Raw genomic sequence first — 115,343 nt, 5'->3', positions numbered from 1 at the left:
CCTTATTTCTTGGTTTATCTGTGTCTTCTTTTTCTTCTATTGCCGCCTCTACCAATGTAACCATTAATGGTAATGGCTATGACAATGTCTTAGATAAAGAACAAGCTCGACAACTGAAAGAAGACTGGGATCAAAAGCGTGAACTTCGTACCCAAGTCAATCAGCGAGAAAAAATTGAATTTAATAAAGTAGATAAAGCCATTGATGAGCGAGATGCTTGTCTGAAAAGTGCAAATATCTACGCTTATTGGGAGCCTGAAACCCGCCGTTGTTTAGACAGTAATACTGGGCGCCCTGTTAATCCATAAGAAAATCGTGTAAAACAGTGATGTTTTGCGTTGTAAAACAAGGAAAATGTAATATGAAAAAATATATCTTTGCAGTAATGGCAACCCTCGTAGCATTTGCCCCTTTAGCAGCAAATGCAGGTTGTGATGAAGTCGTTGAATCTATTCAACAAAAAATCGTTAATAACGGTGTGCCCGCTGCTAACTTTACTTTAACTGTCGTTGAAAACGACCAAGTTGCACAAACAGAGGGTAAAGTGGTAGGCACTTGCGAGAATGACACTAAGAAGATCATCTATACTCGCCATTAATTCACCGCTAACTTAAAAAAGGGCGCTAATAATTGCGCCCTTTTCTTTATCACTCAATATAAATGAGTATCTTGCTGATTTAAAATTATTCTATTCAGTTTGTTGTTCCATATTTGCTTTAACTTTGTCATTTTTTCATCATTATTCCAGTTTTAAGCAAAGTTTAGAAAAAACAAAAACACCCAATGGATTTACTCATCAGGCGTTTAAAAGTAACAAGTTTGGCTCCGTTAAAAAACAGGCAACTCAATCCACTTCGTTACTTATTTATATTCTCTCTTAAGCAGGTACAGCGATTTCTAACTGACTTAAATCAAGGTAACAAGAGAGATCACGTTCTTCAGGACGTAATAAATACGGGATTTCACCAATCAGTGGTGCAGGAATATGCTGAGACAGCCTTTCCACAATTTTCGCATAATAAGGTAATCCTGGATTTATTCTGTTAGCAACCCAACCGACTAATTTCAAACCATCGTTGATAATAGATTGTGCTGTTAATATTGAGTGATTAACACAGCCTGGTTGAATACCAACAACCAAAACGACTGGAATTTGTTCTTTTACCACCCAATCAGAATAAAAGGTATTATCATCAAGTAGATAACGCCAACCGCCATTACCTTCGATAACAACACACTCTGCTTTTTTACTTAAATTATCAAGCTCATTTGAAATCTTATTAAAATCAATTTCATTTTCGCTAACATAACAATTATCAAGTAAAATAGGATTAATTTCGTCGTAGCGAACTTCAACTGGCGATGAATTATGAATAATCATTGCATCACGATTACGCTCACCATCAGCTGTTTCATGTAATTCTGTTGCAATAGGCTTATAACCCACTGCCGTTGACCCGCCACGATTTAATGACTGAAGAAGTGCTCGGGTCACAACAGTTTTACCCACGTTGGTATCTGTCCCCGTAACAAAAAAGCGTGTTAACATATAATTTACTTCCGTTATGACAGATAAATCAGGTTCATAAAAAATGACAGAGATTAGAGTTTAGGGTAACACTGTTTCTGATGGCTTGAGATAGCTCAATTTTTTAGTTAATTGCTCGAAAATAGAGAATTCGTTAATGATCAATTGAGGTATTTACGCTTGTAAAACACTTCTGTTACGATTTTTTGCACTTCATTTAGCCTTGCATCAACTCTATTAACAAAGAACCGTTGTATAAAGCTTCTTTAACTAATGAGGCTGCGGGTAAAGTACCTTTATTTCTTAATTCTGTTTCTTCAATAATTAATGATTGTACGTAACGAGGCATGGCCTGATTTTGAACATGATTTAAAATCAATGGAAAAAGAATGGATTTAGCTCGACAAAGAGGCGAACCAATTAATATTTTTTGTGGATTAAAGATATTAATCATCACGGAAAGAATAAAACTTAATCGCTGCGCAACTAAATGCACGACTTCAAGAGCTTGTTTATCTCCAACTAATATTGCATCACACAATGTTTCAATAGTAATAGGATATTTGTTTAGCAATGAGGTAGGATCCTCTTGCGCTAATAATTGCGCTTTTTTAATTAATTGAGGAATAGCAATTTCAGTTTCTAAACATCCCTTCGCCCCACAATAACAACTATTTTCAGAGTCGATAACTTTAGTGTGCCCAATTTCAACCGCACTGTGACTGTGAGAATGTAATGTCCTCCCGTTACTAATTACGCCAGCACCTACAATGTCGTCAATGACAATTTGCAAAACATCTGAATTATTTTTTGCCGCACCATATAAAGATTCGGCCATTGTCCATGCAGTGACACTATGCTGTAAGAAAACAGAAACACCTGTTTTTTCATGGATCTTATCGGCAAGAGGAACATCTTTAATATCGTAATAAGGGGAACTATGAATAACCCCACTAATGGGATCAATAATCGCATTCATTGTAATACTAATGGCGGTCAATCTTTCAACATGTGATTGATAGCGTTCGAAAAATTTATCAATAGCAACTAAAAAGTGAGTAAGAAAGTTATCACTGTTCTCTTTAGGAAAATCAAACGTGTCTTCAGTAACAAGTTTACTGTCTAGCTCTCTTAAACTAAAAAGTAAATTACCTTTATTGACTCGGATACAGAGAAATTGCCACCCTTGGCTTTCTAATTTTAATCCTACTGCAGGTCGGCCACGAAATCCCACATCCGGAAACTCTGTTTCATGAATAAGATGTGCCTCAACTAATTCTCGCGTAATTTTGGTAATACTTGCAGGAGCTAGTTCTGCTTTTTTTGACAGTGAAATACGAGAAATGGGGCCATGTTCATCAATCAAACGAAAGACTGTGCCAAGATTAAACTGTTTCACGTGATCGATGTGGCTAGGTTGGTTCCCCATTGAATGTCATCCTTAATTAAGAAGCCATAATTAATTCGAGGCTCCAAATAATTCATTACCGATTATGTCGTCAATTTGTGATAATTGTACAATACTTACATAAAAAGCGTGATCAAAAACACAGATAAATCAAGATTTTTGGTGTTCTAAAATATTTTTTAACAACAATTGCGTTAATCGATTCGCCGCTGCGGGTATTGTCCGTTTCTTATGTGAAACCAACCAAACTTCAGAAAATGCCTGTGAATTAGCGAAGTGTAAATAATGCACACCATCAACTTTCATTCGAGTAAAAGATTTAGTCACAATTGAGATACCTAATCCTGCAGCAACTAACCCTAAAATCGTCATGGCTTCGCCGGCTTCTTGTGCAATAGTTGGCGTAATTCCTGACAAACTCAGTAATTGAATAATTTCATCATAAAGAGCTGTACCTACATCTCGTTCAAAAAAAACAAAAGGATACTGCCCAATATCTTGAATATTAACGCCTGTTTCTTTGTAAGCAAGTAATGGGTGCCCTTCATAAACAGCTAAAATGAAAGGCTCTCGAAACAATAGCTGGTGGTGCAAATTTTCGGGTAATGTGGTGTTTCGCATAATACCCAGATCAATACGCCCTGTAAGCAATGGTGAAATTTGTTGCTTTGTATTCATCTGATGCATATGAATACCGACTTCAGGATAATTTTCTCTAAATTGCCTTAAACTCAACGTTACTAAGTGCATAAAAGGTGTCGTTGATGTAAAACCTATAGATATTTCACCTAACTCACCTTTTTCCATTCTAGCTGCACGTGTTGCAGCTGCGTTGACCTGCGCCATAATTTGATAAGACTCTTTTAAAAACATTTGCCCTGCTGGTGTTAGTGCAACAGAACGATTAGTTCGTTCTAAAAGTCTAGCCCCTATTTCACTTTCAAGTGCTTGTATTTGTTGACTCAGCGGTGGTTGAGAAATATTCAATCTTTCTGCAGCCTTACCAAAATGAAGCTCTTCCGCTACAGCGATAAAATAACGTAAATGCCTCAATTCAATGTTCATATGTCTCTCACTTTAGCATTGATACTTTAAAAGTCTTATTTCTAATAATTAATATATTAGACAAAAAAATCAAATATTTCTAACATTGACATAAATCAAATTTAAGTAATGGAAGTTTAATCAATATGGATACTCACGAAATAGACAGTAAAAGTATGAGCTTAGGCACTGATATTTCAGACGATACATCGTGTATAGAAAAGCCAGCTCATAGCCAATCTAACCCTAAACACTATATTCAACGTGATGATGCACTGTATATAAAAGTGACAGTGTCATTTTTTATGGTGGGTTTAGCGACATTTGCCTTACTCTATTTTGTGCAACCCATATTGCCAGTGTTATCTAACGAATTTTCTGTCAGCCCCGCAACCAGCAGTCTAGCGCTCTCACTTTCAACCGCATTAATGGCATGTGGTTTATTAATAACTGGCCCACTTTCAGACGCTTTTGGGCGTAAAAATGTCATGGTTATTGCATTGTTTTGTGCCGCATTTTTTACATTATTGAGTGCAACAATGAATAGTTGGACTGGCATCTTAATTACTCGTGCCTTAGTGGGGCTTTCGTTGAGTGGTGTTGCTGCAGTGGCGATGACTTATTTAAGCGAAGAGATCCATCCTGCCTATTTAGCGCTATCAATGGGCTTATATATTAGCGGTAACTCTATTGGTGGTATGAGTGGCCGTGTTATTACTGGGGTATTAAGTGATTATTACTCTTGGCGTTTATCTGTCGTTATTCTCGGTATTTTTGCCCTTTTTGCAGCAATTACTTTTTGGAAGATATTACCAGCTTCAAAACACTTTAGACCAACTGCATTAAAACCACGCAACCTTCTTATTACCACAAAACTGCATTTTAGAGATAAAGGATTACCCCTGTTATTTATTGAAGGTGGTTTATTAATGGGCGGATTTGTCACTTTATTTAACTACATTGGCTATCGCTTATTAGACGCCCCCTATTCATTAAGCCAAACAACGGTAGGTTTGATTTCTATAGTATATTTAAGTGGCACTTATAGTGCATCTAAAGCAGGATTACTAACCACTAAATATGGTTTAGGTAAAGTATTTATTGCAGGTATCTCGATGATGTTAATAGGTATATTGATTACCTTAATTGAATCGTTGCCTGTTATTTTCGTCGGTATGCTTATCTTAACAACGGGTTTTTTCGCAGCTCATGCAGTAGCAAGTAGTTGGATTGGGCGTCGTGCAAAACGAGGACGTGCTCAGGCTTCTTCACTTTATCTCTTTACCTACTATGCTGGATCAAGCCTTGCAGGTACAGTCGGTGGTTTATTCTGGGTAAGTTTTGGTTGGCTAGGCGTTGGGTTATTTATTGCGGTTTTAATGTTAGCGGCCTTATTAATTGCACTTCATCTTAATAAAGTTGCTCAATAAACAAAATCTGTTGTTATAAAATGCAAAAGAAGCATCATTATCTTTAAAATTGTCAGTTTTTCACTCTTTTCTTAATATATTAACGTACCTATTTTGAAAAGGATGAATAAATATGACTCTAATTAAAAGCTCCCTTATCGTATCAATGGTCTTCTTCGCTTCTATGGTGAATGCATTTACTGAAAGCTGCCCATCATCAAAAGCCAGAATGTGATGCTATAGCACAACAATATGATGTACCAAACACAATGAAAGAACAAAATAAAGACAATTTCAGCATACTAAACACTCATAAACTCTCTTTCTAAGAAAAACATTATAAAAAATGCCTTTTTTGCGCTATACTGTATATAAACACAGTATAGCGCATTTTTGTTATTTCTTCCCTGTCAAACGATGTACTTTCCACTGAAGCTGATGTATTGTTTTAAATAAAGGCTAATTGTATGTTGTAACTAAATAAGGATATTGAGATGAATAAATATGATTTAATAGAACAATTTAATCTCTGTTTTAAGCAGTTAGAACTCGAGATAAATAATCTGACAGAAAAGCTGCGAAAACTAACATTATTACCTTCTGCTGTATTTGAATTACCCGATGTAACTAAAGAAGAAGAACATGATGATGTTATTCGCGTGACAGTGTCACCTAACTATAATGAAGAAGCTCTTGAACTTACCTTAAAACTAATGGCCAACCTGTTTATTTATGATAATGCACCACATATCAGCAGTAAGCGTGCTATTCGTTTACCAGGTGTGCTCTGCTTTAGTACCAGCAATATTGAGTTTAAGTCAGTAAAAGAAGACATTGGGCGTATTAACTCATTAAAAAAACAGCTTTCTGATATCGTGACTAAAGAATCAGGGATTTCTAAAGAAGAGCGTTTTGATTTTGTTCATAATCAGTTAAAAGGTCTAATTACGCTAAATGCTTATCGCACCCTCACCTTGTTGTCTGATCCTGATACTGTACGCTTTGGTTGGGCAAATAAAAATATTATTAAAAATTTAACGCGCAATGATGTACTGGCTCAATTAGAGAAAAGTCGTGAAGCAAATCGTGCGGTTCCACCATATACCAGTGAACAATGGGCAGAACGTATTGATAAGGAGATAATCACTCTTTCCAAATTACCTGAAAATGCAAAATTAAAAATAAAGCGCCCCGTGAAAGTACAACCTATTGCTCGTGTTTGGTATTCGGAGCTTCAAAAACAAGTACAATATGCTTGTCCATTACCTTTGTTGGCTTTCTATATTGATAAAGAGAGCGATTTTAAACCGATTATTGGCGAACTCCCTGATTATGATGCTGATAACATTCAAATTCGCCATCGCCCTAAAGCTAAGAAATTACAACTGATTATTCCAAGAATGCATTTATATCTTGAAGTATAACCAATTAAAAAGTTAGTTAATGAGCTTAATTGAACTTCCTTTAAGAATTTGTATAAGATAATCATTAAGGTGAGCAAATTGATTATTTTCGATTTTCAAATCAATGGAGATCACGGGATTATTTTTTAACACGAAAATAATTTTCTCTCGTGTTAATGTAATACATTCAAGGCTATTAATAGCTTCTATATCAGATAAATGTGTCATTAAACCGATTGAATTATCAACATCTTCGTCTTCCTCATCAAATCTTGAAAGAATAACAAAGTGCTCAGGTGAAACCGCGTCATCCCCTATTCCAATAATAGTGACATCATCTTCAACGTAACAATTTACTTCGGTTGCAGTAAAAATAATTTCTTCATTCATTATTGTTATCCCAAAACGATCTAAAAATCCCGCCATAAAAGCGGGATTTTATATCGGTATAAATAAGTGTTAAAGACACTTATTTTTTCATGCTACCAACCATATCTTCTGGACGAACCCAGCTATCGAATTCTTCCGATGTAAGGTAGTTCAGTTTCAGCGCAGACTCTTTCAGCGTTAAGCCTTCTTTATGCGCTTTCTTCGCAATTTCAGCTGCTTTATCGTAGCCAATATGCGTATTTAATGCAGTCACTAGCATTAATGATTCATGCAGTAGTTTATTGATACGTTCACGGTTTGGTTCAATACCAATTGCACAGTGCTCATTGAAGCTACGCATACCATCAGCCAGTAAACGGACTGATTGTAAGAAGTTATCGATGATCATTGGACGATAAACGTTCAGTTCAAAGTTACCTGACGCACCACCAATATTAATAGCAACGTCATTACCCATTACTTGAGCACATAACATTGTTAATGCTTCACACTGTGTTGGGTTAACTTTACCTGGCATGATTGAACTGCCTGGCTCATTTTCTGGAATAGCAATTTCGCCAATACCACAACGAGGGCCAGATGCTAACCAACGCACGTCATTAGCAATCTTCATTAATGAAGAAGCCAAACCTTTTAATGCACCATGTGAATGAACTAATGCATCACAAGTTGCTAACGCTTCAAATTTATTAGGTGCCGTTACAAATGGTTGACCTGATAATTCAGCGATACGTTTAGCCACACGAACAGCATATTCGGGGTGCGTATTTAAACCTGTTCCAACAGCTGTACCACCTAGTGCTAACTCGCAAACATGAGGAACAGAATCATCGATATGTTTGATGTTGTGCTCAAGCATAGCAGCCCAACCAGATATCTCTTGGCCTAATGTCAGTGGTGTCGCATCTTGCAGGTGAGTACGACCAATTTTAACGATGTCATGGAAAGCTTCTGCTTTCTCTTTGAATACTTTCAGCAGTGATTTTAATTCTGGCAATAAATCCTGACGTAATGCAATAACAGCAGCGACATGCATGGCAGTTGGGAACACATCATTTGAACTCTGACTTTTATTAACATCATCATTCGGATGGATTTTGCGCTCCATGCCACGAATACCACCAAGTATCTCACTACCACGGTTAGCTAACACTTCATTCATATTCATGTTTGATTGAGTGCCAGAACCAGTCTGCCAGATTGCTAATGGGAATTCAGTTGGGTGTTTACCTGCAAGCACTTCATCTGCGGCTGCGATAATTGCATCAGCGCGCTCTTTTGGTAATAAACCTAAATCCATGTTAACACCTGCGGCTGCTTTCTTTGTGATAGCAAGCGCATGGATAAGTGCAACAGGCATTTTTTCAACTGAAATACGGAAGTGTTCAAGAGAACGCTGCGTTTGAGCTCCCCATAACTGGTCAGCGGGTACTTCGATTTGTCCCATTGAGTCTTTTTCAATGCGAGTGGCTGCCATTTCAATCTCCTTAAGTACACAGAATAATTGATTAATTCCGAATCACTTTTTAGTAAATAACTCGGATATCAGTATCATGCCATAAACAGAATAATAAATATGAGAGCTAAAGCGAGCTTATGATATTTATAACAGAATGAAATCTGTTGATTTTTTTGGAAAAATACGGTTGGTAGCCTTATTATATTTCCAACGTTATTATTTAAGCCTTCATATTTATATCCATACTTATTATGAGCCTTTATTATTCATCATAAATAGAATTACATCACAATTAAATATTGCCTCAATCTAAAAATGAGTAAAAAAAGCCGTTTTATACGGTTATTTTATTTATCTTATAAATCATATCTATTTTGCTTTAAACTCATTATGTTAGCGAGTAACTAAGTAAGTTCTGATTGCGATTTTATTCCACTAAATCTATATTTACAGTTAATATAGGTGGAGAAGTATATATGTGGATTATCTATATTTAAATTTAGTAAATTTTATCACCAATTTATCGGGTTGTTTAAGGGTTACAAAACAGCCTTTATAACGTACATCGCCAGATGTACACAGAGGATGGACTAGAATTATGAAGAAATCGCTTGTCGCTGTTGGTGTTATCGTCGCACTGGGTGTTGTTTGGACTGGTGCCTCGTGGTACATGGGCAGCAAAATTGAAAGTCGCTTACAGGAAGAAACGAAACTAGCTAATGTCCAGTTAGCGCAACTTGCTAAAAATGCTCAATTTGGCGCTGATATTAAACTTGAAATTCGTGACTATAAAAAAGGGGTGTTCACCTCTAATGCAGACTTTGCTGTCGTGATTTCAAAAGATGCTAGTGAAGTCGTTGAAGACCAGGATAAAAAAGTAGAAGAAATTATCTTTACTACTGATATTGATCACGGTCCATTCCCTCTTTCTGATTTGGCTAAATTTAATTTAGCACCAAAATTAGCAGCTGTGAATAATACGTTGGTCAACAATGATACAACTAAAGAATTATTCAAGCTGACTAAAGATAAATCTCTTTTTGATATGCATACATCTTTGGCTTTTGATGGTGCAGTATCAGGTGAAGCTAAACTAAATCCTATCGATTTTGCTGAAAACGATGGCACAGTTAAAACGACACCTATTACTGTTGAATTCTCATCAGACAAAAACGCAACCAACTTCACTACCACCGTAAAAGGTGATCAAGTTGTTGTGACTAAAGAAGGTGAAGAAACTTTCACAATTAAAAATATCGCGGGTTCTGTTTCAGGAACAAAAGTTAATAACGATCAATACTTATTTAATGAACAGTTATTAAGCTTTGCTGAAATCGCGCATACGAGTAAAGACAAAGCATCTGATTTCTCACTGAAAGATTTTTCTCTGAAAACCAAAAGTGATATTAAAGATAAACTCTTCAATTTATCTCAAATGTATGACTTTAAATCATTGAATGTCGGTGGATTAGAGTTTGGTGCAGGTAAATTTGGCTATTCCATTGATAAAGCTGATACTGATGCAATGTTGCTGTTAACCAAAGTTTATAACAACTCGTTATTACCTTGGAATAAATACCATTACGATAATTCAGAAATAGTAGAAAAAGCCGTTCGTGATGTACTGGAGAAAGGCTTAGTTTTCCGTATCGATGAAGCATCTTTAACCAATAAAAACGGTGCAAGTAAACTAAACTTTAACTTAGACTTAAATGCATTTAACGTTAAAGTATTAGAAAGCCAAGAGAAATCACCAGCAGAGTTATTTAACTATCTGTTTAAAAACATCGATTTCAATATTGATTTATCTCTTCCAATGTTAGCTGAGTTCCGTAACACCACTCAATACCTTGATGCGGCTCGTTACCAAGAAACAGCATTAACCGATGAAGAGAAAAAAGAAATCGAAACAGCAACAGCGGCTGATATTGAACAGTTAAAAACTGAATTACAGCAAAATATCAATCAAATTTCTCAAGATGAGAAAGATGCATTACCACTAATGCTACTTGCACAAGACGGTAAAGCATTAAGCCTGAAACTGAACTATGCTGCTGATAAATTTACCATGAATGGTAAAACTTATACTTTTGATGAATTTATGGAAGTGACCCAAGCTCCTCAAATGTTAGGTTTAGCTGCCATGTTATTCGGCATGGGTGCATCATCTTACGATTACGATGATTCTGATTATTCAGAAGAAGGTTATCAAGAAGAGATGACTGAAGATCCAGCGATTATCGAAGAACAAGAAATATTAATTCCTGAGCAGCAACCAGCACAAGCTCAATAATTAAGCTTCTATTACAGACAGATAAGATAAATAGAAACACCGCATTGTAAAAACACAATGCGGTGTTTTTTTCTTCGTATCTTAATTAACAATCACAATCTTTAGCCGGGAGGTGGTGATTGCCCCATTCATCTTTACAGCAAGAATCAATGGTTTTATTAATTATTCCTGCAAGTGTATTTACTGTTGAAATAATAGAAGTTAATTGCTCACAGACGTGGCTACAATTGGTATCTTTCTCATGAGGTTTAGGAATATTAGGCGGTATTAGGCTATCACAGAGGATCTCTTGCAATACTAATGAAAACTTAGCAATACCTGTTGTGTAGATATAAGAACGCCCTCCTGTTTTCTTCGCTAAGCGTACATACTCTTTTGTGATATTGTCTCTATCAGCAACACTTGGGAAGCGATCTAAATTAGTCATTTTATCGTCAGGCGTGCCTTGGTAGGTATACACTTTCACTTTTTCGTGCTGGGCAACAGCAATCGCTTCATTATTCTTTATCACAGCAGCATTAGTAAGAACACCGCCGCCACCTTCCATGCCTTCATCGCCCAACACAAAAATGGCACGACGCGCACCATCACGCCAATCAAAGTGCTTACTTAAATCAATCACCGCACGGCATAAATCCTCTTTATTACCCGCATGATCACGACCATCAGCCTCTTTAAACGGCTTTCTTGCCTGTAAACGATTTTCAGGAACACCCAATGCTTTTAAATAATCACTGGCTGATTGATCAAATTTAGTGTCATCCCATGTACCTTCTATACCTAAAAATGTTACCCGAAGTTTTGATGGGCATTTTTCTGATGCCTCTTGTATTGCAGCATCAACTTCTTTGCTTAAATCAGAGGATTCATCAGACATTGAACCACTTGTATCAATAACAACAACTAAATCCAATGCAATTGTCCCATCGCCAGTGACAACTTGTGAACCATAAGTAAGATGGTTTTCTGATGAAGGGGGAAGTAAGCTTGAAGCCAGCAAATTTTTAATTTTATTATTTCTTTTTTCAAAATTTAAATTAGAATTCTCATTCATAATTATTAGCCTTAATTTTAAATAATAGGTTTTTATTAAAAAATCATAATTAAATGACTTCATTCAATTAAATTATTTCATTTAACAAGAAAACATTATGGCTTTAATTCTATTTTCTTTATCACTCATTTAATAATATGGATATTTTATTGTTTATTTTGATTTTATTTAATTAAAGCTAAATAAATTTAAATATAACTAAATTTTAATATTATGTTTTTATGAGGAAATATTTTAAATGTTTCAGCTAATAAAAAATACAAAACAGGTAATCTATTGAATAATGAAGCAAAAAAATCGATATCTTGACTGTTTTTTCTGTTCATCTATCTTTTATAGATCTATCAAAACAATTGATAGGATATTTCAGTTATAATGACAATTCTATTTTTAGATTAAAAATCAATATATCAGTTAGTTTGATAATACACGTCAATTACATTGAATATTGTAGTTAATAAATAGACAGCCCTATTTTTTATTTTTTACTTTTTAACTTAACACTGAGAAAAACAGTCGTTTTTAGCTTCAGAAATAACCAATTTATGTTTATTTGTTAGTGAATAAAATAAAAATCAGTCATAATAATCTGCAACTCATTTATATTTACCCGATTATAAGAAAATCACTATAAACGATAGATTTTCATTATTTCTATTAAAAAGGAAAATAACACGTGATTGACACACAGTTGCCTTTAACCGATTTACATCGTCATTTAGATGGTAATATCCGCCCACAAACTATTTTAGATTTAGCAAAAAAACACAATATTGCGCTCCCCGCTTATGAATTAGAAGCTTTGCGTCCTCATGTACAAATTACAAAAAATGAGCCAAGTCTTGTGAGCTTCTTACAAAAATTAGATTGGGGAGTGGCAGTTTTAGCAGACTTAGATGCGTGTCATCGTGTTGCTTATGAAAACGTGGTGGATGTGGTTAATGCGGGTATTAATTACGCTGAACTACGATTCTCACCTTATTACATGGCAATGAAACACCAGTTACCAGTTGAAGGTGTCGTGGAAGCTATTGTTGATGGTGTACAAAGCGCACTGCAATCCCACGATGTAGATATTCGTTTAATCGGTATTTTAAGCCGTACTTTTGGTGAAGATGCTTGTCAACAAGAATTAAATGGATTATTGAAACATCAGGATAGAATTACCGCACTTGATTTAGCGGGTGATGAATTAGGTTTTCCGGGTCACTTATTCCAACCTCATTTTAATCGTGCTCGTGACACAGGATGGAATATTACAGTTCATGCTGGTGAAGCTGCGGGTGCTGAAAGCATCTGGCACGCAATTAAAGAATTAGGTGCAAGTCGTATCGGTCATGGTGTTAAGGCTATTGAAGATCCTCGTTTAATGGATTACCTTGCAGAGCATCAAATTGGTATTGAGTCTTGCTTAACCTCGAATATTCAAACCAGCACTATCAATTCATTAGCAGAACATCCTCTAAAAACCTTCTTAGAGCATGGTATTATTGCATCGCTTAATACAGACGATCCTGCGGTTGAAGGCATTGAATTAAAACACGAATATAACGTTGCAGCACCTGCGGCGGGATTAACACCAGAGCAAATTCGCCAAACTCAAATTAATGGTTTGAAAATGGCGTTTATTAGCCAAACTGAACGTGATGCATTAATTAAAAAAGTAAGCTCACGTTAATATTTAATGATTTTTCCATCAAAGCCATCTGTTAATCAGATGGTTTTTTTATATTCATTAAAAATAGATGGGATTATTAATGACTCTTAGACTAAAATTAATTTTCACAAGGGGTTATTTATCATTAAGGAAGAACTATGTGGAACATTCACCCAACAAGAGGCCATTATAAATTATTAGCTCAATACTTATCGCCGATTGATGCATCAATTGAAGCAGGACTTCTCCAATCTGAAGGTATTGATGCTATTCTTTTAGATGAGAATATTGTTTGGAATAACCAAGTCTATGCTCAAGCAATTGGTGGTGTGAAATTATTGGTTAATCATAAAGATTTTGAGAAAGCAAAGACAATACTCAGCGAGCTGTATCAGGGAAAGTATAATATTAATGCACAGTTAGAACCTAGTGAATGTGCGCCAAATATTATTGTAAAAAATAATAAAGAAGATTATTTAAATATGGGATTCGTCTTTTTAATTTATACTGTTCTTGGTTTACCCCTTCCTTTTAAATCAAAGCGGACCTCCTTGTCTGAAGAAAATAATCAAGAAAAACTACAATAACAAAAAAGCACCGATTATTTATTAAATCGATGCTTTTGTAAGAATCCCTTTAAAACTAAAATTTAATCACTTATTTTCAGCTTCTTTATTTCGATTAGCGTAACGCTGTGCTAATACAGCACAAACCATTAATTGGATCTGATGAAATATCATTAATGGCAATAACATTACCCCCACCGTAGCCGCAGGAAATAGTACGTTCGCCATTGGTACACCATTTGCTAAACTCTTTTTGGAGCCACAAAAAACAATGGTGATCTCATCCGCTTTATTAAAACCAAGCAACCTTGCACTGTATACATTCACAAAAATGACAATTGCTAGCAAGATACAACTCACTATCGCAATCGTTAATAGTGACCAACCGTCGATTTTATACCAAATTCCTTCAACCACCGCTTCACTAAATGCCACATAGACCACCAGCAGAATAGACGAGCGATCCGTTCTATTGACTAATTTTTTATGATTATCAACCCAACGACCAATTAAAGGGCGAGATAAGTGACCAATAATAAAAGGCACCATTAATTGCAGTAAAATCGACTGGATTGCTCCAGCAGTATCAAAATCATCTGCTGAGCCTTGCGTTTGCATTAAAAAACCCACCAGCACAGGTGAAAGAAAAACGCCTAAAATACTCGATGCTGATGCACTACAAATAGCTGCGGCTACATTTCCCCCAGCCACAGAAGTAAAAGCAATGGCTGATTGAACAGTTGCAGGAAGAGCACAAAGGTATAAAAAACCCATATAGACTGTCGGTGACATCCATTCAGGCACAATCACTTGTAACCCTAGCCCCAAAATAGGGAAAAGAATAAAAGTGCTAGCAAAGACAGTTAAATGTAATCGCCAATGCCCAAGCCCTGCCAGTATTGCCTCTCTAGAAAGCTTTGCACCATGCAAAAAGAAAAGCAGTGCAATGGCGCCTGTTGTTAGATATTGAAATAGGACTTTAATATCCCCTTGTGCGGGTAGTAGCGTTGCGAGTGTCACCACACAAATCATTATCATGAGAAAAGGATCAAGTTTTAATTTTTGCCACCAAGACATTAGATTTAGCGCTCCCTTTAGTTTATAGCGTAATAGTTTGTTTTAACCGATTTGAAATTTCGCCCGCTTCAATCAAACGCATAATCGCCGTTGCTTGTATTGACGTAACAGGGTTTTCTTCACCTAATGTAATTGCACGATAAATTTGTTGATAATAAGCAGGATAATCACCAGAAAGTGTAGTGAGTGTGGTTGTTTCTAATTCACCAGACTCTGACAGTGTTGTTAATTCACCATCTTGACTATCCATTCCCCAATTATAAGTTTGATTTGGAAGATAACCGGCTTTTAAAGCATCTTCTTGAGTATCTAAACCATACTTAACATAACTTCCTTTTGTCCCATGAATAGCAAAAATAGGTGTTGGAGACGCAACTAACATAGAAGCATGAAGAACGACTCTAAGATTGTCATATTCTAGTAATGCATGAAAATAATCGGCATTTTTTGCATTAGGACGTAATTGAGCAATATCTGCAGTAATTGCTTTAGGCTCACCAAATAGGCAAACGGCTTGATCAAGAACATGAGGCGCTAAATCATACCAAAGCCCGCCACCGATTCCGGCATCTTCTCGCCAACGTTGACGCACGGTTGGGCGAAACCGATCAAAATGCGCTTCATAGGCACTAATCTCACCGAGTGTTTTATCCTCTAAAAGTTTTTTAACCGTTAAGAAACCTGAATCCCAACGACGATTATGAAAAACAGAAAGTAGCTTACCGGCATCTGTTGCTTGCTGAGTTAATTTTTCAGCTTCTTCCAGTGTCAGTGTAAATGGTTTATCAATAACAACATGTTTACCTTTTGCCAAAGCCTGTGAAGCTAACGAATAGTGAGTATTATTCGGTGTTGGGATAATGATTAAGTCTATTAAGGGATCATTAATAAGTACTTGAGAGTCTGCATAAACCGTGATGTGAGGAAAATCTTGTTTGACTTTATTTTCATCAGAGCTTGAAATTGCACTAAGATTAAAGCCTTCGGTTGTTGTAATTAAGGGAGCATGAAAGGTTTTACTTGCATAGCCATATCCGATAATCCCAACATTGAGTTTATTTGCCATAACCCTATCCTATTTTTATCTGCTTTTTTATTAATAAAAATCACTTTCACTTTTGTAGCTAAATAAATAATAACAAAGTTTGTGATAATATCCCGTTTAGTTCTATACATACGAGTAGGAATAATTAATTAATGAAATTTGATCTCAAAGCAAACACGCAGAATAACCTTTCAGGAAAGGCGCCTATAACTGGATGGCTACTTGCGCCATTGGCTTATATGATCTTATCAATTGTTGGCTCAGGTTTGATGTCTGTTCTCTACGTTCTTAAATATTTTGCAGATTTTTCGCTCCTCCACCAGCTTCCTTTCCATTTAATATCAAGTTGGTATCTCTCTGCGTTAACCTCGTGGGTAATGTTTGGTTTTACGGTATATCTACTACGCCAGTTTTTTTATCGTGCTAAAAATTTTCCACGTTTATTTATTTTATGGTTGCTTATCAACTTACTATTAGCGATCAAAAGCTTTGGCTTTGCGCCTGTAGATGATCAAACAGCGTTAAAATCTCTTCTATGGTCTGTTTTCTCGACTATCTGCTTTGTGCCTTATATCAAGTACTCTAAACGTGTTCGTGAAACTTTCACACAAGTTCGATAACTTCATATCTTCACCCTTGATATTATATACGCTTGTTTAGCCTCTTTATTTCAGGAGGCTTTTTGTTTCTCTGTTTAACAATTTTGGCATAACAATGACTGATTACTTGCTTCTATTCGTCGGCACCGTATTGGTGAATAACTTTGTACTCGTCAAATTCCTAGGTTTATGCCCATTTATGGGTGTATCAAAAAAATTAGAAACCGCGATCGGTATGGGATTTGCGACGACCTTTGTTATGACTCTCGCCTCTATTAGTTCATGGCTGATGGATAACTTTATTTTAGTTCCTTTGGACTTACTTTATTTACGCACACTGAGCTTTATTTTAGTTATTGCAGTAGTTGTACAATTCACTGAAATGGTTGTAAGAAAAACAAGCCCAACACTCTATCGCTTGCTGGGGATCTTCTTACCTTTAATTACTACAAACTGTGCTGTCTTAGGCGTTGCGTTATTAAATATCAATCAAGCACACACGTTTATGCAGTCAGCTGTTTATGGTTTTGGTGCAGCAGTAGGTTTTTCTCTTGTGATGGTATTATTTGCCGCCATTAGAGAAAGATTAGCAGTGGCAAATGTCCCTGCTCCATTTAAAGGTGCATCAATTGGTTTAATTACCGCAGGTTTAATGTCTCTCGCCTTTATGGGTTTTAGTGGTTTGGTGAAACTGTAATGAATTCTTTATGGATAGCAATTGGTGTACTTGGTGCGCTAGGTCTTATCTTTGGGCTAATTTTGGGCTATTCCGCGCGTCGCTTTAAAGTGGAAGAAGATCCTATTGTTGAAAAAATAGATGCTATTTTGCCACAGAGTCAATGTGGGCAATGTGGACATCCTGGTTGTCGCCCTTATGCCGACGCAGTTGCAAACAATGGTGAGATGATTAACCGTTGTGCGCCGGGGGGCGAACAAGTGATGTTAAAAATCGCAGAATTAATGGGTGTTGAACCTCAACCGCTAGATGGTGACGAAGAAGCATTAAATCCGGTTAGAAAAGTCGCCTTAATTGATGAAGATAATTGCATTGGATGTACTAAGTGTATTCAAGCTTGTCCTGTTGATGCCATTGTAGGTGCAACGCGCGCAATGCATACAGTTATTGAAGACTTATGTACTGGATGTGACTTATGTGTTCCACCTTGTCCTACTGACTGCATTACCTTAGTACCAGTCAAAGTAACAACCTCAAATTGGAAATGGGATTTAAATACCATCCCTGTTAAGAATATTCCAGCAGAGCCTGAAGAAACACCTGAAGATGAACCGTCATTAAAGACGGAGGATAATGCTCATGTTTAATCTCTTTTCGTTATTTAAAAAAGATAAAATCTGGGATTTTAAAGGCGGTATTCATCCTCCTGAAATGAAATTACAGTCAAGTCGCACACCAATGCGTATAGCACAATTGCCTGATGAAGTGATTGTCCCAATTCATCAACACTTAGGTGTACCAGGCCAACTTTGTGTTAGCGTGGGTGAACATGTTTTAAAAGGCCAGCCTTTGACTAAAGGTGTTGGCAGAACACTCCCTGTTCATGCGTCTATCTCTGGTACTGTCACTGCTATAGAACCCTTTCCAAGCGCTCACCCTTCAGGGTTACCTGAAATTGCCGTAAGAATTCAATCTGACGGTAAAGATGAATGGCGTGAACAGTTCCCTCTTACTGATTACCAATCACAAAGCAAAGAGACGTTACTCGCTCGTATCCATGAAGCGGGTATTGCTGGATTAGGGGGCGCTGGATTCCCAACGGCTTCAAAATTAAAAGGCGGTGGTGATTTAGTTAACACGCTGATTGTCAATGCAGCAGAATGTGAACCTTATATCACGGCGGATGATCGCTTAATGCAAGAGCATGCTGATGAAGTGATTGCTGGTTGTCAGGTATTAATTCACCTTCTCTGTCCTGATGAAGTATTAATTGGTATTGAAGATAACAAACCTGAAGCTATTGAAGCATTGAAACAGGCATTAAATGCCGTACCTGATGAGAAACGAATTTTTATTCGTGTCATTCCCACAAAATATCCCTCTGGCGGTGCTAAACAACTGACCAAGATCTTAACGGGTAAAGAAGTGCCATCAGGTGGTCGTTCATCTGATATTGGTGTTTTGATGCAAAACGTTGGTACTGTGGTTGCCATCAAACGTGCCATTATTGATGATGAGCCTTTAATTGAACGTGTTGTCACGGTCACTGGTAATGGAGCCAAAACACCCGGTAACTTCTGGGTACGTTTAGGCACCCCTATTTATTCATTGTTGAAACAAGCTGGTTTTGTTGCAGGCTCTGAACAAATGGTGATTATGGGGGGCCCATTAATGGGCTTTACCTTACCTGACTTAAATGCCCCAGTTGTCAAAATAACTAACTGCCTACTAATCCCTTCTGTTGAAGAAATGGATACAGATAACCTTGAAGAGGCATGTATCCGCTGTGGTCATTGTGTAGATGCCTGCCCTAGTGGTTTATTACCTCAACAACTTTACTGGTTCAGTAAAGGTAAAGAGCATGAGAAGGCACAACAACATAATTTATTTGATTGTATTGAATGTGGTGCTTGTGCGTTTGTTTGTCCAAGTAATATCCCGCTAGTTCAATACTATCGGCAAGAAAAGGCTGAGATACGTGAAATTGATGCAGAAGCCAAACGTGCTGCTGAAGCTAAAGCGCGTTTTGAAGCAAAAAAATTACGTATGGAGCGTGAGAAACTTGAACGTGAAGCAAGACATCAACGTGCTGCCGTTAAACTTGATGATAATGAACATAACGAAGTTCAATCTGCGCTCTCTCGCGTAAAAGAAAAACAGAATATCGGTAAAATTATTTCTGTGAAAGCAGGTCAAGAGCCAGATAACGCAGCCGCTATCGCCGCACGTAGAAAACGAAAAGAAGAAGTCAGAGCAAAACAAGCAGCTAAATTAGCACAGCAAAAAGCATTAGAAACCTCAAATGATAATATAGTAAGTGACAGCGAAGACGCTGATCCGCGCAAAGCTGCTGTTGCGGCGGCATTGGCTCGTGTAAAAGCCAAAAAAGCACAACAAGCTCAAGCGGAAATAACAACGGTTGAAGCCTCTGTTGAAAGCACTGAAGCCGAAGAAGTCGATCCGCGCAAAGCTGCTGTTGCGGCAGCTATTGCCAGAGTAAAAGCGAAAAAAGAGGCTCAACAAACTCAAGCAACAACAACGGTTGAAACCTCTGTTGAAAATGCTGAAGCCGAAGAAGTCGATCCACGCAAAGCTGCTGTTGCGGCAGCTATTGCCAGAGTAAAAGCGAAAAAAGAAGCTCAACAAACTCAAGCAACAACAACGGTTGAAGCCTCTGTTGAAAATGCTGAAGCCGAAGAAGTCGATCCACGCAAAGCTGCTGTTGCGGCGGCATTAGCTCGTGTAAAAGCCAAAAAAGCACAACAAGCTTCTCAAGCAACAACAACGGTTGAAACCTCTGTTGAAAGTGCTGAAGCCGAAGAAGTCGATCCGCGCAAAGCTGCTGTCGCGGCAGCTATTGCCAGAGTAAAAGCGAAAAAAGAAGCCGAACAACGTCGTGCTAAAGAAGAAGTTACCTTGGACTAATCACAGATGAAATTTAGACCGATACAAAATAACAACAGTAAATTAAAAATTGCGAGTTCCCCTTTTACGCATAATCAGCAATCCACCAGCCAAGTTATGCTATGGGTAACATTAGCGGCACTACCGGGGATCATCAGTCAGATCTATTTTTTTGGTTTAGGCACTATTTACCAAATTATATTAGCCATTATCGTTGCGCTTGTGGCTGAAACTGTGTGCGTAAAACTCAAAAAAGAAGATCCATTACTTTACCTTAAAGATAACTCCGCACTTCTTACTGGTGTATTACTAGCAATTAGTATTCCGCCTTTGGCACCATGGTGGATCATTGTCTTAGGTACATTTGTTGCTGTCGTTATCGCAAAACATATTTATGGTGGTTTAGGGCAAAATCCATTTAACCCCGCAATGGTAGGTTATGTGGTTTTACTAATTTCATTCCCAGTACAAATGACATCGTGGATGCCTCCTGTTGAACTACAAGCTGTCTCTTACAATGTCATGGATAGTTTAAGTATCTTCTTTACAGGTCATACATCATCAGGTTTAACACTTGAAGATTTAAGACGCTCTGTTGATGGCATTACACAAGCTACACCTCTTGATAGTTTTAAAACTGGATTACTCACTCATTCTATTGATGAAGTGTTAGCAACACCTATTTTACAAGGTGAATTTGCCGGTATTGGATGGCAATGGGTGAATGTCGCTTATTTAGTTGGTGGATTAGTTCTGCTCTATAAACGCATTATTAGCTGGCATATCCCTGTTGCAATGATCTCAATGTTAGCCTTATGTTCTGTTATTAGTTGGGGTATCGATCCTACTCGTTACTCACAACCCTTATTACAAATTTTCTCAGGGGCAACAATGTTAGGGGCTTTCTTTATAGCGACAGATCCTGTAAGTGCCTCTACAACCCCTAAAGGCCGTTTAATTTATGCGGGCATGATAGGCTTATTAGTATGGGTTATCCGTGTTTATGGTGGATATCCAGACGCTGTTGCATTCTCAGTATTACTTGCCAATATCGCCGTACCTTTAATCGATAGCTATACACGCCCTCGTGTTTATGGGCATTAATGTGCCAAGGAGAAAATGATGATCGAGATCTTAAAACGTCATGGGCTAACATTAGCTGTCTTTGCGGCTTGTACAACAGGTTTAACCGCTGTGGTATACCACTTAACCGCAGACACCATTGCAGAGCAAGTGGCTATAGAAAAACAAAGATTATTGGATCAGGTGATCCCCAAAACAATGTATGACAATGAGCTTTCTAAAGATTGTTATCTACTTACGGCACCTGAATTGGGGAATTCAAAACCTCATAAACTTTATGTAGCGCGTTTAGAAGGTAAACCTGTTGCAGCAGCCTTAGAATCTACTGCACCAGATGGCTATTCAGGTGCAATTGAACTTCTTGTTGGCGCTGACTTTAAAGGTAACGTTCTAGGTGTTCGTGTAACTGCACATAACGAAACTCCTGGTCTGGGTGATAAGATTGAAACGCGCATCTCCGATTGGATCACAACACTGAGCCATAAATTCATTTCCAGTGAAAACGATCCACATTGGGCGGTAAAAAAAGATGGTGGCGATTTTGATCAATTTACAGGTGCGACGATCACCCCCCGTGCTGTCGTTAACTCATCAAAACGCACAGCATGGCTAATACAATCATTACCAGAGAAGCTAGAAACGCTCTCTGTCTGTGAGGCGAATTAATATGAACTCCATTAAAACGCTCTTTGCTCAAGGGTTATGGACAAACAACTCAGCTCTAGTGCAATTACTTGGCCTATGCCCTTTACTTGCGGTTTCTTCTACAGCAACTAACGCGCTAGGCTTAGGACTTGCGACAACATTAGTGCTATTTTGCACTAATGTGGCAGTTTCAAGTTTACGTCGTTGGGTTCCTTCTGAAATTCGTATCCCAATTTATGTTATGATAATCGCGTCTGTCGTCAGTGCTGTGCAATTACTGATCAACGCATACGCCTATGGTTTATACCAATCGTTGGGGATCTTTATTCCATTAATAGTCACCAACTGTATTGTTATTGGCCGTGCTGAAGCCTTCGCCGCTAAAAATGAAGTCTTTCCTTCTGCCATTGATGGGTTAGCAATGGGATTAGGGGCAACAGCCGCACTCTTTGTGTTAGGCGCGATCCGTGAAATTTTAGGTAACGGAACATTATTTGACGGTGCAGATTTACTGTTAGGTGAATGGGCTCAAGTATTAAGAATCGAAATAGTTCATTTAGATTCACCCTTCTTACTTGCCATTTTACCGCCAGGTGCTTTTATCGGTTTAGGCTTTATGTTAGCGGGAAAATACCTTATCGATGAAAGACAGAAAAAGCGCAGCGCTTCGACAATGAAAACTTATGAAAAAGAGCAAGGCTGTGGTAGTCATATCGTTAAAAATTAATTTGTGAGCATAATGAATCAAGCAAAACGTATTGAAATTCTAACTCGGTTGCGTGATAACAATCCGCAACCTACGACAGAGCTAAAATTTGACTCTCCGTTTGAACTATTGATCTCCGTGTTACTCTCTGCACAAGCGACCGATGTGAGTGTCAATAAAGCAACCGCTAAGCTTTATCCAGTTGCCAACACACCACAAGCTATCCTGAATTTAGGAGTGGATGGACTTAAAAAATACATTAAAACCATTGGCCTATATAATACCAAAGCTGAAAATGTGATTAAGACCTGTCAAATTTTGGTGGATAAACATCACAGTGAGGTTCCTGAAAACAGAGAAGCCCTTGAAGCTTTGCCAGGTGTTGGTCGCAAAACTGCAAATGTTGTTTTAAACACCGCATTTGGCTGGCCAACAATTGCTGTCGATACACATATCTTTAGAGTGAGTAATCGTACAGGTTTTGCCCCCGGCAAGAATGTCAATGAAGTTGAGCAAAAACTCTTAAAGGTTGTTCCGGCAGAATTTAAAGTTGATTGCCATCACTGGCTTATTCTTCATGGTCGTTATACCTGTATTGCACGAAAACCACGGTGTGGCTCTTGTATTATTGAAGACCTGTGTGAATTTAAAGAAAAAACAGATCCTGAATAAAAATTTGCCGATTTGTCTGTTTTTCTGATGCAATATTACTTGCGTCGCTACGCACAATCGAATAAAACTATTGCCCACTTTTATTATTAAAACTGCCGACTTTCCGGAAAAATATGTTTCAAGACAATCCGCTGCTTGCACAGCTAAAACAGCAACTCCATGCCCAAACACCGCGCGTGGAAGGCCTTGTAAAGGGAACAGATAAAGGCTTTGGCTTCCTTGAAGTTGATGGTCAGAAAAGCTATTTTATTCCCCCTCCGCAAATGAAAAAAGTGATGCACGGCGACCGTGTAATTGCCGCTGTTCATACCAATAACGACAAAGAATCAGTTGAACCTGAAGAATTAGTTGAGCCCTTTTTAACTCGTTTTGTCGGCCGTATTCAGAAAAAAGAAGGTGATAACCGTCTGTGGATAATACCAGACCATCCTCTACTAAAAGATGCTATTCCTTGCCGACCAGCCCAAAGCTTAACCCATAGTTTTGTCGATCAAGATTGGGCTGTTGCGGTCATGCGTCGTCATCCACTGAATAAAGGTGATAAAGGTTTTCAGGCAGAAATTACCGACTATATTACAGATAAAGACGATCACTTCGCCCCTTGGTGGGTAACCCTAATGCGCCATCAACTTGAGCGCGATGCACCAGAAATGGGCAACGAAGCACTTACATTACATGATGCGTTACCTCGTGAAGATCTGACTTCTCTCTCCTTTGTCACTATTGATAGCGCATCAACAGAAGACATGGATGACGCACTCTTTATTCGTAAAGAAGAGAATGGTCAATTAACGCTCTTTATCGCTATTGCCGATCCTACGGCTTATATTCTGCCAAATAGTGAATTAGATAAAATTGCGGCACAACGCGCACTAACTAACTATCTGCCGGGCTTTAATATCCCAATGTTGCCTCGTGAGCTATCTGATAACATCTGCTCATTACGCCCTAATGAAAAGCGCCCAGCACTAGTTTGCCAAGTCAGCATTGCACAAGATGGTGCATTACATGAAGATATTCACTTCTATTCAGCATGGGTAGAATCAAAAGCTAAACTGGTTTATGACCATATTTCAGATTGGTTAGAAGGCGGTAACAGCGATTGGAAACCAGAGAATGACATCGTTCATGAACAAGTAATGTTATTAAAAGAGATGTGTGAAAAACGTCATGAATGGCGTGAAAAACATGCACTGGTCTTTAAAGAACGCCCTGATTACCGCTTTATTCTCGATGAAGGCGGTAATGTATTAGATATCGTGGCTGAAAATCGTCGTATTGCAAATCGTATTGTCGAAGAAGCAATGATCACTGCCAATATCTGCGCAGCTAAAGTATTAGCGAAAAACTTAGGCTTTGGTGTCTATAACGTTCACACTGGTTTTGATCCACTTTATATCGATCAAGTTGTACAAACTTTAAAAGATAATGGCATTGAAACCACTTCTGAAAGTTTGTTAACCCTTGAGGGTTTCTGCCAATTACGCCGTGAACTCGATAACCAACCGAATCAATTTCTTGATAGTCGTATTCGTCGTTATCAAAACTTTGCTGAAATCAAATCAGAGCCAGGTCCACACTTTGGTTTAGGGCTAGAAGCATATGCAACATGGACATCACCGATCCGTAAATACAGTGATATTTTAAACCATCGTTTACTGAAAGCGATTATCAGTAAAGAACCTGCTGAAAAACCTCAGGAAGAAGATGGTATTCGCATTGCAGAACGTCGCCGTGCTAATCGTATGGCTGAAAGAGATGTAGGTGATTGGTTATATGCGCGTTTCTTAAAACCTTTTGCGGGTACTGAAACGTCATTTAACGCTGAAATTATCGATATTACGCGTGGTGGTATTCGTGTTCGGTTAGTTGAAAATGGCGCAGTAGCCTTTATTCCAGCTCCTTTCTTACATGCTGTACGTGATGAAATTCAATGCAGTCAAGAAACGGGTACAGTGATTGTGAAAGGTGAAAGTGCTTATAAACTCAATGATATCATTCCTGTTCGCATCGAAGATGTAAAACTTGAAACACGTAATATTGTTGCTCGCCCTATCTAATTAGTCTGTAGTCGGTATACAATAAAACTGATGGTTCATTTTGAGCCATCAGTTTTTTTATACCTCTTATCTTTGCTAGAAATAACACTAGAAATTTAAAGGGAATAAAAAGGAATATTTTTATGGTATTAAGGAAATAAAATACTCACACCATAAATTTAGTAAATCACAAATGGATTGAATTAATGAAAGATAAAGTACAAATTAGTCGCTTTTTAAGCTATATATTGCGACACGCTCCTGAAAGTATCGGTTTATCACTTGATGATCAAGGATGGGGTGAAATATCACAATTGATCTTGTTAGCGCAGAAAAAAGGCACACCACTAACCATTGAAATTATTAACCATGTGGTTAAAACGAATGATAAAAAACGTTTCGCTATTTCAGAAGATGGGCTTTTTATTCGTGCCGTTCAAGGACACTCTCTTAAGACTACCGTTGATTACCAAGCTATTACTCCTCCTAAAATACTTTATCACGGCACAGCAACTCGCTTTATCGACAGTATTTTTAATCAAGGTTTAATACCTAATGGTCGCCAATATGTTCATTTATCACAAGATCACAAAACAGCCGTGAATGTCGGCAATCGTCATGGAAAAGCTGTTGTTTTAATTGTTGATAGTGAAAAAATGTTTAGTGACGGTTTTGAATTTTATCAGGCTGATAATGGCGTATGGTTAACACTTTCCGTGCCTGTGAAATATCTAAAAATCGAAGAGAAAGAATAAAATGAAATATAAACAATTAGGTGACGTTGTCACCTATAATCTTGCTTATGCTGTTCTCTATTTGACTAATACTTAATCAGGATGACCAGTAATGGTTATTTTAGTACCCTTCTGATCTTCTTCTAACAACATTTCGGTAAAACCACCTGCAAACTGCTGTTCTATTATTAATTTTTTCGGGTTTTCCCAATTATAGTCAACAGAGACTGCATCATTTGGGTACTCTTTTTGGGCGTTATTATTCACTTTAATGACTTTTTCAAGATAAGCTTCATCGTGTTCATTCACATATTTTTTATACGCATCAGTGATTGAAAACCCCGCATAAATACAGTTGGTTATTGCCCCATGCTCGTAGACTTCATCCATTGTCTGCTCTGGTGAAGAACAATATTTATCATGAACAATCACTTTATCCATTTTACTTTCTGCCAAAAGCACAGAAGAATACAGCAATGTTACGATCATCAAATACGCTTTCATAAAATACCTTTAAAAAGACAGCTATTAATGGCAATAAAAAATGCGCTAATCTCAACAGAAAATCAGCGCATCATTATTCATTCCGTTGCTAGCTAACTAAATCAGCCACCAGCCAGTTTAACTTTCATTCCTTTGGCTTCTAATAGCGATTTAATTAAATCGCGTTTATCACCTTGGATCTCAATTAAACCGTCTTTTACACTACCACCACAGCCACATTTTTTCTTCAGTTCAGCAGCAAGCTTGGCCAGCTCAGCATCATCCAGATCGATACCTGAAACAACACAAACACCTTTACCTTTGCGCCCACTAGTTTGACGCTGAATACGCACAATGCCATCACCGACAGGACGTACAGGCTTTTGTTCTTCTTCTTTAATGCGACCCGCATCTGTGGAATAAACCAAACGAGAGTTATTATCCATGTTAATTACATACCTTGTATATATTCGTCATACTTTTAAGATCCAGTGCATTGCCAACTTAGCTAAACCTTGAATTATTTAGAGTATAGAACGATTAATTTGTTGTAATGTTTCAAGAGGATTATCACTACGTGTAATAGGACGTCCAATCACCATATAATCAACGCCTGCAGCAATGGCTTGTTCTGGTGTCATTACTCGACGCTGATCACCGACATCACTCCCTGCTGGGCGAATACCTGGTGTCACTAATAAGAAATCATCACCACAAACTTGTTTAAAACGTGTAGCTTCATGTGCAGAGCAAACAACACCATCAAGACCACAAGATTTTGCCAGCAATGCCAAGCGCTCCGCTTGTTCTGCTGGTGTTAATGTTATACCCAATTCAATCAGATCAGATTTATCCATACTTGTTAACACCGTTACGGCTGTTAAAAGTGGTGCGTCTTTGCCATAGGATGTAAGGCTCTCTTTAGCTGCACGCATCATGCGACTGCCTCCACTAGCATGTACGTTCACCATCCATACGCCTAAATCAGCTGCGGCTGCAACGGCTCTTGCAACTGTATTTGGAATATCATGAAATTTTAGATCCAAGAAAATATCAAAACCGTCTTTTTGTAACTGTGTGACAAATTGAGGTCCAAAACGGGTAAACATCTCTTTACCTATTTTTAAACGGCAAGATGAGGGATCGATACGTTGTGCAAAATCTAATGCACTTTTTTGATCTTCATAGTCTAATGCCACAATAACGGGCGCACAGGTGAACTCGGGCGATTTTTTATCACAATGAAATGACATTTTAGGGCCTTTATTTATAAAGAGACTATTAAAAAAGTGACATCGTCACTGACCATCTAAACCGCGAATAGGTTTAACGGTATCCCATGAACGACAGGATGGACAATGCCAATATAATGCATGAGAGGTAAAACCACATTTATGACAACGATAATCTGGTTTGGTACGAATTTGTTCACCAACCATATAACGCAATAAGATAAGACTTTCTTTAGCACGACCTTCTTCTGCTTCAGCTAAATGGTAACGCATTAAGCGATAGAAAAGTCGCATTGTAGGATGGCGTTCTAATTGTCGATTAATATAAAGCTGAGCGGCTTCAATACCTTCTTTGGCTTCAATAATATCCGCAAGGTAAAGTTCAGCAATTGCACCGCTATTACTATCAACACATTGGCGTAAATACGCCTCCCAACGAGAATTATCTTCTTGTGTCTGGAAACATTCAAAAAGCATAGGCAGTGTTTCACTCACCATTTCTTTATCTTGCTCGATAACTTTCATCAGCACTTCAATGGCTTTTTGTTTCTCATCACGAGCAATATAAATACGTCCATACATAATTGAAACACGAGCACAGAGAGGATCTGCTTGGCCTGCTTTTTGTAGAAAATTAAGTGCACTATCAAGATTATCACTACTCATTTCTTGAAGTGCCAACTCACAGTAAAAATGTGATATTTGTTCTTTTAATTCATGCTGACCTAATTTTACTAATTTTTCAGCTGTTTCGATGGCTTTGCTCCAATCGCTAGTTAACTGGTAAATAGCCAGCAAAGATTGTAACGCACTTTGGCGAAACTCTTGCTCATCAATAAGTTGCTGAAACATATTTTCAGCTCGATCGTAAACACCCGCAGCAACATAGTCACGGCCAAGTTGTTGAACAGCAAGGAGGCGTTGCTCAAAAGAAAGCGCCGCACTTTCCATTAAGGATTGGTGAATACGAATTGCGCGTTCAACTTCACCACGAGAGCGGAAAAGATTGCCTAACGTAAGATGTGCTTCAAAAGCAGAACTATCTTCTTTAAGCATTTCAAGGAAGAGATCAACTGCTTTATCTTGTTGATCTGAAAGTAAGAAGTTAACACCTGCCACGTATTCTCGTGACAGGCGATCAGCATTCTGCTGTTTATCCTGTTGAGCGCCACGACGCCCCATATACCAGCCGTAAGCTGCCGCGACAGGTAGTAACAGAAACAGCAATTCTAGCATCAGCTATCGTCCTTATTTCGTAGCAGAAGCAACCGTTGGGCGACTTTCTTGACTTTCTTGTTTGGTTTGAGCACTTTCAAGACGTTTAATCTTACGTTTTGCTCGGCCTAATGATAAACGGGCGCGCAAATAGAAAACACCACTTACAATCCAACCAAGAATAAAGCCTACACCAAACAGTGTGGCTAACAAGGTAGAAATACGATATTCACCTTGAGCAATAAGGTAATTGAATGTGACTACCTGATCGTTATTTGAGCCTAAAGTCATGGCAATGACCACGATGGCAAAAACAAGAATAACCAAAATAAAAAGTAGGACTTTTTTCACATTATTTCCTTTTTTATTCTCTTTTCTTTAGTGGACAGATAAAGGTAGCATTTTCACTGCGCACAAAGAAAGTCATTTCTTAGAATCAACTGATTTTCGTATATTTTTTCACATAAATACTGAAAAAGACATTCTGTATCTCAAAAATAAGGGCTATCGTCAGGATTTGAGTAATAAACGTCGCTCAATCACCTTAAATGCACACCAAACCAGCACAGTACTAATAAGAATACCTACAATCACATCGGATGCCCAGTGCATTCCCAACACAATACGCCCTACAGTGACATCGATTCCCCATAATAACCCGAGTGTTGCCAAAAAATAATGACGGCACAACATAAAAAGGACAAAAACAAACAAGGCGAGTGTTGCTGCAAATAAGCTATGCCCTGATGGAAAAGCATAACCGGTTTCCGCTTTCCAATGTTTAAGTTGCCATCCTGGGATCACAGGAGAATTTGCCAATCCATTTTGGAGCAATTGTTCCCGCTCTGATCTTGAAACTTGATAAAATTCCTCTGATGTAATGTGTAAATTGCTACTGACCCAAATAACATAAGGACGAGGTTCTTTGACTGTATTTTTAACTGCAACCTTAATTAATTGCCCAACGGCTAAGGTCGCAATAATTATCACGGCTAATTGAATAAAGTTATTACGTTTTAATTTTAAAGCCATAAACAGTAATACTAAAAACACAATAACACTAATGGCTCCCCAAGGTTTAGCTGCACTGTCTGCTATCCACAATGTGCTTATTCCCCCTAAAGGATGGTCAGTCGGTTGCCATTGCCAACCCAGCATTAACACTACACTAGGTATGCTCAAGAGCAATATACTGCCTAATAAAATTAATATTGTTATCTTCTTATTCAAATATCTACCCTTCTCAAATACAAATACTGTCTTTCGTTTATCTTTGAAGTTTATCAGTATAAACGATGCTCGTTTAGCAATAAATCATTATGCACTAAGGCTCAAAATCTGATAATTTGTGGTGGTGTGAATTTATAAGTGTGTGTTAACCCATTTCCTTGCCTATCAGACATGGAAACATTTCAGTGTTTTATTTCTCTTTGTTCTCGTTATAAAGTGTATAATCTTGAACGAGAGTTTCACCTGAAATTATGAGTCAAAAATAATGAAATTAAGACGTATCGCAGAAGCAAAACTACCTACTCCTTTTGGTGAGTTTTTAATGGTCGGTTTTGAAGAAATCGCAACAGGTAAAGATCACGTCGCCCTAGTCTATGGCGATATCTCAGGCTCAGAACCTGTATTATCTCGTATTCATTCAGAATGCTTAACGGGTGATGCCTTATTTAGTTTGCGTTGTGATTGTGGCTTCCAACTTGAAGCTGCACTTTCACAAATAAGCAAAGCAGGCCGTGGTGTCTTACTTTATCATCGCCAAGAAGGCCGGAATATTGGTTTACTGAATAAAATAAGAGCTTACGCATTACAAGATAAAGGATTAGATACCGTTGAAGCAAACCTCGAATTAGGTTTTAAAGCTGACGAACGCGATTTTACCCTTTGTGCTGACATGTATAATCTATTAGGTGTTCATGAAGTGCGGTTATTAACCAATAATCCGAAAAAAATTGAAATCATGAAAACCGCAGGCATTAATGTTATCGAGCGAGTTCCTTTGATTGTCGGGCGTAATCCAAGTAATGCTCATTATCTTGATACTAAAGCCGATAAAATGGGCCATCTTTTATTTAAGAAAGCGCAATAATAAAGTAACAGCACAGCATTAATTATTTTCAAATCCGAGTCTAAGTTGCTCGGATTTTCTATTTATTCCTTTTATTCTATTACTTTATAAATTAATTCTTTATCTATTTTTCTTTTCTTACATCTGATTTTACACCTTTTTTATCATTAAATTATATCATGTGAAAATTTATCATATGCGATTTCATTGACTCTCTATCGGTTCCTAAGTTATTTATTAATAAATAAATTTTGATAGGAATGCATTATGCCATTACATTTTTCTGGTAGGATTTTCAGCGCGCTATTATTAGTAGGAACATTATTAACAGGATGTGATAATAACGATAAAAACAGCTATTCAATCAAAGTTGGTGTGATCAATGGTGCTGAACAAGATGTGGCTGAAATTGCCAAAAAAGTGGCTAAAGAAAAATATGGCTTAGAGGTTGAGTTAGTAGGTTTTAGTGGCTCATTATTACCAAATGATCCCACAGCGAATAAAGAATTAGATGCTAATGTTTTTCAACATCGTCCTTTTCTTGCTCAAGATAATCAATCTCGTGGTTATAATTTAGTGGCTGTGGGCAATACCTTTGTTTTCCCTATGGCTGGCTATTCAACAAAAATTAAACACCCTTCTGAGTTAAAGTCTGGTGACACCATTGCAGTTCCTAACGATCCAACCAATTTGGGCCGAGCTTTACTGTTATTAGATAAAGAAAAACTTATCACATTAAAACCAAATAGTGGCTTATTACCTACGGCTATTGATATTATTGATAATCCTCTTAAATTAAAAATTATGGAGCTAGAAGGCGCACAATTACCACGAGTGTTAAACGATCCTAAAGTCACCGTTGCCATTATTAGCACCACCTACATCCAACAAATTAATTTATCTCCGACAAAAGACAGTATTTTTATTGAAGATAAAAACTCACCTTACACCAATATTATTGTGGCAAGAGAAGATAATAAAGACGCTGATAATGTACGTGATTTTATCAAAGCTTATCAATCTCCCGAAGTTGCAACAGCCGCCGAAACCATTTTTAATGGTGGCGCAGTTCAAGGTTGGTAAAATTTATTAGCTTTTCTTATGACATACTCCACTTAAACTACCTAAACAAACGCCTCATTAAACTTTTATAATGAGGCGTTTGTTTTTAGATTAAACCGTAAAACGAATTACAGCATATTACGAATAACATAATGTAATATGCCACCGTGTTGGAAATAAGCGAGTTCGGTTTGTGTATCAATACGGCAACGCGCCATAATAGTTTCAGTGCGATTATCCGCAAAAGTAATATTAACCGCGACATCTTGGCCTGGTGTTAATGCATTAAGTCCGGTGATCTCAATTTTCTCATCACCTTTTAAGCCTAATGTTTGACGTGTAACACCTGCGGGGAATTCTAACGGTAAAACACCCATACCAATCAAGTTAGAACGATGAATACGCTCAAAAGAGCCCGCAATCACGACACGAACACCTAATAAACGCGTTCCTTTTGCTGCCCAGTCACGGCTAGAGCCTGAACCATACTCACTCCCTGCAATGATCGCCAGTGGGGTGTTTTCTTGCTGATAACGCATTGCAGCATCATAAATTGCTAACGTTTCCCCTGTTGGAATATGTTTGGTAAAACCACCTTCAATTCCCGGAACCATTTCATTACGAATACGAATATTGGCAAAGGTGCCTCGCATCATAACTTCATGATTACCACGTCGAGAGCCGTAGGAGTTAAAATCTTTCGGTTCTACCCCATGTTCACGCAAATAACGCCCTGCGGGACTATCGGCTTTAATGTTTCCAGCAGGTGAAATATGGTCAGTTGTTACCGAATCACCTAAAATTGCCAAGATACTGGCTTGATGAATATCATTAATTGGTGCTGGCGTTTTCGTCATTCCTTTAAAGAAAGGTGGATGACGAATATAAGTAGAATCTGCCTGCCAAGTATAAACTGGCGTATTTTGTGTTTTCAGTGATTTCCATGTTTCATCTCCCTCAAACACCGCAGAGTACTCTTTATGGAACATCTCCGTTTTCACTTTTTCAACAGCATCCGCAATAGCCTTACTGTCAGGCCAAATATCTTTTAAGTAAACAGGGTTACCCTGCTTATCTTTACCTAAAGGCTCTTTAGTAAGATCGATACTCATATTTCCTGACAATGCATAAGCAACCACTAGCGGAGGCGAAGCTAACCAGTTGGTTTTCACTAATGGATGGATACGACCTTCAAAGTTACGATTACCTGATAATACCGCTGCAATAGTTAAATCATTGTCTTTAATTGCGCTTTCAATTGGCGCTAATAAAGGCCCTGAATTACCAATACAAGTAGTACAACCGTAACCCACAAGATTAAAACCTAACTCATCAAGATAAGGCGTTAATCCCGCTAAATTAAGGTAATCTGTGACGACTTTAGAGCCGGGTGCTAAAGAGGATTTAACCCAAGGCTTACGTTGCAATCCTTTTTCTACTGCATTTTTAGCCAGTAACCCCGCAGCCATTAAGACATTTGGATTTGAAGTATTTGTACAGGATGTGATTGCGGCAATAACGACAGCGCCATCAGTGAGTTTAAATTCAGGATAATTATCAATTTTTACTTCAGGAAAGTGTGAAAGTGGTTTCTTGTTTGTTTCAAGCTCCACTGCCGCTTTAAATGCATTAGGAACACTTGCTAAATTTACTCTATCTTGAGGACGTTTAGGTCCAGCTAGGCTTGCTTCAACGGTTCCCATATCAAGAGATAATGTAGAGGTGAAGATAGGCTCATCACCTGTATGACGCCATAAACCTTGTTCTTTACTATAAGCTTCAACTAAAGCAATTTCTTGCTCTTCTCGCCCAGTTAAACGCAAATAATCAAGCGTAATATTGTCTATTGGGAAAAAGCCACATGTTGCTCCGTATTCTGGCGACATATTAGCTATTGTTGCCCGATCAGCTAAAGGTAATGAGGCTAAACCATCTCCGTAAAACTCAACAAATTTTCCTACTACACCGTGGGCTCGTAACATTTGGGTGACAGTAAGCACAAGATCTGTTGCTGTAATACCTTCTCGCAGTTTGCCTGTCAGTTTAAAACCAACAACATCAGGAATAAGCATTGAAATAGGCTGACCTAACATTGCTGCTTCAGCTTCAATACCTCCAACCCCCCAACCTAAAACACCGAGGCCATTAATCATGGTTGTGTGAGAATCTGTTCCTACTAAGGTATCTGGATAAGCTACATAGCGACCATCTTTTTCTTCAGACCAGATAGCTTTACCTAAATACTCAAGGTTTACCTGATGGCAAATCCCTGTTCCTGGTGGCACAACACGAAAACGCTCAAATGATTGCTGCCCCCAACGCAAGAAAAGGTAACGTTCATAATTGCGTTCCATTTCTATTTCAACGTTTTCAGCAAATGCATTTTTACTTGCGTATTCATCAACCATCACAGAGTGATCGATAACTAAATCAACGGGCGACAATGGATTAACCTTTTCCACCTGTCCGCCCAATGATTTTACTGCTTCTCGCATTGCGGCTAAGTCAACAACAGCAGGCACACCGGTAAAATCCTGCATTAAAACCCTTGCTGGTCGATAAGCTATTTCACGAGATGCATGAGCAGTTTTTTGCCAATCAACTAACGCCTTAATATCATCTTCAACTACCGTATCATTGTCGAGATAACGTACTAAATTTTCTAACAGTACCTTCAGAGATTTAGGAAGACGGGTAATATCACCTAATTGACGAGCAACTTCAGTAAGGCGGTAATACTCATATTCACGTGATCCAACTAAGAGCGTGGAATGACTCTCTTTTTTCAAGTGTAACGACATAGCTCCTCCTTCTTATTTTTATACTGACAGCATGTTTAAACCATCAAAATAGGTAAGGTTATCTATTAAACATATCATATAACTTATAATTTGGCTTAAGGATCACACAATTTGTTAACGTAATGTTATGGCCGTCATAGTGTTAATAAATTTTAGTCTCAAGGTTTTCATCTAATTAGGATTTAATAACGGAGGTATAACAACTGTGAAAGGATAAAATTTATGAATAATAAACAATCTGAGTTACTAAAGAATATAATGAGTGCCGATCATTACTTTGCTGAACCTATCACGCCCCCTTTTCCGCAAACTTTATCGATAAACTCATTACATTCTCAAAATCTAAAAGATACTGAAGGCTTGGTGCAATTTATTATCGCCTCACCAAAATTGTTTGAAGAATTTGAAATAGAAAAAATGTTAAAACTTAAAAATATTCAAATTGGACTTATTTCTATCATAGCGAACCATCTTGCCGCATTAAAAAAGGAAGACAACGAAGCCTATTATCGTCCTGAACATTGGTTAGAGACGCTGAATCATCTTCCTCTTTTAGGACAAAATAAGGTGGAAACAAAAAATCTCCACAAACAGACATTTGATCTTTCGGTTGCTCAAGCTTTTATTCAGTTATTACTCGGTACAGCGATTAATGCCACCTCACCTGCTTTAAGTGAGTTTATTGATTTTTTACGTACTCAAGGCCAAAAAATAGAAATTGGATTACGACAATCATTAGATAGTTATCAAACAATAACCGTTGCAGGAGTGACCGAGATCCTTAATCATAACAACCACCTTATTTTTGTACCTAAGTTAAAAATCCTGAGCTTACGTTTTTCATATCAATCAGCAAAAATGCTCCTTGCCAGTTGTATTGGACGTAAATTTACTGTGTCTTTAGAGTACAGCACGATCACCTCTATCTTTGATGCTAATGCACTGGATGATCCGGAAATTAATCAACAGTTTTATGATTTTTTAAATAAATATCGTCAACTAAGAATTACAAAATCAGACGCTTTTTTTAGTGGGGATTTTTATTTGAAATAAGTTATGCGGGGTTAAGATTGATGATTACGCTTGAAGGCGGGAATTACCCGCCTTTCAGTATTAAACTAATGGCAATTCAATATCTTTAAATAGCTCTTCAATTTCTTCATGTGTTCGCAATGTAACTGCTTGTTCAATTAAATTACGAGTTAGATGTGGGGCAAAACGCCACATAAAATCATACATATAACCACGTAAGAAACCACTGCGACGGAACGCAATTTTCGTTGTGCTGTAGCTAAACTTATCGCGCATATCAATCGCCACTAAATCACTGTCTAGCACAGGATCAAACGCCATACTAGCAATTACACCAATACCTAAATGCAATCTTACATACGTTTTAATGACATCAGCATCTGTTGCAGTGAAAACAATTTTAGGTTTTAAACCTACTTGGCCAAAAGCATCATCAAGATCAGAACGCCCTGTAAAACCTTGGGTATAAGTCACGATGTCGTAACCAGCAAGCTCTTTCAGTGTGACTTCTCTTTTTTGTGCCAAAGGATGATCTTTAGGAACCACCACAATACGATTCCATCGATAACAAGGTAGCATCACTAAATCGTTATAAAGATGCAGTGACTCTGTCGCAATAGCGAAATCACTTTTACCTCTGCAAACATCTTCAGCTATTTGTGTTGGTGAACCTTGATTCATATGTAATGAAACATCAGGATAACGCTCAATAAAGCCTTTTATCACAGGTGGCAATACATAACGAGCTTGAGTATGTGTTGTTGCAATAGACAGTGAGCCTCTATCCGGATAAGTATGTTCCCCTGCTGCAGAGCGAATGGCTTCTGTTTTTGACAAGATTTCTCTAGACAGCCTAACAATCTCTTCACCTGCGGGTGTTACATGCGTTAAATGTTTACCACTACGAGAAAATATTTGTATACCTAATTCATCTTCTAACATACGGATCTGCTTACTTATCCCCGGTTGAGATGTATACAAACGCTCTGCCGTGGTTGATACATTTAAATCGTTATTCACCACTTCAACGATATAACGCAACTGTTGTAATTTCATAGAGAGGCTATCCCTTCAACAAAAGACTTATTATTCCGTTATTCTATTTATATTCATATAACTAAAAAGAATAATAAAGATGTAATATATAACCACTATATCACTTATTTCATTTCGGTCTAACGTAATTAATAGGGTTATTTAGGTTTTGTTATATCGAATGGTTATAAGCTATAAATAAGCATAAAAAAAGCTGACTAAATGTCAGCTTTTATTCTAGAACAATAATGGCTTTAAATTATTTAATTACACCGCATGCCATTCTTGCACCACCACCGCCAAGCGCTTCTGGATTATCCGAATAGTTATCACCACCGACATGCACCATTATGGCTTTATCTTTCACTTGCTCAAGTTTAGTTAATTTTGGCGCTAATACTGCGTAATCAGCAACACCTTTATCATTAACAACCAATCCAGGTAAATCACCTAAGTGCCCTTCATTATTATAAGGCCCCAAATGAACCCCCGTTTTTTCAGGATCTAAATGACCACCCGCTTTTAAAGCAGGAACCGGTTTACCCTCTTTCATATCTGGCTCACAAGAGCCATTAGCATGAATATGAAAACCATGCACACCGGGGGTTAATCCTGTCAATTTTGGCGTAAATAACAGCCCATAATCGGTTTCTGTGATGGTAACAACACCAATATCGTTACCTGCACCTGTAGGAAGCGCTTCTTTCAACGTGACATCTAATGTGGCTGCACTCGCCACTGAGGTGAAGAGTAAACTAGAGAGTAACAAAGGCATCAGTTTCATAGTATCTCCGTCTTATTATTAGCAAAGTAAAATATCAGACAAATAGAAATTAACCACTTATACTGTTTCAATGTACATTAATTAGCATATCTTCTTCATACAAAAAAAGCGACTAACTCTCATTAGTCGCTTTTTTATTTATCGAGTGATACCAATGTTATTTGGTTTTTTCAACCCATTTACCATCGATATAAAACGCAGACCAACCCGTTGCTTTGCCATCTTTTTCAGAAGAAACATATTGTTGTTTAGTTTTACGACTAAACCGCACAATAGTTGGATTTCCTTCTGGATCAGCCACAGGCGCTTCAGCTAAATAACGCATTTTCTCTGCTAATCTGTCTTTAAAGCGAACCAATTCTTCTACTTTTGGTGCGCGCGTTTCTCTTGATTTAGGGAAGGTATTTGCGGCTAAGAATACACCCGCAGCACCATCACGTAAGACAAAATACGCATCAGATTTTTCACACGGCAACTCAGGAAGCGGTACAGGATCTTCCTTCGGTGGCGCAATTTCACCACTTTTTAAGATTTTACGGGTATTTTTACATTCATCATTGGTGCAACCCATGTATTTACCAAAACGCCCCATTTTCAGATGCATTTCAGAGCCACATTTATCACACTCTATGACAGGCCCTTCGTAACCTTTTAAGCGGAATTCACCCTCTTCGACTTCATAACCATCACATGCCGGATTATTACCACAAACATGTAATTTACGATGCGTGTCAATCAGATAGCTGTCCATTGCAGTACCACATTTCGGACAACGACGACGTGCACGTAATGCGTTAGTTTCTGCATCTTCCCCTTCAAGAATATTCAATAATTCATCTTCAGGGATAAGGTTAATAGTCTGTTTACAACGTTCTTTTGGTGGCAATGCGTAACCTGAGCAACCTAAGAACACCCCCGTTGTTGCCGTTCGAATTCCCATATGACGAGAACATGTCGGACATTCAATTGAGGTAATAACCATTGGGTTTGGTCGCATTCCGCCTTCTTCAGGATCTTTTTCAGCCACTTCGAGTTGCTGACTAAAATCTGAGAAAAACGCATCTAATACCGCTTTCCAATTTTCTTCATTATTCGCAACATGGTCGAGGTGATCTTCCATTTGCGCAGTGAAATCGTAATTCATTAAATCGCTAAAATTCTCTTCTAAGCGATCAGTAACAATTTCACCCATTTTTTCTGCATAAAAACGGCGATTTTCAACTTTTACATAACCACGATCTTGAATAGTGGAAATAATAGACGCATAAGTTGAAGGACGACCAATACCGCGTTTTTCTAATTCTTTAACTAACGTAGCTTCACTAAAACGTGCTGGTGGCTTAGTAAAGTGTTGAGTTGGTTCTAATTCAACTAAAGCAAGTTTTGCGCCAACATCAACAGCCGGCAACGTCTTATCTTCATCTTTATTACGCATTGCTGGCATCACTTTCGTCCAACCTGCAAAACGTAGAGTACGACCTTTAGCACGTAATTTATAATCACCTGATTCGACTGTTAATGTCGTTGAATCATATTTTGCTGGTGTCATTTGACACGCCACAAATTGGTTCCAAATTAGTTGATATAATCGTTTGGCATCGTTATCCATATCTTTTAAAGATTCTGCGATAACGTTGATATCCGAAGGACGAATAGCTTCGTGCGCTTCTTGCGAATTTTCTTTGCTCGAATAAACATTTGGCTCTTTCGGCAAATACTTAGCACCAAATTGCTCACTGATATAATCACGCGCCATTTGAATTGCATCCTGACTTAAGTTAGTCGAGTCAGTACGCATATAGGTAATATAACCAGCTTCATAAAGGCGTTGAGCTAGCATCATTGTCTTTTTCACACCAAAACTTAAACGCGTACTTGCCGCTTGTTGTAAAGTTGATGTGATAAGTGGTGCACTTGGTTTGCTTGATGTTGGTCTATCTTCACGATCTTTTACTGTGAAGGTTGCATTTTTTAATACATTAACCGCAACCTGTGTTTCATCAGATGAAACAGGATTGAAGGCTTTATCATTATAATGCGTGACTTCCATACGCAATGGTTGTTCATCAGGTGTTAATAATGATGCGTGTAACTGCCAATATTCTTCAGGAACAAAGGCTTTAATCTCACGCTCACGTTCAACCAATAGACGAACAGCGACAGATTGCACTCGACCCGCAGATAATCCACGAGCGACTTTTTTCCAAAGTAAAGGTGAAACCATATAGCCCACAACACGATCCATAAAACGACGTGCTTGTTGCGCGTTAACGCGGTCTATATTTAACTCACCTGGAGTTTGGAAAGCTTGTGTAATAGCATTTTTCGTGATTTCGTTAAAAACCACTCGACTAAATCTTTCATCATCACCGCCGATAACTTCGCGCAAATGCCACGCGATAGCTTCTCCTTCGCGGTCAAGGTCCGTTGCGAGATAGACATGATCAGCTTTATCAGCCAATGCTTTTAGTTCAGCCACAACCTTTTCTTTGCCGGGTAGAATTTGATAGTTCGCATTCCATCCGTTATAGGGATCGATTCCCATACGGCTGACTAAGGCTGATTTCTCATCCTTTTTAACTTTTTTCACGCCTTTCGTGGCGGATGAGTTTTCGCTCTTCTGGCTGCCAGAACCACTCTTGGGCAAATCACGAATGTGACCCACGCTAGATTTAACTACGTAGTCATTGCCAAGATATTTATTGATCGTTTTGGCTTTTGCCGGGGACTCCACGATTACAAGAGCTTTACCCATAATTACCTTTACCTAATTAAACTTTGTTATGACGGTATTGTTTAATACCCTCAACTAAAAAAATGTTTAAAATCTCTTTTTTATATTGCGTTAGTTTTGCAATATATCAACCTGTTTTTATTCAAAGCTTTTGTTTGAGCTCAAAACTCATTACTTTTTTTGAGGTATTTTAATCACCTCACTGCTTTGATCGGGCAACGGGCAAATTATATTTGCTACATATAGCGTAGCTAAGCTTTTAAAAATGCCACACTCTACCTGATAAAAAGTGAGGCGCAACAAATTATTTTTCTAAGGAGCACAAATTATGTCAACACAAACTACACCGATTACAACAGAGATGCTACTTGAAAAAGCGAATAAAATCATATGTGAACATGAAGATTATTTACAAGGTATGCATGCAGATTCTGTTGAACAAAAAGGTAATGTCCTCGTATTTAAAGGCGAATTTTTTTTAGATGAGCAAGGTTTACCTACAGCAAAAAGCACTGCGGCTTTTAATATGTTTAAGCATTTAGCACATGTGTTATCAGATAAGTATCATTTAGAATAATCGCCGTTAGGATTATTTCACACTTAATCTCACTATCGAGAAAGAGACGTTACTTGCCAGTTATTGCTTTTTCAAAAAAATAACTGGCATAAAAAATCACATACAAAGAATAAAAATGCAAAAAAGGAAGGCGATTTATTGTTTTCTGATGTTTATGATTATACCTACCTATTAATATAATCAGTAATATCAATTATTTTTATTTTGTTTTTACCGCTATATTGGCACCTCCTAGAAAGAGGAAATATTTACCCTGTTGTTGTTAAGCAATATCAATTATTTCTTTGATTGCCAGTGAATACTTCACTGGCTTTTTTTTGCCTTATTGCAATACGATTTGCCAATAAGACATCAAAATAGCGGTTTGAAAAATTCAAGAAGTGTTGATAAACAAGAAGGGAAAATAACAGCGATACCAAGCTTTAAGTTTTAAATTCTCGGTATCGCTAAATAAAGCTTAATCTTGTGTACTCGTTTGGGTTATAGCAATGGTTTTTTACTTCTTTGAACCCAGCGCATCATCAATTTATCAACGCTTTCCATTGCACCCCCCGTAACACGTTCAACCATTTTCTTTTTAAGAACATATTGAACAGAAAAGACTTCATAGTCGTTAATGTGATTAATTAACCAGTCATCACTCACACCAACTTCATCAATTAAGCCTTTATTCAATGCTTCTGTGCCGTACCAATATTCTCCAGTCGCGACACTATCAATATCAAGTTGAGGGCGGTATTTATGTACAAAAGATTTAAATAACAAGTGTGTTTCATTTAAATCTTGTTTAAATTTCTCACGACCTTCTTCTGTGTTTTCACCCAACAAAGTTAATGTACGTTTATATTCACCAGCAGTATGTAACTCAACATCAATATCATTTTTCTTAAGCAATCGGTGAATGTTAGGGATTTGAGCAACGACACCAATTGAGCCAATAATCGCAAAAGGTGCTGCGACGATTTTATCAGCCACACAGGCCATCATATATCCACCACTTGCGGCGACTTTATCGACAACCGCAGTAAGTTTAATGCCTTTTTCTTTTAAACGTGTTAATTGCGCAGCAGCTAGCCCATATCCATGAACCATGCCACCTGGGCTTTCTAAACGGAGTAAAACTTCATCACTGGTTTGGGCAACAGAAAGAATGGCACTGATCTCTTCACGTAATGCACCTACTTCATGCGCATCCATACTACCATTGAAATCAAGAACATATAAACAAGGTTTTACAACGCCTTTCTTACCTTCTTTCGCATTGTTTTTACTTTGTTTATTTTCTTTTTTCTGCTGTTTTTTAAACGCTTTGTACCAGACCTTTAATTCAGCATCATCCATTCTCGCTTGTTGCATTACCCGCTGTTTTTCTTCATAAGCTTCAGCAAGATCTGTCACTTTTAACGTGCCTTTTCGATTTTGCTTCTTATTTCCAATAACGATAAAAAACAACACAATAGCGATAATAGCCACGACAACCGTGGCGATCTCTGCTAAAAACAGTCCATATTGTAAAATATACTCCACAAAGACCTCTTTTTAAGGTTAATAACACTGACTAAAACCAATATGCCTAGTTTAACGAAATTCTGCTTTAGCGCTAGTCACAAAGGCATAATTATGGGCGATACCATAAAGAAAATAGCCATAAATTGTAAACAAAAAACTAGACTAAACTGGTCGCTAGACAAATAAGACGTTACACTTTATTTACTTTTTACTAGACAGGACATCAATATGTTGCAATATCAACCGGATCATAGCGTGCTAAAAGATAAAATTATTCTAGTAACTGGTGCTGGTGATGGCATAGGAAAAGAAGCCGCACTAACTTATGCGCAATATGGCGCAACACTTATCTTATTAGGCCGTACTTTATCAAAACTTGAAGATGTTCAAGAAGAAATCATTACATCAGGAGGACAACAACCAATGTTGTATCCCCTTGATTTACTTACAGCAACTGAAAATGATTTTCAGCAATTTGCTGATACGCTTGTTAAACGCTTTCCTCACCTTGATGGTGTGCTACAAAATGCAGGTCTGCTAGGTGTTGTTGAACCAATCATTAATCAACCAAGTAACCTTTGGCATGATGTTATGCAAGTTAACGTCAACGCGACATTCATGCTGACTAAAGCACTGTTACCTTTAATGCTAAAAGCCCCTCATGCAAGTCTTATTCTCACCACATCCAGCGTCGGGCGCCAAGGTCGTTACGGTTGGGGCGCTTATTCTGTTTCCAAATTCGCAACAGAAGGCTTTATGCAGGTACTCAATGAAGAATATAACGATAGCACCTTACGAATTAACTGCATTAATCCTGGTGGCACTCGTACCGCAATGAGAGCCAGTGCGTTTCCTGATGAAAATGCACAAAAGCTAAAAACACCTAAAGACTTAATGCCGTTATATCTCTACTTGATGAGTGATGACAGCATCGATGTAAAAGGACAATCTTTAGATGCCCAACCAGGTCGCAAAGCCGGCCCTGCTGAATAACATAAACTCGAGGTCAAAAATGAATGATGCACAACACCAAAAACGCCAACAACGTTTAAAAGAGAAAGTAGATACCCGAATTGAGCAAGCTCAAAGAGAACAAGGTATTTTGATGATATTTACAGGTAATGGTAAAGGTAAAACGACGGCAGCGATGGGCACAGCGACACGTGCTGTTGGTCATCAAAAAAAAGTCGGTGTTGTGCAATTTATTAAAGGAACATGGGAGAACGGTGAACGTAATTTATTAGAACAATTTGGTGTGCCTTTTTATGTCATGGAGACAGGCTTTACTTGGGAAACTCAAGATAAAAGTACTGATACAACTGCTTGCTTAAATACATGGCAATATGCACTCAAACTGCTTAACAACCCAGAGTATGATTTAGTTATCCTTGATGAAATTACCTATATGATTAGCTTTAACTATTTACCATTAGATGAGGTTATTTCAGCGATTAGCTCTCGCCCTGCGCACCAAAACATTATTATTACAGGGAGAGGCTGCCATAGAAAATTAATTGAGTTAGCTGATACGGTGACAGAAATGCGTCCTGTCAAACATGCTTTTGATAGTGGGATAAAAGCACAACAAGGCATAGATTGGTAACTCTGAGTAACAAGCGCAATCTAAACATTACATAAGAATGGGCTCTCCTAAAATACCCGCACCAAATATGCGTCCATTTTTTTTAATAAAATCTAAATACATCTCTCTATCAACAAAAATATGTCTTCTTATTTGTTGATCATAGAGTATTGCCATCTTCATAATATGTTTATGATACTCATCATAAAATAATATTCTTTCAGTAGAGTTTCTCGATGTTAAATATTTTTTAACTATTTCGTGGATACTTATTGCCTCTTTCATTAAGTTTTCATCACTGAAACTAAAGTTAGCTTCTAACGGAGATAAACTATCTGTTCGTGTATTATTTTCATCGATCCAGTTAAATTGGTTTTCTGCTTTATATTGGGTTAATAAATCACGCTCTGAATAAAATTTAATACCATAGGGAAACTTAATAATATATTGATGGAAATCATTTTTTGTAAAACATTTGGTCAACACATTTACTTTTTCATTACCTTCCCAATCAGATAAATAAGTAGGTAATGATTCATCGATTGGAATATCACAATTAAATATATTATTATCAATAAAGAGAGAATCTGAGCTATTTATCGCACCTCTTAAAAGTATACCATTTACCCATACAGTACGCTCCTCTATGTGCATCTCTTCAGATGGAGTATATTCTTGTTTAAATAATGCTGTAAAACTATAATATATATCCCTATTAGGATTAATTATGCCGCCCCGATTTCCCGGATAAACCATAAATATACTTTGTTTGCCTTGCCCATCAACAAGTACATGTTCACCATTATTTAGTTTGATTTTTTTTACTTCACCTTTTCCCATTACAAATTTAATATTATCAATTTTAAACTCTAAAAGTTCTAATTGGTTATTACTGATGTAGAAAACACCATTTTGCTTTTCTCTTATTGCGGGATAATCACACCCCGTGACTAAAGAGGTTATATATAATGCTGCTATCAAATAAAAATAACGATACATATTATTTTGAATACCTTATCGTTAAATATCAATTTATATCGTGGAAACAATATAACTATCATAGATATATTTATAATAAAAATAAAGTCATCAAAAAAGAGGCTCCCAATGTTTATTGGTTGCCTCTTAATGAAAAATGATATTTTAATTTAAATTAATAAATAATTATTCGAAAACTACTTATTATTTCCAGCTGACTGACGACGACTTGACGCTCTTTTTGCAGGTGACGTAGAGGTACGAGCTGATATTTTAGTATGACGCTTAACCGCACGACGAATTTGATTTGCTTTAATTCGACGTTGGTCTTTTTCTACCGCCACTTTTGTTACTGTCTCATCATTTAATTCAACCAGTTGACGCAAGTAGTTAATCTGCTCTAATCCAAGTTCTACCCAACCACCGCGTGGTAAGCCTTTAGGTAAATCAATATCACCATAGCGAACACGAATAAGACGACTTACTTGAACACCAACAGCTTCCCACATACGGCGAACTTCGCGGTTACGGCCTTCTGTCAGTGAAACGTTGTACCATTGGTTAATCCCTTCACCACCACGATAAGAAACAGAGCGAAATGATGCTGGGCCATCTTCTAATTGCACACCACGAGTTAATTGACGAATTTTAGCGTCATCAATTTCACCGAAAACACGAACTGCATATTCACGTTCAACCTCACGGCTTGGGTGCATTAAACGGTTAGCTAATTCACCATCTGTTGTAAATAACAATAATCCACTGGTATTCACATCAAGACGACCAACAGCGATCCAGCGAGCACTGTTAAGACGAGGAAGACGTTGGAAAACGGTAGGACGGCCTTGTGGGTCACTACGAGTGCACAGTTCACCTTCAGGTTTGTAATACGCTAACACTCGACAAACATCTTTTTGGGCTTCGCGAATATTTAAAATACGACCATCTAAGCGGATTTTTGCTGTTGTGGTGACATCAATACGATCACCTAATTTTGCTTTTGTACCATCAATGCTGATACGTCCTTCTTGAAGGTAACCCTCAATCTCACGACGAGAGCCGTGGCCAGAACGAGCCAGAATTTTTTGTAATTTTTCAGTACGTTGCGATTTATCGCTCATGAAACAACCTCATGTGTCGCCTTCACAGGCGTCATAAAAATAGAATTAATTTTTAAAAAATCAATTAAGTAAAAAATAACCCATGTTTATTAAATTCACTCATAAACATAGGCTTATTGATTCAATAGTGAACAATGTTGATGCTTTTCACATCAACATTGTGATAAATAGTCTCGATAAAATAGCATGACGGTTTTACTTCTTTTTGTTATGTATAGTAGCGTTTCAACGAAAACGCTCATTGACATAACCGATGTTAAAAACAAACACCGTGATTTTTATCGCAATGTATAAATTTAACACAAGCGGTAAATCCCTTCACCTTTTATCTCTTTATCTCACGATAAATTTCTTTATTATGCGTCTATCGGATCGATATTTAGTTTAATCGGCCAAATCATTTACTGAAATGGAGTAATATCTCCAGTGCCTTCTCGGATTATCACCGGGCTATCTTCTGTTAAATCAATGACTGTTGTAGGCTTTTGACCTAAATAGCCACCATGGATCACTAAATCCACTTGTTTGCTTAATAAATCGTTGATTTCTTCAGGATCAGACTCTGCAAAATCATTACCTGGTAAAATCAGACTAGTTGACATCAATGGCTCACCAATATTTTCTAACAATGCTAATGCAATAGGATTAGAAGGAACACGTAAACCAATCGTCTTACGTTTATCATTCATCAAACGTTTTGGTACATCTTTAGTCGCTTTTAAGATAAAGGTGTAATTACCTGGAGTGTTATTTTTTATTAATCGAAATACCACGTTATCAACATAAGCGTAATTAGCGATTTCTGATAGATCGCGACACATCAGTGTGAAATTATGGTTTTTATCTAATTGACGAATACGACAAATCCGCGTCATTGCATCTTTATTTTCTAAGCAACAGCCAATAGCATAGCCAGAATCTGTTGGATAAATCACCACTCCGCCTTTGCGTAAAATATCAGCACTTTGTTCAATTAAACGAGCCTGCGGATTATCAGGGTGAATATAAAAAAGTTGGCTCATACATCCCTCAACGAATATCTAATGTTACTCCTGCCATAGCGACCAAACTGGTTCAACGCCACCGGGTAACCATAAATTACGCCCCAACTCTATCCACGAGCAAGGACGATGAAAATCAGAACCTAACGAAGCTTTTAACTCATAAGATTGAGCTAATGCTGCGTGTTGTTCCCGTTCTTGTGGTGGTTGTTGGCATTGTGCCACTTCGATTGCATCACCACCTTGTTGTTTAAAATAAAGTGTTAATCGTTTTAACCATTTAGAAGATAGACCATATCGGCCCGGATGTGCTAACACTGCAACACCACCAGCAGCATGAATTGCTGTGACAGCGTCACCGATCGAGCACCATTGCGGGGGTACATAGCCCGTTTTTCCTTTCGCTAAATAACGTTTAAATACTTTATTAACTGAGGCAACATGTCCGTCATTCACTAAAAAGCGAGCAAAATGCCCTCTTGTTACTTGCCCACCATGCGCTAGCGCTTTAGCACCTTCAAAAGCATTGGCAATACCTGCTTTTTCTAATCGCTCACCTATCATTATCGCACGTGTTTCACGACATTGACTTTGTGATGAAAGGAGCGATTTCATCGCGTTATGGTCGATATCCATATTTAATCCAACAATATGGATTTCTATATTCTCCCACAAAGTCGATATTTCGACACCTGATATCAGAGTAAGAGGCAGATTTTTTTCTGTAATATAATGGTTAGCAGGTGCAATGGCCGCTGTTGTATCGTGATCCGTGATCGCTAAAACATTAATTTGACGCTCTATCGCTCTATCAACCAGTTCTTCTGGTGAAAGCTCGCCATCTGACGCGGTAGTGTGGCTGTGTAAATCATAAATCACTCTTAAATCAGATAGCCCTTCAGTCATCACGTCTCCCTTTTTACCTTAGCAAGATAATAATTTTTAAAGAGTATGCCATAAAGTACTTGACGAACCTAACGCAATCCAGTTTACTAGTACGCAACACGAGCTAGTTCACTTTCTATTTATCTGTCGTTGGCTGTAAGGAGATCTTATGAATATCAATCAACATCTTATCGCTCTTTGGTGGCGCAACACTCTTTTATGGGCGGTTTGATCTCCGGCTTAACGTCAGTGATATCTAAAACCCGCCTACGCGGGTTTTTTTATGCTTTAAAAACAGTAAATAAAGAAAATAATATAGAGCGATAACAATGAATACATCACTTGCATTCCCATTTAATACCAAGGCAACGCCACTGCCTTATCACAGCGAACCAGCTTTGCTTTTCAATACATTATGTGAAAATCAACACTACACATTATTGTTAGAATCTGCACAAATCGACACTAAAGCAAACTTAAAAAGCTTATTAATTGTTGATAGTGCATTACGCATCAGTGCAGTAAAAAATCAAGTCACTATTGATGCATTAAGCGTTAATGGGCAAGCGTTATTGCCAGCATTAAAAATCGCACTAAAAGAAAAAGCTAGTTTAACGTTAGAGAGCGACAAACAGTGTGTTTTTAATTTTGCAACGCCTTCACAAGAGACTGATGAAGAAAGCAAATTAAAATCAGCTAGCGTATTTGATGCGTTACGTTTCTTTCTTGTTAATAAAGACACTAAAGATGCAAACTTTATCTTTGTTGGTGGCTTATTTGCGTATGATTTAGTCTGCGGATTTGAGTCTATTCCTGAATTAGAAAGTGATTTTTCTTGCCCTGATTATTGCTTTTATTTAGCTGAACAATTAATCGTGATCGACCATCAAAATAAAGATAGCCAGTTGGTTTCTATTGCATTTACTGATGATAAAACAGAATGTCAACGCCTCACTTTACGACAAACCGAATTAATTTCGCTAGCTAAACAACCATTAAAACACCCTATTCGCCCCGCTTTAACAGCAGAGGGTTCAGCGATACACGCCAATATGGACGATAAAGGCTATGGTGATATCGTTGAGGCGATGAAAACCTATATTCGTCGTGGTGATATTTTCCAAGTCGTGCCATCACGTCGTTTTCAAGTAGCTTGCCCTTCACCACTTGCTGCATATCAAGTGTTGAAACAGAAAAACCCAAGCCCGTATCTGTTTTATATGCAAGATGCTCTATTCACTGTTTTTGGTGCATCACCAGAAAGCGCACTAAAATATCAAACCAGTGATCGCCAAATTGAAATTTACCCTATTGCGGGAACTCGTCCTAGAGGACGCAATGCCGATGGTTCAATTAATGCAGATTTGGACAGCCGCATTGAGCTAGAAATGCGTACTGACACCAAAGAACTTTCAGAGCATTTAATGTTAGTTGATTTGGCGCGTAATGATTTGGCTCGTATTTGCCAAGCTGGCAGTCGCTATGTTGCGGAACTAACAAAAGTTGATCGTTATGCTTTTGTGATGCACTTAGTCTCTAGAGTGGTAGGTAAATTACGTGATGATTTAGATATTTTCCATGCTTACCAAGCATGTATGAATATGGGAACACTATCAGGTGCCCCTAAAGTCAGTGCTATGCAATTAATTGCTCGTTATGAAAAAACGAAACGTGGTAGCTATGGTGGAGCCATTGGTTATTTTACTGGCGCTGGTGATTTTGATACTTGCATAGTTATTCGCTCTGCTTATGTTGAAAATAATATTGCTACTATTCAAGTTGGCGCTGGAATTGTGCTCGATTCTGATCCCAAAATGGAAGCGGAAGAAACCCGCAATAAATCACAAGCTGTAATTAATGCCATTTTGCAAGCTCACACAGAAGTACAAATGCAGGAGGCTTGCTAATGGCAACTATCTTACTTCTCGATAACATCGACTCTTTTACCTACAACCTAGTCGATCAACTGCGTAGCCTCGGTAATACCGTCGTCATTTATCGTAATAGCGTCACTGCCGATTTTATTGAACAGAAATTACATGAACTAGATAACCCTATTTTATTGTTATCTCCGGGGCCTGGCGCACCTTCACAAGCTGGTTGTATGCCTGAACTATTGAAGCGTGTACTCGGTACATTACCTGTCGTTGGCATCTGTTTAGGCCATCAAGCCATCATTGAAGCTTACGGTGGAAAAGTTTCTTCATGTGGAGAGATCTTACACGGTAAAGCGACATTGGCTGAACATGATAACAGTGAGATGTTTGTTAATTTACCCAACCCTTTACCTGTTGCACGCTATCATTCGCTTTCTGGAGAACACGTTCCCGAACAACTTATTATCAATGCGTGGTGCGATAACACTGTTATGGCGGTGCGTCACCGTCAACATAAAACCTGTGGTTTTCAGTTTCATCCAGAATCAATTTTAACCACCAAAGGCGCACAACTTTTAGAACAAACAATCGCATGGGCATTAACTCCTAAAGGAGACGCATAAAATGGAAACTATCTTCAACAAATTATTTAGCGCGCAGCAGTTAACATTAGAAGAAAGCCAAACTCTGTTTAGCGCGATTATCCGTGGTGAATTAACAGAATCACAATTAGCCGCTGTATTAATTAGTATGAAAATGCGTGGTGAACATCCACAAGAAATCGCCGGTGCTGTACGAGCATTACTTGAAAATGCACTGCCATTTCCTCGTCCTGATTACACTTTTTGCGATATTGTTGGTACTGGTGGTGATGGCGCAAACAGCATCAATATATCAACCGCTAGCGCATTCGTAGCGGCAGAAGTCGGTATTAAAGTTGCCAAACATGGCAACCGCAGCGTATCTAGTCGCTCAGGCTCATCCGATTTACTCGCTGCTTTTGGTATTCCATTAGATAGAAGTGCAGATGATGCACGTCAATTATTAGATGAAGTAGGACTTTGCTTTTTATTCGCACCGCAGTATCACAGTGGTTTTCGTTTTGCAGCCCCTGTGCGCCAGCAACTAAAAACACGCACCTTATTTAACGTACTAGGTCCCTTGATTAATCCAGCTCGTCCACCATTAGCATTAATTGGTGTTTATAGTCCTGAGTTATTAATGCCTATTGCAGACACACTAAAAGTATTGGGTTATGAACGTGCCGCAGTGGTACACAGTGGTGGTATGGATGAAGTGTCGTTACATGCTCCGACTCAAGTCGCTGAATTATGTAATGGTGAAATTACACGTTACGAACTCACACCCAGCGATTTTGGTCTTCGTCCTTGTTCAATGGCCGATTTGGAAGGTGGTACACCTGAAGTTAACCGTCAATTATTGGCAGATTTACTGCAAGGTGAAGGAAAAAGAGCACATACCGAATCTGTTGCAGCTAATGTCGCTTTATTAATGCGTTTACATGGGCAAGAAGATTTAAAAATGAATACTGAAGTTGCCATGCACGCCATTTATAGCGGTAAAGCAATAAATCGTGTCACTGCATTAGCAGCTAGAGGATAAAAACATGACCGTATTAAACGCCATTGTAAAAGATAAAGCAGAATATCTGATTGCACGTAAAGCAAGCCAACCATTATCAGAATTTTCGCATCAAATAGTGCCATCAACGCGCTCGTTTTATCAGGCATTAACTCAGCCTAATACTGTTTTTATTTTAGAATGTAAAAAAGCATCGCCCTCAAAAGGATTAATTCGTGCTGATTTTGATCCCGCAACGATTGCTAAAATTTATCAGCCTTATGCCGCGGCAATTTCGGTATTAACCGATGAAAAATATTTTCAAGGGAGCTTTGATTATTTACGTCAAGTCAGCCAAGCCGTACATCAGCCAGTTTTGTGCAAAGATTTTATTATTGATGAATACCAAATCTATTTAGCACGTTTTTATCAAGCAGATGCCATCTTATTAATGCTCTCAGTCTTAGATGATGAGCAATATCACGCGCTATCGACGGTTGCTCATCAATTAAATATGGGTGTATTAACCGAAGTCAGTACAGAAGAAGAGCGTCAGCGAGCAATTAAGCTTAATGCTAAAGTTATTGGTATTAATAATCGCGATTTGCGTGATCTCTCTATTGATTTAGCGCGCACTCAACAACTAAGCCAAGGATTACCAAAAGATGCAATCGTGATCAGTGAATCTGGTATTCATACCCACCAGCAAGTCCAAGAGTTAAGTCAATATGCTAATGGTTTTCTGGTAGGTAGTGCCTTAATGTCACAAGAAAATATTGACCAAGCGGTGAGAGCGCTTGTTTTGGGAAAGCATAAAGTGTGCGGGTTAACTCGTACACAAGATGTAAAAGCAGTTTATGAAGCTGGTGCTTATTATGCAGGATTGATTTTCGCAGAAAAATCCCCGCGTAAAGTGACATTGTCACAAGCACAAGCGTTGATAACACAAGCCCCCTTAGCGTTTGTGGGTGTTTTTCAAAACCAACCCATTGCACTTATTTGTGACTATGCTGAAAAACTTAATTTATCTGCCATTCAATTACATGGGCAAGAAGATGCTCAGTTTATTGAGCAACTTAGACAAAAAATTCAACCTAACTGTGAGATTTGGCAAGCAATAAATATGGCAATCCACAATGATATTTCTCCCATTTCACACGTTAATAAATATGTACTTGATAATGGCACAGGCGGTACAGGAATAACGTTTAATTGGCAAAAAATTCCAAACTCAATACGTGAAAAAGCATTACTTGCTGGTGGCCTTAATAGTGAAAACTGTTTAGATGCAGTTAAAACAGGCTGTATCGGGCTTGATTTTAACTCTGGGGTAGAATCGGCTCCTGGCATAAAAGATGCACAACGTCTAGACCAAGTGTTTACACAATTACAGCGAAACTAAATTTCATAAAAATAAAATTTTAAACAGGATGACATCACAATGAGAAAACTTAACCCCTACTTTGGCGAATTTGGTGGCCAATATGTACCTGAAATCTTAATTCCTGCATTGGATCAACTCGAACAAGCTTTTATTGATGCACAAAACGATCCGTCATTTCAGCAAGAATTCCAAGATTTATTAAAAAATTATGCAGGCAGGCCAACGGCATTAACCCTTTGTCGTAATTTAACAGAAGGTACGCGAACTCGTTTATATCTAAAACGTGAAGATTTACTGCATGGTGGCGCTCATAAAACTAACCAAGTATTAGGTCAAGCTTTACTGGCAAAACGTATGGGGAAAACCGAAATAATTGCAGAAACGGGTGCGGGTCAACATGGTGTTGCCACTGCTTTGGCCTGCGCATTACTTAATATGAAATGTCGTATCTATATGGGTGCAAAAGACGTTGAACGTCAATCACCAAACGTCTTTCGTATGCGTTTAATGGGTGCTGAAGTTATTCCCGTTCATAGTGGTTCATCTACCTTAAAAGATGCCTGTAATGAGGCATTACGTGACTGGTCTGGTTGTTACGACTGCGCTCACTATTTACTAGGAACCGCAGCGGGCCCGCATCCTTATCCAACAATTGTACGTGAATTCCAACGTATGATTGGTGATGAAGCTAAAGCGCAGATCCTAGAGCGTGAAGGTCGTCTACCCGATGCAGCTATCGCTTGTATTGGTGGTGGTTCTAACGCTATCGGTTTATTTGCTTCATTTATTCCTGAAACGTCAGTGCAACTGATTGGTGTTGAACCTGCAGGTAAAGGTATTGAAACGGGTGAACATGGCGCACCACTGAAACACGGTAAATTGGGGATCTATTTTGGGATGAAATCCCCTATTATGCAGACAGATGAAGGCCAAATTGAAGAATCTTATTCAATTTCAGCAGGTCTTGATTTCCCATCAGTTGGACCACAACACGCACATTTAAATAGCATTGGTCGCGCTGATTATGTTTCTGTTACAGATGATGAAGCAATAGAAGCATTTAAAGCACTTTCTCGCCGAGAAGGAATTATTCCAGCCTTAGAATCTTCTCATGCTCTAGCTTATGCACTTAAATTAATTGCACAAAATCCTGATAAAGAGCAATTACTTATTGTGAACTTATCAGGACGTGGCGATAAAGACATTTTTACTGTAAACGATATTTTAGCAGCAAGAGGAGAAATCTAATGAGCCGTTATCAAAACTGCTTTAATGCATTAGCACAAAAACAACAAGGTGCATTTGTTCCCTTTGTAACATTAGGTGATCCTTCTCCTGAGCTGTCACTACAAATTATTGATGCGTTAATTGAAGGTGGTGCCGATGCTTTAGAGATTGGTATTCCTTTTTCCGATCCTCTTGCAGATGGCCCTACTATTCAAGGTGCTAATTTACGAGCCCTCAATGTTGGTGTAACACCCACCGATTGCTTTGCTCTATTAACTAACATACGTAAAAAACATCCTAATATTCCTATTGGCCTATTAGTTTACGCCAACCTTGTTTTTAGTAATGGGGTTGATAACTTTTATGGTAAATGCCAACAAGCTGGTGTCGATTCTGTCTTAATTGGTGATGTGCCCTTACGTGAATCAAAAGAGTTCAGAGAAGCAGCACAGCGAGCGAATATCGAGCCTATTTTTATTTGCCCGCCTAATGCTGATGATGAGCTTTTACAAGAATTAGCCATCTCAGGTAAAGGCTATACCTATTTACTCTCAAGAGCAGGCGTAACAGGAACAGATAAACGTGCTGAACAATCGCTAACGCACCTTACTGACAAATTAAAAACTTATAATGCGCCACCTGCATTACAAGGATTTGGTATTTCAGAGCCAAAACAAGTCAAAGAGGCTATTGCAAATGGGGCAACGGGTGCTATTTCAGGATCTGCCGTTGTACAAATTATTGAGAAAAATCTTCATCAACCTGAAGTGATGCTTAAAGCGCTTACTCAATTTGTCAAAGAAATGAAAGCGGCTACACTCGCTTAACTATCGTTACCGATCCGCTTTAGGAGAATAGTTTGCTATTTTTCTAAGCGGATTACTCTTAATTCATCATTTATTGACCCACACTTTTGAAGTCCATTTTTGGGGCTTAGTCCGCATGAAATGGTGCAATCTCTCTTCTTTCTCCATTTAAAGTACATAATCAATACCTATAAAAATTTGGCAATATTTTATTTTTTGCACATACTTTATAAAGCGCTTTATGTTTTCTTTTCAAAAATACTCAACCAATTACACAATATATAAGGAGTTTGATAATGAAACTATGGGCAAAAATCTCCGCTGTCATGGCGGCATTATTGATGGCATTTACGTTGTCTGCATGTTCTCCGACTTCAACGTCAGAAGGTACTGGGGGTTATTTTGACGACTCTGTGATCACCACCAAAGTTAAAACAGCACTAATCGGTGAAAAAAATCTTAATTCAACACAAATTAGCGTTGAGACTTTTAAAGGTAAAGTTCAATTAAGTGGTTTCGTTTCTTCTCAAGCGGATGCTAATCGTGCCATTGAAACAACACGCAAAGTTACAGGTGTAAAAGGCGTTATCAATTCAATGGTTGTTCGCTGATCCCTTTTTTATTCTAGTCTTCCCTTAGCTTTATTTTTTAGACCACTTCGGTGGTCTTTTTCATTTATGAATTTATGTTTATTTGTACGGACTATCATAATACAGATCAATTTTTGCAAAAAAATCAAATCATTCAAAAATAGCCCGCTTTTGTCTCACCCTAAAAACAAGCTCATAAAAAGAGCAAAGCAAAAGGTTCTCTAATCATTTTGCGTTCAATAACAAACCACTTAGTTATTATCTGTACGAGGCTTTTCTAAGCCTTTTTATTTCTCTATTAATCTCATCTATCCGTTGATAGATAACACGCTTTTACTAAAATTAAATATAAAGATGCATTTTAAATACATCTACGAAATACTCGATTTTATCGATTACAATGCTATTTATTATTAACAAATAGAAATAAATAATTCTCATTATATTTATAGTTGAGCTTTAAGATGCATATAAAATACACCTTAAAAGATATTTAAACATTATATGTTCCATTTTAAATGCATCTTTATTTATTTAACATTATTTAAAAATGGCTCTTATTTTAAGTATTAATAATAAAATGGTATCTTTTGATAATCTAAAAATGAGAGTTGTCTTGTGAATTTAAAACATAAAAAAAGCGAAGATAAACTTCGCTTTTTCATTATGAGATATTCTTTTAAAGAAAGAATAATTAGAAACGGTAGCCCACACCAAACATAAATACAAATGGGTCTAAACGTGTTTTAACATCAAAGTCTTTATTAGCAACTTCACTGTTGAATCTTGCTTTTGTTTCGATATTCATCCACCAAACAGAAGCATTCAGCATCCAATTTTTATCGAGGTTATAATCTAAACCCGCTTGTGCTGCAAAGCCCCATGAATCCTTAAGATCAAGCCCATTCAAGCCTAAGCCATCTACTGCTGGATTGTTATTGAATTTCTCATCAAAGAAAGTGGTAAAGTTAAGGCCAGCACCTAAATAAGGACGTAATTTATCTTCACCATTACCAAAGTAATATTGCGCCATTAATGTTGGTGGTAAATGTTTAACTTTTGCAATTTCGCCCACACCACTTAATGAAATTTTATGCTCAAATGGTGTTGCGGCTAATAATTCAACACCGATATTATCAGTGATCATATACCCAAAGGTTAAACCTAATTGAGTATTATTATTTACTCCAAAATGGTCGCCACCTAATATTGCATCAGAACCCGCATTAGGACGAACAGTTGCAGTACCTGCACGGAATAAAAAATCCCCCGCTTGGTGAGCAAAAGAAATAGAAGGCGCAAGAGTTGCAGCCGCTAAAATAAGCGCAGAAAGTTTTTTCATTATTTAACCCATTCCTGTAATAAGTAAAATCTCCGCTAAAAATATAACCATTTATTGATAATTATGATCTAATACCGATCACAACTTTGGAATTATTTTTGCAGAAAGTGTTATTTCTCTTTTTATTATTTATCAATACAATTATTTATAATTGATCCACGTCAAATTACACATTAATACAATTTTTTCTTATAATTAAATTTATTTTTAGTAATATTTTTTGAATAAAAAACATCCTAAAAAGGCATATTTAAAAATAAAGTTATCTTTATGTTAAAATAATGTTTTTTTAATTTAAATAATGAATGTACTGTGGCTGTTAATATCAAAAAATAAGCTTAGTAAGCGGTTTGATAGAAAATATCCCTTTTTGCTGTTGTAAAAGGTACAATGGCGCACATTGACTTAGTCTATTTTTATAGGAGCAGTTTCATGCCTACCACGGCACGCACAATCTACCGCGACAGCCTTAATTTTTATAAGAATGAACAACGTAGCATTGTTACTCTTTCCGCTATTCTTGCTGTTATTTTAGCGATCATTCATGTCTTAGTTGGTCCAACTCCCCAAGAGTACCAATTGATGATTGAATTTGTTGCCAATTTTAAAAACACACAACTTTCTTCTACTTCTCCTGCTGAATTAGAAGCTATGTCAAACAGTGTCGTGGGTGTTGCCAAAAAAGTCTTAGTGCTCTATTTATTTGAAACACTCCAGCAAAGTATTCTCGTGCTTACCCTACTGATGTTTGCTATGGCTATCTCCTCAGGTCATAGCGTCACTCTAGGTCAAACAGCTAATGCTAGCCTACCTCGCCTACCGAAAATGTTTTTATTGATTGTCTTATGCTCTATTTTGATTAGTGCGGGCTTTATGGTGATGATCATTCCAGGTATCATTTTGCTGATTGGCTTTGCATTAGCGCCAGTTGTGCTAGTACGCCAACAGAATATGGGAAGTGCTATTCGTTTAGGATGGAGAATAGGCTTTGGTGAATCAGGTTCACTTATCCCCGCATTAGGGATTTGGATCTTATTGCAGTTCGGTATTGGTCTTGTGGGTAATCTCACAATTCAATTGCCCGATATTATCCATAACTTCTTATTCTACTTTCTGAAAAACATGGCTTCAGCTTGGTTGATTATTTACTTGTTTCGCTTATTTATGCTGGTGGAAAATAAATACACAACGCAACAGCGTTAATCGCTCTATACCTTAGTTTTATCTATAAAAAATCCCGTGATAATTAACCGATTTTGAGGTTACGTCATATCACGGGATTTTTCTTTGTACAAAATACGCCTCAATAATGCTTAATCAGCACATTTTGGTGTCGGTATATTGCTGACTATTGTTGCCGTTGATGTATCCTCATCGTGGCTCTCAGCATCTTGTTTTAACGCCTCTATTCTTGCTTCTTTTTGTTTTTCTTTTATTTGTTGTCGGCTTTGATACAGTCGGATCACAAAATAGAGATCGGGAGCAATAATCAAATCATCTTCATTAAGTGAAATTTTATTACGTTCAATCCAACGATTTAATTCTGTTCTACGGCCAGCTAAAACCAATTTCACGCCTTTTATTCGTAACTCTCGTATTAGCTCATCAATAGCAGCAAACACGCTAACATCGTCATAGGTAAAGCTTACAGCTGCATCTACCGCTAACCATGCTGGCCGTCGAGGTGCGCTATCAACAAGTTGAAGTACCCGTTTTTTAAAATAGCCCACATTAAAATAAGTCAGTGGTGAATTAAACCGATACATCATTAAACCATCAATAGGTTCAATGCCATTATCTTTATTCATTGAGTGAACCATACCTTGTTCATCAACACCCAATAATTGATCGCTCGGACGAAAAACAATACGCAAAAATTGTAACAAACCTAATAAAACGGCAAAACCGATACCGTTAATTAGCCCTGCTAATAACACGGCTAATAAGGTGAATGATGCCAATGTAAATGCTTGTTTATTACGTTTACGATAAGACCAAATATGACGAATACTCAATAATGACCATGAAGAGACAATCAACACAATCCCCAATGATGATAATGGAATATAGGCGAGAAAATCGGTCATAAATAATAGTACTAGCAAAATAACCAGTGCTGCGATAATAGAAACTAATTGCGTTTTCCCACCAACAGAATCATTGACTGCAGTACGGCTACTTGCCGCACTTACCGCAAATCCTTGAGAAAGCGCGGCCGCAATATTGGCAATACCTAACGCTTTTAACTCTTGGTCTGCATCGACATCATAACCATTCTTACTGGCAAAGCTGCGGGCAGTCATCATAAAACTAACGAAGCTAATAACCGCCAAGTTTATAGATGGAACTAACAATTCTCTCAAGACACCTGGATGAAATCCCGTCATGGATACAACAGGTAAAAACAGATCAACATTACCTGCATCTTTATCTACGATAGCAATGCCAAAGCTTGCTAAATCAAATTGCCAACTTAAATACGTCATCACGACCATAGCAATTAAAGGAGCTGGCCATCGACTACGAAAATAACGAATACCTAATAATAGTGCTAATGTTATCGCAGACATTAACACGGTGGGTAAATGCGCATCCATTAATCGAAATGGAACTTCAATTAATTTTTCGATTAGATGGTCAGGAGAAGTATCAAAACCAAAGATTTTACTGATTTGCCCAACCATAATGGTGATCGCGACACCATTTAAAAGCCCCTGCAAAATAGGTCGAGATAGAAAATCAGTAAAAGCCCCTAACCGAAAATGGCTGGCTAAAATACACCAAAATCCCGTCATTGCCGTCATAATAATTGCAAGTTGCCATCTAGCATTCTCATCACCAGCAGATAATGGAATAACTACAGCAGCAATAACAGCACAGGTTGCTGCATCAGGCCCTGTAATTAGCTGACGCGATGTGCCAAACAACGCATAAATAATCATCGGAAAAATACAGGCATATAATCCAACAATCGGGTTAATCCCTAATAATTCGGTATAAGCAATTGCGACCGGCAATGCAACGGCAGCAACAGAAAGCCCAGCTTTTAAGTCATAGCCAAAATAATTACGCTTATAATTAAACAATAAGCCTAATCCTGGCATCCATTTTATTATTCTTTTTCCGTTCATTGATTTCCTCTTATCAGAAATACTTTTTTATATTTATGCATTCATCAAAAAGTGGCGATAATGTTGATGAGTTACTGAATCATATACTAGAGTGATATTTAAATCCTCTTTCATAACTTAAGCTTTAACTTCAGCTATCCCTAAATGCAATTACGTTGATTTTTCATTGAGTTATTTCAGAGAAAAACTGTGTTTTTTATATAAATCAGCACTTCATAATTAAAGATATGCAATTGTTTACCCATTTTCTGTCGCTTTGCATTAGAATAGCCTAGTTTATGAATTTAATTACCATAGGTTCCTATTTGTTATGAAAAATGGCTGGCTTAAGCAATTACTTGATTTCGCTCCACTATTAGTGTTTTTTATCTTCTATAAATGGCAAGATATTTTCTACGCTTCAGGTGCGTTAATTGTCGCCACGTGGATTTCAGTCGGCTTGACGTGGCTTATTTTCCATAAAGTTGAAAAAGCACCACTCATTACGGCTATTGTTGTCACTATTTTTGGCTCATTAACTATCTTCTTCCATTCTGCTGATTTTATTAAATGGAAAGTCACTGCCATATATGCCATTTTTGCTGTTGTATTAATTGGTATGCAGCTATTTACACCTAAAACATTAATGGAAAGAATGTTAGGTAAAGAGCTTGCCATGCCAGCGGTTAATTGGAAAAAAGTAAATATAGCTTGGGTGATTTTCTTTTTTGCTTGTGCCTTAGGTAATATCTACGTGGCATTCTCTTTACCTGAAGAGACTTGGGTTAATTTTAAAGTCTTCGGTTTAACCATTTTGACCTTTATCTTTACTATCGCCAGTGTGGTTTATATCTGGAATAATCGTTTACCAGAAGAACAAACTGAAGAAGAAGCCACACAAAATACTGAACACACATTATCAGATGATATGACAAAACAAGCATCTAAACCGTCATCACACGATGCTCATTCAAAATCTGAGTAATCACATTTATTTTATTGGGAGATGTACACTCATCATATTTAACTTGAAGTAGATGAGTAGATGTCTCCTTGGTTTAAACATTTACAGATAATAATTCTCCATGACTGAACAACAATCTTTGCCTAATGGTGAGCTCGTTTTACGTACCCTTGCCATGCCTGCTGATACAAACGCCAATGGTGATATTTTCGGTGGCTGGTTAATGTCTCAAATGGACATCGGTGGTGCAATTTTAGCAAAAGAAATTGCGTTAGGTCGTGTCGTTACTGTTAGTGTAACAGGCATTACCTTTCTTAAACCTGTTGCGGTTGGCGATGTCGTTTGCTGTTATGCACGTTGCTTAAAAACAGGTAATTCTTCAATTACTGTGAATATTGAAGTCTGGGTTAAGAAGGTTGCAACTGAACCTGTTGGACAACGTTATCGTGCAACTGAAGCGGTGTTTACTTATGTTGCTGTTGATGAAAACAATGCAGCTCGTCGCTTACCTGAAGGTAAAGCACACTTCACATTAACAAGTACAATGGAATAACAAGCTCGTCGATTAAAACAAATGATATGAAGACACTGACATTTTAAACACTAAAAAAGGCACTGATTAAAGTGCCTTTTTATTTATCTGAGATCTAATATCTACATTGTATTTTAGCTTGCTGAAACACCTGTTAATTTAAACTCGATAACGATAACTTTCCCTTTATAAGGAATTTTTTCATATCGCCATTGGCGCATGGCTCTTTTAATATCACGTTCAAACACATTTTTAGGATCAGCAGAAACAATTTCTACATTATCGACTCGCCCATCAGCATCAACGTCAAAACGTACTTTCACTGAACCTTCAATACCGACTGCTCGTGCACGTGAAGGATATTCGGGTAAACCTTGGCGTACAACGTTAGGTACTCTACCTTCGCCACTGCTTGCTACTGCGACAGGTTTCTCATCACCTTTATCACTTGGCTTAGCCGTTGGATTAAGATTTTTAAGATCATTGCCTTTATTAACCACTAAAGGTTGTGGTCGTTCAACAGGCGGCTTAGGTTTGTCAACCGGTTTTGGCTTAGGTTTAGGTTTTGGTTCTGGTTTTTTCTCTATCGGTTTTTCAATAACAGGTTTTACATCAGGAATAGGCTCTGGTTCGGGTTCAGGCTCAGGCTCGACAACTGGCTCCGGTTCTGGCGGTGTGACTTCTTCAACCACAGGTTCTGGTTCGCCAGCAGGTTCATCCGCAGCAAATGCCAACATTTGTATAGAGATAGGCTCCGGTGTAACGACCTCGTCCTCTACAACATAGAACATTGCTGCTGCAACCAAAGAGGCATGCAGGCAGAGTGATATGAATACCCAAAGCTTCCAACGCATAACTTGTCTTATTTCACCTAAAGAAAAAACAATGCCCCTAGTTTAAATGCAAATAGCAATCATATTCAATAACGTTTATCAAAATGATTGATATAAACAGTTAAAAAGTGAAATTATGAGTTCCATTCAATCTGCTGTACAAATAAAAGTGCTCTGTGTTTTTTTGAAGTATCCAGTTTACGCATCTTATAAATTCGGAAATTACGACGAGATTGCCCTTCTAACCATCGACGACGTTTACGTATAGCTTGTCTCATCATTCGCCAACGAGCTACTTCAGTCCTACTGTGTCTCATGCTATCAGCACCTATTTTTTCGAATAAGTGGTGTATTATAAGACGTTCATTTTGTGATCCAAGAGGTGATTTATGATTTGCTTAAATTTCATTCATTCTTTGAGCATTTCTCACAAAGGAAAAATAAATAAAACATCGTATCTTATTGCTTATTTAATGCTTATATCTTAACAAAGAGATTTGACAGAGATAATAATCCTGATTTAATAACAACATTCGGCAAATAACAAAAATAATGAACTATTTTTAGTAAATTGCCTTTAAGCTTATCCATGCGATTCATTTTCAACGGAAAATAGCTCTACTATGACAACATTTTATACTGTATTAAGTTGGCTAACCTTTTTCTTCTATTGGCTATTAATTGCAGGGGTCACATTTCGTGTCCTAATGCATCGACGTCCTGTCACCTCCACAATGACTTGGCTATTGATAATCTATATTCTGCCATTAGTCGGTGTTATTGCTTATTTTGCCTTTGGTGAATTACATCTTGGTAAACGGCGTGTTGAACATGCTAAGCAGATGTGGCCTTCTGTTGTTGCTTGGCTCGAAGACTTAAAAAAATGTAAGCATATTTTTGCAACGGGTACTAGTGATGTTGCAACACCTCTTTTTCAATTAACCGCTAAACGCCAAGGTATTAAAGGCGTTAAAGGGAATAAAATTGAGTTGTTAACTACCTGCGAAGATTCGTTGAACTCAATCACGCGAGACATTAATAATGCCCGCGATAATATTGAAATGGTTTTTTATATTTGGCAACCTGGTGGTTTAGTCGAAGAAGTGACAGATGCTTTAATCAAAGCCGCTAAACGGGGTGTAAAATGCCGTATCATGGTTGACTCTGCTGGAAGCTGGAATTTCTTTCGAACCAAAGGCCCTGATGTAATGAGAGCCGCGGGTATTGAGTTTGTCGAATCACTCCATGTTAATTTATTCCGTTTTTTCTTACGCCGAATGGACTTACGCCAGCATCGAAAAATTGTATTGATTGATAACTATATTTCCTACACCGGAAGTATGAATATGGTTGATCCTCGTTATTTCAAGCAAGATTCAGGTGTAGGACAATGGATTGATATCATGGTCAGAATGGAAGGCCCTGTTTCTACTACTTTAGGTATGATTTATGCCTTTGATTGGGAAATGGAAACAGGTGAGCGTCATTTACCTCCTCCTCCTGATGACAACATTATGCCTTGTGAACAAGAAAGTGGTCATACAACACAAGTGATTGCTTCAGGTCCAGGCTTTCCTGATGAACTCATCCAGCAGTCATTAATTACCGCCATTTATTCAGCAAGAAAAGAATTGGTTCTTACAACACCTTATTTTGTGCCTAGTGACGATCTTGCCCATGCAATCTCAACCGCAGCAATGCGGGGTGTTGAGGTAAGTATTATTGTGCCTCGTAGTAATGATTCTTTCCTTGTACGTTGGGCAAGTCGTGCATTTTTTACAGAAATGCTCGAAGCAGGTGTGAAAGTCTTTCAGTTTGAAGATGGCTTATTACATACCAAAAGCGTAATGGTTGATGGGCAACTCAGCATGGTCGGCTCTGTTAATCTTGATATGCGAAGCTTATGGTTAAACTTTGAAATTACTGTCGTCATTGATGATGAAGGTTTTGGTAGCGACTTAAGCATTGTACAATATGATTACATTGCTCGTTCTACAGAATTAACATTAGATGAATGGGAAAAGCGACCGTTCTTCAATCGCGTTTTAGAACGTATCTGCTATTTCTTTAGCCCTCTGTTATAACAGAAATATTGTTATCAAGAAGGTAAATAGGATCTGCGATAGAATACTTTGCTAAATTCGCAAAAATGCGATACAAACAACGCGATAATCATTGGAATAATAAACAGGCATTACCATGAATGAACCAACCTTGATCAGTGAAGATGACGCTCTAGAACAAGCGTATGATCTCTTTTTAGCTCAAGCAGCTGATAATTTAGATGTTGCAGACCAATTACTCTTTAATCTGCAATTTGAAGAAAGAGGTGCAGCCGAAGTGGTTCCATTAGGTAATGATTGGCAATTCATTGTTGGTCTGCCAGTTACACCTGCTCGCTTTAGTGAAGTGATTATTGGCCTTGCACCTGATGATAATTCAGATATTGATGATATTTTTGGGCGTGTACTGATTAGCCGTGATCCTTTAAATCCCATGTTCCATATTATCTGGAAGTCATAATATCTTTTCACTATCTTCGCCAGCTCATATTTAGGCTGGCGATTTCTATTTCAAATAGCCAATAAAATGAACTCAAGCCATCTTCTTACCGATACGATTTTTACACTCGCTCTCTTTGGCGCATCTTATTGGTATATCTGCATTGTTCTTATTATTGTGATGTTTTATGGTGTAATAAAAACCAAAAAAATGTTATTACGCATCTTTTTTATTCTTTTCGCTTTAGTTTTTGCTTATATACCGTTAATGCAATATCTCTGGTAAACATACAACAGAAAAAATTAAAAGCGCTATTAAGATCAGCGCTTTTTCTATACTAAATTGTCTTGCCATGCTTATTACCCTAAATACAGATAATTACTGACGTAAACTCACTGCAATACGATTAAAGGCATTCATTAATCCGATTGCCAATGTTAAATCGCTCATTTCTGTATCTGAAAAATATGCTTTCACTTGTTGATAGATATCATCATTGGTATTTTTTGCGGAAATTTGACTTACAGCATCAGCCCATAATAATGCAGCTCGTTCTTTCTCTGTAAATCGCTCACTGACCTGCCAACCATTTAATGCATCTAATTTATTTTGGGCAACACCATGATGACGTAATGAAGTACTGTGCATTTCTAGGCAAAAAGCACAACCATTGATTTGAGAGACTCTTAAATAAACAAGTTCAATCAACATAATATCAAGTGAGCTACTTTCTAATGCTGTTTTACATTGAATTAAGCCCGCATAAGCTGCGGGACTAAGTTTTGGGTAAGATAAACGCAATTTTGACATAATATTCTCACAATAAAGGCAAACAAATTACATGCTGGATATAAAAACAGTACCAATGTAAGCGATTTATAGTAATGAGTTTATCAATTTTGTGGTATTACACCTTAAAACAATGAATTAAGTATTTATATCTAATGTATTATTTTCTATTAAACGAATTATAATGCTATTTATTCAAAACATCTTGATGAGTGAGTAATAGTTAAAAACATTATACCTTCACGACTTAATGTGCTGTCTTTTTTGATGGGGGATGATTGGATCATTCTATCTATTTCAGAGGAAGAAAATTTATTGTCCACTTCATTATAAAAACACAAACATTGATCTTTAGTGACAATGCTATAGACATTTAATGTATCCAGACAATATTCAATAACTGCATTTTCTTGTGATTCAGAACAAGCAGGTAGCACAAATAAATATAAAATAACAACGACTATTTTCTTCATAACGATTCCATAACTATATGAAATTTATTTAATTATGAAAAAATTATTCCATGAAAGTGAAGGAATTATCACGACCTAAATCAAATTAAAGTGGATAATTGATCTTTATGAAAGGGAAAGAGAGAGTATTTTTTATTTCCCTCTCTCATTTTGGTAATACATTTTTTTATTTCGTTCTTTGTTTAGTATTTATACTTATTTTTGTTTAATTTTAAATGTAGTAGTGGAAAAGGATTTCCTTGACCATCTAATTCAGAACGCCCTATTTGCTCAAACCCGATATGCAGATAAAAGCCAACTGCTTGAGGATTTTGTTCATTAACATCTAACTCATCAATATTGAGTATATTTATTGCAAAATTTATGAGCAATTTACCACAACCATGACCTCTAGAATCAGCATGAACAAATAGCATTTCGAGCCTATTTCCCGCTGTACCTAAGATCCCATGAATAGTTTTATTTTCATCTATCGCAATATAAGTATTAAGCATAGGAAAATACTGTTCTAAAATATCTTTTTTAAGCGATGAAATAATATCTTCAGACAAAAATGTATGCGTTGCCCTCACTGAAGACTCCCACACTGAGATCATCTCATTATAATGTGATGATTCTGCTTTTATAACTGTTAACATGTTGATCCTCCAAATCCCACATCTCAAAGATATTTTACTTACAGATAATTTATTCTGTTAAAAAGCGGATAATTGATTATTATAAATTAAAAACTTAACATTAAATACTTATTTTATAATATTTTTGAACATCATTACAACAATATTGATTGAAATATTAATATAGAAATTAATTAAATAAAAAGACCATATATCATGGTCTTTAGAATAAGGATTGTTTAATATAATATTAGAAGCGATAACCCACGCCGAGTACCCAAGTTCCCAAATTAGCATCATTCACTTTTGAATATTCATAAGATGCATCAATTGCGATATTAGAGATTGGATTTATTTGAAGACCTACACCATAACTTAAAGACGCTTTTTTTTCATGATGATTTTCAATATCATCTTTATATTTAGCACTAATAATACTCGTACCAATTAAACCATAAATATTTATGTATTCATTAAATCGGTAACTAGGTCCAGCAGTAAGTAAATAATAATTAAAATTACTCTGAGCGTTCATTTCATCCTGAACATCATAGCAATAATATTTTTTATGATTATAAATAATTGAGCCAATAATACCAAAGCTCTCATTTAATTTACGATCATACTTAATATTAATCCCTTTAGGTGCCCCATCTACCTTATCACCATCGATTTTTATCTGAGTTTGCGCATAACCAAGGGATAAGGTGTTTTTTAAATTAGCAGATGCATTAAATGTTATTATTGATAAAGCAATAGCTACAATTGGAGTTACTAATTTGTTTTTCATTAAATTCCTCTATATTTTTAAATCGTTAAAGTAATTAAGTAAATATAATTTAAACCAATAAGAAGTTAGTGTTATAACGCATAAACTCTCAATTAAAATAATAAAGCAAAAAAAAATTTATAAGAATATTTTATTTCTTACATTCTAAAATATAAAATAATTACCTTGAAAAAACGATTATTTAACAATTTAAAATCAATAAAGTTAAAATACAAAGCATGATAAACCGAGGGAAATAATTAATTTTAATATTATTAAATATAAATATAAATATAAAAAGCCACTTTAATGTGGCTTTCTAAGAAATAGAATATATTAAGACAATATTAGAAGCGGTAACCCACACCAAGCACCCAAGTCCCAAATTTAGCATCATCTAGCTTTGAATATTCATAAGATGCATCAATTGCGATATTAGGAATTGGATTTACTTGAAAACCTACACCATAAGCTAATGACGTTTTATTATAGTCACCGCGATAATCATAAAACTTATCTTCTTGATTAACATGACCAAGACCGATTAACCCATAAGCACTAAAGTAATCATTGAAACGATAGCTAGGACCCGCTGTTAATGAAACATAATCAATTTCCGTGGTTCCTATTTTGCCCCAATAACTATAGAAATCATATGTTAACTTTGTATATGTGAGTGAGCCAATAACGCCCCAATTATTATCAAATTCATGATTGTATTTAAAGTTAACTCCTTTAGGATTATCCTCAAGTTTATTACCTTCGAATTTAATTGAACTTTTAGCATACCCTACTGAAAGAGTATTATTCAATGCAGCATGTGCATTAAAAGAAAGTGTAGAAATTGCCAACATTGAAGTAGAAATAAGTAAAAAACGGTTCATCTTTATTCTCTATATAAAATGAAAAAACAGAAAAATAGAGCTAAATTTAGCTCTTTTATCAAACTGGAATAAATCCAATAAATTTATTTTTAAATAATACTTTATTAATAAATTATTTACAAAGGCATCATTATCATTAAGGGTAAAATTAAAAGTCTATCTTTATTAAGAGTAAACATACATTATTTTACACCATCATTAATTAAATAATGAGTCTATATTTTTAGGTGTGAATTTATTTTAAATATTATTTTATTCACTATAATTAAAAGCAAATTATTCAACACTAGAAAGAAAAAACTATTATATAGGTTAAGGAGAAACAAATTATTACACATGGTAGTTTTAAAGGTAATAAATTAATTTAAGTTTAAAAATTAATCTATTGTTGTTAACTTTATTTAGCATCATAATAGGTGGGAATTTCTTACTAGATTAGAGCGCTACTATTTATGCTAAAACTCAATAAAATCCATCATGTTGCGATTATTTGTGTCGATTATGAAGTGAGTAAACATTTCTATTGCAATATTTTGGGATTAACGTTACTTAAAGAAAATTATCGTGAAGCAATACAATCATGGAAAGCAGAGCTTGCATTTGGGGATAATTACCAAATTGAGCTATTTAGTTTTCCAGCACCACCTCCACGCTTAAATTATCCAGAAGCCTGTGGCTTACGCCATCTTGCTTTTAGTGTCGATAATGTTGAAGAAAGTATTCAATATCTACAACAACATGGTATTACATGTGAGCCAATACGAATTGATCCTGGTAGTCATAAGCAATTTACTTTTTTTCAAGATCCCGACGGATTGCCTCTAGAATTATATTGCGCATAAACCATACTAAAAAAGCCACTTATTTAAGTGGCTCTTTCTGACAATTTTAATCGACTAATTTAATATCGAGATATCGCAATAAATCAAGAGCTTCAAATTTTGAAAACTTTGCTTTTGCAATTTTATTTTGACGAATATCAATATCAAATGAATGTGAATCTGTAAAATCTACAGCCTCAATATTTGTCTGCATAAACAAGCTATTTGTAAAATCAGATCCTATCATTATCGACTTATTAAGTTCTGCATTTCTAAAATCGACATCATGCAATCGGCAATCATCAAAAACAGATTCATAGAGTTTTAAACCAAAAAAATTACATCCACTTAAAATACTACTTTTAAAACTTAATTGTGAATAGAGATCAAACCGAGGCCAATGTGCTTTAGTCCAATCAATACCAACGAGTTTACACCCTATAAATTCTGTATTAGAAAAACGAGTATTCGGTATATATGCTAAACTTAAATTACAACGATCAAATAAACAATTAACAAATTTACAGTGTGATAAATTTACAGATGAAAAATCACATTGATGGAATTCGCATTGTTCAAAGGTAATATTTTTAAATTCCCCTTCTGCCACATCAAGTTTATTAAATGTTTTGTCTAAATAATCCTGGTTGTTTTCTATACTTTCCATAATTTACTCCGATATATTTTATACTAACAAATAACTCTCCTAAAAAAGTAGACTAGTGCTCTTCCCTTTACTTTTCATCAAAAGCATTCCCCATAAGTAAAAATTTAGGCTCGGCTTTTTTATAGGCATCAATCATAGGAACGAGCCGCTGAAAATGTTCACTGGCACAATGAATATCAAGAGCAGCATGATCAGGCCATTGCTCAATAAAAACAAAATGACCTGGGTCCTTTTCATCAATATATAAATCATAACTAATACAAAGAGGTTCTTTCTTTGTCGCTTCCACTAATTCACGGTAGAGTGGTAAAACAATTTCAATCGCTTCTGTTTTAATAAATTCTTCAGCAATCACTTTTAGCATGATGTTTCCTTGATCGACTTAATAAGCATTAACTGTATAAACATACAGATAAATATAGTCGAGTTACCTAAAGAGATCTATCATCTTTACATAAGAAAAAAGCAATATTAAAAAGATGAAAATAACATCGTTAAAGCAGATATATTCTTTTTAAGTGTTCACTTTCCAGCTAATAAGTGAACAGTCTTACTTTTTGGGCAAACTCATCAATTTTCTCTGTTGTATTTTTGCCTTTAAAACATATTTTATATCTCTATCAATACGTTATCTTCTTTTTAAGAGCACACCTATTTTGAAAGGAAAGATAGAAGTAGTGCTAAGATCTCTTTGAAATAACAAAGAAATTTTTTTGTTGAATAAATAGCAGTGATCATCAAACATTTATTATTAATTTAAATGAAAATATACGTTTTAATAGGAGCGATCCTCTTTATATAATAATGGTTCATGAAGTTATACGAAGAAGTCAGATTTGGGGGTTAACGTGTGGTTTGAACAATTTGGCGTACTCAATATTTGGACATACCTTGCTGGTATGTTCTTTATTATTCTTGTTCCTGGACCTAACACACTTTATGTACTAAAAACAAGTGCATCTGGCGGTGTCAGTGCAGGTTACCGTGCAGCATTTGGTGTCTTTTTAGGTGATGCAATTTTGATTTTCCTCGCCTTTATTGGTGTCGCCTCTGTAATAAAAGCCTCCCCAGTTCTCTTTACTATTGTCCGTTTTTTAGGTGCTTTTTACCTTCTTTATCTGGGAATAAAAATTATTCATTCAACTTTTTTTTCCAAAAAAACACATGCTGAACAAACAGCGAATATACAAAAACATATTTTTAGAAAAGCACTCACATTAAGTTTAACCAATCCTAAAGCAATCTTATTTTATATTTCATTTTTTGTGCAGTTTATCGACTTTAATTATGCACATACAGGGTTATCCTATTTAATCCTAGCCTCTATGCTTGAGGCTTTTAGTTTTATCTATCTCTCTTTTTTAATATTTGGCGGTGTAGCGCTTGCTCGATTCTTCGGCTCTCGCAAAAATATTGCTAAGTTAGGAAATGGTGTTATAGGCATTTTCTTTATGGGTTTTGCTACAAAATTAGCGACATTATCATCATAATTAAATGTAGTAAAAAATGAGAAAAAACGGCAATCATTGACGAATTGCCGTTTTTTATTTCCATGTTTAACTAGTTCTGATATCGCTTAACTGCAGTTATCTATATCGAAACTACCCTAGCATCTGGTATCATTGGCGACTTATCAATTTTCTTGCCATAAATAACTTTGTTTTTCAAATCGTCCAGTATTTGGGTCTTAAAAGCTTATTGATTGATAAAGTTTTTAAGGGTTCAAAACGTAACATGAAAACAAAGCCTTGGTTAGCAAGTTACAGAATAATCAGCAACGATATAGAACCGTAAAAAATGAGCATCCCAAAAGAGCAGTATAATTTCAACAAACTCCAAAAACGCTTACGCCGTGATGTTGGGCAAGCTATCGCTGACTTTAATATGATTGAGGAAGGCGACAAAATCATGGTCTGCCTTTCTGGTGGTAAAGATAGTTACACACTACTTTCCATCTTAATGAATCTGCAAAAAAGCGCACCAATTCATTTTTCACTTATTGCCGTCAATTTAGATCAAAAACAACCCGGATTTCCTGAGCATATTTTACCTGAGTATTTAAATGAACTTGGTGTGGAATATAAAATTGTTGAAGAAAATACCTATGGAATTGTCAAAGATATTATTCCTGAAGGTAAAACAACTTGCTCGTTATGTTCACGTTTACGTCGTGGTATTTTATATCGCACAGCGACAGAACTCGGCGCAACGAAAATTGCTTTAGGTCATCATCGTGATGATATTTTAGAAACGTTATTTTTAAATATGTTTTATGGTGGCAAACTTAAAGGCATGCCACCTAAATTAATGAGTGATGATGGCAAACATATTGTTATTCGCCCTCTCGCTTATGCACGTGAAAAAGACATTGAGCGTTTCGCACAAGCCAAACAATTCCCAATTATTCCATGTAACCTTTGTGGCTCTCAACCTAATCTTCAACGCCAAGTAATTAAAGAGATGTTGAGAGATTGGGATAAACGTTATCCAGGACGCATTGAAACGATGTTTAGAGCAACACAAAATATTGTTCCATCACATCTGTGTGATACTCAATTATTTGACTTTGCCAATATCAAACATGGTGATGAAGTTATTAATGGTGGTGACTTAGCATTTGATAAAGATGAGATCCCTGCTGTACCGGTGATGTTTCAAGAAGAAGATGACGAGCGCCCAGACTTTAGCCAGAATAAATTAGATATTGTTGAAGTTAAATAGGCCTCTATCACCTAAGCCTTATTGTCTTAGAGGCTTAGGATTTTTTTGATAAAATAATCGCCAACAATAATTTTAAGCAAAAAAAAACCGATGTTAATAAACATCGGTGTAATAATGGTCAATTATTCTGTATTAAGAACTCAATATGAGAAAAACTACAATTATGGAGCACAACGTTCATCGCTCAACGTTGTATTCACCTGCGAGAGTTATAATGCCAGATGTTCTATTTTAAAAAATTGATATATCTCAAACAGGGTAAGAGAATTCTTTTTTAAATCCATTTAGTTACGATTAATTTTCTGAATTTTTACAACCATCTACTACGCTTTAACCACCAAGTAACAATCACAATCAAAACAAAGAGAGATAAACAAAAAATGGTAAAACCATAAGGAAATTCATTTCCAGGTATTCCGCCTAAATTGACACCAAATAGTCCTGTTAGAAATGTTGTTGGTAAAAATAACATCGCCATTAATGACATAGTGTAAGTACGTCTATTCATCGCATCAGCCATCATTGATGTTATTTCATCAGCGATTACTGCTGTACGAGAAATACTACTGTCCAAATCCTCTAAACGTCGAGAAAGTCTTTCCGATATTTCAAGCATTGTGACTCTATCGCTATCACTCATCCACGGTAGCTTTTCGATAGAAAGCCTTGAAAATACATCTCGCTGTGGTGCCATATAACGACGTAAGACAATCAGCTGTTTTCTTAATAAGGCAAGCTCACCTCTCGCCGGTATTTGTTGATCGAGGATCATATCTTCTAATTCAATTAATTGATCATGCAGCGTTTCAACAAACTCCCCTATTTCATCGGTCACAGCATCTGCCATGGTAATAAGCCAATCACCACTGCTTTCAGGTCCATTGCCTAACTCTAATGTATGAATAACTGAATCAACCGAATTAACACGACGATGGCGACTTGAAATAATAGTTTGACTGTTAATATAAATCCTGAATGCAACTAGTTCATCAGGTCGGTCATTAGGATTATTATTAATTGTTTGTAAGTTGATAATGACACCTTCACCAATACGCTGTGCTTTAGGTCTTACGTTTTCAGCTAATAATACATCTTTAGCAATCGGTGGAAGTAATTCTGTATCTTGGATCCATTGTGCACTTTGTGGCTTGCGATAATCTAAATGTATCCAATATGGGGTTTCATTTGAAACAACTGTTTTTGGTGTTATTTCTATTGCTCCCCCATGTCCATCAAGTTGTGTGGCATAAATTGCATCTGAATCTTGCAAAATAGAGTCATTAATTGTTTTCACTTAGTTTCCTCCATACTCTTGCTTTAGTCGCAATAGATTAATTCATCATCTCTTTATCTAATTATTTTCAAAGCTTTATTTTATACTTTTTTCTAGTCCACTGTATATCAACACTATTTTTGTATAGTTAATCTAAAGCTTCTATTTATATTTCCCACTTTAGGATTATTACACTAAATCCAATTCGGATAATTACGTTAGTATATTAATACTGAAAATACCTATAGATAACTTCCTTTATTTATAGAAAAAATTTTATCTACTGTAATTTATAATAATTAGCTCCCTAGTGTATACTAAATATTATCTTATACATTTATTGCAACCTAAAAATAAGGTCATGAATATGAAAAAATTTCTCGCTATTCCTTTATTTTTACTTTTAGTCGGATGCAATGATGCAACATCGACTGAAAGTGCTAATACTGCCTCTACTTCTGATACAACAAAAACACTTCTGGTCGATTCACAACTTTATGACTGTGTCGGTGTTGCACCAATGAAATGCATGAAGGTGAAAGAACTACCTTCAGGCGAATGGTCCCTTTTCTATCAGAATATTGAAGGTTTTGAATATAAAGCAGGTACTGAATACACATTAAAAGTAAATGTTACAGATATTCCTAATCCCCCAGCTGATGCACCTAGTGTAAAATATACACTGGTAGAAATTGTCGATAAAAAGTAATTTTTTACTTAATTCAAGCTCACAATAGGCCGTATTCACTATTGTGAGTAATTCATCTATTAATATTATTTTTCTGATAGTTATTATTAACAAATTGATAAAATTTATTAATAAGCTATTTATGTAATCTCATTTTTTATTATTTATTATAGATAAGTCTGCTAATTTTTTTTAAGAGTAATTTCAATCAATTAACATTGAAATCGTGTTTGAATTTACTAAAAATAGAGTTCTTTACATCAACATAGAAACTCTATAATGAATAAATTAGTCTTTTTTTTAATTAGTTTCGCTTTATCTTATTCTTCTACATTGCATGCTAATAATGAGGCAAATACCGTCTATGGCGGTTATATGCATGGAAAAATAAAAGGTGATACAGCAAAGGGGATGATTGTCAGCTATCGTTATGAGACAGGAAATACGTGGGGAATATTAGTTTCTCTACTGCATTTAAATTCAAATCATAAAGAACCCTTTAAAGATCCTCGTTTTATCACACCATCAATAAAACAATATAAAACTAAAACTACAGCTCTATTAATCGGTCCTACTTATAGAATAACACCGACCTTTTCTGTTTATGCCCAAATGGGGCCCAATAAATTAAAACATAAAGAAGATAAATTTCATCCTGAAATAGAGGTAACAGACACACATATTGTTGAGACAACAAGTGTTATTGGTCAAATAGGTATCGATTATCACCCAACAAAAGAGATTGCAATTAACTTTGGCTATCTTTATTCCGATGTCACAGCAAACAAACGTCACATTGAATTAAATAGCATACAATTATCTTTAGGTTATCGTTTTTAAATCACCCTGAAAAACTATAGTTTTATTTAACAATAAATAGAATGCTAATAGGTGGATTTATCTATAAAAGGCTTAAATATAGTAATAAACACATCAATTTTTATTGTATTTAAGGAATTATACCTATAAATAATATGAAATATAATATTTAACATCGGACACATTGCACAATTAGTCAAAACAAAGTGGCAAAAATGTATTAACATCTCTTCTGCAATGTTTATTCCTTTTGAGTCTCCTTCTGTTTTTATAACAGAGGGACTTTTTTTTTATACATATATTATTAATTGCCGTAACAGTTAGATACAATAAAAAGCGTGCAAACAGGGCATTAAAAATATAATTTATATCCAGACAATAAATTAATCTGCTTTATTTTGCTACGCCCCTTTTAAAAGGGGTTCTTTTTTTATTTATATACCCTCTTATTTTATACACCTCCATTTATTCAAAATTAATACTGAAAACAAGAATTTTTTAGTTTTCTTTTTTGTTTTTAAATAAAAAAACACCTCAAAGTAAGGTATTAACTTTGAGGCATTATCTATTTTCTCTTACTATTTTATACAGCCTCATTTCACCAATGGCTAATTTCAAGTAATCTATTTCATTACTATTTTAATGCTTTAATATATACAGCGTATGGCTATAGGCAACATCTTCAGGATTCTCAATGGGATAACCCTTCAACCAAGGTTTTATCAATCGTCCATTAGTATATTGATAAATAGGTGCTATTGGCGCATCCTCAGCGATAATTTGCTCTGCTCGGTTATATAAACTATTTCTTTCATTTGCATCAATCGCCATGCCTGACAATGTCAAAATTTCATCATATTGCTTGTTTTGATATTTAGGTATATTGCCCGCATGTTTAGAGCCTAATAAACTTAAGAAAGTAGAAGGTTCATTATAATCACCAACCCATGATGCTCTTATCACATCAAAATCCCCGGAGTTTCGGCTGTCTATATACGTCTTCCATTCTTGATTGCGTAGCTCAACTTTAACCCCTAGCTTTTTCTTCCACATAGAAGCGACTGCAATGGCAATTTTCTGATGATTTTCCGAATTATTATATAACAATGATAATTTTAATGGATTATGAGAGCCATATCCTGCTGCTGCCAACAGTATCTTGGCTTGGCTATCTAACTCATCTTGATTATATTCATCGTAAATAGTTGATTCTGGTGTAAAATTAGCCGTAACATCTGGTGTAAAACGATTTGCTGGCTTTTCACCAGTGCCTAACACTTTATCGGTAATGATTTTTCTGTCTATTGCCATTGCCAACGCTTTACGTACACGAATATCTTTTGTCGGCCCTGATTGAGTATTAAAAGCATAATAATATGTTCCTAATTGATCTGGTATATAAACCTCATTAGGAATATCTTTCATTAGTTTATGGTATAAATTTTTAGGAAATGACTCTGTTATATCGATATCACCCGCTAAATAGCGTTTAGTTGCATGTGATTCATGGTTTATCGGTACAAAAGTGACTTTTGTTAATACTGTATTTTTATGATCCCAATAATAAGGATTAGGCGTTAATACAATTTTTTCATTAACCACTCTGTCTGTTAAAACAAAAGCACCATTTCCAACTAAATTACCAACCTTGATCCAACCAACACCATATTTTTCAATGCTATGGCAAGGAACTGGGTATAAAGAAAAATTCGTTGTCAGACTTGGAAAATAAGAAACGGGCCGCTCTAACGTCACTTTTAACGTTTTTTCATCTATTGCTTCTACACCCAATGAGCTTGGTTTTAATTTTCCATCAATAATTTTTTGAGCATTCTCAATAGAAGCGAGTGAAGCATACCATGCAAAAGGTGAAAGATTTTTAGGGTCAACTAATCGTTGCCAACTGTAAACAAAATCAGCCGCAGTGACTCTTTCTCCATTAGACCATTTTGCATTATCACGCAAAGTAAAGATCCATACACGATTATCTTCAGTACGCCAACTCTGAGCGACGCCAGGAATAGCTCGCCCATGTTCATCTTCTATCGTCAACCCTTCAAATAAATCACGTTGCACTTGAGCTTCTGTTAAACCAACGGCATTAATAGGATCAAGTGACGCTGGTTCATCTTTTAAATGTCTAACCACTTCTTGTTTTTTATCAAGTATCGTTCCAGCTGGTACTACCGCCGCATTTACCTGCGATAGGAATAATCCTTGAACGACAAGTGCACATGAAATGACGAATATTTTGCGCATGACTGTTTCGTCCTGTAATCTGTATGAGAATGAACTGCATAATTATAAGAGCCTGATAAAAAGGCACAATCACTGATTACAAATATTTTATAAATTTTTATGTTTTTCATGGTCACTATGCAAATAGTGGCAAGTTTTAATAATGGTTAAGCATTAACAAGATTTTTCGTTAATAATTTAGTATTAATAATAATTAGTCTGACAACTAATAAAGGAGAACAACAATGGCACATCAAGTTACTTTACAAGGAAATGCAGTGACTCTGGCGGGTAAATTCCCAACAGTAGGTCAAAAAGCTGCTGATTTCTCTCTCGTTGGTAAAGATCTTAATGATATCTCTTTAACAAACTTTGCAGGTAAACGTAAAGTTCTAAACATTTTCCCAAGCGTAGATACGGGTGTTTGTGCTGCGAGTGTTCGTCAATTTAATAAAGTTGCAAATGAACTAAATAACACGGTTGTTTTATGTATTTCAGCTGACTTACCTTTTGCCCAAGCGCGTTTTTGTGGTGCTGAAGGTTTAGATAATGTTGTAACATTATCTACAATGCGTGGTGCTGAATTTAAAGAAAACTATGGTGTTGCTATTACATCAGGCCCATTAGCGGGCTTAACTAGCCGTGCTGTGATTGTGTTAGATGAAAACAATACTGTTCTCTACACCCAGTTAGTTGATGAAATCACAACTGAACCAAATTATGATAATGCATTAAATGCACTAAAATAATATTCATTATAAAAAAAATAGGCGAGCATAATGCTCGTCTATTTTTTATGCAGAAATTCCTACAACAAAATTAACCTTCAGATTTTTCATTCTTTTTATTTGTTAAATTATATTCTCTCAATTTATTGGCAATCGCCGTATGAGAAATGCCTAAACGTTTTGCAAGTTTCCGGGTACTTGGATAATCGCGATATAAACGTGTTAAAATTGAAGCTTCAAAGCGTTTTGTCATTTCATCTAAAGAGCCTTCCAATAAATCCTCATCAAATAGAGTTTCATCTGTATGTTCAGGTAAAGTAATATCCTGAATTCGCAGAGTGTTTCCTACTAATTGTGCCATTGCTTGATAAACAGTATTTCTTAATTGGCGAACATTACCAGGCCAACCATACTGTGTTAAATAAACTGATAATTCCGGTGATATTACAGGTTTAGTTGCTTGCTGCTCAATACAATATTGGTTAATAAAATGCATCGCTAACGGCATAATATCGGCTTTTCTTTCCCGCAGCGGAGGTAGAGTTAACGTTAATACATTCAGGCGATAATAGAGATCTTCTCTAAATAATCCTTTTTGCACCAACTCCCACAAATTTTTCTGCGTCGCACAAATAATACGAACATTGACATTAACCTCGTGCTCCTCACCTACACGGCGAAATGTCCCGTCATTTAAAAAACGTAAAAGCTTAATTTGCATTTGAGGCGACATTTCGCCAATTTCATCAAGTAAAACAGTTCCTCTGTCTGCCTGCTCGAAGAAGCCTTTTTTTCCTTCGACAGCATTAGGGTAAGCTCCTGCAGCATAACCAAATAATTCACTTTCTACTACATCATCAGGCATTGAAGCACAATTGAGTCCCAAAAAAGGATTTCTAGCGCGGGAACTAAGGAAATGACAGGCTTTAGCAAATAAATCTTTTCCTGTACCGGTATCCCCCACCAATAGCAGTGGCGCATCCATTTTTGCCATTTTTTTTGCACGTTCAACAAGTTGTTTCATTTGAGAGCTAACAGCAATAATTTTCTCAAATTCATGATTATCACTAACAATTAATTTTGAACTCTCATGAATAGCATCTCGATATTTCAATAAAATAAGCGCGCCGACACAATGATTAGATTGGTTATCATCTGCAAGTTTTATTGGTACTATTTCCATATCAAAACTTTGTTTTTTTAAATTGATTGGAATAATTTCAGCTGAAGGATCTTTTTGTTCTAACCAACGATGAATATTAAAATTAGGGATCAGTTGATTGAATGATTTCTCGCTATTATCGTTAGCATCAAGTTCAAATAGTTGACGAGTTGCCGGATTTTGTAATTTTATTTGGCCTTTAATATTAATAGAAAAAACCGGAACTGGCACAGATTCTAGCAGTGTCCACATGGCTCGATGCTCTTGTTCTGATGGCATAAATGCAACCGTACGAACATCAATAACACCATTTATTCGCCGTATTTCCGCCATTAACGGTTGAAATATATCAAAGTCAATCTGTGAAAAATTCAGGTAGATAAGACCTATTGGAAATATTTCAATTCCACGCAAATCAATATTTTTTAATACTAGTAGATCTAACAATTCACGGGTTAACCCGATGCGATCTTCACAAGTGATCTCTAAACGCATTATAAACCTTCTTAATACTGAGTGACCCTGAACTTATTCTAGATATTATACATAAATATCAACCAAATAAAGAGCCTTGTCAGCAAAAGTTGACACTACTAGCATTTATTTTTACACAGATAAGCTTGTATTTTGATTTTAAACCTGAATTATTTATGCTTTAAAAAAATCAAATAATGAAAATGAAGAGTTTTTTATTATTTTTTTTAGCTCAAAATCAATAAGATATTCGATATCTTTTATTAAGGGACCTAATTCTCGGCGTATTACTTTCTTAATAGTTTTACAGCCATTATCAAAACAAAAAAGAAGATACTCTAATGCATTGATTGCCTGTTCTTTTTTATCTGCCTCTCTTAGATATTCAAAAAATTCTGATGTTTCTTTTATTTGAAATGGTTTAGGTTGTTTTTGGTACTGCTTTTTTTTAATTTCATCGATTGTTTCACTAAGAATAGGGATCAAAATACTCAATTGTTTATCAATATTTGACACATTAAGAGTAGAACTAAGATAAAGCCGGCGTCTCTCCTTCGAGAGTTTTTTTATTACTGATATCTGTATTTCTTTCATTTTTCGACCTAATTAAAAGTATTATTTGTTAACTCTTTACCTATTTCTTATAAATAAAACTATCTTTCTTTTTTAATAGAAAATTGCCTAAAAAGTAAGTTTTAAAAATATATTAAAATAATATTTCTGTGGTAAATATTTTACCGTGATATTTAACGCTACTTACCCTATTAAACTCAATACTATTTTCTATCAAAAAGGGAATATTTTTATAGAAATTACGAATATTTCACTAAGAACACAAACATTATTCAATAAATACAATAGATTATAAATACCTTTCTTTTTGGATAGTTTTACTCTTTTTAAAGATAATTTATTGAACTAATTTCATTAATAAATAATTACAATATAATAAATAAAAACAGACGGAATTTTATAGCATGAAATTATTTATTTAAATATAAAATATTGACATTTACATCATGACCGTAATTTTATACAAACTTTTTTTTCACAAATTTTTGATACAAAAAAACCGTAGAAATAACTCTACGGTTTTTATTTAAAATAACTCAATGTTAGAAACATTATTTTATTCTTTTTTCTTACCACTAATTGTATTTTTTAATTTTCCTATAAGCTCTTTTCTAAAATCACCCAACTTTGGTTTATTATCATCGATCCAAGGTAGTGGTCGGCATAATTCCATTGCCTTGATCCCTAAACGTGCCGTTAATAAACCAGCACCAATTCCTTGGGCTGCTCGTGTTGATAGTCGTGCAGCTAGATCTTGAGAAAGCCAATCCATTCCGACTTCTCTTACTAGTTCAGTAGCACCCGCAAATGCAATATTGACTAAGACAAGGCGAAATAATTTTAAGCGACTATAGTATCCCAACTCTATACCATAAATTTCAGCGATACGATTAATCAAACGAATATTACGCCAACCAATAAAAGCCATATCAACCATCGCTAGCGGGCTTACTGCTATCATTAATGTTGATTCTGCAGCAGAGCGACTAATTTCAGCTCTCGCTTGTTTATCTAAAATAGGCTGAACTAATTGGCTATAAAGCTCTAATACTTCCTTGTCATTATGCGTATCATGTAATGCACTTTGCCAACGAATTAGTGCAGGATGTTGTGAGTGTATCCCTGCTTGTTTAGCCAATTTCTCACAAAAAGGTCGGCCATTTCCCATCGCATGACTATAAAGTAATTCTTTTGCTTTATCTCTTTCATCTGCTCTTTGGCGTAAGCGATAGATACGACGCCATTCTGTTATTACAGAGCCAATTCCTGCAATAACAATTAAGCCCCCTGCGCTTGCCGCACCTAATGCAATCCAATCCGAGTTTATCCATGACTCATAAATCCATTGCCCTGTTTGAGCGATAACGCTAATCCCTAAAATAGTACTTGCAACTGTGATTAAGCGTTTCCATACACTTTTTTTAGGTTTTAGAATAGATTGGATATCACCTTCTAACTGCCCTTCGTTTTCTTCATCTAATTGAGGATCAATAGGTAGAAATGCTTCATTCTCCTGAAAATCAATACCTTTCTTTAAGCTTACTTCATCTTGAAGTATGGGCTCTTTAAAATCAATTCGTGATTTTAATGGCTCATTCATTTTAATTTATCCCCTAACAAGAATTCCATTGCACTATCCATACGAATATGAGGAACTGCGCTATCTCTTGATATTTGTTGTGGTCTAAAAGATTCGAAACTAAATCCTTGTTTTTCCCAAAATGCTTTTTCAGGCAATCGTTTAGGAACTTCACCAGGAAAATACACCAAAGGCTTGTTATCACTTAAACGAAAACCTTTTAATGCTGGGATTTTTTCACCATGATGATCCACAATGCCACTTTCAGTTGCAGCAATAGAGGCAAGCCCCATGCAATCAATACTGATCCCCTCAAAAATAGCATTTTGTTTAGCATCTTGAATAAGTTGTTGAAGCAATGAAACTAAATTTTCGTGCTGGTCAACTGTAATATGATCAGCTTTAGTCGCTGCAAATAATAACTTATCAATACAAGGTGAAAATAAACGCCGAAGTAGTGTTCTTTTACCATAATGAAAGCTACGCATTAATTGTGTTAAAGCCTGCCGCATATCATTAAAAACATCAGCGCCTTGATTGAGAGGTTGCAAACAATCCACTAAAACAATTTGCCTATCAAAACCTTGAAAATGATCTCGATAAAAACCTTTTACCACATGCTGACCATAATATTCATAACGTTGCTTTAGCATGCCAATATTAGTCCGTTTATCAGCATTTTTTAATTTAGTAATATCAAGCTGTTGTAAATCGGGCCAAGGGAAAAACTGCAAAACAGGCGCGCCCGCTAATTCACCAGGTAAAACAAAACGACCGGGTTGAATAAAATGAAGCCCTTCTTTTTTACATGCTAATAAATATTCAGTATAAGCGGAGGCAATATCCGCTAATAATGTTTCATCAGCAGGTGCAAAGGGATCGCATTTTTTAAGTAGTGTTTGCCAATTTTGTTCTGGCAATGTTCTTTGACGATTTACCTTATTCATTTGCTCTGACCATTCAAAATAGTCTTGCTCAAGCATCGGTAAATCTAATAACCATTCGCCCGGGTAGTCAACAATCTCTAAATAAAGCGAAGATGTTTCTTTGATAAAACGTGTTAATGATTCATTTGAGCGATAACGTAGTTGTAAACGAATTTCACTCACTCCTTTAGTCGGAACCGGCCAACTTGGAGGCGTGTGATAAAGCGATTCCATTCCTTCGTCATAAGTAAATCGGGGGATATTTAAATTATGCTGAGGAATACGTTTTACACCCAATAGTTGCTTATCTCGTGCCGCTGAAAATAGCGGTAAACGCGCACCTGTATGCACATTAATAAGTTGATTAACTAAAGAAGTAATAAATGCCGTTTTACCACTTCGGCTTAATCCAGTTACCGCTAAGCGAAGATGTCTATCAACACCACGATTAATAAAAGCTGTAAGTTCATTTTGTAGGCGCTTCATGTTTCTCCCAAGACATTTGACGCGATAGCTTATTTAAACCTGCTTTAATAACAGGCTCTGCTATCAATAGAACCAACCAACGTAACGGCTTGCTACTTACGCGTTTTATTATACTGCCAGTTATTGCGGCTGGCCCAAATAAAGTCAATAACATTACCCCAAATGTTAACCCTTTTTTGGCAAAGTAGGTGAGTTTATTTGTTTTTAACGAGGTATAAGCTTGATTAATATTCATAGCACTCTCCTCAATCAGGAATTTTGCTTATTCCTAATTCATTCAGTAGAAAATAAACCGACTTAACGAAAGACGCTCCTAAATCGGAGCGTCTTATCGGATCAATTGGTGAAAATATTACAGATCGCGAAAGCGTTTATTTAATTGATAACTGGAAGACGTAATATATCGTTCCATTTGTTGTAAACGTTTTTCACCTTGCATTAATTGATTATCAACACCGCTTAAAATTTCTTTTAAACTCTCCTGTTGCTCACCACCTTGTTGGTAATTAGCTGGCGCAGGCTCCATAAAAAAACTCAAAACAAGATAAGCAACAATAGTTAGTCCAAAAAATCCAGCAAAGAGTGCAATCACCGCAATAACCCTGACAAGTAAAACAGGAATATTAAAATAATGGGCAAGGCCTGCGCATACGCCACGGATCACGCCCTCTTGTGGCAAGCGATACAATTTCTTACTTTGTACCGTCATTATGATTGCCTCCAGTTAGGATGTTCTGCATCAAGTATTTGTTCTAGCGTCTTAATGCGCTCCTGCATTTGCTGAGCCTTATCCACCAGCGCGCTCAGTCGCTGCATTTCTTGTTGGGTTAACTGAACATTCCCACCACCTTTCTGATTGCTGTAATGCAACCACAGCCAGATAGGGAGAACAAATAAAATAAAAATGGTCAGTGGTATTCCCAGAAATATATAGCCCATTACATATCCTTTATAAGATGGTTATTACGCTTGCTGTTACTCTTTATTGATATTGATTTTAGCTTTTAATGCCGCTAATTGCGCGCTAATTTCATCATCAGCTTTTAATTCAGCAAACTGTTGGTCTAATGATTTCTCTTTACCTAACCCGTAGCTTTGCGCTTCGCCTTCCATATGATCAATTCGGCGCTCAAATTGTTCAAAACGTGCCATCGCTGCATCCATTTTACCACTGTCTAATTGACGACGAACTTGACGAGATGAATTTGCTGCTTGATGGCGAACAACTAAAGACTGTTGTTTAGCACGAGTTTCTGTCAATTTATTTTCTAATTCACTAATTTCACCTTTCAAACGAGTCAAGGTTTCATCAATGATAATCAACTCATGTTTTAGCGTATCATTAACTGAAGCAACACGTTGTTTTTCAATTAATGCCGCCCGAGCTAAATCTTCTTTGTCTTTAATCAGAGCTAACTCAGCTTTATCTTGCCAATCTTTAATCTGTTTTTCCGCTTGTTCGATACGGCGCTCTAATCCTTTCTTTTCAGCTAAAGTACGTGCAGACGTTGTACGGATCTCCACTAACATATCTTCCATTTCTTGGATCATTAGACGGATCATTTTTTCAGGATCTTCCGCTTTATCTAATAAAGAAGCGATATTGGCATTAATAATGTCAGCAAAACGTGAAAATATACCCATGATGTCATCCTTAATAGCTATGCTAATTAGTAATGTTAAATGTTTCATTAAATGGCGTCATCTATCATAACGCTCGGCTTACTTTAGTTAATACAATTAACGTGCCAACTTTTAAAATTCACTTAACCTATTAATAATAGGCAATTTATATTGTTCGCCTATTTTTCGAACACCTGATACACTGGTAAAAAATACCTCACTATGGTGAATTTAACCAATGAATGAGAATTTAGAGACAATAATCGGTGTTGATAGTCAATTTATTGATGTTTTAGAACAAACTTCAGCACTTGCTCAATTAAAAAAACCGGTATTAATTATTGGTGAACGAGGTACAGGTAAAGAATTAATCGCTCACCGATTACACTACCTTGCACCTTGGTGGCAAGGCCCTTTTATTTCTATCAACTGCTCTGCACTTAATGATAACTTACTCGATTCTGAACTTTTTGGTCATGAAGCGGGTGCTTTCACTGGCGCTAAAAGTCGCCATCAAGGGCGTTTTGAACGTGCTGATGGTGGCTCTCTTTTTCTTGATGAACTGGCAACAGCGCCAATGCTTGTACAAGAAAAATTATTGCGGGTTATTGAATATGGTCATTTAGAGCGTGTTGGTGGCAGCCAATCTTTGCATGTGGATGTTAGACTTATCTGCGCTACAAATGCAGATTTACCTGCAATGGCTGAAGAAGGTAAATTTCGTGCTGATTTACTGGATAGATTAGCTTTTGATGTCATCAGATTGCCCCCGTTGAGGGAACGACAAGCAGATATCATGTTACTTGCTGAAAACTTCGCAATTTCAATGTGCCAAGAACTGGGATTACCTTTTTTTCCTGGTTTTAGTGATAACGCATGCCAAATTCTTTTAGGCTATTCATGGCCTGGTAATATCCGTGAGCTAAAAAATGTTGTGGAGCGTTCGGTTTATCGCCATGGAACCAGTGATAGAGAATTAGACAATATTATTATTAATCCTTTTGCAGGCTTGCAAACCGCAATATCAAAACAATCACCTTTAGAAAAAAAGATTTCGTCTTTTTCGCCACCAGATTTACCTCTTGATTTGCGACAATGGCAAAATGAAATAGAAAAAATATTAGTTAGCAATGCATTGAAAGAGAGTTTATATAATCAAAAAGAAGCTGCTGAGAAACTGAAGTTAAGCTACGATCAATTTAGAGGATTGATTAAAAAGCACCAAATAACAACATAAAATCATGATTAATAATGATTTTTATTTATCAAGAAGTGGTTTAAAAAATAGGCAAAAAAAAAGCCAGCACCCGAGCTGGCTAGTAAAAAATACTGGAAGCAATGTGAGCAATGTCGTACCTTCTGCGGAAAACCTCTTACCGCTGAAGGACAATACGGATGATAATCTTTATCATTAGCATTTGTAAAGCTTTTTGTTGAGAATTTTTCTCACTTTGTTTTTTTGACTATTTGGGGATAGAAAGTTTTTTAAGTTACAATAGCAAAATCGTTTCTCTAAAAGACATTATTATGCGCCCTATTTTACTTATTGGTACTCTGCTAGTTAGCCTAACAAGTGCTACTTGTATCGCAGATGTAGCACCAAAAACACAAGCGTTATCGATAAAACAAGAGCCAACTCCTATTAATCAAAATGGCTTTGTTTATTGTGTTGATGGCAGTGTGAATACCTTTAATCCACAATTATCAAGCAGTGGATTAATTATCGATCCCCTTGCGGCGCAACTTTATGATCGTCTTTTAGATGTTGACCCTTATACTTATCGTCTTATTCCTGAAATAGCAGCACGCTGGGAATCGCTAGATAATGGCGCAACATACCGCTTTTATTTACGTAAAAATATCTCGTTTCAGCAAACATCGTGGTTTACACCTGCGCGAAAACTCACAGCAGATGATGTAATTTTTAGTTTTGAACGGATGATCAACCCACAAAATCCTTATAATCAAGTCAATGGTGGGAAATATCCCTATTTTGATAGCTTAAGTTTTGCCGACAATATCCAATCAATTAAAAAATTGGGTCAATACACAGTCGAGTTTAGCTTAAAAGAGCCTGACGCCTCTTTTTTATGGCATTTAGCAACACATTACGCCCCTATTCTTTCCGCTGAATATGCACAAAGCTTAGAAAAATCAGGTAACCAGACACAACTTGATTGGAAACCAGTAGGTACTGGCCCTTTCTTTCTTGATGAATATCAACCAGGCCAATTTGTTCGCTTATTCAGAAATGAAAACTATTGGAAAGGTCAGCCTAAAATGCAACAAGTTGTTATTGATATGGGCGCTGGAGGTACAGGCCGCATATCTAAACTATTAACGGGTGAATGTGATGTTTTAGCCTATCCAGCGGCTAGCCAATTAAAAGTTTTACGTGATGATCCTCGGTTAAGATTAACATTACGCTCAGGTATGAATATTGCTTATTTAGCCTTTAATACTAGTAAGCCTCCACTCAATGATCTGAAAGTACGCCAAGCTATTGCTTATGCCATAAATAATGAACGTTTAATGGAATCGATTTATTATGGTACTGCTGAAACAGCCGCATCGGTACTTCCTCGTGCATCTTGGGCTTATGATAATCGTGCAAAAATCACAGAGTACAATCCTGAGAAATCGAAACAAATACTAAAAGAATTAGGGCTTGATGGACTTAAATTGAGCCTTTGGGTACCCAGCGCATCACAATCTTACAACCCAAGCCCATTGAAAATGGCTGAGCTCATTCAGGCAGACTTAGCTCAAGTGGGCATTCAAATGAATATTCGCCCAATTGAAGGGCGATACCAAGAAACCAGTATGATGGATAGGACTCATGATATGACGTTATCTGGCTGGTCAACAGACAGTAACGATCCTGATAGTTTTTTCCGTCCCCTATTTAGTTGTGCAGCTATTGGTTCACAGACTAACCTTAGTCATTGGTGCCTACCGAGTTTTGATGATATTTTAAAAAAAGCGCTTTATAGTCAGCAACTTGCTTCAAGAATGGATTATTATCATCAAGCACAAGATATTCTCGCTCAAGAACTACCTGTATTGCCTTTAGCTAATTCTTTACGTATGCAAGCATATCGTTATGATATTAAAGGATTACTATTAAGTACCTTCGGTAATGCGTCTTTTGCTGGTGTTTATCGAGAAGCAGAAGTGGATGAACAAAATCACAAGAAAGAGGCTATAAAATAATCCATGATTATTTATTCAATACGTAGATTGCTTTTATTGCTTGTGACACTGTTCTTTTTGTCACTCGTGAGCTTTAGCCTGAGCTATTACACACCAAATGGTCCATTAAGTGGTGCATCACTAATAGATGCCTACTTTTTCTATGCTCACAATATGATTCATTTTGATTTTGGTATTTCCTCTATTAATGGAGAACCCATTAAAGCGCAATTAATTGAAGCATTGCCAGCAACAATGGAGCTTTGCACCTTAGCCTTTCTTTTTGCCTTAATTGTGGGTATTCCCGCAGGGATCATTGCTGGTGTTTGGCGTAATAAATCTGCTGATATTATTATTAGTAACTTTGCGCTCTTAGGTTTTTCTGTGCCTGTTTTTGGACTCGCTTTGTTATTAACACTGTTCTTCTCTTTAAAACTGGGTTGGCTTCCTGTTTCTGGTCGTATTGATTTACTTTATAACTTACAGCCTATTACAGGCATTGCATTAGTTGATGCTTGGTTATCTAATTCGCCTTATCGCCAGCAAATGATTATTAATGTGTTACAACACCTGATTTTACCTGTAACAACACTTGCTATTGCACCTACAACGGAAGTTATTCGATTAATGCGCAATAGTACGGAAGAAATTATGTCAGAGAACTACGTGAAGGCAGCCGCAACTCGAGGTCTCTCACGTTTTACTATTATTCGTCGCCATATTCTTCATAATGCTTTACCCCCTATCATCCCTAAATTAGGCTTACAGTTCTCTACCATGCTTACACTTACCATGGTGACTGAAATTGTATTTAACTGGCCGGGACTCGGTCGCTGGTTAGTCACAGCAATCCGCCAACAAGATTACTCTGCGATTTCCGCAGGAGTGATGTTAGTAGGTTCAATGGTCATTGTTGTCAACGTCTTGTCAGATATTGTAGGCGCTATGAGTAACCCAATGAAACACAAGGTGGGATATGCCTTTAGATAGCCAGTTTTATAAAGAGAAAAAAACACCGACACCCGCAGCGGTGATTTGGCAATGTTTTTCTAAAGACGTTATCTCAATGGTCGGGTTTTATGGTGTTCTTTTTCTCTTAGTATTGAGTGTAATTGGCCCTTATATTGCGCCTTATGCTCTTGATCAACAGTTTTTCGGTCATCAATTAACGCCACCATCTTGGTATCAAAATGGGAACGTTTCTTACTTTTTTGGTACAGATGACTTAGGCCGAGATGTTTTTAGTCGAATTTTAATTGGGACAAGCATGACCTTTGGTGGTGCATTTATTGTCACTTTTGCTGCGACATTAATGGGTTTGATTATTGGTTGCTTTGCGGGGATGACTCATGGTTTAAAATCCGCCATTCTTAACCATATATTAGATACCTTATTATCAATTCCATCACTACTTCTGGCCATTATTGTTGTGGCTTTTGTGGGAACAAGCCTTGGTCATGCCATGATAGCGATTTGGCTAGCCTTGCTACCTCGCTTAGTCAGAATGATCTATTCTGCGGTCAATGATGAATTAAACAAAGAGTATGTCATTGCTTCTCGACTTGATGGCGCATCTAATATTTCCATTTTATGGTATACCGTATTACCCAATATTACCCCTGTATTGGTCTCTGAATTAACGCGTGCTTTTTCAATCGCTATTCTTGATATTACCGCATTGGGTTTCCTCAATTTAGGCGCTCAGCTTCCTTCTCCTGAATGGGGTGCCATGCTGGGTGATTCACTTGAGTTAATTTATGTCGCCCCATGGACTGTCTTGATTCCGGGTGCCACAATTATGATCAGCGTTTTATTGGTGAACCTATTAGGAGATGGTTTACAGCGTGCAATAAATGAGGGAGTTGAATAATGCCTTTATTAGATATACGCAATTTAACCATTGAATTTATGACACCTGATGGGCCAGTTAAAGCCGTCGATCGTGTTTCTATCACCCTAAATGAAGGTGAAGTCAGGGGTCTTGTCGGTGAATCAGGATCAGGTAAAAGCTTAATTGCAAAAGCCATCTGTGGCGTTACTAAAGATAATATCAACGTAACCGCTGATCGTTTCCGATTTGATGATATTGATTTACTTAAATTATCACCGAGAGCGCGACGTCGTGTTATTGGTCATAATATCTCAATGATTTTCCAAGAGCCGCAATCTTGTCTTGATCCTGCAACAAAAATTGAGCAGCAGTTGATACAAGCTATCCCAGGCTGGACATTTAAAGGCCATTGGTGGCAACGCTTTCATTGGCGAAGACGTCGTGCAATTGAATTATTGCACCGTGTAGGTATTAAAGATCACAAAGATATTATGCGCAGTTACCCTTATGAATTAACCGAAGGTGAATGCCAAAAAGTGATGATAGCCATCGCCATTGCTAATCAGCCTCGATTACTGATTGCGGATGAACCAACTAACGCAATGGAACCCGCAACACAAACACAAATATTTCGTTTACTTACTCGACTCAATCAAAATAATAATATGACAATTCTTTTGATTAGCCATGATTTGCAATGGATGAGTAAATTGGCGAATAAAATTACAGTGATGTATTGTGGTCAAATGGTTGAAACTGCCTCTCCCGATGAACTATTAGTGACGCCTTATCATCCTTATACTCAAGCATTAATACGCTCTATTCCTGATTTTACCAACTCATTGGCACATAAGAGCCGTTTAAATACATTACCTGGAGCAATTCCTTCGCTTGAACATTTGCCCGTCGGTTGTCGTTTAGGCCCTCGTTGCCCATATGCACAACGTCAATGTATTGAAGCCCCTCGGTTACGTTTATTTAAAAACCATGCCGTGGCTTGTCATTTTCCGTTAAATGTGGAGCCAACTGATGTTCGATAAATTGCTTGAGGTAAAAAATCTTTCAAAAACCTTTCGCTATCGCACTGGATTATTTCGGCGTCAACAATTAGAAGCTGTAAAGCCAGTTAGTTTTACACTTGAACCCAAACAAACCTTAGCCATTATTGGTGCTAATGGTTCAGGAAAATCTACATTAGCAAGAATGTTATCAGGTGTAACTGAACCTACAGGCGGGGATATTTTTATTAATGGGCATCAGCTCCATTTCGGTGATTATCCTTATCGTAGTCAACGCATTAGAATGATATTCCAAGATCCCACTAACTCATTAAATCCACGCCAGCGTATCGGTCAAACATTAGATATTCCTTTGCGTCTTAATACAGATCTGAGTGCTATTGAACGTGAAAAGCGCATTTATCAGACATTACGCCAAGTAGGTCTTTTGCCTGAACATGCCAATTATTATCCCCATATGTTTGCATCAGGTCAGCGCCAACGTATTGCGCTCGCAAGAGCATTAATTTTACAACCTCAAGTGATTATTGCTGATGAGGCCATCGCATCATTGGATATGTCTTTACGATCACAAATTATAAACTTGATGTTAGAACTGCAAGAAACTCATGATATTGCCTATATTTATGTAACACAAAACTTAGGTATGACTAAACATATTAGCGATAAGATTATTGTGATGGATAATGGTGAAGTTGTTGAACGCGGTAATACAGCTGAAGTTCTTGCTTCACCTTTGCATGAAGTCACACGAAGATTGGTTGCAAGCCATTTTGGTGAAGCCTTAACAGCCGAAGCTTGGCGTCAAGATTTAACTTAAGTATAAATAATATAGGTCTAATGTTAATTGCACATTATTTCACCCTTTTTCCCTAACTCCTCGGAGGTGCTAGGGAAATTAAACAAATTTACAAATGTCGTGGTAGAATCAGCCACGTTTATTAACAATAAGCGTGATAACCCAACAGATAAATAAAACTGTGAATGATGTTATTATCGCGATTTACGAAAAAACAAGGATACAGCTATGGGCTTTATGACCGGCAAACGCATTCTTATTACTGGTGTTGCTAGTAAATTATCAATTGCTTATGGTATTGCCAAAGCTATGCGTGACCAAGGTGCAGAACTTGCATTTACTTACCAAAATGAAAAACTGAAACCACGCGTTGAAGAATTTGCAGCATCATTAGACTCAAATATCGTATTAGAGTGTGATGTGTCAAAAGACGAAAGCATCGATACCATGTATGCAGAACTTGCAAAAGTTTGGCCAAAATACGATGGTTTTGTTCACTCTATCGGTTTTGCGCCAGCTGACCAATTAGATGGTGACTATGTTAACGCTGTTACTCGTGAAGGTTTTAAAATTGCTCACGATATTAGCGCATACAGCTTTGTTGCGATGGCAAAAGCAAGTCGTGAAATGCTAAATCCAAACTCTGCACTGTTAACTCTGACTTATTTAGGTGCTGAACGTGCAATCCCTAACTATAACGTTATGGGTCTGGCTAAAGCATCTTTAGAAGCTAACGTACGTTACATGGCAAACGCCATGGGTCCTGAAGGTATTCGTGTTAACGGTATCTCTGCTGGCCCAATCCGTACATTAGCAGCATCTGGTATCAAAGACTTCCGTAAAATGTTAAGCCACTGCGAATCAGTAACCCCTCTGCGTCGCACAGTAACAACCGAAGATGTAGGTAATACTGCTGCATTCTTATGCTCTGACTTATCAGGTGGTATTACTGGTGAAATCATCCACGTTGATGGTGGCTTTAGCATCGCAGCAATGAATGAATTAGAACTAAAATAATTCTATTGTCTGAATAACAAAAGCCAGCCTTAATGATTTTAGGCTGGCTTTTTTATGAAAATAACATTCCTGCGTATCTTCATTTCATCCATCCTGTTAGATTTTTTAAGTTTTTTTATGTTTAATTATTTTGCTTTTTTGTTGATAAATATCCATATTTCATCTTGTTTTCACTCTTTTTGAACTTCATATTTAGAGCAATTACTTTTTAGCTAAATTTAACTTTTATTTTTTAGTTAATTCCTATAATCTTTTCACTCATTACAGATAAAATAATCACATATTAATAAAAGGATTTAATGTATGAAGAAATTTAAATTCCTGTTTTATATTTTTGCCATTATCGGCGTGATTATTTTTATCATCGCTTTATTTGTTATTAAATCAGAATTACATTTAGTAAGAAACGGAATAGAAACAACAGGTGTTGTTATTGATCAAAATATGAGTAAGTCCTCTAGTGAAAGAAGTATTTATCACCCTATTATTCAATTTACTACTAATGATAATAGAGAAATTACTTTTCGTTCACTAGAAGGAAGTAACCCACCTCGTTTCCATATTGGTGAAAAAATCAGCGTTATTTATCTTCAAAATGATCCTCAAAGAGCGACAATTAACAACTTTTTAGGTTTATATGGTGCGGGCACTATATTAGGTATTTTTAGTTTAGCATTTGCCTCAACGGGTCTTATCCCTTTGTATTTTATAAGAAGAAGAGCCAATAGAGATCAACGATTAAAACGGGATGGCATGCCTATTAATGTGAAAATATCTGAGGTTATTATTAATAATAATATTCGAATTAATCACCGTTCTCCTTATCAAATCATTGCAGATTATCATGACACATTAAACAATCGTTTAATTCGTTATAAAAGTGGTTATATCTTTTTTGATCCCACACCTTATATTAATAAAGAGCTAGTTACAGTCTATGTCGATAAGAAAAAACCCAAGATTTATTATCTTGATATTTCTTTTCTACCTTCATTTGAAGAATGATAATTAAATGCTCTAAATATAATTAATATAAAGAATACTTATTTTCTTATAATTTCATCAATTATCTGTCTTGTTCACAGATTTACAAAAGCCTTTTTCATTTGCATCATTTGAGTTTGCTAATTTCTTAGAACACCTTATTATCTTATGTTAATGAAGATATTTTTTGATATCTGTAAGTCATTATCACCATCTCATTGATAGGGAGCTATTCAATATGAAATTGTACTACACACCGGGTAGTTGCTCACTTTCCCCTCATATCGTTTTACGTGAAACAGGCCTAGATTTTTCTATTGAGCGCATCGATTTACGTGCTAAAAAAACAGAATCAGGTAAAGATTTCCTAACCATCAACCCTAAAGGGCAGGTTCCTGTTCTTCAATTAGATAATGGTGATATTCTGACTGAAGGCGTTGCTATTATTCAATACCTTGCAGACTTAAAACCAGACAGAAATTTAATTGCACCAGCAAAAACATTAGAACGTTATCACCAAATAGAATGGTTAAACTTTCTTGCGAGTGAAGTTCATAAAGGCTATAGCCCATTATTTTCACCAGACACACCTGTAAGCTACCTACCTGTAGTTAAAACCAAACTCAAAAGTAAATTTGCTTATATCAATGATGTCTTAAGCAAACATAAATTTGCATGTGGTGAGTATTTTACTGTTATTGATGCTTACTTATTTACATTAAGCCAATGGGCACCGCATGTTGGCTTAGATTTAACTGATCTAACACATCTACAAGATTACTTAAAACGTATTGCACAACGCCCTAATGTGCACAGTGCATTAGTCACTGAAGGACTCATTAAAGAGTAACTTTTGATTTTTTAATTAAAATAGCTCAAGTGTTCTCAATTTACTTGAGCTATTGTTTTTTAAATATATCTCTATGTAACAGATATTGTTATCTAAAATAATATACTTTCATATCTATATTTAAAAATTACTCAGGAAAATTACCTTATTACATGATCAACGTTTCTACTTACTTAAAAATAAAAGATAATTTTATTAATATCAATGACTATAATGGCTTATTAAAAAATACTTTCTATATTGAAGGTGCCATAGAATTATCTATTTATAATATCAAAGTAATTGATATAGAAATGTGGGATTATGTTGACCAATTATGGAGTTACCTGATTGAATCTTTAGTTAAAATAAATAAAAATCAAGAAGCTAAAATAAATTTCCCCGATCAACCTATTGAAATGAAATTTCAACCTATCAATGAAAATGTGCTCATTGTCATCAATGCCAATGAATCACGAAAATCTTTTATTAAAAAAGACCTGTTTATAAGAACAATGGCATTACATGCACAAGGCTTTTTTAATAAATTAACAACATTTAAAGGTATTATTCTTAATGATTATGCTATCGATTTTCAAAATATAGAAAATTTACTAAAAGACAATGAATATAAACCATAAAAATGCTCAACTTTATTTAGCTCCTTCATTCGATATTTTTATCAATAACCTAATGAGTGAAGATGAGATAGATGGCTTATAATATTATCGTTGTTTGTATAATCCATCGATATCTTACAACTGGACTGCTAGAAAAACGGAAACTATTAAGCCTCCGTTCTTGTTTTAATTAAATACGCTTTATTGCAATTAATCTATCTGTGTTGCGCAGAATTTATGTGTTGGATGCACCATTTGATCTTGTGCAGCAACGAGTTGCAATTCGTACTCATTCATTTCTTTCGTTTTAAGCATCACTTCATAAACTGCCGCGGCAACGTGTTCTAGTGCGGTTTGTAATTCAACCCCTTTGAGTAAATCCACCAGCATTAAACCACTGGTTAAATCACCGACTCCCACAGGTTGACGCTCACCAAAATCAACTAATGGCCGACTAACATGCCAACTATGTTCTGCGGTTACTAACAGCATTTCAAAACGATCATGGCGATATCCAGCACGTGATAAGTGTTTTACTAATACAATCTTAGGGCCTTGTTTACACAATTCACGAGCAGCGTTTACGCATTCATCAACGTTGTGAAGAGCGTTACCACCACTTAATGTTTCAAGCTCTAAAAGATTAGGTGCAATAATATCGCTAATTGGCAAAGCCTCTTCACATAGCACACCTGAAACAGCAGGAGGAACAATACACCCTTTTTCAGGATGTCCCATCACTGGATCACAAAAATACCATGCATTAGGATTGGCTTGTTTTACTTTTTTAACGATATCAACAATGCGCAAACCTTGTTCAGCCGATCCTAAATAACCACTTAGTACAGCATCACATTGCGAGAGCTTGCCGATTGCGGCAATACCATCAACAATCTCAGTAATATGTTCTGCTGACATGACGCAGCCAGTCCATTTTTCTGGATATTGTGTGTGGTTTGAAAATTGCACTGTGTTTAAAGGCCAAACGTTCACACCCATACGACGCATTGGAAACTCAGAAGCACTGTTACCCGCGTGACCGAAAACAACATGAGATTGAATAGAGAGTATATTTTTCATGACATAAACCGATTATTGTGAATACACACAACACCCAAGCTTTATCATCATAGGCGAGGTATATACGTTATTTATTGTTATTAAGAAAAAGGGCAACTCACTAGCTGCCCTTTACTGTCAATTATTTCCAGATAACAAGGCAGTAATGTTTTTTACCGCGACGTAAAATAGAATAATGACCAAATAAGAAATCTTTTTCTTCAAAAACGTATTCAGGATTGTCTTGTTTTTCGCCATTAATTGAAACGGCGTTAGAGCCAATCATTGTACGAGCCTGACCACGAGAAGGAACTAATTCTGCGTTAACTAGCGCTTGTTGCAAATCACTGCCTTTTTCTAACTCAATTGTAGGCATGCCGTCTTGTGCTAATTGTTCAAGATCAGCTTGTGTTAAGTCTGCAATTGCACCAGAGAATAAGCTTTCTGTAATACGTTTAGCGGCGACTAATCCCTCTTCACCATGAACTAAACCAGTAACTAGTTCTGCTAATACACGTTGAGCACGAGGCGCTTGACCGCTATTTTTATCTTCTTCTTCAAGTGCATTAATTTCTTCAATACTCATAAAGGTGAAGAATTTTAAGAAGCGATAAACGTCAGCATCTGCTGTATTGATCCAGAACTGATAGAATTTGTATGGGCTTGTTTTCTTCGGATCTAACCAAACCGCACCGCCTTCTGTCTTACCGAATTTAGTTCCGTCAGATTTAGTAATTAATGGTACAGTCATACCAAATACTTGTTTCTGATTGAAACGACGGGTTAAATCGATACCTGAAGTGATATTACCCCACTGATCAGAGCCACCGATTTGTAATTCAACACCTAAATGCGTATTTAATGACGCGAAGTCATAAGCTTGTAATAGGTTATAGGCGAATTCAGTAAAAGAGATCCCCACATCGTCGCGGTTTAAACGTTGTTTAACCGCTTCTTTGTTGATCATTTGGTTCACAGAGAAGTGTTTACCGATATCACGCAGGAATGTCAGCACATCCATTTGACCAAACCAGTCATAGTTGTTTGCTAATTCCGCACTGTTTTCACCACTGTCGAAATCTAAGAAAGGTGACACTTGTTTACGAATTTTTTCTACCCATTCGTGAACAGTATCTTGGGTATTCAGTTTGCGCTCGGTGGCTTTAAAACTAGGATCACCAATCAGACCCGTTGCACCACCCACCAACGCCACAGGCTTATGCCCGGCTAGTTGGAATCGTTTTAAACACAGCAAAGGAACCAAATGCCCCAAGTGCAGGCTATCAGCGGTAGGATCGAAGCCACAATAGAGAGCGATAGGACCTTGCTCCAAACGCTCTACTAAAGCTGCCTCATCCGTGACCTGAGCGATTAGCCCACGCTCCTGCAATTGTGTGATTAGGTTCTTGCTAGACATCAATGACTCCATCGGTTTATTGTTTTTTGTCTATTTAAAATATAAGTGAAACACAAGTGGTATAGCATAAAGCGCCACTACGTTAAGTACCAGTAGAAAAAGGCTTTTTGAGGAAAATTTATTAACGCACTATTAAGGTGCTAATCGCTCAATATCCCATCCTTGTGGTGATTTTTGGTAGATAAAGCGATCGTGTAGACGATTTTCTCGTCCTTGCCAAAATTCAACAGATTCAAATGTCACACGATATCCACCCCAGAAGCTCGGTAATGGGACTTCTCCATTTTGGAATTTCTGTTTTAATTCCAAAAATTTACTTTCTAACACGCCTCTTGCGGAAATACGAGAAGACTGTTGAGAAGCCCAAGCTGCAATTTGACTATCTTTAGGGCGACTATGGAAGTATTTCAGAACTTCAATAGGCGAAAGCTTTTCTGCCTTCCCTAAAAAACAGACTTGTCTTTCTAAGGGATACCAAGGAAATAACAAACTCACTCTTTGGTTATGTTCTAAATGACTCGCTTTACGACTCCCCAAGTTGGTGTAAAAAACTAAGCCATGTTCATCAAAGTGCTTTAATAACACGATACGCTGATAAGGTTGTCCATTTTCATCAACAGTTGCAACACACATTGCTGTAGGATCACTTAAACGCGCTTCACAAGCTTGTTTTAACCATTTCTCAAACAACACCAATGGCTGTTCAGTTAATTCATGACGTCGTAATCCACCGTTCATATATTCACGGCGTAAATCGGCAACATCAATAAAATCAAGATCTGTCATTTTTCACACTCTCTCTTTTGAGAAACTGCGTTCAGCATATCACGCTTAACGAGGATTTGTAGGGTAAATCGCCCCTAAAACAGTTTCTCTTGATGCCCCTGTGACAGAAGGTAAATTTCCTGATTCATTGGCAATAGTTCTAGCTGCGAGCCAAGCAAATGCAAGAGCCTCCATATCATCACCACTTAAACCATATTTATCTGTAGCAGCCACTTCTGTGCCTGGTAACAATGAAGCCAAACGATGCATGATTTGCCCATTTCTAGCGCCTCCGCCACAAACTAAAAGGCGTTCACATCCCCCGCTTAATTGTATTTGTTGCACAATACTGATAACGGTTAATTCAACTAAAGTAGCTTGTACATCTTCAGGGAAGACATTAGGTACTCTTTCTAAATGATAGTTTAACCATTGTGTATTGAAATATTCTCGTCCTGTACTTTTAGGTGCTGAACGAGAAAAATAAGGATCAGACAGCATGTCTTTTAATAATGCAGCATTTACTTTCCCGGTTGCTGCCCATTGCCCATTATCATCATAAGGCGTTTGGTTATGTATCCAGTTCCAGCTATCTAACAACATATTGCCAGGGCCTGTGTCATAGCCTTTTACTGCGACACCAGGCAATAGTAATGAAATATTGGCAATTCCCCCAATATTTAGAATAATACGTCTCTCGATAGAATGCCCTAATACTGCAAGGTGAAAAGCAGGTACTAAAGGCGCACCTTGCCCACCATATGCTATATCACGACGACGGAAATCACCGACAGTGGTGATCCCTGTCAATGCGGCTACACGATTATTGTCACCGATTTGCATAGTAAATGGCATATCACTTTCAGGTTCATGCCAGACCGTTTGTCCATGACACCCTATCGCCGTAATATCGCTTGCACTAAGTTTTACTTTTGCCAGTAACTCTATAATTGCTTGAGCATATAGCTCCCCTAATTGCGCGTCTAATAAGCCTAGCTCATGTAGAGTAGTAGGTTGTCCTTGGCAAACAGCTAAAATACGTTGACGTAGAAGTTGAGGATAAGGTAAAAAATGAGTTTCTTGTTGTGCAACGAACTTATTATTGATTGCAGCTAATACAACATCAACACCATCTAAGCTTGTGCCAGACATCACGCCAATGTATCGCCCTGCTCTCATGTTCTTTTCCTTATAATCAAGATGATGCAAATTTTTAACATATAATGTTATATTCTCTTTTTCAGAAATCTCTTCTGTTTTTACTATCGGCCTTTACTATATAGTAAGCTATATATTATTAAAATCAGTGTCGACATAAGTAAAAATAGTCTATAACTGATACTAGATAACATTGGTATAACCTGAACAATGTACATCAGGTTTTCTTTAGGAGTAACTATGTTTAAGCATTTACTTATTGGTCTTTTTACAATGACCGTTCTTACTGGTTGTGTGAACACAAGTTCATTATCGGGCGACACTTACACCGCAAGCCAAGCTAAACAAGCGCAAAATATTACTTATGGTACGATTGTTTCTGTTCGTGCAGTTAATATCCAAGCCGGCAGTGATGAGAACATCTTAGGTGCCGTTGGTGGTGCTGTTCTTGGCGGAATGTTAGGTAACACTATTGGTGGTGGTACAGGTCGTAACCTTGCAACAGCAGCTGGTGCAATCGCAGGTGGTATGGCAGGACAACAAGCACAAGGTGCATTAAATACAACCAAGGGTGTTCAAATTGAAGTTCGTCTAGATAGCGGTAAAACCGTGGCTATCGTTCAAAAAGCAGATAATACTGTTTATAGCCAAGGTCAACGTGTTGCAGTTATTGGTAATGGTAATAATTTAACTGTATCTCCTAGATAGTTTATGGATATAAAACAGGCAACTTAATGTTGCCTGTTTTTTTTATGGCCTAATAATGAATTTAAAGAGAGATTAAATATATAACCCACCTATTTATTACCCTCACGTAATAATTATTATCACAATAGTAATTAATCTTTATTTAAATAGATTATATATTGATTTTTAAATTATTAGCTACTTAATCTATTTATGTTTTTTTCCAACTTTTGAATAATACCAATTAATGTTTCAATTTCATCTCGTTGAATATCACCCAATATTTCTCGTCTAGTTTGCTCTATAACTGCATAGACTTCATTAATAAAAGGTTCTGATTCGTTTGTTAATTTTATACGTTTGGCTCTACGATCATTTGCACATGTATGTCTACATATCAGTTTTTTTTCTTCCAGTTGATCAAGTGTTCTTACTAAAGAAGGTTGCTCTATACCTATAGCTTTAGCCAATTGTATTTGTGACTGCTCTGGCGGTAATTGGCTAATATTATACAAAGTGACCCAATGGGTTTGAGTTAATTTTAATGGTTTGAGACGATGATCAATTAAAGCACGCCATAATCGAACTAAACGCGCCAAATCAGCTCCTAATGTTGATTCCACTTATCTCTCCTTAATTAGCATTTTCAGTCAACTTATTGCAAAGTTTAGATATTCATTTTTAATACAACATTTACCTATTCTTTTTAATTAGAATATTTACCTTTAATAACTAATATAATTATATTCCTATTTATTAGATAAGTAATTATTTTCAAGACTTTATTAGTTTATTTTCTTTCTGACAACGAAAGTTCTTAAAGAATAACCTTGTTATAAAAACTAATCTATATTTTTTTACATAATAACAATCATTATTTCACGATTTATATCCCTGCAAAGAAAAATATTTTTGTTATCATGCAATTACAAATAAATAACCATTAGAAATGTTTTTAATCAATATAATTGTATTAATAAAGAAAAAATAATAAACCAACTAACTATAATAAATAACAAAAATGAATTAAAAAAACACTTCATTTATTTTTCAAAATTAAAAAACAAGTGGAAAATTTAAAATAAATTAAGTTGTTTATTTTCTTTTTCTATTGTTGCTCCTCCTTTTTTAAATGATCTTAAATAACGTTGCTGACAAAGGCGTAATACATTTCTTTTATCTAGTGCGCTCATTGTTGACCAATTAAATCGTTCTTGCCGGTTACGATAGCATCCCATGCAATAGCCTTGAGCGTTCATTTCACAACATCCAATACAAGGACTAGGAATATCAAAAAATTCTAATTGATCTTGCATTTGATTTCCCCCCCCTGTTGTTTGTTACTATAGAGTATAGTTAATGGAGATATTATCTGCACAATGCACTGATTGAACTGTTAAGGGTGTAGTAAAATTGAACTTTAGGGCTTTAACGCGCTATAGTACTGCGCCATCAGTTTATCTGTAAGGTTTAACATTAAAAAAACACGAGAGGTTTATATGCGAGTACTTCATACCATGATTCGTGTAGGCGATTTACAACGTTCTATCGATTTTTATACCAAAGTATTAGGTATGCAACTTCTACGCACTAGCGAGAATGAGGAATATAAATACTCGTTAGCTTTTGTGGGCTATGGTGATGAGAGCACCGGTGCGGTTATTGAATTAACCTATAACTGGGGCGTAAACAGCTATGAAATGGGAACGGCTTTTGGCCATGTTGCGCTGGGTGTTGATGATGTTGCAGCAACCTGTGAAGCAATTCGTCAAGCTGGCGGTAATGTTACCCGTGACGCAGGCCCAGTTAAAGGTGGTTCAACTATTATTGCTTTTGTTGAAGATCCTGATGGGTACAAAATCGAACTCATCGAAAATAAAAGTGCAAGTCACGCACTAGGTAACTGATTTTTATTTAACCAGAAAGATAATCTCTTTATCTTTCTGGCCTTGCTTATTATTAATTTCCGATATTTTATTTTTATCGGATAAGTACAATTTGATGCCTGAAATAAATAATCCCAATAAGCTTTGTAACCGTTTTCGAGGTTACTACCCTGTTGTTATTGACGTTGAGACAGGTGGATTTAATGCAAAAACAGATGGTTTACTTGAAATTGCAGCCATTACATTAAAAATGGATGAACAAGGTTGGTTAAAACCTGATAACACGCTACATTTTCATGTTGATCCCTTTGAAGGTGCTAATCTAGAACCTGCTGCCTTAGAATTTACAGGCATTGATCCAACAAATCCACTTCGTGGCGCAGTCAGTGAATATGAAGCTTTACATGCTATTTTTAAAATGGTACGTAAAGGAATGAAGGATGCTGATTGTAACCGTGCCATTATTGTGGCGCACAATGCAAATTTTGATCATAGCTTTGTCATGACGGCGGCTGAACGTGCTGGGTTAAAACGAAACCCTTTTCATCCTTTTGCCACATTTGATACAGCGGCGTTAAGTGGATTAGTATTGGGACAAACTATTTTAGCTAAAGCCTGTATTACTGCAGGAATACCTTTTGATAGCAAACTTGCTCATGGTGCGTTGTATGATACGAATCGCACATCATTACTTTTTTGTGAATTAGTTAATCGCTGGAAAAAGCTCGGTGGATGGCCATTACCAACACCTTAATTCTATTATTTCAATAATAACAATATGAATAACAGAAAAAGCCAGTTCATCACTGAACTGGCTTTTTTATTGAATACTTTATTTTTATTTCTTTTAATATCAATATATTAAAAGAAAAACAATTAGGCTTCTTCTTCGCCGCGATATTTATCAGCAGTCTCTTTTAGTAACTTCTGTAATTCACCGCGCTGATACATTTCTAAAATGATATCACATCCACCGACTAATTCACCATCTACCCATAATTGTGGGAAAGTTGGCCAGTGTGCATATTTTGGTAATTCTGCACGAATATCTGGGTTTTGCAGGATATCAACATACGCAAAACGCTCACCACAAGCAGAGATAGCTTGAACTGCCTGAGCAGAAAAACCGCAACTTGGTAATTTTGGTGAACCTTTCATATATAAAATAATTGGGTTTTCATTAATCTGGCGTTCAATTTTTTCAATAGTCGTCATTTGTAAGTCCTTACAGCCTTTTATATTCAATATGCTTTATAGGGGAAAACATGAAAGAAGAATACCACTTTATATTAGAAAGCTCTATATAAGTTTAGTTATCAATATAAAACAATAAGTTGGTATCAAATTACAATACTATTGACGAGAAAATGCACGATAATGCATAAAAATAAATCAACAAGTTATAGATGTTTATGTGTGTGTTTTACCTTATTATTTCACCTTTACGATCTACGTATTCACTTTCTAAGATGTTAAAAAAGATACGTACTGTAAAAACAGGTAATTCTTTACAACTCTATTTTCGTTATTTATTTTTTATCGGTGATAATACACTAAAAGCCCCAATTAAGAGGCTGGATACATTTCAGATGAGAAAATCATCATAACTCAAACCAATTAACCTAATTCATATGACTTATTGCTGTATGGTTCCGTTGTCTAAAAGGATCAAGCAACCCAGTGCATATGTAATATCAGTTATTTCACCTTTTATTTTCACAGTTTGTCCTTTCTTAATTTTAAGGACATTTTCTTCTTCGCTTGGTTTTAAAGTATATGACGCACTGGTTTTATTATTAAATGAGATAGCAACGACTTTAGGTGGGGTCGGTTTATAGAGGTCATATCTAACGACTTCATCCAAACTTCTGATATTAGTCACTCTTCCCTCCAAAATGACCCACTTACCTCTCCATTTTTTCTGAGCAGCTATTTCATTATCATTAAAATCCTTGCATATTCCTGCATAAGAAGCTTCTGTTACTGTTGATTCCATTGATGGAACTATTTGGCTAACAGCACTATTAACTGAGCGAATAGCTTCATTTATTTTACATCCCGATAATAATATAATTGCAGATAATAATAACACTCTCTTTTTCATAAAAAATCCTTTATAGCGTCAAAAAAAGACATATAAAAATATAATAGGTAAATAAACAACTTCCTCGCCAATTTTGTAGAGAAATACATTACTACTTAAACAGCTTAATGTTTTTATTTTATATTAATGGAAATATAAATGAACGATACTATAACTGTCTATTGTATGATTTAAAATAAGAAAAGTCTCTCGCCTTAAGCTTTAATGAAGAAATAAAATAATAGCATTATATTCCAACTTAACCACCATCACCACACAATAGTATCGCCAAATAATTCTTTATTGTGTCTTTATATCTAAACTTAGGGTTTATTATTCTACACACTACTATTATTCCCCATAAAAATTAATTCGGAAATTTAAATATAAAGATTTAAATATAGAATTCATTATAGCGATATTGATAAAGTATGTTGCATTCTTCTTTATTGGAATTATATTCAGTTAAATATTTTTACATCTTAAAAAGAAGAAAGGAAAATATAAAAAATTCGAAAAATAACTATTTCTATACTTCGGTTAACAATAGCCCCCTACCATATTAATTTGTAATCTTTTTTTAATCACTAAGAGCCTGAACGCCCAGTTTTTGATAACTAGCGATTTAATGCTACCTTCCTAAAAGGATATAATGTATATAAATGGGTTTATGATAAATCCTGATGGGTAGTATTAATTATGGAGATGATTTTACTTTTTCTTTTAGTGGGATGTATCACGGGCTTCTTTGCTGGATTACTTGGTATTGGAGGAGGAGCAATCATTGTTCCCGTCGTTATGTATGTGGTTAGCCAACAAGCAATACCTCTTGATATGGTAATGAAAATAGCCTTATCCACATCATTTTCTGTCATTATATTTTCTACGGCATCTTCGGCATACTCTCATAATAAACATAAAGCCATTTTATGGCAGCAATTTCCTCTATTAGCCATAGGTACTATTATTGGCATGCTTGTGGGAACATTTCTTGTACAAAAAATGTCGAACACTTTTTTGCAAATCGTGTTTTGTATTTTCATGATCTATACCATTTATGGTTTGTTAACCAAAAAGAAAGAAACAGAACGCATTGAAAATGTTAAAGATCCTATTGTCTCAAAACCTGCACTAACAAGTGGTGGTTCACTTATTGGTTTTGTCTCAAGCTTTATTGGTATTGCTGGTGGCACTATTACCATTCCGCTCTTAAGTCATTGGGGATTTAATACACGTAAATGCATTGCAACTTCATCAATGTTAGGAGTAATTATTGCCCTAATTGGCACAACGATGGGGATTATTTATGGTTGGAACCAAACGAATATTCATGACTATTATTTAGGTTTTGTTTATTTACCTGCATTTGTCGGAATAAGCATTACTAGCGTGCTTTTCGCCCCTGTTGGAGTAAGAGTGGCTTATCGCCTGCCAATTTCCAAAGTCCGCCAAATATTTGCATTATTTTTATTTTTAGTCGTTGTTAAAATGATATATACACTGATTATCGAATAAGAAAAAAACAAAAATACTTTTATATCAATGAAATAAGTAAAATTAGAGATGTTTTTTTATAACCCTGAAATAATCGTATTAATAATAATACTTTCATTTAGCACAATAATGGCTTTACTGCTTTACGCGTCGCTTGGTGGGATATACTCTTATGAGTATAATTAATCAATATGCCTTATAACGATAGATAAAAGATATTTAGCTGTTATTTCAGCAAATTTTTGTTAAAATAATTAGCAAAATAGTAACAAGTTAGTGATTCATTTGCCTCATTTTATCAATTCAGATGATCTTGATGAAATGATTTCAGGCACAAAACCCGAAATAGATAGTATAAAGGAGTACGCAATGTCTTTCGAATTACCAAAATTACCTTATGCGTTAGATGCTCTTGAGCCACATATCTCTAAAGAAACATTAGAATACCACTATGGTAAACATCACCAAACCTATGTAACCAACTTAAACAATCTGGTTAAAGGTACTGATCTAGAATCTAAATCGTTAGAAGAAATCATCAAATCGACTGATGGTGGTATCTTCAATAACGCAGCACAAGTATGGAACCATACTTTCTACTGGAATTGCTTAGCACCAAACGCTGGTGGTGCACCAACAGGTAAAATAGCTGATGCTATCAACAAAGCATTTGGTTCTTTTGAAGAGTTCAAAAAGCAATTTAATGATGCGGCAGCAAAAAACTTCGGTTCAGGTTGGACTTGGTTAGTGAAAAAAGCTGACGGTTCAGTGGCAATTGTTAACACATCTAATGCAGCAACACCAGTTTCAGGTGCAGACAAACCACTGTTAACTGTGGATGTATGGGAACACGCCTACTATATCGATTACCGTAACGCACGCGTGAAATATTTAGAAGAGTTCTGGGCTCTGGTTAACTGGTCATTTGTTGAAGCTAACCTAGCTTAATTGAACTTGATAATCAAAGATGAGTGATTAAGATTCGTTTTTGGTAACATAATAACAAAGGGCCTTGAGCCCTTTGTTATATTCAGATATTCGATAATTTATAATTCAAATTGATCGGATATTTTATAAAACAGAGATTAGAACAACAGCGTTGAAAATATAACGATCATAACAAGTGCTGCTACTGCTGTACTCAAACCAAATTTCAGATCCGTATCCATCTATTCTCCCTCAAAATGATTATAATACACATTATTAACCATAACCTTGTCATGGTTAATTATTATCACATATCAAAATTTGCTAAAATAGCGACCAGTGCACAATTTATAACATTGATTAATACTTTCACTTTTGAGCTAGATCATACAAAATTCACAGCTAATCGCTAAATTATTGCCAGTGTTTGCCCTATGTATGACTATACTGGCAGTTAAACCATAAAATTAGATAAAAGAGACCAATGAAGGTCAGGAGTTTTCCACACCATGGCAACAATAAAAGACGTGGCAAAACGCGCAGGCGTATCAACCACGACTGTTTCTCATGTGATCAACAAAACGCGTTTTGTTGCAGAGAACACACGGGCAGCAGTTTGGGCCGCTATAAAAGAATTAAATTATTCGCCTAGTGCCGTGGCGCGTAGTTTAAAAGTCAATCATACCAAATCTATTGGCCTGTTAGCCACGTCCAGTGAAGCTCCTTACTTTGCTGAAGTGATTGAAGCAGTTGAAAACAGTTGTTATAGCAAAGGCTATACACTGATTTTATGTAATTCACATAATAATCTTGATAAACAAAAAGCCTATTTAGCAATGCTGGCACAAAAACGCGTTGATGGATTATTAGTGATGTGTTCTGAATATCCCGATCACCTTCTCACTCTTTTGGAAGGTTATCGTAATATTCCCATGGTTGTCATGGATTGGGGTAAGGCCCGTGGCGACTTTACAGATACAATTATCGATAACGCTTTTCATGGTGGTTATATCGCTGGCCGTTATCTTATCGAACGAGGTCATCGCGATATCGGTATTATTCCTGGTCCATTAGAGCGCAACACCGGCGGTGGTCGTCTACAAGGCTTTCTAAAAGCCATGGAAGAAGCCAAAATCACAGTAAAAGATGAGTGGATTGTACAAGGTGACTTTGAACCTGAGTCAGGTTATAAAGCGATGTATCAAATGCTAAATCAAAAACAACGCCCTACTGCCGTTTTTTGTGGCGGTGATGTGATGGCAATGGGAGCAATCTGTGCTGCAGATGAGCTAGGTTTACGTGTTCCTTTTGATATTTCAATTGTGGGTTATGACAATATTCGTAATGCACGTTATTTTACCCCTGCATTAACCACTGTCCACCAGCCTAAAGAACGTTTAGGTCAAATGGCCTTATCTATGTTGCTTGATCGCATCGTTAACAAACGTGAAGATGCCCAAACAATCGAAGTACACCCTCGATTGGTTGAGCGTCGTTCAGTTGCTGATGGTCCTTTTATCGACTATCGCCGCTAATTCCTATTCAGCTATATAATATCTAGCGAAGCCATTCCTCATTTAAGGTTTGGCTATCTCCAAGATAATCTAACAACCACGTCAAAGCGGGCGATTCACTTTTATCAACCCACGTCAGACAGCATGGACTGTCTGGCAATGGCTGTGCAAGTTTTAAAGTAACTAGCTTACCTTGGGCTATCAATGGCTCAGCACGATGCCAAGGCACCATTCCTACACATAATCCTGCCAACAAACACTCAAGCCCCATATCCCATGTTGGTACAACCATTCTACGTTGGTTATTTAACGCCCAAGTGTCACGCTTTGGTAAACTACGTGATGTATCCTCTAAACATAAGCTAGGATAAGGTCGCATTTCATCATCGGTTAATGGGTGTTCTGCTTTAGCTAATGGATGATCAACATGGCAAACACAGCGCCAAGGCATAAAACCCATATCCCTGAAACTATAACGTTCACCAATCGGTGACGCTCTTGTTGCACCAATTGCTAAATCAACACGACCATTAACTAAGGAGTCCCATACCCCATTAAACACTTCTGGGTAGACATACAACTCAATATCAGGAAAATGGCGATAGAAATCGAGAATAAGCTGTTGTGTTCTTTCGGGTTTAACAATGCCATCAACTGCTATACTAAATTGACCACGCCACCCATTGGAAACCTGTTGACATAGGTGTCGAGTGTCATTCATTTTTTTGATAACAGATCGCGCTTCTTTGATGAAAATTTTACCCGCATCGGTTAATTCTACATCACGGTGACGGCGCTCAAATAAAGGAACGGCGAGCCATTCTTCTAATTGCCGAACAGTATAACTAACGGCGGAGGGCACTCTGTGCAATTCTTGAGCAGCGGAGCTAAAACTTCCTGTTCTAGCGACTGCATCAACAACTTCTAAAGAGTATTCTGACCACATAGAGTTTATTCCTTTGAAAATTTTTCACAGCATTAACCAAATATTCCCGTTTCACAAGTAAAATAGGTCTTAGTTACAATACATAAAATGTTCTACATCACATAGCATAGAAAATAAAATGAATACTAAAACATCCACACAATCAAAAACACCTATGAGCTTCATGGTGTACCTAGCAGGTTTAAGTATGCTGGGTTACTTAGCAATTGATATGTACTTACCTGCATTCGGTATGATGCAGCGTGAACTCGCTATCAGCGAAGGCGCTATCAGTAATAGCTTAAGTATCTTTTTATTTGGTTTTGCTGTTGCTCAGTTACTTTGGGGACCACTTTCTGACAAAGTTGGTCGTAAACCTATTCTTCTTATTGGTTTAAGCCTTTTCTCTTTAGGCTGTCTTGGTATGTTGTGGGTTGAAAGTGCAACAGGTTTACTTGCGATGCGCTTCTTACAAGCTTTTGGTGTCTGCTCTGCAGCTGTTATTTGGCAAGCATTAGTTATTGATCGCTTCGATGAATCTCGCGCACAACACGTTTTTGCTTTAATTATGCCACTGGTTGCATTATCACCCGCACTCGCCCCTTTAATTGGTGCCTCACTATTAAATCACGGCGGCTGGCGTATGATTTTCATGCTACTAATGGCAGTAACACTTGTTTTAATGTTACCAACATTAATGCTGAAAAATATTAAACAAAAATCAGTCTCCGATGCAAACCAATCTACTGCGTCATTTATGACATTACTGAAATCACCTCTATATACAGGTAACGTATTAGTTTACGCTTCTTGTAGTGCAGGTTTCTTTGCTTGGTTAGCAGGCTCACCTATTATTCTTGAGAAAATGGGTTACTCACCACAGGATATCGGTTTAAGCTATATTCCACAAACTATTGCCTTTATGGTTGGTGGTTATGGTTGTCGTATTTTACTGTCAAAAATGACGGGTAAAGCATTATTACCCCTGCTGTTAATTGGTTATGCCGTTAGTATGACTGCATTATACCTTGTTGCTAAATTTACTGAGCCAACATTAACTACGATCTTAATTCCGTTCTGTATTATGGCTGCAATGAATGGTGCATCTTATCCAATCGCTGTATCTAATGCTTTATCAGCTTACCCTGAAATCAGTGGTAAAGCAGCCGCATTACAAAATGCACTACAACTGGGTCTTTGTAGTTTAGCAAGTTTTATCGTGTCTGCGTTTATCAGCCAACAACCGCTTATTAACACCACCGCAATTATGGCGTTAACTGCGATCCCAATGGCAGTTGGTTACTTTATTCAGCGTAATAAATCCGTTAGCAAACACACAATTCAAACAGCAGAATAATCGCACTCATATTTTTGGGAATATTCTTAAAAAGGCTATTTTATAAAAAATGGCCTTTTTATTTCCTAGAGAAAAATAATCTACGTCTCTATACTTACCTATACGCTGTAATAGCGTTTTATTTATTTTTCCTTTCGGATTTTGAGGCATTAAACAGATTATTAGCTGATTATGTCAGATTAGTTGTTTTATTAATTCTATTCGTTCAATTCATATTGAACACAATACCATTTTAATACTGTCAATCTGTACACATCCTTTTTTAGCTTTATGTCTCAAAACCCGCTTAGTTTACGCCGGAGAGTATATGAGTACATCTTGTGTAGAAGAAGGCCGAAAGACCTCTCATGATCCTTATAAAAGGATCGCTATCGAACTATTAACTCATGCAGATATTCGAGTAAATGGCTCTGAACCTTATGATATTCAGGTTCACAATCAAAATTTTTATAAAAGAGTATTGCAACAAGGCTCATTAGGTCTCGGTGAAAGCTATATGGACGGTTGGTGGGATTGTGAGCGACTTGATATATTCTTTCATAAGGTATTGCGTGCAGGCCTTGAAAATAAGCTTCCGCAGAATCTACGTGATATTTTCAAAATTGCAACGGCCCGTCTTTTTAATCTACAAACACAAAAACGTGCATGGATGGTTGGTAAAGAGCATTACGATCTTGGTAATGATTTATTTACATCTATGCTTGATCCTAATATGCAATATTCCTGTGGCTATTGGAAAAATGCAGATAACTTAGCACAAGCTCAAGAACACAAATTAGATCTTATTTGCCGGAAGCTCGATTTAAAACCTGGTATGACTTTATTAGATATCGGTTGTGGTTGGGGTGGGCTTGCCGCTTACGCAGCAAAACATTTCGGTGTTTCTGTCACTGGTGTCACCATTTCTGTTGAACAGCAAAAATTGGCACAAGCACGATGCCAAGAACTTGATGTTAATATTATTTTAGAAGATTATCGCGATTTACATGAACAATTTGATCGCATCGTTTCTGTCGGTATGTTTGAGCATGTTGGCCCTAAAAATTATGCAACGTACTTTAAAGTAGCTCGTCGTAACTTAAAAGAAGACGGTCTATTTTTATTGCATACCATTGGATCTAATCGCGATAAAGTGAATGTAGATAGTTGGATAAGTAAATATATCTTTCCTAATGGTTGCTTGCCATCGATTCAAAAAATCGCACATGCAATGGACGGTAAGTTTGTAATGGAAGATTGGCACAACTTTGGTGCTGATTATGATAAAACTCTAATGGCATGGTATCAGCGCTTTTTAACCTGTTGGCCAGAGATTGAATCAAATTATACACCGCGCTTTAAACGCATGTTTAGCTATTATCTAAATGCCTGTGCTGGTGCATTTAGAGCCAGAGATATTCAATTATGGCAAATCATGTTAAGCCCTAAAGGGCAAGTTGGTGGTTTACAAATTCCACGTTAATTTTAATTAAAAACAAAAAAGCCAGTTTAATCAATGAACTGGCTTTCTTTTTACTTTAGCTTAAAAAGCAACAAAGCTAATAAGTCATAATGTTATTATTACTCTTCGTTTTCACTTTGCTGTGCTGCTAATAAAGCTTGTTGCTGTGCCATAACACGTTCGACTGTATCCACAATCGCTTGAGTTTGAGGATCAAGTTCAATATTCACTTTATCGCCAAGACGTTTACAACCGAGTGTCGTTCTGTCTCGTGTTTCTGGAATAAGATGGACACAGAATCGGTTATTAACCACATCACCAATAGTCAGACTAATACCATCAATACCGATAAAGCCTTTATGCAAAATGTATTTCATCAGCGATTTATCGAAGATACGAAACCAAATTTGTAAATTGTTTTCTGAAGTAATAATTTTGGCAACTTCGGCGGTTGTGACAATATGACCAGACATCACATGCCCGCCTATTTCATCGCCGTATTTAGCTGCGCGTTCAATATTAACTTCAGAGCCCACATTTAATTCACCAAGGTTAGTGAGACGTAACGTCTCTTTCACTAAATCAAAGCTAATGTGCGTACCTTCAATTTTAGTAACCGTTAAACAGCAACCATTATTCGCAATAGAGGCTCCTGTTTCTAAGTTACCGACTAACTCTTTCGGTAATTCAATGATATGGGTACGAAAATCGCCTTTATCTTCTATAGCAATAACTCGCCCTTTTCCCTGAACAATACCTGTAAACATCTTACATCTCCTTGGGTAGATAAACTGGTAAACTCAATTTAGGCTTATGCTAGTTAGAATAACATAGCTCTTATTAATACAAAGGAACAATTATCGTATTTATTCCTTGCTGAGAACTGCCGTTAAATATAACGTAAAAACACCTAATAAATTATCAAAATCCTGTGTTTAAAAAGCTAAGCATCTTTCATTGCTAATTAAACTTTTATCATTAGAATATGCGTTCTTGAGGATCTCTTTACGCCATTTTAACAATACGGCGTTTATTCTCTTCCTTTCCTTCCTTTTTCTTATAATAAATAAAGGTGTATGCGTGCAGAAGTACATAAAAGAAGCGCGTAGCTTACTTGCTTTAGGCATCCCCGTTATCATCGCGCAATTTTCCCAAACGGCAATGGGTGTGGTTGATACTGTTATGGCGGGTGCTGTAAATGCCACAGAAATGTCTGCGGTAGCAGTAGGTACGTCTATTTGGTTGCCAACGATTTTATTAGGTCAAGGCATATTAATGGCATTGACGCCAATCGTTGCTCAATTAAATGGATCAGGACAACGAAAACATATTGCGGATCGTACACAGCAAGGTTTTTGGCTCGCCACATTCTTGTCTATTATGGTAATTGCCGTTCTTTATAACAGCCGATTTATTATTGAAGCACAACATGATATCGATCCTGAATTAGCTGAAAAAGCGATTGGTTTTATTCATGCCATTATGTGGGGAGCACCTGGTTGTCTTTATTATCAAGTATTAAGAAGTCAGTGTGAGGGATTATCCAAAACAAAACCCGGTATGATCATTGGTTTTATTGGCTTGTTGATTAATATCCCTGTGAACTATGCCTTTATTTACGGTAAATTTGGTGCACCACAATTAGGCGGCATTGGTTGTGGTGTTGCGACCGCCTCTGTTTTTTGGGCAATGTTCTTGATGATGCGTTATTACGTGCGTCGTGCTCCCACACAGCGCGATGTTATGCCTAAAAAACGGTTTGTTAGCCCTGAGTTAAATACGATAAAGCGTATTACCTTTTTAGGGTTACCCGTTGGATTAGCACTCTTCTTTGAGGTGACTTTATTTGCTGTTGTTGCACTGTTAGTCTCGCCTTTAGGCGTTACAGCTGTTGCCAGTCATCAAATCGCACTTAACTTTAGTTCACTGATGTTCATGTTCCCTCTTTCATTGGGAATAGCAGCAACCATTCGTGTGGGTTATAACTTAGGACAACGATCTACAGAGCAAGCGCGTATCTCTGCGATCACGGCACTTGCCGTCGGGTTAATGCTTGCCAGCTGTACCGCTATTTTTTCTATTATCTTTAGAGAAAAAATTGCCTTAATGTATAACGACAATCTTGAAGTGGTAACATTAGCTTCTCACTTAATGTTATTTGCTGCCCTTTATCAGTTATCAGATTCGGTGCAAGTTATTGGCTCGGGTGTGTTACGTGGGTATAAAGATACACGTTCTATCTTCTTTATTACTTTTATTGCTTATTGGATCATTGGTCTGCCTTCAGGTTATATCTTAGGGCGTACTGATTATTTTGTTGAAGCGATGGGTCCTGCGGGTTTCTGGATTGGCTTTATTCTTGGTTTAACGGCTTCAGCCATTATGATGGGATCTCGCATTTGGTGGATCCAGCGTCAATCTGATGAAGTGGTGTTATTACGCTCAGAGCGTTAAACGAAAAGGTTAATTTGGCAAGGGAATGACACAAATATCAACAAATAGCTTTAAATACGAGCAGTTGAGTATAAATTTGTGTTTTTCCTCTTGCCAGAATCGGATCATCTCGTTAATATTCGTTCCCGTTGTTACCCAGAATAGATAATGCGTCCATAGCTCAGTTGGTTAGAGCACCACCTTGACATGGTGGGGGTCGGTGGTTCGAGTCCACTTGGACGCACCATTTATTTTTCAACAACATCTCAATACAGTGCGTCCATAGCTCAGTTGGTTAGAGCACCACCTTGACATGGTGGGGGTCGGTGGTTCGAGTCCACTTGGACGCACC

General features: G+C 36.7%; 112 protein-coding genes, 2 tRNA genes and 2 pseudogenes (1 of these 116 only partly in view). 61 read left to right on the top strand and 55 right to left on the bottom strand.

Translation table 11 applies throughout. The features are described from left to right. On the top strand, nt 1-308 hold the 3' portion of the coding sequence (locus ABN256_RS01050) for a DUF1283 family protein (protein WP_196553088.1). Its footprint begins 49 nt before the window's first position; only the last 308 of its 357 coding nucleotides appear in the window; its start codon lies off the left edge, out of view; the stop codon is at nt 306-308. Nucleotides 309-361: 53 nt separating this feature from the next. After that, nucleotides 362-598: a DUF1161 domain-containing protein gene (locus tag ABN256_RS01045; RefSeq protein ID WP_072068032.1), complete on the top strand. Its 237-nt coding sequence runs from the start codon at nt 362-364 to the stop codon at nt 596-598. Between the two features lie 279 nt (nt 599-877). Here ABN256_RS01045 and bioD read toward each other — a convergent pair whose 3' ends face one another. The 3 genes from bioD to ABN256_RS01030 form a co-directional block, all read right to left on the bottom strand. Further along, entirely contained in the window at nt 878-1,549 is a 672-nt protein-coding gene (gene bioD, locus ABN256_RS01040; RefSeq protein ID WP_072068031.1) for a dethiobiotin synthase, read from the bottom strand. Nucleotides 1,550-1,745: 196 nt separating this feature from the next. Next, complete coding sequence (mlc, locus tag ABN256_RS01035; protein WP_284551695.1) at nt 1,746-2,957, bottom strand: sugar metabolism global transcriptional regulator Mlc; 1,212 nt, start codon at nt 2,955-2,957, stop codon at nt 1,746-1,748. Between the two features lie 129 nt (nt 2,958-3,086). After that, nucleotides 3,087-4,001: a LysR family transcriptional regulator gene (locus tag ABN256_RS01030; RefSeq protein ID WP_087802471.1), complete on the bottom strand. Its 915-nt coding sequence runs from the start codon at nt 3,999-4,001 to the stop codon at nt 3,087-3,089. A 125-nt stretch (nt 4,002-4,126) separates the two neighbouring features. Between ABN256_RS01030 and ABN256_RS01025 the strand changes: the two genes are divergently transcribed. Together ABN256_RS01025 and tus are read left to right on the top strand one after the other, a co-directional pair. Beyond that, nucleotides 4,127-5,410, top strand: a complete 1,284-nt coding sequence (locus ABN256_RS01025; protein ID WP_340896453.1) for an MFS transporter — start codon at nt 4,127-4,129, stop codon at nt 5,408-5,410. Between the two features lie 473 nt (nt 5,411-5,883). Next, nucleotides 5,884-6,813, top strand: coding sequence for a DNA replication terminus site-binding protein (gene tus, locus ABN256_RS01020; protein WP_196553091.1), 930 nt, complete (start codon nt 5,884-5,886; stop codon nt 6,811-6,813). A gap of 12 nt (nt 6,814-6,825) precedes the next feature. Here the strand turns inward: tus and ABN256_RS01015 are convergent, their stop codons facing one another. Together ABN256_RS01015 and fumC are read right to left on the bottom strand one after the other, a co-directional pair. Further along, nucleotides 6,826-7,182 (bottom strand): hypothetical protein, encoded by a 357-nt coding sequence (locus ABN256_RS01015; RefSeq protein WP_196553092.1) that lies wholly within the window; start codon nt 7,180-7,182, stop codon nt 6,826-6,828. A 79-nt stretch (nt 7,183-7,261) separates the two neighbouring features. Next, a complete protein-coding gene (gene fumC / locus ABN256_RS01010) occupies nt 7,262-8,659 on the bottom strand; it encodes a class II fumarate hydratase (RefSeq protein WP_166541292.1) in 1,398 nt (465 codons plus the stop codon). 580 nt (nt 8,660-9,239) lie between these two features. On the opposite strand from fumC, the gene ABN256_RS01005 reads away from it, so the two are divergent. Then, on the top strand, nt 9,240-10,934 hold the full coding sequence (locus tag ABN256_RS01005; RefSeq protein ID WP_349438939.1) for a YdgA family protein: 1,695 nt from the start codon (nt 9,240-9,242) through the stop codon (nt 10,932-10,934). 85 nt (nt 10,935-11,019) lie between these two features. Here ABN256_RS01005 and ABN256_RS01000 read toward each other — a convergent pair whose 3' ends face one another. Next, nucleotides 11,020-11,988 (bottom strand): vWA domain-containing protein, encoded by a 969-nt coding sequence (locus tag ABN256_RS01000; protein WP_197269229.1) that lies wholly within the window; start codon nt 11,986-11,988, stop codon nt 11,020-11,022. 676 nt (nt 11,989-12,664) lie between these two features. On the opposite strand from ABN256_RS01000, the gene add reads away from it, so the two are divergent. Both add and ABN256_RS00990 read left to right on the top strand, forming a co-directional pair. Next, nucleotides 12,665-13,666, top strand: a complete 1,002-nt coding sequence (gene add / locus ABN256_RS00995) for an adenosine deaminase (RefSeq protein ID WP_349438937.1) — start codon at nt 12,665-12,667, stop codon at nt 13,664-13,666. A 137-nt stretch (nt 13,667-13,803) separates the two neighbouring features. Beyond that, nucleotides 13,804-14,232: a putative signal transducing protein gene (locus tag ABN256_RS00990; protein ID WP_197269230.1), complete on the top strand. Its 429-nt coding sequence runs from the start codon at nt 13,804-13,806 to the stop codon at nt 14,230-14,232. Between the two features lie 66 nt (nt 14,233-14,298). Here ABN256_RS00990 and ABN256_RS00985 read toward each other — a convergent pair whose 3' ends face one another. Together ABN256_RS00985 and ABN256_RS00980 are read right to left on the bottom strand one after the other, a co-directional pair. Then, nucleotides 14,299-15,288 (bottom strand): bile acid:sodium symporter family protein, encoded by a 990-nt coding sequence (locus ABN256_RS00985; RefSeq protein ID WP_197269231.1) that lies wholly within the window; start codon nt 15,286-15,288, stop codon nt 14,299-14,301. A gap of 22 nt (nt 15,289-15,310) precedes the next feature. After that, on the bottom strand, nt 15,311-16,354 hold the full coding sequence (locus ABN256_RS00980; protein WP_349438936.1) for an oxidoreductase: 1,044 nt from the start codon (nt 16,352-16,354) through the stop codon (nt 15,311-15,313). A gap of 131 nt (nt 16,355-16,485) precedes the next feature. Here ABN256_RS00980 and ABN256_RS00975 point away from each other — a divergent pair, with 131 nt between their 5' ends. The 10 genes from ABN256_RS00975 to ABN256_RS00930 all read left to right on the top strand — a co-directional run bounded on the left by ABN256_RS00975 (nt 16,486) and on the right by ABN256_RS00930 (nt 26,412). Further along, entirely contained in the window at nt 16,486-16,953 is a 468-nt protein-coding gene (locus tag ABN256_RS00975; RefSeq protein WP_349438935.1) for a DUF2569 domain-containing protein, read from the top strand. A 94-nt stretch (nt 16,954-17,047) separates the two neighbouring features. Next, the gene (gene rsxA / locus ABN256_RS00970) at nt 17,048-17,629 is read left to right on the top strand and encodes an electron transport complex subunit RsxA (RefSeq protein WP_006536930.1); all 582 of its coding nucleotides are present in this window, start codon (nt 17,048-17,050) and stop codon (nt 17,627-17,629) included. After that, complete coding sequence (gene rsxB, locus ABN256_RS00965; RefSeq protein ID WP_036937055.1) at nt 17,629-18,255, top strand: electron transport complex subunit RsxB; 627 nt, start codon at nt 17,629-17,631, stop codon at nt 18,253-18,255. The genes rsxA and rsxB overlap by 1 nt, the downstream gene beginning before the upstream one ends. Then, nucleotides 18,248-20,533 (top strand): electron transport complex subunit RsxC, encoded by a 2,286-nt coding sequence (gene rsxC, locus ABN256_RS00960; protein WP_349438934.1) that lies wholly within the window; start codon nt 18,248-18,250, stop codon nt 20,531-20,533. Before rsxB ends, rsxC begins: the two co-directional genes overlap by 8 nt. Before the next feature lie 6 nt (nt 20,534-20,539). After that, a complete protein-coding gene (gene rsxD / locus ABN256_RS00955; protein ID WP_109408770.1) occupies nt 20,540-21,616 on the top strand; it encodes an electron transport complex subunit RsxD in 1,077 nt (358 codons plus the stop codon). Nucleotides 21,617-21,634: 18 nt separating this feature from the next. After that, complete coding sequence (rsxG, locus tag ABN256_RS00950; RefSeq protein ID WP_196553101.1) at nt 21,635-22,261, top strand: electron transport complex subunit RsxG; 627 nt, start codon at nt 21,635-21,637, stop codon at nt 22,259-22,261. Between the two features lies 1 nt (nt 22,262). Then, complete coding sequence (locus tag ABN256_RS00945; protein ID WP_036937069.1) at nt 22,263-22,967, top strand: electron transport complex subunit E; 705 nt, start codon at nt 22,263-22,265, stop codon at nt 22,965-22,967. 12 nt (nt 22,968-22,979) lie between these two features. Further along, nucleotides 22,980-23,618 carry an endonuclease III gene (gene nth / locus ABN256_RS00940; protein ID WP_109408768.1) on the top strand — a complete coding sequence of 213 codons (639 nt, stop codon included), beginning with the start codon at nt 22,980-22,982 and terminating at the stop codon, nt 23,616-23,618. A 113-nt stretch (nt 23,619-23,731) separates the two neighbouring features. Continuing rightward, complete coding sequence (locus ABN256_RS00935; RefSeq protein ID WP_349438933.1) at nt 23,732-25,678, top strand: exoribonuclease II; 1,947 nt, start codon at nt 23,732-23,734, stop codon at nt 25,676-25,678. Nucleotides 25,679-25,863: 185 nt separating this feature from the next. Beyond that, a complete protein-coding gene (locus ABN256_RS00930) occupies nt 25,864-26,412 on the top strand; it encodes an RNA 2'-phosphotransferase (protein ID WP_196553103.1) in 549 nt (182 codons plus the stop codon). Between the two features lie 72 nt (nt 26,413-26,484). On the opposite strand, the gene ABN256_RS00925 is transcribed toward ABN256_RS00930, so the two are convergent. From ABN256_RS00925 to pgpB, 6 genes are all read right to left on the bottom strand, one after another. After that, entirely contained in the window at nt 26,485-26,895 is a 411-nt protein-coding gene (locus tag ABN256_RS00925) for a hypothetical protein (protein WP_349438932.1), read from the bottom strand. A gap of 101 nt (nt 26,896-26,996) precedes the next feature. Beyond that, a complete protein-coding gene (gene yciH / locus ABN256_RS00920; protein WP_072068012.1) occupies nt 26,997-27,320 on the bottom strand; it encodes a stress response translation initiation inhibitor YciH in 324 nt (107 codons plus the stop codon). Between the two features lie 78 nt (nt 27,321-27,398). Beyond that, nucleotides 27,399-28,127, bottom strand: a complete 729-nt coding sequence (gene pyrF / locus ABN256_RS00915; protein ID WP_349438930.1) for an orotidine-5'-phosphate decarboxylase — start codon at nt 28,125-28,127, stop codon at nt 27,399-27,401. A gap of 45 nt (nt 28,128-28,172) precedes the next feature. Beyond that, a complete protein-coding gene (gene lapB, locus ABN256_RS00910) occupies nt 28,173-29,342 on the bottom strand; it encodes a lipopolysaccharide assembly protein LapB (RefSeq protein WP_196553106.1) in 1,170 nt (389 codons plus the stop codon). Between the two features lie 12 nt (nt 29,343-29,354). Next, nucleotides 29,355-29,672 carry a LapA family protein gene (locus ABN256_RS00905; protein WP_072068009.1) on the bottom strand — a complete coding sequence of 106 codons (318 nt, stop codon included), beginning with the start codon at nt 29,670-29,672 and terminating at the stop codon, nt 29,355-29,357. Nucleotides 29,673-29,831: 159 nt separating this feature from the next. After that, complete coding sequence (gene pgpB, locus ABN256_RS00900) at nt 29,832-30,551, bottom strand: phosphatidylglycerophosphatase B (protein ID WP_164526288.1); 720 nt, start codon at nt 30,549-30,551, stop codon at nt 29,832-29,834. 265 nt (nt 30,552-30,816) lie between these two features. Here pgpB and ribA point away from each other — a divergent pair, with 265 nt between their 5' ends. Then, entirely contained in the window at nt 30,817-31,416 is a 600-nt protein-coding gene (gene ribA, locus ABN256_RS00895) for a GTP cyclohydrolase II (protein WP_072068007.1), read from the top strand. Between the two features lie 246 nt (nt 31,417-31,662). Continuing rightward, nucleotides 31,663-32,478: a lipoprotein NlpA gene (gene nlpA / locus ABN256_RS00890; protein WP_196553108.1), complete on the top strand. Its 816-nt coding sequence runs from the start codon at nt 31,663-31,665 to the stop codon at nt 32,476-32,478. Nucleotides 32,479-32,585: 107 nt separating this feature from the next. On the opposite strand, the gene acnA is transcribed toward nlpA, so the two are convergent. Then, nucleotides 32,586-35,258: an aconitate hydratase AcnA gene (gene acnA, locus ABN256_RS00885; protein WP_196553109.1), complete on the bottom strand. Its 2,673-nt coding sequence runs from the start codon at nt 35,256-35,258 to the stop codon at nt 32,586-32,588. A 222-nt stretch (nt 35,259-35,480) separates the two neighbouring features. Here acnA and ABN256_RS00880 point away from each other — a divergent pair, with 222 nt between their 5' ends. Further along, nucleotides 35,481-36,311: an Evf family palmitoylated virulence factor gene (locus tag ABN256_RS00880; RefSeq protein ID WP_349438929.1), complete on the top strand. Its 831-nt coding sequence runs from the start codon at nt 35,481-35,483 to the stop codon at nt 36,309-36,311. A 60-nt stretch (nt 36,312-36,371) separates the two neighbouring features. On the opposite strand, the gene cysB is transcribed toward ABN256_RS00880, so the two are convergent. From cysB to topA, 3 genes are all read right to left on the bottom strand, one after another. Continuing rightward, nucleotides 36,372-37,346 carry an HTH-type transcriptional regulator CysB gene (gene cysB, locus ABN256_RS00875; RefSeq protein WP_072068003.1) on the bottom strand — a complete coding sequence of 325 codons (975 nt, stop codon included), beginning with the start codon at nt 37,344-37,346 and terminating at the stop codon, nt 36,372-36,374. 238 nt (nt 37,347-37,584) lie between these two features. Next, nucleotides 37,585-38,109 (bottom strand): superoxide dismutase [Cu-Zn] SodC, encoded by a 525-nt coding sequence (gene sodC, locus ABN256_RS00870; protein ID WP_349438927.1) that lies wholly within the window; start codon nt 38,107-38,109, stop codon nt 37,585-37,587. Between the two features lie 157 nt (nt 38,110-38,266). Continuing rightward, nucleotides 38,267-40,864 carry a type I DNA topoisomerase gene (gene topA, locus ABN256_RS00865; protein ID WP_349438925.1) on the bottom strand — a complete coding sequence of 866 codons (2,598 nt, stop codon included), beginning with the start codon at nt 40,862-40,864 and terminating at the stop codon, nt 38,267-38,269. 307 nt (nt 40,865-41,171) lie between these two features. Here topA and ABN256_RS00860 point away from each other — a divergent pair, with 307 nt between their 5' ends. Further along, a complete protein-coding gene (locus ABN256_RS00860) occupies nt 41,172-41,420 on the top strand; it encodes a YciN family protein (protein ID WP_072068001.1) in 249 nt (82 codons plus the stop codon). A gap of 480 nt (nt 41,421-41,900) precedes the next feature. On the opposite strand, the gene sohB is transcribed toward ABN256_RS00860, so the two are convergent. After that, a complete protein-coding gene (gene sohB / locus ABN256_RS00855; protein ID WP_349438923.1) occupies nt 41,901-42,947 on the bottom strand; it encodes a protease SohB in 1,047 nt (348 codons plus the stop codon). 213 nt (nt 42,948-43,160) lie between these two features. On the opposite strand from sohB, the gene ABN256_RS00850 reads away from it, so the two are divergent. Continuing rightward, on the top strand, nt 43,161-43,922 hold the full coding sequence (locus tag ABN256_RS00850; protein ID WP_176694681.1) for a YciK family oxidoreductase: 762 nt from the start codon (nt 43,161-43,163) through the stop codon (nt 43,920-43,922). Between the two features lie 19 nt (nt 43,923-43,941). Next, nucleotides 43,942-44,532: a cob(I)yrinic acid a,c-diamide adenosyltransferase gene (cobO, locus tag ABN256_RS00845; RefSeq protein WP_349438921.1), complete on the top strand. Its 591-nt coding sequence runs from the start codon at nt 43,942-43,944 to the stop codon at nt 44,530-44,532. A 27-nt stretch (nt 44,533-44,559) separates the two neighbouring features. Here the strand turns inward: cobO and ABN256_RS00840 are convergent, their stop codons facing one another. The 4 genes from ABN256_RS00840 to rnm all read right to left on the bottom strand — a co-directional run bounded on the left by ABN256_RS00840 (nt 44,560) and on the right by rnm (nt 48,517). Beyond that, nucleotides 44,560-45,510 carry a hypothetical protein gene (locus tag ABN256_RS00840; protein WP_196553114.1) on the bottom strand — a complete coding sequence of 317 codons (951 nt, stop codon included), beginning with the start codon at nt 45,508-45,510 and terminating at the stop codon, nt 44,560-44,562. Between the two features lie 176 nt (nt 45,511-45,686). Then, nucleotides 45,687-46,610: a 23S rRNA pseudouridine(2605) synthase RluB gene (gene rluB, locus ABN256_RS00835; RefSeq protein ID WP_036937111.1), complete on the bottom strand. Its 924-nt coding sequence runs from the start codon at nt 46,608-46,610 to the stop codon at nt 45,687-45,689. A 401-nt stretch (nt 46,611-47,011) separates the two neighbouring features. Continuing rightward, complete coding sequence (locus ABN256_RS00830; RefSeq protein WP_072067997.1) at nt 47,012-47,632, bottom strand: L-threonylcarbamoyladenylate synthase; 621 nt, start codon at nt 47,630-47,632, stop codon at nt 47,012-47,014. A gap of 24 nt (nt 47,633-47,656) precedes the next feature. After that, nucleotides 47,657-48,517 carry an RNase RNM gene (rnm, locus tag ABN256_RS00825; protein WP_072067996.1) on the bottom strand — a complete coding sequence of 287 codons (861 nt, stop codon included), beginning with the start codon at nt 48,515-48,517 and terminating at the stop codon, nt 47,657-47,659. Between the two features lie 308 nt (nt 48,518-48,825). Between rnm and ABN256_RS00820 the strand changes: the two genes are divergently transcribed. The 6 genes and pseudogenes from ABN256_RS00820 (at nt 48,826) to ABN256_RS00795 (ending at nt 55,982) form a co-directional block, all read left to right on the top strand. After that, entirely contained in the window at nt 48,826-50,403 is a 1,578-nt protein-coding gene (locus ABN256_RS00820; RefSeq protein WP_196553115.1) for an anthranilate synthase component 1, read from the top strand. After that, nucleotides 50,403-51,996: pseudogene (gene trpD, locus ABN256_RS00815) on the top strand (bifunctional anthranilate synthase glutamate amidotransferase component TrpG/anthranilate phosphoribosyltransferase TrpD). Before ABN256_RS00820 ends, trpD begins: the two are co-directional and overlap by 1 nt. Nucleotides 51,997-52,000: 4 nt before the next feature. Beyond that, nucleotides 52,001-53,356 carry a bifunctional indole-3-glycerol-phosphate synthase TrpC/phosphoribosylanthranilate isomerase TrpF gene (gene trpCF / locus ABN256_RS00810; protein ID WP_349438919.1) on the top strand — a complete coding sequence of 452 codons (1,356 nt, stop codon included), beginning with the start codon at nt 52,001-52,003 and terminating at the stop codon, nt 53,354-53,356. Nucleotides 53,357-53,395: 39 nt separating this feature from the next. Continuing rightward, nucleotides 53,396-54,586, top strand: a complete 1,191-nt coding sequence (gene trpB / locus ABN256_RS00805) for a tryptophan synthase subunit beta (protein ID WP_349438917.1) — start codon at nt 53,396-53,398, stop codon at nt 54,584-54,586. Next, nucleotides 54,586-55,392, top strand: coding sequence for a tryptophan synthase subunit alpha (gene trpA / locus ABN256_RS00800; protein WP_349438916.1), 807 nt, complete (start codon nt 54,586-54,588; stop codon nt 55,390-55,392). The genes trpB and trpA overlap by 1 nt, the downstream gene beginning before the upstream one ends. Before the next feature lie 275 nt (nt 55,393-55,667). Next, on the top strand, nt 55,668-55,982 hold the full coding sequence (locus ABN256_RS00795; protein WP_072067989.1) for a BON domain-containing protein: 315 nt from the start codon (nt 55,668-55,670) through the stop codon (nt 55,980-55,982). A gap of 673 nt (nt 55,983-56,655) precedes the next feature. On the opposite strand, the gene ompW is transcribed toward ABN256_RS00795, so the two are convergent. Next, nucleotides 56,656-57,303: an outer membrane protein OmpW gene (gene ompW, locus ABN256_RS00790; protein WP_072067988.1), complete on the bottom strand. Its 648-nt coding sequence runs from the start codon at nt 57,301-57,303 to the stop codon at nt 56,656-56,658. Nucleotides 57,304-57,735: 432 nt separating this feature from the next. Here ompW and ABN256_RS00785 point away from each other — a divergent pair, with 432 nt between their 5' ends. After that, complete coding sequence (locus ABN256_RS00785) at nt 57,736-58,506, top strand: YciC family protein (protein WP_349438914.1); 771 nt, start codon at nt 57,736-57,738, stop codon at nt 58,504-58,506. 110 nt (nt 58,507-58,616) lie between these two features. On the opposite strand, the gene ABN256_RS00780 is transcribed toward ABN256_RS00785, so the two are convergent. Beyond that, a complete protein-coding gene (locus tag ABN256_RS00780; RefSeq protein ID WP_349438913.1) occupies nt 58,617-60,434 on the bottom strand; it encodes a SulP family inorganic anion transporter in 1,818 nt (605 codons plus the stop codon). 310 nt (nt 60,435-60,744) lie between these two features. On the opposite strand from ABN256_RS00780, the pseudogene ABN256_RS00775 reads away from it, so the two are divergent. Continuing rightward, nucleotides 60,745-61,293, top strand: a pseudogene (locus tag ABN256_RS00775) (septation protein A); the annotation flags it as partial. A 205-nt stretch (nt 61,294-61,498) separates the two neighbouring features. Then, on the top strand, nt 61,499-61,930 hold the full coding sequence (gene yciA, locus ABN256_RS00770; RefSeq protein ID WP_072067984.1) for an acyl-CoA thioester hydrolase YciA: 432 nt from the start codon (nt 61,499-61,501) through the stop codon (nt 61,928-61,930). Nucleotides 61,931-62,043: 113 nt separating this feature from the next. On the opposite strand, the gene tonB is transcribed toward yciA, so the two are convergent. Together tonB and ABN256_RS00760 are read right to left on the bottom strand one after the other, a co-directional pair. After that, nucleotides 62,044-62,763 (bottom strand): TonB system transport protein TonB, encoded by a 720-nt coding sequence (gene tonB, locus ABN256_RS00765; protein WP_196553121.1) that lies wholly within the window; start codon nt 62,761-62,763, stop codon nt 62,044-62,046. Nucleotides 62,764-62,876: 113 nt separating this feature from the next. Then, complete coding sequence (locus ABN256_RS00760; RefSeq protein ID WP_072067982.1) at nt 62,877-63,059, bottom strand: YciY family protein; 183 nt, start codon at nt 63,057-63,059, stop codon at nt 62,877-62,879. A gap of 306 nt (nt 63,060-63,365) precedes the next feature. Between ABN256_RS00760 and cls the strand changes: the two genes are divergently transcribed. Beyond that, on the top strand, nt 63,366-64,826 hold the full coding sequence (gene cls, locus ABN256_RS00755; RefSeq protein WP_072067981.1) for a cardiolipin synthase: 1,461 nt from the start codon (nt 63,366-63,368) through the stop codon (nt 64,824-64,826). A 115-nt stretch (nt 64,827-64,941) separates the two neighbouring features. Continuing rightward, complete coding sequence (locus ABN256_RS00750) at nt 64,942-65,265, top strand: HI1450 family dsDNA-mimic protein (RefSeq protein WP_115349680.1); 324 nt, start codon at nt 64,942-64,944, stop codon at nt 65,263-65,265. 357 nt (nt 65,266-65,622) lie between these two features. Here ABN256_RS00750 and ABN256_RS00745 read toward each other — a convergent pair whose 3' ends face one another. The 5 genes from ABN256_RS00745 to ABN256_RS00725 all read right to left on the bottom strand — a co-directional run bounded on the left by ABN256_RS00745 (nt 65,623) and on the right by ABN256_RS00725 (nt 68,776). Next, on the bottom strand, nt 65,623-66,054 hold the full coding sequence (locus tag ABN256_RS00745) for a carboxymuconolactone decarboxylase family protein (protein ID WP_196553122.1): 432 nt from the start codon (nt 66,052-66,054) through the stop codon (nt 65,623-65,625). A gap of 170 nt (nt 66,055-66,224) precedes the next feature. Beyond that, entirely contained in the window at nt 66,225-66,506 is a 282-nt protein-coding gene (locus ABN256_RS00740) for a hypothetical protein (protein WP_349438912.1), read from the bottom strand. A 182-nt stretch (nt 66,507-66,688) separates the two neighbouring features. Beyond that, complete coding sequence (locus ABN256_RS00735; RefSeq protein ID WP_196553123.1) at nt 66,689-67,144, bottom strand: GNAT family N-acetyltransferase; 456 nt, start codon at nt 67,142-67,144, stop codon at nt 66,689-66,691. 229 nt (nt 67,145-67,373) lie between these two features. Then, nucleotides 67,374-67,913, bottom strand: a complete 540-nt coding sequence (locus tag ABN256_RS00730; protein ID WP_197269244.1) for an Ail/Lom family outer membrane beta-barrel protein — start codon at nt 67,911-67,913, stop codon at nt 67,374-67,376. A gap of 326 nt (nt 67,914-68,239) precedes the next feature. Continuing rightward, a complete protein-coding gene (locus ABN256_RS00725) occupies nt 68,240-68,776 on the bottom strand; it encodes an Ail/Lom family outer membrane beta-barrel protein (RefSeq protein ID WP_196553124.1) in 537 nt (178 codons plus the stop codon). Nucleotides 68,777-69,228: 452 nt separating this feature from the next. Here ABN256_RS00725 and gloA2 point away from each other — a divergent pair, with 452 nt between their 5' ends. Beyond that, nucleotides 69,229-69,618: an SMU1112c/YaeR family gloxylase I-like metalloprotein gene (gene gloA2 / locus ABN256_RS00720; protein WP_196553125.1), complete on the top strand. Its 390-nt coding sequence runs from the start codon at nt 69,229-69,231 to the stop codon at nt 69,616-69,618. Between the two features lie 46 nt (nt 69,619-69,664). Here the strand turns inward: gloA2 and ABN256_RS00715 are convergent, their stop codons facing one another. Further along, nucleotides 69,665-70,264, bottom strand: a complete 600-nt coding sequence (locus tag ABN256_RS00715) for a pentapeptide repeat-containing protein (RefSeq protein WP_196553126.1) — start codon at nt 70,262-70,264, stop codon at nt 69,665-69,667. A 67-nt stretch (nt 70,265-70,331) separates the two neighbouring features. After that, entirely contained in the window at nt 70,332-70,628 is a 297-nt protein-coding gene (locus tag ABN256_RS00710; RefSeq protein WP_072067973.1) for a putative quinol monooxygenase, read from the bottom strand. Nucleotides 70,629-71,112: 484 nt separating this feature from the next. Between ABN256_RS00710 and leuE the strand changes: the two genes are divergently transcribed. Both leuE and ttcA read left to right on the top strand, forming a co-directional pair. Then, nucleotides 71,113-71,754: a leucine efflux protein LeuE gene (gene leuE / locus ABN256_RS00705; protein ID WP_349438910.1), complete on the top strand. Its 642-nt coding sequence runs from the start codon at nt 71,113-71,115 to the stop codon at nt 71,752-71,754. 307 nt (nt 71,755-72,061) lie between these two features. After that, nucleotides 72,062-72,985 carry a tRNA 2-thiocytidine(32) synthetase TtcA gene (gene ttcA, locus ABN256_RS00700; protein WP_196553127.1) on the top strand — a complete coding sequence of 308 codons (924 nt, stop codon included), beginning with the start codon at nt 72,062-72,064 and terminating at the stop codon, nt 72,983-72,985. A gap of 310 nt (nt 72,986-73,295) precedes the next feature. On the opposite strand, the gene zntB is transcribed toward ttcA, so the two are convergent. Next, nucleotides 73,296-74,279: a zinc transporter ZntB gene (zntB, locus tag ABN256_RS00695; RefSeq protein WP_196553128.1), complete on the bottom strand. Its 984-nt coding sequence runs from the start codon at nt 74,277-74,279 to the stop codon at nt 73,296-73,298. Nucleotides 74,280-74,625: 346 nt separating this feature from the next. Here zntB and ABN256_RS00690 point away from each other — a divergent pair, with 346 nt between their 5' ends. Next, nucleotides 74,626-74,967, top strand: a complete 342-nt coding sequence (locus tag ABN256_RS00690) for a DUF4377 domain-containing protein (RefSeq protein WP_072067970.1) — start codon at nt 74,626-74,628, stop codon at nt 74,965-74,967. Between the two features lie 258 nt (nt 74,968-75,225). After that, the gene (locus ABN256_RS00685) at nt 75,226-75,786 is read left to right on the top strand and encodes an Ail/Lom family outer membrane beta-barrel protein (RefSeq protein WP_196553129.1); all 561 of its coding nucleotides are present in this window, start codon (nt 75,226-75,228) and stop codon (nt 75,784-75,786) included. A gap of 618 nt (nt 75,787-76,404) precedes the next feature. Here the strand turns inward: ABN256_RS00685 and ABN256_RS00680 are convergent. Then, nucleotides 76,405-78,024: a peptide ABC transporter substrate-binding protein gene (locus tag ABN256_RS00680; RefSeq protein ID WP_196553130.1), complete on the bottom strand. Its 1,620-nt coding sequence runs from the start codon at nt 78,022-78,024 to the stop codon at nt 76,405-76,407. Between the two features lie 224 nt (nt 78,025-78,248). On the opposite strand from ABN256_RS00680, the gene tpx reads away from it, so the two are divergent. After that, on the top strand, nt 78,249-78,752 hold the full coding sequence (tpx, locus tag ABN256_RS00675) for a thiol peroxidase (protein ID WP_072067967.1): 504 nt from the start codon (nt 78,249-78,251) through the stop codon (nt 78,750-78,752). Nucleotides 78,753-78,822: 70 nt separating this feature from the next. Here the strand turns inward: tpx and tyrR are convergent, their stop codons facing one another. From tyrR to pspA, 8 genes are all read right to left on the bottom strand, one after another. Then, nucleotides 78,823-80,388: a transcriptional regulator TyrR gene (gene tyrR / locus ABN256_RS00670; protein WP_196553131.1), complete on the bottom strand. Its 1,566-nt coding sequence runs from the start codon at nt 80,386-80,388 to the stop codon at nt 78,823-78,825. 153 nt (nt 80,389-80,541) lie between these two features. Next, entirely contained in the window at nt 80,542-80,961 is a 420-nt protein-coding gene (locus ABN256_RS00665; protein ID WP_340896398.1) for a hypothetical protein, read from the bottom strand. A 535-nt stretch (nt 80,962-81,496) separates the two neighbouring features. Then, nucleotides 81,497-82,540, bottom strand: coding sequence for a YcjF family protein (locus tag ABN256_RS00660; protein WP_072067965.1), 1,044 nt, complete (start codon nt 82,538-82,540; stop codon nt 81,497-81,499). Continuing rightward, nucleotides 82,537-83,931 carry a YcjX family GTP-binding protein gene (locus tag ABN256_RS00655; RefSeq protein ID WP_196553132.1) on the bottom strand — a complete coding sequence of 465 codons (1,395 nt, stop codon included), beginning with the start codon at nt 83,929-83,931 and terminating at the stop codon, nt 82,537-82,539. Before ABN256_RS00655 ends, ABN256_RS00660 begins: the two co-directional genes overlap by 4 nt. Then, entirely contained in the window at nt 83,912-84,166 is a 255-nt protein-coding gene (locus tag ABN256_RS00650; RefSeq protein WP_196553133.1) for a phage shock protein PspD, read from the bottom strand. Before ABN256_RS00650 ends, ABN256_RS00655 begins: the two co-directional genes overlap by 20 nt. A 117-nt stretch (nt 84,167-84,283) precedes the next feature. Continuing rightward, nucleotides 84,284-84,640, bottom strand: a complete 357-nt coding sequence (pspC, locus tag ABN256_RS00645) for an envelope stress response membrane protein PspC (RefSeq protein WP_115349663.1) — start codon at nt 84,638-84,640, stop codon at nt 84,284-84,286. After that, the gene (gene pspB / locus ABN256_RS00640) at nt 84,640-84,870 is read right to left on the bottom strand and encodes an envelope stress response membrane protein PspB (protein ID WP_036937208.1); all 231 of its coding nucleotides are present in this window, start codon (nt 84,868-84,870) and stop codon (nt 84,640-84,642) included. Before pspB ends, pspC begins: the two co-directional genes overlap by 1 nt. Nucleotides 84,871-84,906: 36 nt before the next feature. Further along, nucleotides 84,907-85,575 carry a phage shock protein PspA gene (gene pspA, locus ABN256_RS00635; RefSeq protein WP_072067962.1) on the bottom strand — a complete coding sequence of 223 codons (669 nt, stop codon included), beginning with the start codon at nt 85,573-85,575 and terminating at the stop codon, nt 84,907-84,909. 217 nt (nt 85,576-85,792) lie between these two features. On the opposite strand from pspA, the gene pspF reads away from it, so the two are divergent. The 10 genes from pspF to ABN256_RS00585 all read left to right on the top strand — a co-directional run bounded on the left by pspF (nt 85,793) and on the right by ABN256_RS00585 (nt 95,866). After that, on the top strand, nt 85,793-86,791 hold the full coding sequence (gene pspF, locus ABN256_RS00630; RefSeq protein WP_196553134.1) for a phage shock protein operon transcriptional activator: 999 nt from the start codon (nt 85,793-85,795) through the stop codon (nt 86,789-86,791). Nucleotides 86,792-87,081: 290 nt separating this feature from the next. Beyond that, nucleotides 87,082-88,767: an ABC transporter substrate-binding protein SapA gene (gene sapA / locus ABN256_RS00625; RefSeq protein WP_196553135.1), complete on the top strand. Its 1,686-nt coding sequence runs from the start codon at nt 87,082-87,084 to the stop codon at nt 88,765-88,767. 3 nt (nt 88,768-88,770) lie between these two features. Beyond that, nucleotides 88,771-89,736, top strand: a complete 966-nt coding sequence (gene sapB, locus ABN256_RS00620; RefSeq protein WP_115349660.1) for a putrescine export ABC transporter permease SapB — start codon at nt 88,771-88,773, stop codon at nt 89,734-89,736. Then, nucleotides 89,723-90,616, top strand: coding sequence for a putrescine export ABC transporter permease SapC (gene sapC / locus ABN256_RS00615; RefSeq protein WP_072067958.1), 894 nt, complete (start codon nt 89,723-89,725; stop codon nt 90,614-90,616). Before sapB ends, sapC begins: the two co-directional genes overlap by 14 nt. Next, nucleotides 90,616-91,617, top strand: coding sequence for a putrescine export ABC transporter ATP-binding protein SapD (gene sapD / locus ABN256_RS00610; RefSeq protein ID WP_072067957.1), 1,002 nt, complete (start codon nt 90,616-90,618; stop codon nt 91,615-91,617). The genes sapC and sapD overlap by 1 nt, the downstream gene beginning before the upstream one ends. Further along, a complete protein-coding gene (gene sapF / locus ABN256_RS00605; protein WP_072067956.1) occupies nt 91,607-92,416 on the top strand; it encodes a putrescine export ABC transporter ATP-binding protein SapF in 810 nt (269 codons plus the stop codon). The genes sapD and sapF overlap by 11 nt, the downstream gene beginning before the upstream one ends. A 207-nt stretch (nt 92,417-92,623) precedes the next feature. Beyond that, complete coding sequence (fabI, locus tag ABN256_RS00600; RefSeq protein ID WP_072067955.1) at nt 92,624-93,412, top strand: enoyl-ACP reductase FabI; 789 nt, start codon at nt 92,624-92,626, stop codon at nt 93,410-93,412. Between the two features lie 303 nt (nt 93,413-93,715). Beyond that, nucleotides 93,716-94,417, top strand: coding sequence for a DUF3592 domain-containing protein (locus tag ABN256_RS00595; protein ID WP_196553136.1), 702 nt, complete (start codon nt 93,716-93,718; stop codon nt 94,415-94,417). Nucleotides 94,418-94,634: 217 nt separating this feature from the next. Further along, complete coding sequence (gene gstA / locus ABN256_RS00590) at nt 94,635-95,246, top strand: glutathione transferase GstA (protein WP_196553137.1); 612 nt, start codon at nt 94,635-94,637, stop codon at nt 95,244-95,246. Nucleotides 95,247-95,398: 152 nt separating this feature from the next. Further along, nucleotides 95,399-95,866: a hypothetical protein gene (locus ABN256_RS00585; protein WP_196553138.1), complete on the top strand. Its 468-nt coding sequence runs from the start codon at nt 95,399-95,401 to the stop codon at nt 95,864-95,866. 189 nt (nt 95,867-96,055) lie between these two features. On the opposite strand, the gene pdxY is transcribed toward ABN256_RS00585, so the two are convergent. From pdxY to anmK, 4 genes are all read right to left on the bottom strand, one after another. Next, nucleotides 96,056-96,925: a pyridoxal kinase PdxY gene (pdxY, locus tag ABN256_RS00580; protein ID WP_196553139.1), complete on the bottom strand. Its 870-nt coding sequence runs from the start codon at nt 96,923-96,925 to the stop codon at nt 96,056-96,058. Between the two features lie 121 nt (nt 96,926-97,046). Then, complete coding sequence (gene tyrS / locus ABN256_RS00575; protein WP_072067950.1) at nt 97,047-98,321, bottom strand: tyrosine--tRNA ligase; 1,275 nt, start codon at nt 98,319-98,321, stop codon at nt 97,047-97,049. A gap of 132 nt (nt 98,322-98,453) precedes the next feature. Next, nucleotides 98,454-99,107 (bottom strand): pyridoxamine 5'-phosphate oxidase, encoded by a 654-nt coding sequence (gene pdxH / locus ABN256_RS00570; RefSeq protein ID WP_164526218.1) that lies wholly within the window; start codon nt 99,105-99,107, stop codon nt 98,454-98,456. 45 nt (nt 99,108-99,152) lie between these two features. Further along, on the bottom strand, nt 99,153-100,265 hold the full coding sequence (gene anmK / locus ABN256_RS00565) for an anhydro-N-acetylmuramic acid kinase (RefSeq protein WP_115349655.1): 1,113 nt from the start codon (nt 100,263-100,265) through the stop codon (nt 99,153-99,155). Between the two features lie 219 nt (nt 100,266-100,484). On the opposite strand from anmK, the gene ABN256_RS00560 reads away from it, so the two are divergent. Continuing rightward, complete coding sequence (locus ABN256_RS00560) at nt 100,485-100,952, top strand: outer membrane lipoprotein (protein ID WP_072067947.1); 468 nt, start codon at nt 100,485-100,487, stop codon at nt 100,950-100,952. A 173-nt stretch (nt 100,953-101,125) separates the two neighbouring features. On the opposite strand, the gene slyA is transcribed toward ABN256_RS00560, so the two are convergent. Together slyA and ABN256_RS00550 are read right to left on the bottom strand one after the other, a co-directional pair. Further along, entirely contained in the window at nt 101,126-101,554 is a 429-nt protein-coding gene (gene slyA / locus ABN256_RS00555; protein WP_196553140.1) for a transcriptional regulator SlyA, read from the bottom strand. Between the two features lie 453 nt (nt 101,555-102,007). Next, nucleotides 102,008-102,247, bottom strand: a complete 240-nt coding sequence (locus tag ABN256_RS00550) for a DUF1289 domain-containing protein (RefSeq protein ID WP_197269253.1) — start codon at nt 102,245-102,247, stop codon at nt 102,008-102,010. Between the two features lie 183 nt (nt 102,248-102,430). On the opposite strand from ABN256_RS00550, the gene gloA reads away from it, so the two are divergent. Beyond that, the gene (gene gloA, locus ABN256_RS00545; protein ID WP_036937247.1) at nt 102,431-102,838 is read left to right on the top strand and encodes a lactoylglutathione lyase; all 408 of its coding nucleotides are present in this window, start codon (nt 102,431-102,433) and stop codon (nt 102,836-102,838) included. A 94-nt stretch (nt 102,839-102,932) separates the two neighbouring features. After that, entirely contained in the window at nt 102,933-103,571 is a 639-nt protein-coding gene (rnt, locus tag ABN256_RS00540; protein WP_349438905.1) for a ribonuclease T, read from the top strand. Between the two features lie 122 nt (nt 103,572-103,693). Here rnt and ABN256_RS00535 read toward each other — a convergent pair whose 3' ends face one another. After that, the gene (locus ABN256_RS00535; RefSeq protein WP_072070287.1) at nt 103,694-104,032 is read right to left on the bottom strand and encodes a Grx4 family monothiol glutaredoxin; all 339 of its coding nucleotides are present in this window, start codon (nt 104,030-104,032) and stop codon (nt 103,694-103,696) included. 421 nt (nt 104,033-104,453) lie between these two features. Then, the gene (locus tag ABN256_RS00530; RefSeq protein ID WP_196553142.1) at nt 104,454-104,921 is read right to left on the bottom strand and encodes an OB-fold protein; all 468 of its coding nucleotides are present in this window, start codon (nt 104,919-104,921) and stop codon (nt 104,454-104,456) included. 678 nt (nt 104,922-105,599) lie between these two features. Between ABN256_RS00530 and ABN256_RS00525 the strand changes: the two genes are divergently transcribed. Next, nucleotides 105,600-106,415 (top strand): sulfite exporter TauE/SafE family protein, encoded by an 816-nt coding sequence (locus ABN256_RS00525; RefSeq protein ID WP_349438904.1) that lies wholly within the window; start codon nt 105,600-105,602, stop codon nt 106,413-106,415. A 348-nt stretch (nt 106,416-106,763) separates the two neighbouring features. Continuing rightward, on the top strand, nt 106,764-107,342 hold the full coding sequence (sodB, locus tag ABN256_RS00520) for a superoxide dismutase [Fe] (protein ID WP_072062546.1): 579 nt from the start codon (nt 106,764-106,766) through the stop codon (nt 107,340-107,342). 137 nt (nt 107,343-107,479) lie between these two features. Here the strand turns inward: sodB and cydH are convergent, their stop codons facing one another. Continuing rightward, nucleotides 107,480-107,563: a cytochrome bd-I oxidase subunit CydH gene (gene cydH / locus ABN256_RS19170; protein WP_109400341.1), complete on the bottom strand. Its 84-nt coding sequence runs from the start codon at nt 107,561-107,563 to the stop codon at nt 107,480-107,482. 267 nt (nt 107,564-107,830) lie between these two features. Here cydH and purR point away from each other — a divergent pair, with 267 nt between their 5' ends. After that, nucleotides 107,831-108,856, top strand: coding sequence for an HTH-type transcriptional repressor PurR (gene purR, locus ABN256_RS00515; RefSeq protein WP_036937255.1), 1,026 nt, complete (start codon nt 107,831-107,833; stop codon nt 108,854-108,856). Between the two features lie 22 nt (nt 108,857-108,878). Here the strand turns inward: purR and punR are convergent, their stop codons facing one another. Then, nucleotides 108,879-109,781 (bottom strand): DNA-binding transcriptional activator PunR, encoded by a 903-nt coding sequence (punR, locus tag ABN256_RS00510; protein WP_072070292.1) that lies wholly within the window; start codon nt 109,779-109,781, stop codon nt 108,879-108,881. A gap of 118 nt (nt 109,782-109,899) precedes the next feature. Between punR and punC the strand changes: the two genes are divergently transcribed. Then, the gene (gene punC, locus ABN256_RS00505; RefSeq protein WP_196553145.1) at nt 109,900-111,117 is read left to right on the top strand and encodes a purine nucleoside transporter PunC; all 1,218 of its coding nucleotides are present in this window, start codon (nt 109,900-109,902) and stop codon (nt 111,115-111,117) included. Nucleotides 111,118-111,424: 307 nt separating this feature from the next. Beyond that, a complete protein-coding gene (gene cfa / locus ABN256_RS00500) occupies nt 111,425-112,579 on the top strand; it encodes a cyclopropane fatty acyl phospholipid synthase (RefSeq protein WP_115349645.1) in 1,155 nt (384 codons plus the stop codon). A gap of 98 nt (nt 112,580-112,677) precedes the next feature. On the opposite strand, the gene ABN256_RS00495 is transcribed toward cfa, so the two are convergent. Beyond that, the gene (locus ABN256_RS00495) at nt 112,678-113,325 is read right to left on the bottom strand and encodes a riboflavin synthase subunit alpha (protein ID WP_072070298.1); all 648 of its coding nucleotides are present in this window, start codon (nt 113,323-113,325) and stop codon (nt 112,678-112,680) included. A 313-nt stretch (nt 113,326-113,638) separates the two neighbouring features. On the opposite strand from ABN256_RS00495, the gene ABN256_RS00490 reads away from it, so the two are divergent. From ABN256_RS00490 to ABN256_RS00480, 3 genes are all read left to right on the top strand, one after another. Then, entirely contained in the window at nt 113,639-115,012 is a 1,374-nt protein-coding gene (locus tag ABN256_RS00490) for an MATE family efflux transporter (protein ID WP_196553147.1), read from the top strand. Between the two features lie 149 nt (nt 115,013-115,161). Continuing rightward, nucleotides 115,162-115,238, top strand: a tRNA-Val gene (locus ABN256_RS00485). Between the two features lie 29 nt (nt 115,239-115,267). Continuing rightward, nucleotides 115,268-115,341 (top strand) — tRNA-Val (locus tag ABN256_RS00480). Nucleotides 115,342-115,343: the final 2 nt, after the last annotated feature.

Origin of the sequence: Proteus sp. fly-1008 (assembly GCF_040140305.1) — a bacterium.
Taxonomy (GTDB): Bacteria; Pseudomonadota; Gammaproteobacteria; order Enterobacterales; family Enterobacteriaceae; genus Proteus; species Proteus vulgaris_B.
This window is presented reverse-complemented; position numbering and strand designations above follow the sequence as displayed.

Bases quoted from the DNA above. Each gene is read 5' to 3' on its own strand.
- mlc (WP_284551695.1), bottom strand. From the start codon at position 2,957: ATGGGGAACCAACCTAGCCACATCGATCACGTGAAACAGTTTAATCTT.
- ABN256_RS00820 (WP_196553115.1), top strand. From the start codon at position 48,826: ATGAATACATCACTTGCATTCCCATTTAATACCAAGGCAACGCCACTG.
- ABN256_RS01030 (WP_087802471.1), bottom strand. From the start codon at position 4,001: ATGAACATTGAATTGAGGCATTTACGTTATTTTATCGCTGTAGCGGAA.
- pspA (WP_072067962.1), bottom strand. From the start codon at position 85,575: ATGGGTATATTTTCACGTTTTGCTGACATTATTAATGCCAATATCGCT.
- ABN256_RS00560 (WP_072067947.1), top strand. From the start codon at position 100,485: ATGTTTAAGCATTTACTTATTGGTCTTTTTACAATGACCGTTCTTACT.
- ABN256_RS00495 (WP_072070298.1), bottom strand. From the start codon at position 113,325: ATGTTTACAGGTATTGTTCAGGGAAAAGGGCGAGTTATTGCTATAGAA.
- ABN256_RS00795 (WP_072067989.1), top strand. From the start codon at position 55,668: ATGAAACTATGGGCAAAAATCTCCGCTGTCATGGCGGCATTATTGATG.
- tyrR (WP_196553131.1), bottom strand. From the start codon at position 80,388: ATGCGTTTAGAGATCACTTGTGAAGATCGCATCGGGTTAACCCGTGAA.
- bioD (WP_072068031.1), bottom strand. From the start codon at position 1,549: ATGTTAACACGCTTTTTTGTTACGGGGACAGATACCAACGTGGGTAAA.
- ABN256_RS00745 (WP_196553122.1), bottom strand. From the start codon at position 66,054: ATGTCAAAATTGCGTTTATCTTACCCAAAACTTAGTCCCGCAGCTTAT.
- rsxG (WP_196553101.1), top strand. From the start codon at position 21,635: ATGATCGAGATCTTAAAACGTCATGGGCTAACATTAGCTGTCTTTGCG.
- ABN256_RS00525 (WP_349438904.1), top strand. From the start codon at position 105,600: ATGGAGATGATTTTACTTTTTCTTTTAGTGGGATGTATCACGGGCTTC.
- rnm (WP_072067996.1), bottom strand. From the start codon at position 48,517: ATGACTGAAGGGCTATCTGATTTAAGAGTGATTTATGATTTACACAGC.
- ABN256_RS00945 (WP_036937069.1), top strand. From the start codon at position 22,263: ATGAACTCCATTAAAACGCTCTTTGCTCAAGGGTTATGGACAAACAAC.
- ABN256_RS00665 (WP_340896398.1), bottom strand. From the start codon at position 80,961: ATGAAAGAAATACAGATATCAGTAATAAAAAAACTCTCGAAGGAGAGA.
- ABN256_RS00735 (WP_196553123.1), bottom strand. From the start codon at position 67,144: ATGTTAACAGTTATAAAAGCAGAATCATCACATTATAATGAGATGATC.
- rsxB (WP_036937055.1), top strand. From the start codon at position 17,629: ATGAATTCTTTATGGATAGCAATTGGTGTACTTGGTGCGCTAGGTCTT.
- ABN256_RS00550 (WP_197269253.1), bottom strand. From the start codon at position 102,247: ATGCAAGATCAATTAGAATTTTTTGATATTCCTAGTCCTTGTATTGGA.
- sodC (WP_349438927.1), bottom strand. From the start codon at position 38,109: ATGAAACTGATGCCTTTGTTACTCTCTAGTTTACTCTTCACCTCAGTG.
- gloA (WP_036937247.1), top strand. From the start codon at position 102,431: ATGCGAGTACTTCATACCATGATTCGTGTAGGCGATTTACAACGTTCT.
- ABN256_RS01045 (WP_072068032.1), top strand. From the start codon at position 362: ATGAAAAAATATATCTTTGCAGTAATGGCAACCCTCGTAGCATTTGCC.
- sodB (WP_072062546.1), top strand. From the start codon at position 106,764: ATGTCTTTCGAATTACCAAAATTACCTTATGCGTTAGATGCTCTTGAG.
- ABN256_RS00750 (WP_115349680.1), top strand. From the start codon at position 64,942: ATGAATGAACCAACCTTGATCAGTGAAGATGACGCTCTAGAACAAGCG.
- gloA2 (WP_196553125.1), top strand. From the start codon at position 69,229: ATGCTAAAACTCAATAAAATCCATCATGTTGCGATTATTTGTGTCGAT.
- cfa (WP_115349645.1), top strand. From the start codon at position 111,425: ATGAGTACATCTTGTGTAGAAGAAGGCCGAAAGACCTCTCATGATCCT.
- cobO (WP_349438921.1), top strand. From the start codon at position 43,942: ATGAATGATGCACAACACCAAAAACGCCAACAACGTTTAAAAGAGAAA.
- rluB (WP_036937111.1), bottom strand. From the start codon at position 46,610: ATGAGCGATAAATCGCAACGTACTGAAAAATTACAAAAAATTCTGGCT.
- sapA (WP_196553135.1), top strand. From the start codon at position 87,082: ATGCGCCCTATTTTACTTATTGGTACTCTGCTAGTTAGCCTAACAAGT.
- anmK (WP_115349655.1), bottom strand. From the start codon at position 100,265: ATGAGAGCAGGGCGATACATTGGCGTGATGTCTGGCACAAGCTTAGAT.
- acnA (WP_196553109.1), bottom strand. From the start codon at position 35,258: ATGTCGTTACACTTGAAAAAAGAGAGTCATTCCACGCTCTTAGTTGGA.
- ABN256_RS00990 (WP_197269230.1), top strand. From the start codon at position 13,804: ATGTGGAACATTCACCCAACAAGAGGCCATTATAAATTATTAGCTCAA.
- ABN256_RS00685 (WP_196553129.1), top strand. From the start codon at position 75,226: ATGAATAAATTAGTCTTTTTTTTAATTAGTTTCGCTTTATCTTATTCT.
- yciH (WP_072068012.1), bottom strand. From the start codon at position 27,320: ATGGATAATAACTCTCGTTTGGTTTATTCCACAGATGCGGGTCGCATT.
- tonB (WP_196553121.1), bottom strand. From the start codon at position 62,763: ATGCGTTGGAAGCTTTGGGTATTCATATCACTCTGCCTGCATGCCTCT.
- trpCF (WP_349438919.1), top strand. From the start codon at position 52,001: ATGACCGTATTAAACGCCATTGTAAAAGATAAAGCAGAATATCTGATT.
- fumC (WP_166541292.1), bottom strand. From the start codon at position 8,659: ATGGCAGCCACTCGCATTGAAAAAGACTCAATGGGACAAATCGAAGTA.
- ABN256_RS00785 (WP_349438914.1), top strand. From the start codon at position 57,736: ATGCCTACCACGGCACGCACAATCTACCGCGACAGCCTTAATTTTTAT.
- ABN256_RS00840 (WP_196553114.1), bottom strand. From the start codon at position 45,510: ATGTATCGTTATTTTTATTTGATAGCAGCATTATATATAACCTCTTTA.
- ABN256_RS00655 (WP_196553132.1), bottom strand. From the start codon at position 83,931: ATGAAGCGCCTACAAAATGAACTTACAGCTTTTATTAATCGTGGTGTT.
- ABN256_RS00930 (WP_196553103.1), top strand. From the start codon at position 25,864: ATGAAAGATAAAGTACAAATTAGTCGCTTTTTAAGCTATATATTGCGA.
- pspB (WP_036937208.1), bottom strand. From the start codon at position 84,870: ATGGGCTATATATTTCTGGGAATACCACTGACCATTTTTATTTTATTT.
- ABN256_RS01005 (WP_349438939.1), top strand. From the start codon at position 9,240: ATGAAGAAATCGCTTGTCGCTGTTGGTGTTATCGTCGCACTGGGTGTT.
- sapD (WP_072067957.1), top strand. From the start codon at position 90,616: ATGCCTTTATTAGATATACGCAATTTAACCATTGAATTTATGACACCT.
- pyrF (WP_349438930.1), bottom strand. From the start codon at position 28,127: ATGTCATTTCATTGTGATAAAAAATCGCCCGAGTTCACCTGTGCGCCC.
- ABN256_RS00710 (WP_072067973.1), bottom strand. From the start codon at position 70,628: ATGCTAAAAGTGATTGCTGAAGAATTTATTAAAACAGAAGCGATTGAA.
- ABN256_RS00780 (WP_349438913.1), bottom strand. From the start codon at position 60,434: ATGAACGGAAAAAGAATAATAAAATGGATGCCAGGATTAGGCTTATTG.
- rsxA (WP_006536930.1), top strand. From the start codon at position 17,048: ATGACTGATTACTTGCTTCTATTCGTCGGCACCGTATTGGTGAATAAC.
- cls (WP_072067981.1), top strand. From the start codon at position 63,366: ATGACAACATTTTATACTGTATTAAGTTGGCTAACCTTTTTCTTCTAT.
- ABN256_RS01000 (WP_197269229.1), bottom strand. From the start codon at position 11,988: ATGAATGAGAATTCTAATTTAAATTTTGAAAAAAGAAATAATAAAATT.
- sapC (WP_072067958.1), top strand. From the start codon at position 89,723: ATGCCTTTAGATAGCCAGTTTTATAAAGAGAAAAAAACACCGACACCC.
- ABN256_RS00740 (WP_349438912.1), bottom strand. From the start codon at position 66,506: ATGAAGAAAATAGTCGTTGTTATTTTATATTTATTTGTGCTACCTGCT.
- punR (WP_072070292.1), bottom strand. From the start codon at position 109,781: ATGTGGTCAGAATACTCTTTAGAAGTTGTTGATGCAGTCGCTAGAACA.
- trpB (WP_349438917.1), top strand. From the start codon at position 53,396: ATGAGAAAACTTAACCCCTACTTTGGCGAATTTGGTGGCCAATATGTA.
- nth (WP_109408768.1), top strand. From the start codon at position 22,980: ATGAATCAAGCAAAACGTATTGAAATTCTAACTCGGTTGCGTGATAAC.
- ABN256_RS00585 (WP_196553138.1), top strand. From the start codon at position 95,399: ATGATCAACGTTTCTACTTACTTAAAAATAAAAGATAATTTTATTAAT.
- ttcA (WP_196553127.1), top strand. From the start codon at position 72,062: ATGAGCATCCCAAAAGAGCAGTATAATTTCAACAAACTCCAAAAACGC.
- purR (WP_036937255.1), top strand. From the start codon at position 107,831: ATGGCAACAATAAAAGACGTGGCAAAACGCGCAGGCGTATCAACCACG.
- sapF (WP_072067956.1), top strand. From the start codon at position 91,607: ATGTTCGATAAATTGCTTGAGGTAAAAAATCTTTCAAAAACCTTTCGC.
- ABN256_RS00880 (WP_349438929.1), top strand. From the start codon at position 35,481: ATGAATAATAAACAATCTGAGTTACTAAAGAATATAATGAGTGCCGAT.
- ribA (WP_072068007.1), top strand. From the start codon at position 30,817: ATGAAATTAAGACGTATCGCAGAAGCAAAACTACCTACTCCTTTTGGT.
- ABN256_RS00830 (WP_072067997.1), bottom strand. From the start codon at position 47,632: ATGAGCCAACTTTTTTATATTCACCCTGATAATCCGCAGGCTCGTTTA.
- ABN256_RS00860 (WP_072068001.1), top strand. From the start codon at position 41,172: ATGTCAACACAAACTACACCGATTACAACAGAGATGCTACTTGAAAAA.
- ABN256_RS00530 (WP_196553142.1), bottom strand. From the start codon at position 104,921: ATGAAAAAGAGAGTGTTATTATTATCTGCAATTATATTATTATCGGGA.
- fabI (WP_072067955.1), top strand. From the start codon at position 92,624: ATGGGCTTTATGACCGGCAAACGCATTCTTATTACTGGTGTTGCTAGT.
- ABN256_RS00985 (WP_197269231.1), bottom strand. From the start codon at position 15,288: ATGTCTTGGTGGCAAAAATTAAAACTTGATCCTTTTCTCATGATAATG.
- cydH (WP_109400341.1), bottom strand. From the start codon at position 107,563: ATGGATACGGATCTGAAATTTGGTTTGAGTACAGCAGTAGCAGCACTT.
- ABN256_RS01025 (WP_340896453.1), top strand. From the start codon at position 4,127: ATGGATACTCACGAAATAGACAGTAAAAGTATGAGCTTAGGCACTGAT.
- tyrS (WP_072067950.1), bottom strand. From the start codon at position 98,321: ATGTCTAGCAAGAACCTAATCACACAATTGCAGGAGCGTGGGCTAATC.
- ABN256_RS00725 (WP_196553124.1), bottom strand. From the start codon at position 68,776: ATGAACCGTTTTTTACTTATTTCTACTTCAATGTTGGCAATTTCTACA.
- yciA (WP_072067984.1), top strand. From the start codon at position 61,499: ATGACTGAACAACAATCTTTGCCTAATGGTGAGCTCGTTTTACGTACC.
- ABN256_RS00935 (WP_349438933.1), top strand. From the start codon at position 23,732: ATGTTTCAAGACAATCCGCTGCTTGCACAGCTAAAACAGCAACTCCAT.
- ABN256_RS00730 (WP_197269244.1), bottom strand. From the start codon at position 67,913: ATGAAAAACAAATTAGTAACTCCAATTGTAGCTATTGCTTTATCAATA.
- ABN256_RS00760 (WP_072067982.1), bottom strand. From the start codon at position 63,059: ATGAGACACAGTAGGACTGAAGTAGCTCGTTGGCGAATGATGAGACAA.
- tpx (WP_072067967.1), top strand. From the start codon at position 78,249: ATGGCACATCAAGTTACTTTACAAGGAAATGCAGTGACTCTGGCGGGT.
- rsxD (WP_109408770.1), top strand. From the start codon at position 20,540: ATGAAATTTAGACCGATACAAAATAACAACAGTAAATTAAAAATTGCG.
- rsxC (WP_349438934.1), top strand. From the start codon at position 18,248: ATGTTTAATCTCTTTTCGTTATTTAAAAAAGATAAAATCTGGGATTTT.
- ABN256_RS00535 (WP_072070287.1), bottom strand. From the start codon at position 104,032: ATGACGACTATTGAAAAAATTGAACGCCAGATTAATGAAAACCCAATT.
- sapB (WP_115349660.1), top strand. From the start codon at position 88,771: ATGATTATTTATTCAATACGTAGATTGCTTTTATTGCTTGTGACACTG.
- tus (WP_196553091.1), top strand. From the start codon at position 5,884: ATGAATAAATATGATTTAATAGAACAATTTAATCTCTGTTTTAAGCAG.
- ABN256_RS00925 (WP_349438932.1), bottom strand. From the start codon at position 26,895: ATGAAAGCGTATTTGATGATCGTAACATTGCTGTATTCTTCTGTGCTT.
- rnt (WP_349438905.1), top strand. From the start codon at position 102,933: ATGCCTGAAATAAATAATCCCAATAAGCTTTGTAACCGTTTTCGAGGT.
- gstA (WP_196553137.1), top strand. From the start codon at position 94,635: ATGAAATTGTACTACACACCGGGTAGTTGCTCACTTTCCCCTCATATC.
- ABN256_RS00650 (WP_196553133.1), bottom strand. From the start codon at position 84,166: ATGAATATTAATCAAGCTTATACCTCGTTAAAAACAAATAAACTCACC.
- ABN256_RS00680 (WP_196553130.1), bottom strand. From the start codon at position 78,024: ATGCGCAAAATATTCGTCATTTCATGTGCACTTGTCGTTCAAGGATTA.
- pdxY (WP_196553139.1), bottom strand. From the start codon at position 96,925: ATGAAAAATATACTCTCTATTCAATCTCATGTTGTTTTCGGTCACGCG.
- cysB (WP_072068003.1), bottom strand. From the start codon at position 37,346: ATGAAATTACAACAGTTGCGTTATATCGTTGAAGTGGTGAATAACGAT.
- ompW (WP_072067988.1), bottom strand. From the start codon at position 57,303: ATGAAAAAACTTTCTGCGCTTATTTTAGCGGCTGCAACTCTTGCGCCT.
- ABN256_RS00975 (WP_349438935.1), top strand. From the start codon at position 16,486: ATGAAATTTGATCTCAAAGCAAACACGCAGAATAACCTTTCAGGAAAG.
- pspC (WP_115349663.1), bottom strand. From the start codon at position 84,640: ATGACGGTACAAAGTAAGAAATTGTATCGCTTGCCACAAGAGGGCGTG.
- ABN256_RS01015 (WP_196553092.1), bottom strand. From the start codon at position 7,182: ATGAATGAAGAAATTATTTTTACTGCAACCGAAGTAAATTGTTACGTT.
- topA (WP_349438925.1), bottom strand. From the start codon at position 40,864: ATGGGTAAAGCTCTTGTAATCGTGGAGTCCCCGGCAAAAGCCAAAACG.
- ABN256_RS00980 (WP_349438936.1), bottom strand. From the start codon at position 16,354: ATGGCAAATAAACTCAATGTTGGGATTATCGGATATGGCTATGCAAGT.
- ABN256_RS00660 (WP_072067965.1), bottom strand. From the start codon at position 82,540: ATGAATGAGCCATTAAAATCACGAATTGATTTTAAAGAGCCCATACTT.
- trpA (WP_349438916.1), top strand. From the start codon at position 54,586: ATGAGCCGTTATCAAAACTGCTTTAATGCATTAGCACAAAAACAACAA.
- pdxH (WP_164526218.1), bottom strand. From the start codon at position 99,107: ATGACAGATCTTGATTTTATTGATGTTGCCGATTTACGCCGTGAATAT.
- ABN256_RS00690 (WP_072067970.1), top strand. From the start codon at position 74,626: ATGAAAAAATTTCTCGCTATTCCTTTATTTTTACTTTTAGTCGGATGC.
- ABN256_RS00595 (WP_196553136.1), top strand. From the start codon at position 93,716: ATGAAGAAATTTAAATTCCTGTTTTATATTTTTGCCATTATCGGCGTG.
- punC (WP_196553145.1), top strand. From the start codon at position 109,900: ATGAATACTAAAACATCCACACAATCAAAAACACCTATGAGCTTCATG.
- ABN256_RS00715 (WP_196553126.1), bottom strand. From the start codon at position 70,264: ATGGAAAGTATAGAAAACAACCAGGATTATTTAGACAAAACATTTAAT.
- nlpA (WP_196553108.1), top strand. From the start codon at position 31,663: ATGCCATTACATTTTTCTGGTAGGATTTTCAGCGCGCTATTATTAGTA.
- lapB (WP_196553106.1), bottom strand. From the start codon at position 29,342: ATGCTAGAATTGCTGTTTCTGTTACTACCTGTCGCGGCAGCTTACGGC.
- pspF (WP_196553134.1), top strand. From the start codon at position 85,793: ATGAATGAGAATTTAGAGACAATAATCGGTGTTGATAGTCAATTTATT.